The organism is Pantoea sp. SJZ147 (assembly GCF_007828605.1).
GTDB classification, from domain to species: Bacteria; Pseudomonadota; Gammaproteobacteria; order Enterobacterales; family Enterobacteriaceae; genus Pantoea; species Pantoea allii.
The window spans coordinates 57,672-139,229 of the sequence record NZ_VIVB01000004.1 but is presented as its reverse complement, the minus strand read 5'-3'; the positions used below and the strand labels follow the sequence as shown (position 1 = coordinate 139,229).

68 protein-coding genes (1 of these 68 cut by a window edge) are annotated in these 81,558 nt (G+C 50.8%); 39 read left to right on the top strand and 29 right to left on the bottom strand.

The annotated features are described in order from the left end of the window. Positions 1–152: 152 nt before the first annotated feature. The 4 genes from FBY13_RS07730 to FBY13_RS07715 form a co-directional block, all read right to left on the bottom strand. The gene (locus FBY13_RS07730; RefSeq protein WP_145393886.1) at positions 153–497 is read right to left on the bottom strand and encodes a DNA-binding transcriptional regulator; all 345 of its coding nucleotides are present in this window, start codon (positions 495–497) and stop codon (positions 153–155) included. Further along, the gene (locus tag FBY13_RS07725; RefSeq protein WP_145393885.1) at positions 487–879 is read right to left on the bottom strand and encodes a type II toxin-antitoxin system RelE/ParE family toxin; all 393 of its coding nucleotides are present in this window, start codon (positions 877–879) and stop codon (positions 487–489) included. The genes FBY13_RS07730 and FBY13_RS07725 overlap by 11 nt, the downstream gene beginning before the upstream one ends. Before the next feature lie 323 nt (positions 880–1,202). Continuing rightward, positions 1,203–2,150 carry a sulfonate ABC transporter substrate-binding protein gene (locus FBY13_RS07720; RefSeq protein WP_145393884.1) on the bottom strand — a complete coding sequence of 316 codons (948 nt, stop codon included), beginning with the start codon at positions 2,148–2,150 and terminating at the stop codon, positions 1,203–1,205. 94 nt (positions 2,151–2,244) lie between these two features. Further along, positions 2,245–4,131, bottom strand: coding sequence for a sigma-54-dependent Fis family transcriptional regulator (locus tag FBY13_RS07715; RefSeq protein WP_145393883.1), 1,887 nt, complete (start codon positions 4,129–4,131; stop codon positions 2,245–2,247). A 274-nt stretch (positions 4,132–4,405) separates the two neighbouring features. Between FBY13_RS07715 and ssuD the strand changes: the two genes are divergently transcribed. The 5 genes from ssuD to FBY13_RS07690 all read left to right on the top strand — a co-directional run bounded on the left by ssuD (position 4,406) and on the right by FBY13_RS07690 (position 11,390). After that, positions 4,406–5,578 carry an FMNH2-dependent alkanesulfonate monooxygenase gene (gene ssuD, locus FBY13_RS07710; RefSeq protein WP_145393882.1) on the top strand — a complete coding sequence of 391 codons (1,173 nt, stop codon included), beginning with the start codon at positions 4,406–4,408 and terminating at the stop codon, positions 5,576–5,578. Between the two features lie 15 nt (positions 5,579–5,593). Then, positions 5,594–7,006 (top strand): FAD/NAD(P)-binding protein, encoded by a 1,413-nt coding sequence (locus FBY13_RS07705; protein WP_145393881.1) that lies wholly within the window; start codon positions 5,594–5,596, stop codon positions 7,004–7,006. A gap of 71 nt (positions 7,007–7,077) precedes the next feature. Continuing rightward, a complete protein-coding gene (locus FBY13_RS07700; protein WP_145393880.1) occupies positions 7,078–8,487 on the top strand; it encodes an LLM class flavin-dependent oxidoreductase in 1,410 nt (469 codons plus the stop codon). A gap of 244 nt (positions 8,488–8,731) precedes the next feature. Next, positions 8,732–10,195 carry an MFS transporter gene (locus FBY13_RS07695; RefSeq protein WP_145393879.1) on the top strand — a complete coding sequence of 488 codons (1,464 nt, stop codon included), beginning with the start codon at positions 8,732–8,734 and terminating at the stop codon, positions 10,193–10,195. Then, entirely contained in the window at positions 10,188–11,390 is a 1,203-nt protein-coding gene (locus FBY13_RS07690; protein WP_096011012.1) for an acyl-CoA dehydrogenase family protein, read from the top strand. The genes FBY13_RS07695 and FBY13_RS07690 overlap by 8 nt, the downstream gene beginning before the upstream one ends. Before the next feature lie 67 nt (positions 11,391–11,457). On the opposite strand, the gene phoH is transcribed toward FBY13_RS07690, so the two are convergent. The 5 genes from phoH to putP all read right to left on the bottom strand — a co-directional run bounded on the left by phoH (position 11,458) and on the right by putP (position 17,789). After that, positions 11,458–12,246 carry a phosphate starvation-inducible protein PhoH gene (phoH, locus tag FBY13_RS07685; protein WP_145393878.1) on the bottom strand — a complete coding sequence of 263 codons (789 nt, stop codon included), beginning with the start codon at positions 12,244–12,246 and terminating at the stop codon, positions 11,458–11,460. Positions 12,247–12,824: 578 nt separating this feature from the next. Then, positions 12,825–14,111 carry an iron uptake transporter deferrochelatase/peroxidase subunit gene (gene efeB, locus FBY13_RS07680; protein WP_145393877.1) on the bottom strand — a complete coding sequence of 429 codons (1,287 nt, stop codon included), beginning with the start codon at positions 14,109–14,111 and terminating at the stop codon, positions 12,825–12,827. A 2-nt stretch (positions 14,112–14,113) separates the two neighbouring features. Further along, on the bottom strand, positions 14,114–15,235 hold the full coding sequence (gene efeO / locus FBY13_RS07675) for an iron uptake system protein EfeO (protein WP_096011020.1): 1,122 nt from the start codon (positions 15,233–15,235) through the stop codon (positions 14,114–14,116). Between the two features lie 49 nt (positions 15,236–15,284). Beyond that, positions 15,285–16,112 (bottom strand): iron uptake transporter permease EfeU, encoded by an 828-nt coding sequence (gene efeU / locus FBY13_RS07670; protein WP_096011009.1) that lies wholly within the window; start codon positions 16,110–16,112, stop codon positions 15,285–15,287. Positions 16,113–16,304: 192 nt separating this feature from the next. Then, on the bottom strand, positions 16,305–17,789 hold the full coding sequence (putP, locus tag FBY13_RS07665) for a sodium/proline symporter PutP (RefSeq protein WP_063879942.1): 1,485 nt from the start codon (positions 17,787–17,789) through the stop codon (positions 16,305–16,307). A gap of 442 nt (positions 17,790–18,231) precedes the next feature. Between putP and putA the strand changes: the two genes are divergently transcribed. From putA to narI, 6 genes are all read left to right on the top strand, one after another. Next, positions 18,232–22,176: a trifunctional transcriptional regulator/proline dehydrogenase/L-glutamate gamma-semialdehyde dehydrogenase gene (gene putA / locus FBY13_RS07660; protein ID WP_109716503.1), complete on the top strand. Its 3,945-nt coding sequence runs from the start codon at positions 18,232–18,234 to the stop codon at positions 22,174–22,176. Positions 22,177–22,788: 612 nt separating this feature from the next. Further along, positions 22,789–24,150 carry a NarK family nitrate/nitrite MFS transporter gene (locus tag FBY13_RS07655; RefSeq protein WP_255474463.1) on the top strand — a complete coding sequence of 454 codons (1,362 nt, stop codon included), beginning with the start codon at positions 22,789–22,791 and terminating at the stop codon, positions 24,148–24,150. A 78-nt stretch (positions 24,151–24,228) separates the two neighbouring features. After that, positions 24,229–27,966, top strand: coding sequence for a nitrate reductase subunit alpha (locus FBY13_RS07650; protein ID WP_145393875.1), 3,738 nt, complete (start codon positions 24,229–24,231; stop codon positions 27,964–27,966). Next, entirely contained in the window at positions 27,963–29,498 is a 1,536-nt protein-coding gene (gene narH / locus FBY13_RS07645) for a nitrate reductase subunit beta (protein WP_145393874.1), read from the top strand. The genes FBY13_RS07650 and narH overlap by 4 nt, the downstream gene beginning before the upstream one ends. Beyond that, positions 29,498–30,187, top strand: coding sequence for a nitrate reductase molybdenum cofactor assembly chaperone (gene narJ, locus FBY13_RS07640; RefSeq protein ID WP_145393969.1), 690 nt, complete (start codon positions 29,498–29,500; stop codon positions 30,185–30,187). Before narH ends, narJ begins: the two co-directional genes overlap by 1 nt. Beyond that, positions 30,187–30,864 carry a respiratory nitrate reductase subunit gamma gene (gene narI / locus FBY13_RS07635; protein WP_096011003.1) on the top strand — a complete coding sequence of 226 codons (678 nt, stop codon included), beginning with the start codon at positions 30,187–30,189 and terminating at the stop codon, positions 30,862–30,864. The genes narJ and narI overlap by 1 nt, the downstream gene beginning before the upstream one ends. Positions 30,865–30,966: 102 nt before the next feature. Here the strand turns inward: narI and FBY13_RS07630 are convergent, their stop codons facing one another. Next, positions 30,967–32,046, bottom strand: a complete 1,080-nt coding sequence (locus FBY13_RS07630; RefSeq protein ID WP_145393873.1) for an acyltransferase family protein — start codon at positions 32,044–32,046, stop codon at positions 30,967–30,969. Between the two features lie 715 nt (positions 32,047–32,761). Here FBY13_RS07630 and FBY13_RS07625 point away from each other — a divergent pair. After that, entirely contained in the window at positions 32,762–33,370 is a 609-nt protein-coding gene (locus FBY13_RS07625) for an NUDIX domain-containing protein (RefSeq protein WP_063879950.1), read from the top strand. A 38-nt stretch (positions 33,371–33,408) separates the two neighbouring features. Here the strand turns inward: FBY13_RS07625 and FBY13_RS07620 are convergent, their stop codons facing one another. The 8 genes from FBY13_RS07620 to FBY13_RS07585 all read right to left on the bottom strand — a co-directional run bounded on the left by FBY13_RS07620 (position 33,409) and on the right by FBY13_RS07585 (position 40,676). Then, positions 33,409–34,494 carry an acyltransferase family protein gene (locus tag FBY13_RS07620; protein WP_145393872.1) on the bottom strand — a complete coding sequence of 362 codons (1,086 nt, stop codon included), beginning with the start codon at positions 34,492–34,494 and terminating at the stop codon, positions 33,409–33,411. Positions 34,495–34,730: 236 nt separating this feature from the next. Then, complete coding sequence (tcyN, locus tag FBY13_RS07615; protein WP_063879952.1) at positions 34,731–35,483, bottom strand: L-cystine ABC transporter ATP-binding protein TcyN; 753 nt, start codon at positions 35,481–35,483, stop codon at positions 34,731–34,733. Beyond that, positions 35,480–36,148 carry a cystine ABC transporter permease gene (gene tcyL / locus FBY13_RS07610; RefSeq protein WP_145393871.1) on the bottom strand — a complete coding sequence of 223 codons (669 nt, stop codon included), beginning with the start codon at positions 36,146–36,148 and terminating at the stop codon, positions 35,480–35,482. Before tcyL ends, tcyN begins: the two co-directional genes overlap by 4 nt. After that, positions 36,148–36,948 carry a cystine ABC transporter substrate-binding protein gene (tcyJ, locus tag FBY13_RS07605; RefSeq protein WP_063879954.1) on the bottom strand — a complete coding sequence of 267 codons (801 nt, stop codon included), beginning with the start codon at positions 36,946–36,948 and terminating at the stop codon, positions 36,148–36,150. Before tcyJ ends, tcyL begins: the two co-directional genes overlap by 1 nt. A gap of 133 nt (positions 36,949–37,081) precedes the next feature. Beyond that, positions 37,082–38,068 carry a D-cysteine desulfhydrase gene (locus FBY13_RS07600; protein WP_145393870.1) on the bottom strand — a complete coding sequence of 329 codons (987 nt, stop codon included), beginning with the start codon at positions 38,066–38,068 and terminating at the stop codon, positions 37,082–37,084. A 221-nt stretch (positions 38,069–38,289) separates the two neighbouring features. After that, complete coding sequence (fliZ, locus tag FBY13_RS07595) at positions 38,290–38,793, bottom strand: flagella biosynthesis regulatory protein FliZ (protein ID WP_063879956.1); 504 nt, start codon at positions 38,791–38,793, stop codon at positions 38,290–38,292. A gap of 51 nt (positions 38,794–38,844) precedes the next feature. Further along, on the bottom strand, positions 38,845–39,567 hold the full coding sequence (locus FBY13_RS07590) for an RNA polymerase sigma factor FliA (protein ID WP_063879957.1): 723 nt from the start codon (positions 39,565–39,567) through the stop codon (positions 38,845–38,847). Between the two features lie 143 nt (positions 39,568–39,710). After that, positions 39,711–40,676: an HNH endonuclease signature motif containing protein gene (locus FBY13_RS07585; RefSeq protein ID WP_063879958.1), complete on the bottom strand. Its 966-nt coding sequence runs from the start codon at positions 40,674–40,676 to the stop codon at positions 39,711–39,713. A 585-nt stretch (positions 40,677–41,261) separates the two neighbouring features. Here FBY13_RS07585 and rfbD point away from each other — a divergent pair. Continuing rightward, on the top strand, positions 41,262–42,107 hold the full coding sequence (rfbD, locus tag FBY13_RS07580) for a dTDP-4-dehydrorhamnose reductase (protein WP_145393869.1): 846 nt from the start codon (positions 41,262–41,264) through the stop codon (positions 42,105–42,107). A gap of 138 nt (positions 42,108–42,245) precedes the next feature. Here the strand turns inward: rfbD and FBY13_RS07575 are convergent, their stop codons facing one another. The 5 genes from FBY13_RS07575 to FBY13_RS07555 all read right to left on the bottom strand — a co-directional run bounded on the left by FBY13_RS07575 (position 42,246) and on the right by FBY13_RS07555 (position 53,446). After that, positions 42,246–45,563, bottom strand: a complete 3,318-nt coding sequence (locus FBY13_RS07575; protein ID WP_145393868.1) for a glycosyltransferase family A protein — start codon at positions 45,561–45,563, stop codon at positions 42,246–42,248. 87 nt (positions 45,564–45,650) lie between these two features. Continuing rightward, positions 45,651–49,340, bottom strand: a complete 3,690-nt coding sequence (locus FBY13_RS07570; protein WP_145393867.1) for a glycosyltransferase — start codon at positions 49,338–49,340, stop codon at positions 45,651–45,653. A gap of 191 nt (positions 49,341–49,531) precedes the next feature. After that, the gene (locus tag FBY13_RS07565; protein ID WP_145393866.1) at positions 49,532–50,437 is read right to left on the bottom strand and encodes a flagellin; all 906 of its coding nucleotides are present in this window, start codon (positions 50,435–50,437) and stop codon (positions 49,532–49,534) included. Positions 50,438–51,250: 813 nt separating this feature from the next. After that, positions 51,251–52,183 (bottom strand): flagellin, encoded by a 933-nt coding sequence (locus FBY13_RS07560; protein WP_145393865.1) that lies wholly within the window; start codon positions 52,181–52,183, stop codon positions 51,251–51,253. A gap of 330 nt (positions 52,184–52,513) precedes the next feature. Next, a complete protein-coding gene (locus tag FBY13_RS07555; RefSeq protein ID WP_145393864.1) occupies positions 52,514–53,446 on the bottom strand; it encodes a flagellin in 933 nt (310 codons plus the stop codon). Between the two features lie 253 nt (positions 53,447–53,699). Between FBY13_RS07555 and fliD the strand changes: the two genes are divergently transcribed. From fliD to amyA, 4 genes are all read left to right on the top strand, one after another. Then, the gene (gene fliD, locus FBY13_RS07550; RefSeq protein ID WP_145393863.1) at positions 53,700–55,097 is read left to right on the top strand and encodes a flagellar filament capping protein FliD; all 1,398 of its coding nucleotides are present in this window, start codon (positions 53,700–53,702) and stop codon (positions 55,095–55,097) included. Positions 55,098–55,111: 14 nt separating this feature from the next. Continuing rightward, positions 55,112–55,522, top strand: coding sequence for a flagellar export chaperone FliS (gene fliS, locus FBY13_RS07545; RefSeq protein ID WP_145393862.1), 411 nt, complete (start codon positions 55,112–55,114; stop codon positions 55,520–55,522). After that, positions 55,522–55,881 carry a flagellar protein FliT gene (gene fliT / locus FBY13_RS07540; protein ID WP_145393861.1) on the top strand — a complete coding sequence of 120 codons (360 nt, stop codon included), beginning with the start codon at positions 55,522–55,524 and terminating at the stop codon, positions 55,879–55,881. Before fliS ends, fliT begins: the two co-directional genes overlap by 1 nt. A 105-nt stretch (positions 55,882–55,986) precedes the next feature. Then, positions 55,987–57,468: an alpha-amylase gene (amyA, locus tag FBY13_RS07535; protein ID WP_145393860.1), complete on the top strand. Its 1,482-nt coding sequence runs from the start codon at positions 55,987–55,989 to the stop codon at positions 57,466–57,468. A gap of 93 nt (positions 57,469–57,561) precedes the next feature. Here the strand turns inward: amyA and yedD are convergent, their stop codons facing one another. Beyond that, positions 57,562–58,020, bottom strand: a complete 459-nt coding sequence (yedD, locus tag FBY13_RS07530; protein ID WP_145393859.1) for a lipoprotein YedD — start codon at positions 58,018–58,020, stop codon at positions 57,562–57,564. Between the two features lie 242 nt (positions 58,021–58,262). Here yedD and FBY13_RS07525 point away from each other — a divergent pair, with 242 nt between their 5' ends. Then, positions 58,263–58,586 (top strand): DUF6388 family protein, encoded by a 324-nt coding sequence (locus tag FBY13_RS07525; protein WP_063879969.1) that lies wholly within the window; start codon positions 58,263–58,265, stop codon positions 58,584–58,586. A 137-nt stretch (positions 58,587–58,723) separates the two neighbouring features. Here the strand turns inward: FBY13_RS07525 and iraP are convergent, their stop codons facing one another. Continuing rightward, complete coding sequence (gene iraP, locus FBY13_RS07520; protein WP_063879970.1) at positions 58,724–59,020, bottom strand: anti-adapter protein IraP; 297 nt, start codon at positions 59,018–59,020, stop codon at positions 58,724–58,726. Positions 59,021–59,195: 175 nt separating this feature from the next. Between iraP and FBY13_RS07515 the strand changes: the two genes are divergently transcribed. After that, entirely contained in the window at positions 59,196–59,435 is a 240-nt protein-coding gene (locus FBY13_RS07515) for a DinI-like family protein (RefSeq protein ID WP_063879971.1), read from the top strand. Between the two features lie 38 nt (positions 59,436–59,473). On the opposite strand, the gene FBY13_RS07510 is transcribed toward FBY13_RS07515, so the two are convergent. Continuing rightward, positions 59,474–59,740, bottom strand: coding sequence for a hypothetical protein (locus FBY13_RS07510; RefSeq protein ID WP_063879972.1), 267 nt, complete (start codon positions 59,738–59,740; stop codon positions 59,474–59,476). A gap of 282 nt (positions 59,741–60,022) precedes the next feature. Here FBY13_RS07510 and FBY13_RS07505 point away from each other — a divergent pair, with 282 nt between their 5' ends. Both FBY13_RS07505 and FBY13_RS07500 read left to right on the top strand, forming a co-directional pair. After that, entirely contained in the window at positions 60,023–60,223 is a 201-nt protein-coding gene (locus FBY13_RS07505) for a hypothetical protein (protein ID WP_096010450.1), read from the top strand. 441 nt (positions 60,224–60,664) lie between these two features. Further along, a complete protein-coding gene (locus FBY13_RS07500; RefSeq protein WP_186440798.1) occupies positions 60,665–62,770 on the top strand; it encodes a sulfatase-like hydrolase/transferase in 2,106 nt (701 codons plus the stop codon). A gap of 1,281 nt (positions 62,771–64,051) precedes the next feature. On the opposite strand, the gene fliE is transcribed toward FBY13_RS07500, so the two are convergent. After that, entirely contained in the window at positions 64,052–64,363 is a 312-nt protein-coding gene (gene fliE / locus FBY13_RS07495) for a flagellar hook-basal body complex protein FliE (protein WP_063879975.1), read from the bottom strand. A gap of 234 nt (positions 64,364–64,597) precedes the next feature. On the opposite strand from fliE, the gene fliF reads away from it, so the two are divergent. The 15 genes from fliF (at position 64,598) to FBY13_RS07420 (ending at position 78,476) form a co-directional block, all read left to right on the top strand. Beyond that, positions 64,598–66,331: a flagellar basal-body MS-ring/collar protein FliF gene (fliF, locus tag FBY13_RS07490; RefSeq protein ID WP_096010448.1), complete on the top strand. Its 1,734-nt coding sequence runs from the start codon at positions 64,598–64,600 to the stop codon at positions 66,329–66,331. After that, on the top strand, positions 66,328–67,320 hold the full coding sequence (gene fliG / locus FBY13_RS07485) for a flagellar motor switch protein FliG (RefSeq protein WP_109718341.1): 993 nt from the start codon (positions 66,328–66,330) through the stop codon (positions 67,318–67,320). Before fliF ends, fliG begins: the two co-directional genes overlap by 4 nt. Further along, positions 67,313–68,011 carry a flagellar assembly protein FliH gene (gene fliH, locus FBY13_RS07480; protein WP_109718340.1) on the top strand — a complete coding sequence of 233 codons (699 nt, stop codon included), beginning with the start codon at positions 67,313–67,315 and terminating at the stop codon, positions 68,009–68,011. Before fliG ends, fliH begins: the two co-directional genes overlap by 8 nt. Then, positions 68,011–69,372, top strand: a complete 1,362-nt coding sequence (gene fliI, locus FBY13_RS07475) for a flagellar protein export ATPase FliI (protein ID WP_063879979.1) — start codon at positions 68,011–68,013, stop codon at positions 69,370–69,372. Before fliH ends, fliI begins: the two co-directional genes overlap by 1 nt. A gap of 28 nt (positions 69,373–69,400) precedes the next feature. Continuing rightward, the gene (gene fliJ / locus FBY13_RS07470) at positions 69,401–69,844 is read left to right on the top strand and encodes a flagellar export protein FliJ (RefSeq protein WP_063879980.1); all 444 of its coding nucleotides are present in this window, start codon (positions 69,401–69,403) and stop codon (positions 69,842–69,844) included. Continuing rightward, positions 69,841–71,121, top strand: coding sequence for a flagellar hook-length control protein FliK (locus FBY13_RS07465; protein WP_145393857.1), 1,281 nt, complete (start codon positions 69,841–69,843; stop codon positions 71,119–71,121). The genes fliJ and FBY13_RS07465 overlap by 4 nt, the downstream gene beginning before the upstream one ends. Positions 71,122–71,250: 129 nt before the next feature. After that, on the top strand, positions 71,251–71,736 hold the full coding sequence (gene fliL / locus FBY13_RS07460; RefSeq protein WP_109718338.1) for a flagellar basal body-associated protein FliL: 486 nt from the start codon (positions 71,251–71,253) through the stop codon (positions 71,734–71,736). 4 nt (positions 71,737–71,740) lie between these two features. Next, a complete protein-coding gene (fliM, locus tag FBY13_RS07455; RefSeq protein WP_063879983.1) occupies positions 71,741–72,748 on the top strand; it encodes a flagellar motor switch protein FliM in 1,008 nt (335 codons plus the stop codon). Next, the gene (gene fliN / locus FBY13_RS07450) at positions 72,741–73,154 is read left to right on the top strand and encodes a flagellar motor switch protein FliN (protein WP_063879984.1); all 414 of its coding nucleotides are present in this window, start codon (positions 72,741–72,743) and stop codon (positions 73,152–73,154) included. Before fliM ends, fliN begins: the two co-directional genes overlap by 8 nt. A gap of 1 nt (position 73,155) precedes the next feature. Further along, a complete protein-coding gene (gene fliO / locus FBY13_RS07445; RefSeq protein WP_063879985.1) occupies positions 73,156–73,554 on the top strand; it encodes a flagellar biosynthetic protein FliO in 399 nt (132 codons plus the stop codon). Then, positions 73,554–74,285: a flagellar type III secretion system pore protein FliP gene (gene fliP / locus FBY13_RS07440; RefSeq protein WP_063881197.1), complete on the top strand. Its 732-nt coding sequence runs from the start codon at positions 73,554–73,556 to the stop codon at positions 74,283–74,285. Before fliO ends, fliP begins: the two co-directional genes overlap by 1 nt. Before the next feature lie 26 nt (positions 74,286–74,311). After that, a complete protein-coding gene (gene fliQ / locus FBY13_RS07435; RefSeq protein ID WP_063879986.1) occupies positions 74,312–74,581 on the top strand; it encodes a flagellar biosynthesis protein FliQ in 270 nt (89 codons plus the stop codon). Further along, a complete protein-coding gene (gene fliR, locus FBY13_RS07430; protein ID WP_063879987.1) occupies positions 74,581–75,366 on the top strand; it encodes a flagellar biosynthetic protein FliR in 786 nt (261 codons plus the stop codon). Before fliQ ends, fliR begins: the two co-directional genes overlap by 1 nt. A gap of 627 nt (positions 75,367–75,993) precedes the next feature. Then, a complete protein-coding gene (gene rcsA, locus FBY13_RS07425; protein WP_014593952.1) occupies positions 75,994–76,629 on the top strand; it encodes a transcriptional regulator RcsA in 636 nt (211 codons plus the stop codon). Positions 76,630–76,769: 140 nt separating this feature from the next. Continuing rightward, the gene (locus FBY13_RS07420) at positions 76,770–78,476 is read left to right on the top strand and encodes a methyl-accepting chemotaxis protein (protein ID WP_109718337.1); all 1,707 of its coding nucleotides are present in this window, start codon (positions 76,770–76,772) and stop codon (positions 78,474–78,476) included. Between the two features lie 126 nt (positions 78,477–78,602). Here FBY13_RS07420 and dsrB read toward each other — a convergent pair whose 3' ends face one another. After that, a complete protein-coding gene (gene dsrB / locus FBY13_RS07415; RefSeq protein ID WP_096010443.1) occupies positions 78,603–78,797 on the bottom strand; it encodes a protein DsrB in 195 nt (64 codons plus the stop codon). A 63-nt stretch (positions 78,798–78,860) separates the two neighbouring features. Further along, on the bottom strand, positions 78,861–79,019 hold the full coding sequence (locus FBY13_RS07410; protein WP_074181025.1) for a YqaE/Pmp3 family membrane protein: 159 nt from the start codon (positions 79,017–79,019) through the stop codon (positions 78,861–78,863). 311 nt (positions 79,020–79,330) lie between these two features. On the opposite strand from FBY13_RS07410, the gene FBY13_RS07405 reads away from it, so the two are divergent. The 3 genes from FBY13_RS07405 to FBY13_RS07395 form a co-directional block, all read left to right on the top strand. Then, positions 79,331–79,555: a DUF2525 domain-containing protein gene (locus tag FBY13_RS07405; protein WP_063879990.1), complete on the top strand. Its 225-nt coding sequence runs from the start codon at positions 79,331–79,333 to the stop codon at positions 79,553–79,555. A 376-nt stretch (positions 79,556–79,931) separates the two neighbouring features. Then, positions 79,932–80,720 carry a mannosyl-3-phosphoglycerate phosphatase-related protein gene (locus tag FBY13_RS07400; protein ID WP_145393856.1) on the top strand — a complete coding sequence of 263 codons (789 nt, stop codon included), beginning with the start codon at positions 79,932–79,934 and terminating at the stop codon, positions 80,718–80,720. Between the two features lie 40 nt (positions 80,721–80,760). Next, positions 80,761–81,558: the 5' portion of a hypothetical protein gene (locus FBY13_RS07395; protein WP_063879992.1), read on the top strand. Its footprint extends 423 nt past the window's final position; the window shows 798 of its 1,221 coding nt (coding positions 1–798); it begins with the start codon at positions 80,761–80,763; its stop codon lies off the right edge, out of view.

The window sequence follows — 81,558 nt, the reverse complement described above, 5'->3', positions numbered from 1 at the left end:
GCAAGGCCACCCGCAGGGCGAGCGCAGCGAGTGAATCCCCCTCTCACCGCCATCTTCAAAGAAGAGCCTGAACTCACGTTCAGGCTTTTTTTTTACCTATTCTCCGCTGAGGGGGATGAGAAGCCCCGACCGGGGTTCGGCGTCTACATACCTTAATGCTTAGAGGTAAAGAGTTCAGGGCCGTTATCGCGAAGGAGTTGCAGCATCCGCATCACCGGTGGGCTCGGTGTGATTTCACCTCGCTCCCATTTCGATACGCTATCGACTGTCATGCCAAATGAGAGCGCCACAAGCGATTGCGACATTCCCCAACGCATGCGCACGTCTTTAATTTCAGTTGCCGTCATGGGCTTTACTGCTGCAATACGGGCACGGAGTTCACGATTTTTTGCGCGCTTTGCTATGGACTCCACTTCTTCATCCATTGCCAGTCCTAACGCGTGAAACGCTTTCGCATCTTCAAGTAGTTCGCTCAATTCGGCGGGTTCAGTTTTCATTACATTTAACCTCTCTGACCATTCCGCTTCTGACGAGCAGGCTCATCACTTCACTGTTTGCACGGAAAAACATTCTTGCCACATCCCTGTAGGTATCCAGCTGATCTTGATCGATTTCCCTGGCGTATTTCCTCGACAAGTTTTTAACCCATCCATCGTAATAAACCAGGTTGGTGCCTTGTCTGAAGAAGATGACCGTTCGCGCGCCGCCACGCTTGCCTTGGTGAAGAGCAAGGCGCTTTTTAATAACGCCCCCGCCTAAGTCAGCCTCAAACACGCCAGTAATAACGTCACCTGCTGCGTAACACAGGACGCTGTCTGTCAGACGCGTTTTTTTAAACACTCTGTCAAAACGTTTATGAACATAAAGCGTAAAACCCATGAAAAGTCCCTTTTCGTTATGGCGAGAATTATAGTAATGATTACTACACTTCACAAGCCTGAGGCTCCTGGTCTTACGTCCAAATGGGTCTGAAGCTATTCGTAAAAAAGCAAGAAATCCAATCGGTGCGCATCGCCATTACCGCTGGCCATGAATAACACCCGCCCACGCTATCAGCGATTCAGATTCCCCACTCCCCTGTTCACGCCTTGCGTACGCGAAGTGCGGGCCGCTCCCCAAAAAATTACGCGCTACGAAATGTATCCCCCACCAATACAAAAGGCCTACCGGTCTACCCGGCAGGCCCTTAACACATCCATCCCTTATTTTTTATCCAGCGACCATGTCGCGCTGCTGACATCCACCTTCACTGGCAATAATCCAATCTGGGTAAATTTATCCGCCAGTGTCTGCTGCTCTTTAAAGACATCCGGCGTCATTCGCTCGGCCCCTAAGGGCATTCTTGCCAGCGCGCGCTGCCAGATAGGTTGGGGCAGGCCCGTCGAGCCAGACAGAATTTTAGCGGCCTCGCCCTGATTTTTATTGGCCCAGCTGCTCAGCTTTTCAAGTTCTGAAAGAACCTGTTTTGCGGTGTCGGGATGACCGTCAGCAAATTTGCGACTGGCCAGATAAAAAGTGTAGTGCGGCACCAGGCCTTCGGCATTTTTGAGCAGCCGCGCTTCCGCGTTGGTTTCCACTTCCGCCAGGTAAGGGTCCCAGATGACCCATGCATCCACGGCGCCACGCTGGAATGCCGCTCGCGCATCAGCCGGAGGAAGATAAACCGGCGTGATGTCTTTGTAGCTCAGCCCCGCCTGCTCCAGGGCTGATACCAGCAAATAGTTCACATCCGATCCCTTGTTCAGGGCGACGCGCTTGCCTTTTAAATCCTTGACACTTTTTATCGTCGAATCCGCGGGCACCACAATAGCTTCGGTTTGTGGATTCGCCGGTGAGTGCCCCAGATAAACCAGGTCAGCCTGTGCGGCCTGCGCAAAGGTTGGCGGCGCATCACCGGTTGCGGCCAGATCGATACTGCCAATGTTGAGCCCTTCCAGCATTTGCGGGCCTGCCGGAAACTCCACCCAGTGCACCGCAATCCCCTGCTTTTTGAATTCGCTGTCCAGCGTGCCACGGTATTTGAGTAAGGCAAAAATATTGGCCTTCTGAAAACCGATATTCACCACGTTGAGCTTTTCTTCTGCCTGTGCCGTCACGATAGTGCCAATGTGCGCGACCGCAAGCAGCGCGCTAAATAAGATTTTTTTCATGTCTCTTTCCTGAGTGGTGTTGTCATCAGCGCAACATAACAAATCAGACGCAAACGGCTTAATGCGTAAAACATCTATCTTTAGTCATAAAACGTCATTGCGGCCATACCCTGTCACGCACGTTAATCGCTCGGGGAAACAAGCCGAGCGCATAAAAGCGATCGGCGATTCTCTGCTGCTCACGAATGATCGCCAGGTTCATTGACTGTGTTTGATGGCTTCGCCGGGCTAACGCACGACGCAGCGCGCTATCGGACATGCCCAGCTCTCCGGCCAGCAGCCCGGCGGCCTCTTGCGGGTACGCATCAATGTAGCGTCCTGTCTGCTCCAGGGCGGTCATCAGTATCTGCAGCAGGTCTGGCGAATGGTTCGCGAAGTGATGGTCCGCAAGGTAGAACTGATGGTTATTCACTCGCCCGACACCGTCGGCAATGACCCGAAGCTGATCCCCGCTTTCCGCCTCGCTCAGTAAAGGGTCCCACATCATCCATGCATCAACGGCATTCAGATCGCTGGGCGTTAACGGATATTTAGGCGGTGCATAAACAATCCGCACGTCCTCCGGCGTCAACCCCGCCTCATCCAGGATTTGCAGTAGCAGAAAATGGACGTTGGAACCTTTATTCACCGCAATACGTCTGCCCTTTAAATCGGCAATCTGGTTTATTGGGCTGTGCTTCGCCACCAGCAGCGCCACGCTTTGCGGCGCGGGCGGTTCCCAGGCAACATAAACCAGTGCGCAGTGACTGGCCTGGGCAAACAAAGGTGGCACTTCACCCGTGGTGCCAAAATCTATTTCCCGGTGGCTCAGCGCGTGTAACAACTGAGGCCCGGCGGGAAACTCGCTCCACAGGACACTGACGTTTTGCCCGGCCAGCTGCTGTTCAAGTTGCTGGCGCGCTTTGAGGATGCCAAGGTTGCCGAACTTTTGATAACCGATGCGCAACTCGCGCTCCTGCGCGACGACCGTTGAAGCAGTGCGGGGGCTTGACGTCAGGCTACGGCGCGGCTTGATGATGCCGAAATGGCCAAGGTGGGTACGCAGGCTGTTACGGCTGATTCCCAGCAGCGCCGCGGCCTGTAACTGGTTGCCCTGGCTCAGTTCATAGGCATTTCTGACCAGCGCCTCAATGACGCGGGGATAAAGTGGCGACTCGCTGCACTGGATCTGCTGGCGAATAAACGCATCAAGCGCATCCTGCTTTTGTACCTGTCCCGCGCCCGTCACCGTGCCCAGCCGCAGCTGCTGGGGTTCTATCTGCGGTGTTTCGCAGAGCAACACCGCGTTGTGCAATGTATTTTCCAGCTCCCGTATGTTCCCCGGCCAGGAATAGGCTTTGAGCGTTTCCATCGCCTCGTCGTTCAGACGCAACTGCGGTCGCCCCAGTCGGCGCGCATACCGCTGCAGAAAATAGTCTGCCAGAACCGGGATATCCTCAGACCGCTGGCGCAACGGGGGCAAGGCAACGCTGGCGACGTTAAGCCGGTAGTAGAGATCTTCGCGAAACCGCCGCTCGGCTATCGCCGTTGTCAGATCGCGGTTCGTCGCGGCAATAACCCGGACATCAACCTTCACAGCCTGAGAAGAGCCCACGCGGGTAATTTCCCTTTCCTGTAACACGCGAAGCAGTTTGACCTGAAGGGGCAGACTGAGTTCGCCGATTTCATCCAGCAGTAACGTTCCGCCCTGCGCGGCCTCAAACCAGCCACGATGGCGGTCGGTTGCCCCGGTAAACGCCCCCTTTTCATGACCAAAGAGTTCAGACTCGGCCAGGCTCTCCGTCAGCGCACCGCAGTTAACCGCCATAAAGGGCGCATGCCGACGCTGGCTGTGATGATGCAGATAGCGCGCCATCACCTCTTTGCCGGTACCCGTTTCACCGATGATCAAGACAGTGGCGTCCGTGGGTGCCAGCTGATCCAGAATATGCCTGAACGCCAGGGAAGCGGGGTCAATTAAATCGGGGCCAGCGTGCTGCATAGCGCATTCCTGCAGAGTGAGTGAACGCTAAACATATCCCTTATTGCGGTCAGAAACGAGCCGCTGCCGGTAGTGAATTGCTGCAAACGCAACAACAGCTGCCACACATTGCTGCATTTGCAGCAGTCATTACCACACCGATGAAAATCCATCTTATTGATATTAATAGATAAAAAATACAACACCGGTTGGCACGCATCCTGCTTAATGCTATATAACCGAAAATGAATTTTCTAATTACCAATTTCAAATATCGTTATAAAGGAATCTGCTAATGCGTGATGCCGCTGAAAAAAACATTAATCTTTTTTGGTTCTTACCGACCCATGGCGACGGGCGTTATCTGGGAACCACCCAGGGCGGCAGAGCGGTAGATCTGCCCTATCTGCAACAGGTTGCCCTTGCCGCCGATAATCTGGGATTTTACGGCGTACTGATTCCGACCGGGAAAAGCTGTGAGGACGCCTGGCTGGTTGCCTCGGCGCTGGCTCCGATAACCAAACAGCTTCGTTATCTGGTGGCCGTCCGACCGGGTTTACAACCACCGAGCCTGGCCGCACGCATGGCTGCAACGCTGGATCGTCTGTCTGAAGGACGTTTACTTATTAATGTGGTGACGGGCGGTGACCCGGTAGAAAACAAAGGCGACGGCATTTTTCTCAGCCACGCCGAACGTTATCAGGTCACTCGTGAGTTTCTTGATGTCTATTCCCGTCTGCTTAAAGGGGAAAAGGTGGATTATCACGGGGAACATATTCACGTTGAAGGCGCTGAGATCCTCTTTCCCCCGGTTCAGGCCGAAGGCCCGCCCCTTTATTTTGGCGGCTCCTCGGATGAAGCCGTTGAGGTTGCAGCCAGCCAGGTTGATACCTATTTGACATGGGGCGAGCCGGTAGACCAGGTTGCCGCTAAACTGGAAGAGGTGCGCAAGCGCGCCGAGGAACGTGGCCGGACGCTCTCCTACGGCATTCGTCTGCACGTCATCGTGCGGGAAACCGAGGAAGAGGCCTGGGCCGCAGCCGATAAGTTGATCGCGCACCTGGATGAAGAAACCATTGCCGCAGCACAGAAAATCTTTGCCCGCATGGACTCGACCGGTCAGGCCCGCATGAGCGCCCTGCACGGCGGTTCACGTGATGGACTGCGCATCGGGCCCAACTTATGGGCTGGCGTCGGCCTGGTGCGGGGCGGCGCAGGCACTGCGCTGGTGGGTAATCCGCAACAGGTGGCGGAACGGATACGGGAATATCAGGCGCTGGGCATTGATAACTTTATTCTGTCCGGTTATCCGCATCTTGAAGAAGCACATCGGGTTGCCGATTTACTGATGCCGCTGTTGCCGCTTTCCACCCATGCCGATAAAAAGCAGCGCAGTGTGAATACCGGTCCTTTCGGCGAAACCATCGGGGGCGATCATCGTCCCGAAAAACAGGCCAGTGCGAGCTAATCAGAGAGGCAGTGTATGTCCGAGCAGCATATTGTCATCGTTGGTGGCGGATTCAGTGGAACGGCGCTGGCCGTTCATTTGGGTCGTCTCGGCAGTTCAGGATTGCGCGTGACGGTTATCGAACCCCGGGCGCAGCTGGCTCAGGGCGTTGCCTACTCGACAACCGATCCGGCCCATCGCATTAATGTGCCCGCCTCGCGTATGCAATTAGCCGGTGATGAAGAAGGCAGTTTTGACCGCTGGTTCCGTGCTTCCAGTGCGTTTATCCGTGATTCGGCTGCCCACTGGCATGACGGCAATGTCTATCCTCAACGCAGGCAGTTTGCACACTGGGTGAATGAGCAGTTTGAGGCGGTAAAGGCGCATTCCCCGGTCGGGCTGGTACATGTGCAGGACCGCGCCGTAGCCTTGCGGCAAGGCACGGTCAGCACCGCATCCGGCAAGCGTATTCAGGCGGATATCGTGGTGCTGGCGATCAGTCATCCCGCGCCCCAGCTTCCCGCAGCCTTAACACCGCTGGCAAATCATCCAGGGCTTATCGCCAATCCCTGGCGGCATCAAGCCCTGTCACAGATTGCGCCTGAAGACCGTGTCGCGATTGTCGGGTCGGGCTTAACCATGTCCGACATGGTTGCTACGCTTGAACGGCAGGGACATCGTGGCCCTGTCACTGTCTTTTCCCGGCGCGGGCAGCTTCCCCGGCCCAATCTGAGTGAGGCGAACCTCAGTTGGCAGTTTGATGGTGATCTTACCGTCCCCTTGAGCACCCGCGCCTGGCTACGGCGAATAAGGCAGGACATCCGCCAGGCCGAAGCAAAATCGATTCCCTGGCAGGTGGTGTTTGATGAGGTCAGGCGCAATGGCCAGGCGATTTGGCAGCGCCTGCCGTTGAGTGAACAACGCCGCTTTCTGCGGCATCTGCGGCCATGGTGGGACGTACACCGCTATCGCATCGCGCCTCAGGTCGGACAGGTCTTAGAGGACCGACAACGCCGTGGTGAATTATGCGTGCTCGCCGCGCGGCTGACTGTGGCTGAAGCCCTACCGTCCGCCATTCAGCTTACTCTGCAACCCCGTTCTGGCAATGCAGTGATGCTGGAGGTTGAGCAGGTTATCGTGACCACTGGCCCTGCACATGGTGCTTTAACAGAGCGCGATGCGCTGTTAAAACAGCTTTCCGACGACGGCGTTATCCAGCCCGATCCGCTGGCGCTGGGAATACATGTCAATGCGCAGTCACAGACGCTCAACCTTCAGGGCCAGCCTAACCCCCATCTTTATGTGGTCGGCCCCGCGGCGCGCGGGCGTTTTGGCGAACTGATGGGCCTGCCCCAGGTTGCCACACATGCTGAATCCGTCGCCCGCCAGTTGCTGAACCTCACCGCCGAAACGCTAAATGAGCGATGTCCCCTTTCGCTGACTGACTGACTCACCCCTTTTCTTCACCATCCCAATAACGTGGGCGGCCTGACAGTGCCGCATCCGCTCAGGAGTTTGCTATGCCTAAACAACGTGAAATTCGCTTAAATGCGTTTGATATGAACTGTGTTGGTCATCAGTCCCCTGGCCTGTGGGCGCATCCCCGCGACCGCTCATGGCAATACAAAGATCTGGAGTACTGGACGGACTTAGCGGTGCTGCTGGAACGCGGTAAATTCGATGGCCTGTTTATTGCCGACGTACTGGGTATTTATGATGTGTTCAACGGCAATAATGATGCGGCCATTCGCAGTGCGGCCCAGGTGCCGGTGAATGATCCCCTGGCCCTGATTACGCCAATGGCGATGGTCACAAAACACCTCGGTTTTGGCCTGACCGCATCGCTCTCTTTTGAGCACCCCTATCCGTTTGCCCGGCGCATGTCGACGCTGGATCATCTGACCAAAGGTCGGGTCGGCTGGAATATCGTCACCTCCTACCTGGAAAGCGGCGCCCGTAATCTGGGTCAGGCCACGCAAACCAGCCACGATGCCCGCTATGATTACGCCGACGAATATCTGCAGGTGGTTTACAAACTGCTGGAAGGCAGTTGGGAGGATGATGCCGTCATACGCGATCGCCAGCGCCATATTTTCAGCGATCCCAGTAAGGTGCATCCCATCAATCACCAGGGAACCTTTTTCCAGGTGCCGGGCATTCATCTGTGTGAACCTTCGCCGCAGCGCACGCCAGTGCTTTATCAGGCGGGTGCATCCAGCCGCGGTAAAGCCTTCGCCGCGCAGCACGCCGAATGTGTGTTTGTCGCCGCACCGTCTAAGGTGCTGTTAAAGAAAACGGTGGCCGATATCCGACGTCGCGCAGAGGAAGCCGGTCGCGATCCACGCAGTATTTTGATTTTCAATATGCAAACGGTGATTGTGGGGGAAACCGACAACGTCGCCCGGGCTAAATGGCAGGATTACAAACGCTATGTCAGCCATGATGGGGCACTGGCGCTGATCTCCGGCTGGACCGGCATCGATTTCAGTCAGTACCAACCCGATCAGGTGTTTAAGCATCTGCATACCGATGCGATTCAGTCCGTTGTGGAGAGCTTTTCCACTGCCGATCCGCAACGTGAATGGACCGTACAAAATATGGCTGAATGGGTCGGCATCGGCGGCTTTGGGCCTCTGCTGGTCGGCAGCACTGAAACCGTTGCCGATGAATTACAAAGCTGGGTAGAGGAAACCGATGTTGATGGCTTTAATCTGGCCTATGCCGTCACGCATGAAACCTTTGCTGATGTCGTCGATTTGCTGGTGCCGGAACTGCAAAAACGAGGCGTTTATAAACAGGATTATCAACCCGGTACGTTGAGAGAGAAGCTCTTTGGCCAGGGTGCGCGCCTTGAGCATCCGCACCCGGGCGCTGGCTATCGACGCACCATGTCGGAATCAGGTCTGATTGTCCCGGCGGAGGCATCATGATGAGGTTTGTCCCGCCGCCTGAGGTCTGTCCATCTGGCCTGTCAGCCTCTGGTCAGGCCTGAATTATTCTCTCTGACGCTCTCTTTTCACCGGATGCGCGACAACGCTTCCGGTGTTTCTCATGCCAAAAATAAATTAAATAACTTATTGAATTTAAAATAATAGTTATGACTTTTTGTTGTTTGTTTACGGCTCAATTCCTTCATATAAAGGCATTACCTGTACAGACAATAACGAGGACAACATGAGCACACTGAATATTGATGAGGAGGCGGCGATCCCCGCCTCGCCTCACTCCACGCCCATTCGCTCCGTCAGTGATGTCGCGAAACTGATTAATACCCAAAGTGAGAAAAACAGCTATGCGCGCTGGATAGTGTTTCTGGCGCTGGGCGGTGTATTTCTGGATGCCTACGATCTGACGACCCTGTCTTACGGCATTGATGATGTGGTGAAAGCGTTTAGCTTAACGCCCACGTTAACCGGATTAGTCACGTCATCCATTATGATTGGCACGATTTTGGGCAATCTGATCGGTGGATGGCTGACCGACAAATATGGTCGCTATTCCGTGTTTATGGCTGACATGCTTTTCTTTGTGGTGTCCGCCATTGCAGCCGGTCTGGCACCCAACGTCTGGGTACTGATTGGCGCGCGCTTTCTGATGGGCATTGGTGTGGGCATTGATTTGCCTGTGGCGATGGCTTATCTGGCTGAATTTTCGAAATTCTCCGGCAAAGGCAATAAAGCGTCCCGTCTGGCAGCCTGGTGCCCGATGTGGTACGCCGCCTCCTCGGTGTGCTTTCTGATTATCTTCGCCCTTTATTTTCTGTTACCGGCGCAGCACCTTGACTGGTTATGGCGTGCCTCGCTGTTGTTTGGTGCCGTGCCTGCTCTGCTTATCATTGCCGTGCGCAGTAAGTTTATGAACGAATCCCCACTGTGGGCGGCGAACCAGGGTGATTTAAGCGGTGCAGTGCGTATCCTGCGTGATTCGTACGGCATCCGCGCGCATGAAGACACCAGTATTCCTGCGGCAACAAAACCGGCCGCACCGGCGGTCAGTTTTCGCGTGTTATTCCAGAAACCTTATCGGGAGCGCACCGTGGTGGCAGCGGTGATGAACGCCTGTATTTCGTTTGAATACACCGCGATTGCCTTTTTTCTGCCCTCCATTCTGGCGCAGTTTCTGGGGGCGGGCATCTTCGAAACCATTTCCGCCTCGCTGGGACTCAACGCGCTGTTTGCCTTTACCGGCGGCCTGCTTGGCATGCGTTTGGCCTGGAAATTTCCGTCACGCCATGTCGCCATTGCCGGATTTGCCCTGCAGTTTATTGCCCTCACCTCACTGGCCTTGATTGGCCATCCCGATGCGACAACCGGCGTGGTGTTTGCCATTTTGATGCTGGGGCTGTGGTTGTTTGCTGAGGGCTTTGGACCGGGCGCGCAGTTAATGATCTATCCCGCACTCTCCTATCCCACACATATTCGTGCCACCGGCGTCGGTTTTAGTCGTTCCATCTCGGGCATCGGAAGCGCCCTGGCGCTGTTCATCCTGCCCATACTGCAGGCGGCTTATGGCACCAACATGTTCTGGATTGTTTCACTGGCCGCCATTATTCCCATCATTTTCTTGTTAGTGGTCCGTTTTGAGCCGACTCGCCAGGATATTGATGACCCGTCAACACACGGAGAACACCATGTCTGAACCTGATTACACCTTACTGGCCGCGCGTTTTCGCCCCCTTTTCGCCCGTATCGCCGAAGGCGCCGTCGAGCGTGAACGTGACCGTACGCTGCTGCATGAGCCTTTGCGCTGGCTGAAGGCGGCGGGCTTTGGCACGCTGCGTATTCCTCAGGCACACGGCGGTTTTGGCGCGTCCCTGCCTCAGTTGTTCCGCTTACTGACCGAACTGGCCGAGGCCGATTCCAACCTGCCGCAGGCGCTGCGTGCCCATATGGCCTTTGTCGAGGATCGCCTTAATCAACCCGACAGTGACGATCGCCAACGCTGGTTTCGTCGTTTTATCGACGGCGATATCGTTGGCAGCGGCTGGAGTGAAACAGGCAGCGTCAAGTTGGGAGACGTCAACACCCGCGTGTCTCCTACCGACAAAGGCTGGCAGCTCAATGGTGAGAAGTTTTACAGCACCGGCTCGTTGTATGCCGACTGGATCGATGTTTACGCTAAGCGCACTGACAATCAGCGTGATGTGATTGCGGTAGTCAGTACACATCAGGATGCGGTGGCGCGGGACGATGACTGGGACGGATTTGGCCAACGCCTGACGGGTAGCGGTACGACGCGCTTTCGCGAGGCCTGGGTTGAGCCTGCGCACGTCTATGATTTCAGTGAGCGCTTTCGCTATCAAACCGCCTTCTATCAGCATGTTTTACTGGCGACGCTGGCTGGTATTGGGCGGGCCATTGTTCGCGATGTGTCACAGGGCGTGGCAAGCAGAAAGCGAATCTACAGCCACGGTAATGCCCGACAGGTTAGCCAGGATGTGCAGGTTTTACAGGTCGTGGGGCAGATAAGCAGTTGGGTGTGGGCAACTGATGCCGCCGTGCAGCAGGCAACGCACGCGCTACAGCTGGCTTTTGATGCGCACATTCAGGGACGGGACGAAAAACAGATTCATGCGGCCAACGTGCAGGCCGAAGTGGAGGCGGCAAAGGCTCAGGTGGTGGCTGTTGACTGGATTACGCGCGCAGCAAGCGAGCTGTTTAACGCCCTTGGCGCATCAGATACGCGCGTCAGTAAAGCCCTGGATCGACACTGGCGCAATGCCCGTACTATTGGTTCGCATAATCCGGTGATCTACAAGAGCCGCAACGTGGGTGACTGGGAGGTAAACCAACGTGATCCGACCTTTATCTGGCAGATTGGTGGCGGCGAATAACGCGCCGGGCGAATATAAAAAACCCGGCCGAAGCCGGGTTTTGGTCGCTACATGGCTCAATCGAACGCTAGCTGTAAGCATGCAAAGTGCGCTGACACAGCGCGGAACGCACGCAATCCTCTTTGCCGAAACGGGCAATGCCCACCATCTCGTCCTCTTCGAAACGCGCCAGCGCGTCTGCGAGACCAGAAGGCACCCCAGCGGGCAAATCGCACTGGGTTATATCGCCGTTAACAATCACCGTGACATTTTCGCCAAGGCGGGTCAGAAACATTTTCATCTGCGCAGCTGTCACGTTCTGCGCTTCATCCAGAATCACTACCGCATTTTCAAAAGTACGACCACGCATATAAGCAAAGGGAGCGATTTCGACTTTGCCGATTTCGGGCCGCAGACAATATTGCATAAAGGATGCGCCAAGACGTTTAACCAGAATGTCGTAAACCGGGCGGAAATAAGGGGCGAACTTTTCTGAGATATCCCCGGGAAGGAATCCCAGATCTTCATCCGCCTGCAGCACCGGGCGCGTAACGATAATCCTGTCGATATCCTTATGAATCAGGGCCTCTGCCGCTTTCGCAGCACTAATCCAGGTTTTGCCGCAGCCCGCTTCACCGGTGGCGAAGATAAGCTGTTTTGATTCTATGGCGTTAAGATAGTGCGCCTGAGCTTCATTTCGGGCTTCAATCGGTGCCCGGTCACGCACATCGCGCGCCATGCCAATCGAGTCCAACCCACCCATTTGCACCAGCGAAGTGACCGATTCTTCTTCACGCTGACGATGACTGCGGGAGTCATTACGAAGCACTCGTCTTGCTTCTCGACGCGCTTTGATCACTGCTTTCTGTCTTCCCATAGTGGCACCTTACAGTTGGTTTCATTTCCCGCTCAGGCAACAAGCCCGATGCGATTACGTGAACGCTTTAGAGGTTTCAGTTGGCTTCCTTTAGAGCCGTGACAGGCCATGACGATTGATATCCGGCAGCAAAACAGCCTTGCCGTTTACCGGTAAAAAAGGAATGAGGTTGAAGAGAGAAAACACGTTGAGGTGTAAAAGCGATTGAGGAAGAAACGTCCTCACGGGAAAGTGCGATATTGTTTACTGCTGTACGGCTGTAAAAACATCTATCCATGCGCGAACTCCAGTGTGAGACATCAACACGCCCGATTACGCTTTCATAGTAAAGTGAACCATCTTATTGGTATTTTGCAACAGTATTTTCACTTTAATGAAAAATAAATATTCAACCGACCGTTAACACTGACCTTACTTAAATTAAATTACGCTTGTATTACAGCGTGTTAGTTTATTTGTCGTCAGGTGAACAAACGTTAAAAACGGAGCGCTAAAAAAACAGGCTGGAGAGAAAAACGGACGGGCGGGGAGACGGCATCCTGTGCTGTCACACACAACATGCCGTGACTAAAATTTAATCAACTCTCGAGTAAGGACTGGCCTAAATAATGTTTTTCACTGATAACGCCAGGTAATACAAAAAAGTACCCTCCGCCAAACGGACGTATATACTCTTCCAGCGCCTCACCGTTCAGACGATTTTGTACGGTAAGAAAGCCTAATTCTAAATCATGCTGATAACAAACAAACAGCAATCCCATTTCCAACTGGCCCGACGCTGAAATACCCGCTGAATAACTGTATCCACGGCGCAGCATCAAACTGCTTTCGGTTGCTGCGGTGCGTGGGTTCGCCAGACGAATATGCGCATCCAGCGCAATAATGTCGCCATCAGGGTCCTTGCGATAATCCGGCACGTCGTGCTCGTTCTGCATGCCCAGCGGTGCACCACTCAGTTTCTCTCGGCCAAAAATCGTTTGTTGCTCACCTAACGGCGTGCGATCCCACATTTCAACATGGAAGCGGATCAACCTTACGGCCTGATAACTGCCGTGACGCGCCCACTCGGGTTCAGCCTGTTCTTCCGTCACCCACAGCAGCTTATCCATCAACGCCGTGTTATGCGTGTCCGGGTTAGCCGTGCCGTCTTTGAAGCCCAGCAGATTGATCGGCGTTTCTTTGCCCGCGCTGCGTGCGGCGTGATCGGAAATAAACCCCTCCCGACGCCAGCGAATGCCTAACAGATCGGGCGTGTGTTTGACCACATCACGCAGCGCATGAATCACCGTGTCCTGCGTGTTCGCACAGATTTGCAGCAGCAGATCGCCGTGGCACTGATTTGCATCCAACGCGTCGTTAGGAAAACGCGTCATTGTCTGCAGTTTCACCGGTTTCAGCGCCGACAGGCCAAACCGCGCATCAAACAGCGAGTGGCCGACCGAAACGGTCATGGTCAGATTATCCGGGGCAATCTCTGCCCCGAGAATGCCTGAGTCGAGCGGCGGCAACTGCGGGTTGGTCACTGCGGGTGCCATGCCGCCCCGGGTCAGAAAGGCGATGCGCTGCGTCAGCAACCGGAACAAACGCTGCAGTTCCTGCTTGTCGCTGGTCAGCACATCGAACGCCACCAGCATCATCGACGCCTGCTGCGGCGTCGTAATGCCAGCCTGGTGCATGCCATAAAACGGCTGCGTCTGCTGGCGCGCGTTCGGCGTCACTGTGCCCGGCGAAAAGCTGTCGGGATTCTCGGCGGCCCCGGCATGAAACGGGCATCCGGCACTGACGGCCGCCGCGCCACCGAGCATCCCCAGGCCTTTCAAGAGACGGCGACGCGATGGCTGGGTCAACTCCTGATCCTTATCCATGATTAATCCAGGCCTAAGGTGCCACGCAGCAGGGAAAGATCTTCAGCCAGGGCGGTGATCGGGCCCTTCAAGGCGGTGCGGTCGGCAGGTGTCAGTTTTTCGTAAGATTCATACCCCTGACCGCTGCGGTATTTATCCAGGATCGCGTCAACTTTAGCGAAATTCGCATCCACTTTCGCCAGAAGCTGGGGATTCGCCTGCTTCAGAACAGGACGCAACAGCTCGACAATTTTTTGCGCGCCATCGACGTTAGCCCGGAAATCCCACAAGTCGGTGCGGCTGTACCGATCTTCCTCTCCAGAGATTTTGCTGGAGGCCACTTCTTCGATAAGCCCCGCCGCGCCACCGACCACTTTTGCCGGTGGGAAGGCCAGCTCGCTGACGCGTTTTTGCAGATCGTGCACGTCGTTGTTCAACTGTTCGGCATAGCCCGCCATATCTTTGGTGCTGTTATCAGCAAACAGGGCTTTTTCCAGACGGTGGAAACCGGTGAATTTCGGATCTTGCGCTTTTTTCTCATAATCATCTTCACGGGCGTCGATGCGACCATCCAGATCGGAGAACAGCTCAGCGATGGGTTCTATACGTTCATAGTGCTGGCGCGTCGGCGCAAACAGCGCTTTGGCTTTTTCTACATCCCCGGCTTTCACCGCGTCAGTAAAGGCCTGGGTGCCCGTCACCAGCTGATTCACTTCATCAGTCACATAGGCTTTATAAGCGTTGATCGGGCCGGCCAGTTGCATCAGTTCGGTCTTCCCTTTCTGCGCACTTTTGCCGCCGCTGCCCTGCACAATCAACTTACCTTTCGGGTTGGTCAGCAGGCCACAGGTCATTTCATATTCGCCAGCCTCGAGGTTGGCGGTCAGTTTTTGACTGAAACCCGGTGCAATATTTTCGCGCTCCTCAACCACCATCACACCTTTGAGGATTTCCCATTCCAGCGCTTTTTGACTGTTATTTTTGATTAAAAACTGAGTCTTACCCGCCTGAACCGTCAGCGACATAGGCTCGCACTGCTTGTCAGTGACACTCACGCTAACCTGTGGGATCGCGGCGGCCAGCGTAGAACCGGAAACCGCCAGCAGCGAAGCCAGCACCGCATTACGGCGAAAACGCATCATCATATTTTTCCCTATAAAGTCAGAGGCGCGGCGAACGCGCCAGGTAAACGCGTTAGCGCGCAGCGGCTGAGGTTTCAGCGCGTGCAGGCATAACAAACAGTAATAACGCGGGAATCAAATAAAGCAGCCAGACGGCCACCTCACTGATGCTGGGGGCTTCCTGATAGCCCAGAATGCCCTCCAGCAGCGTGCCAAACAGCGAGTGCGTCGATAAGGTATTACTCATATCGAACGCCACCTGCTGAAAATGGTTCCACAGACCAGCCTCATGAAAGGCGCGGATAGCGCCTGCCGCCAGCCCTGCAGCAACAAACAGAATGAAAATACTGGTCCAACGGAAAAAGTGCGCCATGTTGAGGCGCACGCCGCCCCAGTAGATCGCCATGCCCAGCAACACGGCAGTGGCTAACCCAAGCAGAGCACCCAGCGGCGGTGCGTAACCCACATCCTGCGTGAAGGCGGCCAGCAAAAAGAACACCGATTCCAGCCCTTCTCGCGCCACGGCCAGGAAGACCATCAGGACCAGCGCCAGACCGCCCCCGGCGGATTTCTGCAAGGCCTGATCAACCGCCTGCTCCAGTTCCCGTTTGATATTGCGCGCTACCCGGCGCATCCAGAACACCATAGAGGTCAGGATGACGACCGCAACCACCGCCACAATACCTTCAAACAGCTCTTGCTGTTTCTGGGGAAACTCGCCCGTGGTCTGGTTAATAAAGATGCCCAACGCCAGGCAAAGCGCGGCGGCAATAAACACGCCCGCCCACATGGCCGGAAACCATTGTGTGCGCTGCGTCCGTTTCAGGTAGCTGGCGATGAGGCTGACGATAAGTGCCGCCTCCAGACCTTCACGCAGCATGATGAGAAAAGGAACAAACATCGCCAACCTCTTAAATGTTAAGCAGCGTCAATAAGACGTAAATTTACGTAAAAACGAACGATACCGATTATCATTACCACTCAGAAAAAAACAAGTTCCTTGGTGAAATAATTTCGTAACTGTCTGTGCCAAATGCCAGGCAAAAAAAAGCCCGCCCTCAATAAGGCAGGCTTTTTCAACGCGTAACGCGTTTTATTTGGTCAGGAATTCAGCCTCGGCAGCCTCAAAGCGTTCGACGGCCTGTGCTGAGGGTTCACGACTCGCCAGGCTAAAGATCACGATGGCGATACTCGCAAAGATAAAGCCCGGAATAATTTCATACAGTCCCAGCCAGCCATACTGTTTCCACACCAGCACCGTTACCGCCCCCACAATCATGCCCGCCAGCGCACCGTTGCGGTTCATGCGTTTCCAGCAGACGCCAAACAGCACCACCGGTCCGAATGCCGCGCCAAATCCGGCCCATGCATAGCTGACCAGGCCTAAAACACGGTTCTCCGGGTTAGACGCCAGTGCGATAGCAATTAATGCCACCAACAGCACCATCAGACGGCCGACCCATACCAGCTCTTTCTGACTCGCATTTTTGCGTAAAAAGCCTTTGTAGAGATCTTCCGTCAGCGCACTGGAACAGACCAGCAGCTGACAGCTGAGCGTGGACATGACCGCCGCCAGAATCGCAGAAAGTAAGATGCCCGCAATCCAGGGATTAAACAGGATGCGCGCCAGCTCAATAAACACACGTTCGCCATTCTGCGAAACGCCTGCGGCCTGAGAAGGGTTGTTCTGGAAATAGGCGATACCGAAGAAACCGACGGCTACCGCACCTGCCAGACAGAGAATCATCCAGGTCATACCGATACGGCGCGCGGTGCGAATAGATCGATGTGAGTCCGCCGCCATAAAACGCGCCAGAATATGGGGCTGACCAAAATAGCCCAGGCCCCAGCCCAATAACGACAGCACGGCAACCACATTCAGCCCTTTAAACATATCCAGGTTTTCAGCGCCTTTGGCCTGAATAACCGCCACGGAATCGCTCCAGCCACCTACGGCAATCACCACGAAAACAGGCGTCAGAATCAGCGCGAAAATCATCAGGCTGGCCTGGACCGTATCCGTCCAACTCACGGCCAGGAATCCGCCCACCAGGGTATACAGAATCGTGGCGGCCGCACCGGCCCACAAAGCCGTGGCGTAATCCATCCCGAAGGTACTTTCAAACAGGCGAGCGCCCGCAACCACACCTGACGCGCAGTAGATGGTGAAAAACACCAGGATCACCACCGCAGAAATCACCCGCAAAATTTTGCTGCGATCTTCAAAGCGGCTGGTAAAGAAGTCTGGCAGCGTCAGGGCGTTATCATGGTGCTCTGTCTGGACACGTAACCGCCCCGCCACGATTTTCCAGTTAAACCATGCCCCGATAATCAGGCCAATGGCGATCCAGCTTTCAGAGATACCGGAAAGAAAAATGGCACCGGGCAATCCCATCAACAACCATCCACTCATATCAGAGGCACCGGCTGACAGCGCGGTTACGACACTGCCCAGACTGCGGCCACCCAATATATAGTCGTCGAAGTTTTTGGTTGAGCGCCAGGCGATAAAACCGATGAGCACCATCCCGAGGATATAAATTAAAAAGGTCACCAACATTGGCGTACTTACTGTCATTTGTTTCTCCGTTATTATCCGATCTCTTAAGAGAAATCTTTTTCCTGAACCATCGGAACGTGACGGCGTCAGGGTAGTACCGCATCAAGAGAAAGCGATTTCCCTTAAGGCGCGGTATCCTGCCGTAAAGGCACGTCGCACACAATGCATTTAACACATCCGTCACATTGGTTTCACCTCCCAGGCCTTTTTAAATGTTCACAGGTTGCGCCCGCTCACAATTAAGTTGCACCTTTGCATCCCTTTCAACCTTTATATTGAATGGGGTTGCAACATTGGCGAGTTTCTTGCAGCAAGATTTGTGCCGCTTTTAAATGTTAATAATGAAAGGGGTTTCAAAGTGTGCAACTGAGGTCACATTTAACACGGTTGCACAAAGTTGCAACATGGGTAATAGTGCAGCCCATGCTCTGGTCAAAACCGTTTTAAGGAAGAGAAAATCATGGGAACAACCACCATGGGGGTGAAGCTGGATGAAGCCACCCGCAGCCGCATTAAACTGGCGGCACAGAAAATTGATCGCACGCCGCACTGGCTGATTAAACAGGCGATCTTTAATTATCTGACCCAGTTAGAAGCGGGTGAGACGGTGGAAGAGATTCCATTGCAGCTGAGCGATGCGGCCGCCGATGAGCTTGCCCCGGAAGAGATGGTTCAGCCCTTCCTTGAATTCGCAGAAAACATTCTGCCTCAGTCGGTTGCCCGCTCGGCGGTGACCGCCGCGTGGCGTCGTCCAGAGACCGATGCCGTTCCCATGTTGCTTGAGCAAGCCCGTCTTCCGGCCGCGCTGGCAGAAAAAACCCATCAGCTGGCGTACGCGCTGGCCGACAAACTGAGGCACCAAAAAGGGGCAACCGGCCGCGCCGGCATGGTGCAGAGCCTGCTGCAGGAGTTCTCCCTCTCCTCTCAGGAAGGCGTAGCGTTAATGTGCCTGGCCGAAGCCTTGTTACGTATTCCCGACAAACCGACCCGCGATGCGCTTATCCGTGACAAAATCAGCAACGGCAACTGGCAGTCGCACCTTGGCCGCAGCCCGTCACTGTTTGTGAATGCCGCCACGTGGGGATTACTCTTTACGGGGCGTTTGGTCTCAACCCACAATGAAGCCAACCTGTCGCGCTCGCTCAACCGGATTATCGGTAAGAGCGGCGAGCCGCTGATCCGTAAAGGCGTGGATATGGCGATGCGCCTGATGGGCGAGCAGTTCGTGACCGGTGAGACCATTGCCGAAGCCCTGGCGAATGCCCGCAAGCTTGAAGAGAAAGGCTTCCGCTATTCCTATGACATGCTGGGTGAAGCCGCCCTGACCGCCAGCGATGCCAAAGCCTATCTGGTTTCCTATCAGCAGGCGATTCACGCCATTGGCAAGGCCTCGAACGGCCGTGGAATCTATGAAGGCCCGGGCATTTCGATCAAGCTGTCTGCGCTGCATCCGCGCTACAGCCGCGCCCAGTACGACCGGGTGATGGACGAGCTGTATCCGATTCTTAAGTCTCTGACCCTGCTGGCCCGCTCTTACGATATCGGTATCAACATTGATGCTGAAGAGGCCGACCGCTTAGAGCTTTCTCTTGATATGCTGGAAAGGCTCTGTTTTGAACCTGAGCTGGAAGGCTGGAACGGCATTGGTTTTGTCATTCAGGCTTATATGAAGCGTTGTCCGTTTGTCATTGATGAACTGACGGACCTTGCTCAGCGCAGCCGCCGCCGCTTGATGATCCGTCTGGTAAAAGGGGCCTACTGGGACAGCGAAATCAAACGCGCCCAGATGGAAGGGCTGGAAGGCTATCCGGTTTATACCCGCAAGGTGTACACCGATATTTCGTATCTGGCCTGCGCCCGCAAACTGCTGGCGGTGCCGAACCTGATCTACCCGCAATTTGCCACGCACAATGCGCACACGCTGGCGGCCATCTATCAGTTAGCGGGAAATAACTACTACCCAGGACAGTACGAGTTCCAGTGTCTGCATGGTATGGGCGAACCGCTTTATGACCAGGTCGTGGGCAAAGTGGCAGAGGGTAAACTCAATCGTCCCTGCCGTATTTATGCGCCGGTCGGCACGCATGAAACTTTACTGGCTTATCTGGTGCGTCGCTTACTGGAAAACGGCGCGAATACCTCGTTTGTTAACCGTATCGCTGATACGACGATGCCGATTGACGAACTGGTGGCCGATCCGGTGGCCCAGGTCGAAAAAATGGGCATCAGTGAAGGCACGCTGGGTCTGCCGCATCCAAAAATTCCACTTCCACGTGACTTATACGGCAGCGATCGGGTGAACTCTGCGGGTCTCGATATGGCCAATGAACATCGCCTGGCTTCGCTGTCCAGCGCCCTGTTGAGCGGTGCCAGTGAGCCTTACGCCGCACAACCGCTTATCGACGCACCGCTGAGCAGCGGGGAAAGCCAGAATGTCGTCAACCCGGCCGCACCGTCGGACGTGGTAGGTACGGTCCGCAACGCCTCAGAACAGGAGGTTTCGCAGGCCATTGAGGCGGCGGTGAATGCCGGCCCTATCTGGTTTGCTACGCCACCGCAGGAGCGTGCGGCGATCCTTGAACGTGCCGCGCAGCTGATGGAAGGTCAACTGCAGCAATTGCTGGGCATTCTGGTGCGTGAAGCCGGTAAAACCTACAGCAATGCCATTGCTGAAGTGCGTGAGGCCGTCGATTTCCTCTATTACTATGCTGGCATCGTGCGCCATGATTTTGACAATGAAACGCACCGCCCGCTGGGACCGGTGGTCTGTATCAGCCCGTGGAACTTCCCGCTGGCCATTTTTACCGGTCAGGTCGCGGCCGCACTGGCTGCGGGGAACAGCGTACTGGCGAAACCTGCCGAGCAAACGCCGCTGATCGCCGCCCAGGCCGTGGAGATTTTACTGAGCGCCGGTGTCCCGGCTGGCGTACTGCAACTGCTGCCGGGCCTGGGTGAAACCGTGGGTGCGCAACTGACCGGAGATGAACGCATTCGCGGTGTGATGTTTACCGGCTCCACGGCTGTCGCCACGCTGCTGCAGCGAAACCTTGCCGGCAGGCTGGACCCGCAAGGCCGTCCTACCCCGCTGATTGCCGAAACCGGCGGCATGAATGCCATGATTGTCGACTCCTCTGCCCTGACCGAACAGGTGGTTATCGATATCGTCGCCTCGGCCTTTGACAGTGCAGGTCAACGCTGTTCTGCCCTGCGTCTGCTGTGCGTGCAGGAAGACGTGGCGGATCATACGTTGAAAATGCTGCGTGGCGCGATGGCGGAATGTCGTATGGGCAACCCGGAACGCCTGTCTACCGACATCGGCCCGGTGATCGATGAAGAAGCGAAAGCCAATATTGAGCGCCATATTCAGGCGATGCGTAATAAAGGCTTTAAGGTGTACCAAACGGCGCAGGATAATCCTCAGGACAGCAAAGAGTGGGCAACGGGCACCTTTGTTAAACCCACGCTGATTGAACTGGATAAAGTCAGTGATCTGACCCAGGAAGTGTTTGGCCCTGTGCTGCACGTGGTGCGCTTTACCCGCAGCAGCCTGCCGCAGTTGATTGAACAGATTAATGCATCGGGTTACGGTCTGACCTTAGGCGTGCACACCCGCATTGACGAAACCATCCTGCAGGTTACGGCGGGGGCCAAAGTCGGCAACCTGTACGTCAACCGCAATATGGTCGGTGCGGTCGTCGGGGTACAACCGTTCGGCGGGGAAGGTTTATCCGGTACCGGCCCGAAAGCGGGTGGTCCGCTTTATCTGTATCGCCTGCTGGCGAACCGTCCGGATGACGCACTGAGCATTACCCTCGCCCGTCAGGATGCTGAGCGTCCGGCCGATAATGCGCAGCGTCAACTCCTGCTGGCTCCGCATCAGGCATTGACCGACTGGGCAACAGATAAACCTCAGCTGTCTTCACTGTGCCAGCACTATGCCGCGCTGGCCCAGGCGGGAACCGTGCGTCTGCTGCCAGGCCCGACCGGTGAGCGCAATACCTTCCTGTTGTTGCCGCGTGAGCAGGTGCTGTGTCTGGCGGACAACGAGCAAGATGCGCTGATTCAACTGGCGGCGGTGACCAGCGTCGGTAGCCAGGCACTGTGGCCGGACGATGAACTGCACCGCAAAGTGCTCGCCACCTTGCCGACGGCGGTGAAAGCCCGTATCACGCTGGCGAAAGATCCGCTGGCTGGGCATTTTGACGCCGTGATCTACCATGGTGATGCCGACCAGCTCCGCAGCCTGTGCGAACAGGTCGCGGCGCGCGAAGGGGCCATTGTGTCGGTGCAGGGCTTTGCCCGTGGAGAAACCAATCTGCTGCTGGAACGCCTGCTGATTGAACGATCGCTGAGCGTGAATACCGCGGCGGCAGGTGGAAATGCCAGCCTGATGACCATCGGCTAACGTTCTTCAGACTTTCTCTCTGATCGCTAATGAATAAAGGTTCATGCCCGGCATGAACCTTTTTTTTTCGCCTTACGCATGGCGTAATTTATTTCTGGCATCCGTCATCGTTAAATAAAAACAGCGTAAAAAACGAATATTTCCCCAGAAAGAAAAAAACTTTATTGCAGCGACCAATGCTGTCAAATGCGTTAACAGAAAGCGTCAGGTTGATAACGAAAACGCACGCCCTCAGCGCTATTCTCAGGCATTTCCTGCTGATGACTGGCGCACGACAACGCGACAGAAACTTATTAGCGGCACTAACACCTTATTCCACCCTGTCAAAACAAACCCAATATAATGGCCTGATTAAAAAGCAGTAATTTTATTTAAAATTTCAATATCCCATTATTAATACACTTTTGTTAATCCTTATTTTAGCCAGCCTTCTACCCCTTTAGGCGTATTTGGGGATGTTCTTGATATTTATCAAAATCCACAACCGAAACTTAATCATAATTTAACCAGCAAAATTTACGTTAATTGACATTTCATCATCTTTGCCCTCAATGCAGGCAGATGCCTTCACGCCTGCCTGCACGTAACGTTTATCCTGACCCGGAGTACATTGTGAATAAAAAAGAAAGACTATTACGGGAATGGCATCCTGAAGATTCTGATTTCTGGCAACGGCGCGGGCAGCATATTGCTCGTCGAAATTTATGGATTTCGGTTTCAGCGTTGCTGCTGGCATTTTGTGTGTGGATGTTGTTCAGCGCCGTTTCGGTTTATCTGAATCAGGTGGGTTTTCATTTCACCATTGAACAGCTCTTTTTATTAACCGCACTTCCGGCGCTGTCGGGTGCCCTTTTCCGCATTCCCTACTCCTTTATCGTGCCCATTTTAGGCGGCCGTGTCTGGACCACATTCAGTACCGCTATCCTGATCGTCCCCTGTGTCTGGCTTGGGTTCGCTGTGCAAAACCCGCAAACGCCCTATGCGGTCTTCATCGTTATTGCGCTGCTGTGCGGATTAGCAGGCGCGAACTTCGCGTCCAGCATGGGCAATATCAGCCTGTTCTTCCCTAAACGTCAGCAGGGTTCGGCGCTGGGCATCAATGGCGGCTTGGGTAACTTAGGCGTCAGCGTGATGCAACTCGTAGCCCCTTTTATCATTTTTGTTCCGTTTTTATCCCACGGCGTTCCCCACGGCGAAGGAGCAGCCATCTGGCTGGCAAACGCGGCCTGGATTTGGGTGCCGCTACTGGCGCTGACCGCTATTGCCGCCTGGTTTGGCATGAATGACATTGCCGGAATGCGCTCCTCACTTCGTGACCAGTTGCCGGTGTTGAAAAATGCCCACGTCTGGATCATGGGCATGCTTTATCTTGCCACCTTTGGCTCGTTTATTGGTTTTTCCGCGGGCTTTGCCGTGTTGGCGAAAACCCAGTTTCCAGCGGTGGATATCACGCATTTCGCCTTTTTTGGCCCGCTGCTTGGCGCACTGGCCCGGTCGGGGGGCGGGATGATCTCCGATAAGCTCGGTGGCGTAAAAGTGACCATCATTAATTTTATGCTGATGGTGATGTTTTCCGCCCTGCTGTTCCTCACCTTACCCGGCAGCGGCAGCGGATCGTTCCTGGGTTTCTACCTGGTGTTTATGGGGCTGTTCCTGACCGCCGGGCTGGGCAGTGGCTCCACCTATCAAATGATAGCGGTGATTTTCCGCCAGCTAACGCAAAGCAAAATGCTGGCACAAGGCCACAGTCTGGATGCCGCACAGCATGCCGCCGTGACCGATACGGCGGCGGCGCTGGGTTTTATCTCGGCACTGGGCGCCATCGGCGGTTTCTTTATCCCCAAAGCCTTTGGCAGTTCGCTGGCCATTACAGGTACGCCCGCCGCCGCCATGATTGTGTTTTTGCTTTTCTACATCGTCTGCCTGCTCGTGGCCTGGCTTTCATATGGTCGTGGTAAGAAAACCAGCGATTAATTCACCCGATTATTATTCACACATCAGCTCATGATTGAGTTGAATTCAACGGGTCGTTGACCCGACTGGAGAAGTGTTATGAGTAAACTTCTTGACCGTTTTCGCTATTTCAAACAAAAAGGTGAAAGTTTCGCCGATGGCCATGGGCAGGTTTATCACAACAACCGTGACTGGGAAGACGGTTATCGTCAGCGCTGGCAGTACGACAAAATTGTCCGTTCAACCCATGGCGTGAACTGTACCGGCTCCTGTAGCTGGAAAATCTATGTTAAAAACGGTCTCGTCACCTGGGAAACCCAGCAGACGGATTACCCTCGCACTCGCCCAGACCTGCCTAACCATGAGCCTCGCGGCTGTCCGCGTGGTGCCAGCTATTCATGGTATCTCTACAGCGCCAACCGCCTGAAATATCCCCTGGTGCGAAAAGCCCTGCTTGAGCTGTGGCGTGAAGCACTGCGTGAGAACCGCGATCCGGTTGCGGCATGGGATGCGTTGATGTCTGACGCGGAAAAATCGCGTCAGTACAAATCGCAGCGCGGCCATGGCGGCTTCGTGCGGGCCAACTGGCAGGAGATGAATCAGCTGATTGCGGCAGCCAACATCTGGACCATTAAACGCTATGGCCCCGACCGCGTTGCTGGCTTCTCCCCTATCCCGGCGATGTCGATGGTGTCCTATGCGGCGGGTACGCGCTATCTGTCGTTAATCGGCGGTACCTGTCTGAGCTTTTACGACTGGTACTGTGACCTGCCCCCGGCCTCGCCCATGACCTGGGGCGAACAGACGGATGTGCCGGAATCCGCTGACTGGTACAACGCGGGCTACATCATTGCCTGGGGTTCAAACGTACCGCAAACGCGTACGCCCGATGCGCACTTCTTTACCGAAGTGCGCTACAAAGGAACGAAAACCGTCGCCATCACACCGGACTACGCCGAGGTCGCAAAACTGAGCGATCAATGGCTGGCCCCGAAACAGGGCACCGACAGCGCCCTGGCGATGGCGATGGGGCATGTGATCCTCAATGAATTCCACCTGAAAAACCCCAGTGATTACTTCCTGAACTATGCCCGCCAGTACACCGATATGCCGATGCTGGTCGTGCTTGAAGCCCGTGAAGACGGCAGTTATGCGCCGGGCCGCCAGCTCCGTGCCGCTGACCTGATGGACAATCTGGGTGAAGAAAACAATCCACAATGGAAAACCGTGGCCTGCAATGCCGATGGCGCACTGGTGGTGCCTAACGGCTCGATAGGTTTCCGTTGGGGTGAAAAAGGGAAATGGAACCTGGAGCAAAAAGCGAATGGCTCCGCCACCCAACTGGCACTCAGCCTCATCGATCAGAACGATGCGCTGGTGGACGTGGCGTTCCCTTACTTCGGTGGACTGGAAAACCCACAGTTCCGCCATGTTAAGCAGGACGACATCCTGCTGCATAAACTGCCGGTGAAAATGCTGACGCTGGCGGACGGCAGCCGGGTGCCTGTTGCATCGGTTTATGACCTGACCCTGGCGAACTATGGCATCGATCGTCAGCTGGATGACAGCAACTGCGCACAGGATTACAGCGATATTCGCGCCTATTCGCCAGCCTGGGCGGAACAGATCTGTGGCGTGCCACGCAGCCAGATCGAAAAGATCGCCCGGGAATTCGCCGAGACTGCCCATAAAACCCACGGCCGTTCCATGATCATTCTCGGTGCCGGTATTAATCACTGGTATCACATGGATATGAGCTATCGGGCGATGATCAACATGCTGGTGTTCTGCGGTTGTGTTGGTCAGAGCGGCGGCGGATGGGCGCACTATGTCGGTCAGGAAAAATTACGTCCTCAGACAGGCTGGGCCCCGCTGGCGTTTGCGCTGGACTGGAATCGCCCTCCTCGCCATATGAACAGCACCTCGTTTTTCTACAATCATGCCAGCCAGTGGCGATTTGAGAAATTGCAGGTGAAATCCATTCTGTCACCGCTGGCCAATCCACACGATTACACCGGTCACCTGCTGGACTTTAACGTTCGCGCTGAGCGCATGGGCTGGTTGCCTTCCTCGCCACAGCTTAACGTCAACCCACTGGAGATCAGCGCCCAGGCCCGCCAGGCCAACATGACGCCAGAAGCCTGGACCGCTCAGGCATTGAAAGCCGGTACCATTCGTATGGCCAGTGAGCAACCCGACAGCGGCACCAACCATCCACGCAATATGTTTATCTGGCGGTCCAATCTGCTTGGCTCATCCGGCAAAGGCCATGAGTACATGCTGCGCTATTTACTGGGCACCGATAGCGGTATTCAGGGCCAGCCAGTGGATGATTCGGCGCTGATGCCAGAGGACGTGGAGTGGCAGACCGAGGCGCTGGAGGGCAAGCTCGACCTGTTGGTGACCCTCGACTTCAGGATGTCCAGCACCTGCCTGTTCTCGGATATTGTGCTGCCCACGGCGACCTGGTATGAAAAAGATGACATGAACACCTCTGACATGCATCCCTTTATCCATCCGCTTTCTGCGGCCGTCGATCCGGCCTGGGAATCAAAAAGCGACTGGGATATTTATAAAGGCCTCGCTAAAACCTTCTCGGCACTCTGTCAGGGCCACCTGGGTGAGGAAACCGATGTGGTGCTCCAGCCTGTTCAGCATGACTCGCCCGCCGAACTGGCGCAGACCGGCGATATCTGTGACTGGAAAAAAGGCCAGTGCGACCTGATTCCGGGTAAAACCGCGCCGCACATCGTGACCGTTAAGCGGGATTACCCGGCCACCTATGAGCGCTTCACCTCTGTCGGGCCGCTGCTGGAAAAACTGGGCAATGGGGGGAAAGGCATCAGTTGGAATACCGATAAAGAGGTCGAACTGCTGCGCAAACTCAATTATGTGAAAGCGGACGGTCCGGCCAAAGGACAGCCGCAGATCAACAGCGCCATTGACGCTGCTGAGATGATTTTAACGCTGGCCCCGGAAACCAATGGTCAGGTCGCGGTCAAAGCCTGGAATGCGCTGAGCGAATTCACCGGCCGGGAACATGCCCATCTGGCCCGCAACAAAGAAGAGGAAAAAATCCGCTTCCGTGATATCCAGGCGCAACCGCGCAAGATTATTTCCAGCCCCACCTGGTCCGGGCTTGAAGATGAGCATGTCTCTTATAACGCCGGTTATACCAACGTCCATGAGCTGATTCCCTGGCGCACCCTGAGCGGTCGTCAGCAGCTCTATCAGGATCACCCCTGGATGCGGGCGTTCGGTGAAAGCCTGGTGGTTTATCGTCCGCCGGTTGATACCCGCAGTCTGGAAGGATTGAAACATATCCCGTCCAACGGCTTTCCGGAAAAAGCCCTTAACTTCCTGACGCCGCACCAGAAATGGGGCATTCACTCGACTTACAGTGACAACCTGCTGATGCTGACCCTGTCCCGTGGCGGGCCGATTGTGTGGATGAGCGAAGCCGATGCGCAGGAACTGGGCATCGAAGATAACGACTGGATTGAAGTGTTCAACGCCAATGGTGCCTTAACCGCCCGTGCCGTTGTCAGCCAGCGCGTACCTGCCGGCATGACCATGATGTATCACGCCCAGGAGCGACTGATGAACATTCCTGGTTCTGAAGTAACAGGCATGCGCGGCGGTATCCATAACTCGGTGACCCGCGCCTGTCCTAAACCCACCCACATGATCGGTGGATATGCCCAGCTGGCCTATGGCTTCAACTACTACGGCACGGTCGGTTCCAACCGGGATGAGTTCATCCTGGTGCGCAAAATGAAACAGGTTAACTGGCTGGATGATGAAGGCCGGGATCAGATTCAGGAGGCAGCAAAATGAAGATTCGCTCACAGGTCGGAATGGTTCTGAATCTGGATAAATGTATTGGCTGCCACACCTGTTCGGTGACCTGTAAAAACGTCTGGACCGGGCGTGAAGGTATGGAATATGCCTGGTTTAACAATGTCGAGACCAAACCCGGCATAGGTTATCCCCAGGCCTGGGAAGACCAGGAGAAATGGAAAGGCGGTTGGATACGCAAAATCAACGGCCAACTGACGCCACGTCTGGGTAGCCGCAGCGCCGTGCTGACTAAAATCTTCGCCAATCCCGTGGTGCCGGGCATTGATGATTATTACGAGCCCTTTACCTATGACTACCAACACCTGCATACCGCTAAAGCAGGTAAAAGTCAGCCGACCGCCCGTCCACGTTCGCTGATCAGCGGCGAACGGATGGATAAAATCGTCGGCGGCCCTAACTGGGAAGAGCTGCTGGGTGGGGAGTTCAGCAAACGCAGTGCCGATAAAAACTTCGACGCCATGCAGAAAGAGATGTATGGCCAGTTTGAAAACACGTTCATGATGTATCTGCCGCGCCTGTGTGAACACTGCCTGAACCCAGGCTGTGCAGCCACCTGCCCCAGCGGTGCGATCTATAAGCGTGAAGAAGACGGCATTGTGTTGATCGATCAGGATAAATGCCGGGGCTGGCGTTTATGCATTAGCGGCTGTCCCTACAAAAAGATCTATTTCAACTGGAAGAGCGGCAAGTCAGAGAAGTGTATTTTCTGCTATCCCCGCATTGAGTCAGGCATGCCGACCGTCTGCTCTGAAACCTGCGTGGGCCGCATTCGTTATCTGGGCGTGCTGCTCTACGACGCCGATAAGATTGCCGATGCCGCCAGCACGGAAAATGAGCACGACCTGTACCAGCGCCAGTGCGACATCTTCCTTGACCCGAACGATCCCGCCGTGATTGAGGAAGCCTTACGTCAGGACATTCCGCAAAGCGTGATCGACGCCGCCCAGGCTTCGCCGGTCTGGAAAATGGCAATGGACTGGAAGCTGGCCCTGCCGCTTCACCCGGAATACCGCACCTTGCCGATGGTCTGGTATGTGCCGCCGTTGTCACCCGTTCAGTCGGTGGCTGATGCCGGTCTGCTCGAAGCGGACGCCAGCGTTTTACCCGATGTGGAAAGCCTGCGGATACCTGTGCAATACCTCGCTAACCTGCTGACGGCGGGCGATACCGCGCCGGTATTACGCGCGCTGAAACGGATGATCGCAATGCGCCATTACAAACGCTCGCAGACCGTTGACGGCGTGACGGATACGCGCGCGCTTGAAGAAGTGGGCCTGAGTATGCAGCAGGCAGAAGAAATGTACCGTTATCTGGCCATTGCCAACTATGAAGACCGCTTTGTTATCCCCTCCAGTCATCGCGAACTGGCCCGGGATGCCTTTCCGGAACGCAACGGCTGCGGCTTCAGTTTTGGTGACGGTTGCCACGGCAGTGATACTCAGTTCAATTTGTTTAACAGCCGCCGCATTGATGCCATTGATATCGGTAATAAAGCGGGAGGGGAATGATGGATATCCTGAAACTTATTGGCATGTTGCTTGAATACCCGGATGAATCGCTGTGGCAGCACCAGGATGAGGTACGTGCACTGATCACGCAGCACTATCCTGCACTTTCGTCCTTTACCCAGCATTATCTGGCGGCAGCACCGCTGGATAAGCAGAGCGACTGGTGCGCCCTGTTTGAACGCGGGCGGGCAACATCACTCCTGCTGTTCGAACATGTTCATGCTGAATCGCGCGATCGCGGTCAGGCGATGGTGGATCTGCTGGCTCAGTATGAGCAGGCCGGTCTGGAACTCCACTGCCGGGAGTTGCCCGATCATCTGCCGCTCTATCTGGAGTACCTGAGTCAACAGGATGAGAAAGCGGCGCGTCAGGGCCTGAAGGATATCGCGCCAATTCTGGCCCTGCTGGGCGGACGACTGAAAGCGCGCGGCAGTGAGTTTAGCCAGCTGTTTGACGCCCTTCTCAACCTCGCGCGTAGCCCGCTGCACAGTGAGAGCGTTGCCCGGCAGGTTGCCACCGAGCCGCGCGATGACACGCGCGAAGCGATAGATGCGGTATGGGAAGAAGAACAAATTAAGTTCATCGATGATAAAGCCTGCGATCGTTCTGAACGGCAACAGCATCAACGCCGTTTCAGTCAGGACAGCCGTCCGCAGTATCTTGAACTGACCTCTGGAGGCGCACAATAATGCACTACCTGGACGTGTTATTTTTTGATATCTATCCCTACCTGTGCGGAACGGTTTTCCTGGTAGGCAGTTGGCTGCGCTATGACTACGGACAGTATACCTGGCGTGCCTCATCCAGCCAGATGCTGGACAAAAAGGGCATGCGCTTTGCGTCCAACGTCTTTCACATCGGCATTATTGGGATCTTATTCGGGCATCTGTTCGGCCTGCTGACGCCGCACTGGATGTACGAACCCTTTCTGTCGATTGCCACCAAGCAGAAACTCGCGATGATGGCCGGTGGCGTCTTTGGCTTGATGACGCTGGTTGGCGGCTTTCTGCTGCTGAAAAGACGGCTGCTCAATCCACGCATCCGGGCGACCTCGACGCGCGCCGACATTGTGATTATGGGTATCCTTGTGGTGCAGGTTGCCCTGGGGCTGATTTCCATCATCTTTTCGCTGCAGCACATGGACGGCCTTGGCATGATGAAACTGGTCGGCTGGGCGCAGGCGGTGGTGACATTCCAGGGTAATGCTGCCCAGTGGCTTGACGGCGTTGAGTGGATTTATCGTGTTCACTTGATTCTGGGCATGACGATTTTTCTGGTCTTCCCGTTTACCCGTCTTGTGCACGTCTGGAGCGCGCCAGTTGAGTATCTCACGCGTCGCTATCAGGTGGTACGCGCACGTAAATAAGACGGCCCGTGAACCCGACCACCTCATCGCTGGCCGGGTTCATTTCTCTTTTTCAAACCGCTGATATCTCGCCCGGCCAGACGTTATGACCCAAACGCGTGGTCAGGTGCCAGGGCAGACTGGCCGTTTTATCAGGGTTGGAAAGATAAACAGCGCGCGCCCTGCTCCCCGATTCGTCAGCGACCAGACGGCAATGGAACACAGTGAGCAGAGGGCCACAATCACCAGCGGATACAGGCTGGCCCACAGCCAGGAAAACCACGCTAATTCAAACAGCTGATGACGCTGTGCCAATAAAATGGCCGTCATACCGAAATACTCAATAAAGATACGATGGAGAACGTAAATGGGTAAAGTATGACGCCCCATCCAGTTGAGCCAGGCCATGCTGCTGATCTGATTTAACCGACGGCAGACGGCAATACTGATGAGGATGGCAAGGACAGATACGAAAAGGCGCTTATCCACACCGAACAGGCCGTGCAGACCTGCCACCAGCGCCAGCAACAACCACGGCAAGCTATTTTCCCGTCGCCACTCGCTCAAACGCAGCATCTGCGTACACCAGAACGTCCCCAGTATGAAGAACACAAAATACTGCGCCAGACTCTGTGGCCCCCAGAAGGGGATCACCTTTTCAACAGCCAGGTAATTGAGCAGCGTTGCCGCGACCAGCAATAGCACCTTATAACGCTGAAAAAGTTTAGCGCACAGGAAGTAGATCGCTAAACCATATAAGTACCATGAGGTACTCATCGCCAGAAATGTCAGCGTAAGAAACTCCGCCAGCGATCCCGCATAGGCCGCATTAAGATTTTGTGAAATACGCTGTCCGGTGATTTCTGTTGAAATCCCCACGATTGACCACCACTGAATGGCTCCCCATACAAGGTACAGGTAAAACAAATTAGTGATTCGGCTGGTCGTGATGTGCTTCCAGGGGCGATTAATAATGGCATTGCTGGCCAACAAACCTGAAACAAAGAAAAAAGCAGGCATACGCAGTGGGGATAATAATCTATTGAACTGCACCCACATCTCTGCGGGGAACACGCCCGCGCTCAGGTCTTTTAGCGTATTTTCAAAGCCGGGCAACACCGTATGGTACAGCACAACAAGCAGGATACAGATGCCTTTGAGCGTATTAATCCATGCAATGTGTTCTTTTTCATTGTGCTTCATCAGGGAATTTCCGCCGTGGTGTCATTCCAGAAAAAACGAATTCGCGCTGCTCATATGATCGTTATGTGGAAAGTATTCCGTATGTCCTGTCACCTGAATGTAGCGAAAGTCTTAAAGTTATCTGTCGGAAACGGTTTAGAACCCAGCTTTACAATAAAGGGTATTCTTTGACATTTATGCCGGCTTTAATTTGACGTCGGTAACATCCATTGAGCGTCAGAGTAAATCAGGATCGCCCGTCCACAACGGAATATGACTTTACTATGAATTTTCTCTGTCGGTACTTGCTTAACGCTATTTTTGCCATTACGTTAACTGTACTTTAAGACAGGCCACTCAACGTAAGTGCAGGTGAGCGTTATCCGACAATCACGAGTGAGTCAGTCCTCCAGGTAAAAGAGTTTGCTTAAGCCTTTGCCGGAAAAACATTTTTCCCTACGTCGAAACGTATTAATCATGTTGCCCCTTCTCCTGCCGCCTTTAGGGTAATTTCAGGTCCGGATATCACCTGAATAACAGAGAGCGCGCACGGGTCGTGTGGATAAATGCCGTTAATAGCTTATTCGTCTTTTTTATTTATGCCCTGCGGAATAACGCAGACAGGCTAAAAAGGCCATTTTGGCTTTTACGGATTCAGGATTAATTTTTCAGTTTTCCATTCGGCACGCGCTGTCTGAATGGTTGTTTCTGATTTACTCACAAATGGAATGTCATCATGAAGCAGACGCGTTTTACGCCCGTTGCCACTACCGCTACCGTTAACGACCAGCAGATACTGGCAAACGACTGGGGCACACTGACCAAATATGATATGACCTATGTGCGCACCGATGGCACAGAACAGCGCTTTACCCGTGAAGCTTATGATCGCGGTCACGGTGCGACCATCCTGCTCTACAACCGCGACGACAGGACGGTCATCCTGACCAGTCAGTTCCGCATGCCTGCTTTTTTGATCGGTCATCACTTTGAGCTGATTGAAGCCTGTGCCGGATTGCTCGACGCACGTGACCCCATTCAGGCCATCAGAAGCGAAGCGGAAGAAGAAACGGGATACAAGCTGAATGACGTCACTAAGATTGGCGAGATATTCATGAGCCCCGGTTCCGTTACCGAGCGTCTGCACTTTTTTATCGCCCCTTTTACCCGTGAGATGCGAATAAACGCGGGCGGGGGTATTGCCGCCGAAGGCGAAGATATCAAGGTGATTGAGGTGCCGATTAAAGAGGCGCTTGCCATGATTGATGCGGGGACCATCATTGACGCGAAAACCATTATTCTGATTCAGCATCTGGTCATCAAAGGCATCTGCACGCCAGACTAACGTAGACAAAAAACGGGCCAGTAAGCTGGCCCGTGAATTCAGGATGATGAGGTTTGCGTTTCCGCCTGATGCTTACTGAGTAAACGCGGGTGGATAAACAGTATCCGTCCGGGTCCACGGTTCAACAGCGTCCAGACCAACAGCGAAAGTAACGTACACACCGCCACGCCGGTTAACGGCATCAACAGCGCCCAACTCCAGCTAAAGCCCGCATTGCCGAACCAGCCATAATGTAGCGCCAGGGAGATGGCGCTCAGCCCCACTAACTCGATAAAAATACGGTGCAAGACATAAATCTGCAGCGTATTGCGTCCGATGTAATTCAACCAGGCCATATTGAAATGCGCGTTAAGAAAACGGCACAGCACAATGCCAAAGACGATGGTCAACAGGCTGTAAAACGGATTTTTATAAATGCCGCCCGCATGATGAAGGATGCCGATCAGCGCTATTGCGCCCAGCCACAGCCAGTGACGACCTTTCAGACCGCTGAGTTCAATTAATGCCGCGCTGAAAAAGACGCCCAGTAAGAAATAGAGATAGTTTTGCGCGACGCTGGCCGGTCCCCATCCGGGAATAAGGCTAAACTGTGCCGCATAGTTCGCCGCAATCGCAAATACGACCAGCACTATTTTCTGTCGATGAAAAAGCTTGGTCACCAGGAAGAATCCGGCCAGCGCATACAAGTACCACAGGCTGGTCATCGACAGCATTAACAGCTTGATAAACTCCAGCGGGGAATCAGCATAGGCGGCATTCTTACTGCTCGACAGCCGCTCCCCCAGATGGGTTGAGATGTAGTGGATACTCAGCCATTGAATCACGCCCCACAGCAGGTAGAGGTAGACAATATTGCTGAACTTCTTGGTAAAGACCGCTTTCCAGCTTTTCTTCACGACCGAATTGGCGGCCAGCAGTCCGGAGACAAAGAAAAATGCGGGCATCCGCAGGGGCGAAAGCCAGGTATTAAATGCTACCCACCAGTGAGCCGGGAACAGACCGGCAGTCAGATGAGGGAGCGAAGGTGCGAACGTGGTGATGATGGAGTGATGCAATACCACAAGTAAGATGCATCCTCCTTTGAGGGTATTAATCCAGAGGATTTCCTTTCTGTCCTGACTCATTATTTCGTCCTGATCGTGCGATGAATTTGTGAAGAATTATTTATATTTTCACGCAGGTCTCAATCAGGCGGCTCTTAAAAGTTACAGTCTGTTACTCGCGCAGAAGCTAATCCGGCATAAAACCATCAAAATCAATCCATTAAAATAATACTAAATGTAAATTTTCAGAAGAAACTGAGAGAATAAAAGCAGAGGGCACGGCAAGAAACGCCGCCTTATTCCGGCGGCGTCGACGTTTATTGATTAAGAAATTTATCGAGAAATTGTCGAGTCCGCGCTTGCTGTGGATCGCTAAACAGCGCTTTAGCCGGTCCATGTTCTACGATGCGTCCCTGATCCATAAAGATGGCGCGGTCGGCGACGTCGCGGGCAAAACTCATCTCATGCGTGACAATCACCATAGTACGCTTTTCCTGCGCCAGCGCGCGGATAGTGTTCAGCACCTCGCCCACCAGCTCCGGGTCCAGCGCAGACGTCGGCTCATCAAACAAAATCACTTCGGGTCGCATTGCCAGCGCACGGGCAATCGCAACACGCTGCTGTTGACCGCCGGAGAGACGCCTTGGGTAGCTGTCTTCTTTACCGTGAAGCCCGACTTTTTCAAGCAGGCTCCGCGCGCGGGCAATTGCGTCCGCCTTTGCTTCACCTTTTACAATCACCGGCCCTTCAATGATATTTTCCAGTACCGAGCGATGGGGAAACAGGTTGAAGTTTTGAAAGACAAAGCCCACCTGCTGGCGTAACAGGCGCACCTGCTCTTTCTGCTTGTGGATGCCCTGGCTGGCATCAATGGTGATATCCCCCACTTTAATGCGACCGGCGTCAGGCACTTCAAGCAGGTTAATACTGCGTAACAGCGTGGTTTTGCCCGAGCCGCTGGGGCCGATGATGGCGACGATTTCACCGGGCGCGACGTCAAGGTCAATGCCGTGCAGTACCGTTTGTCCGTTAAACTTTTTCACCAACTGGCGAACGTCGATTGCACTCATTTCGCCTCCTGATCCTGACGGTTAACGTGGGTTTCCAGACGGTTTTGCAATGCTGACAGCACGGTGGCCATCACCCAGTAGATCAGCGAAGCCGCCAGGTACATGGTGAACACTTCCAGGGTACGCGAGGTAATCAATTGCGCCTGGCGAAACAGTTCAGGAACCTGAATGGTGGCGGCCAGTGACGTATCTTTTACCAGGCTGATAAAGCTGTTTCCCAGGGGTGGCAACGCGGTGCGGGCAGCCTGTGGCAGAATAACCCGACGCAGGGTTTGCCACGGCGTCATGCCGATACTGGCAGCCGCTTCCCACTGACCACGCTCAATCGCTGCAATTGCGCCACGCAGCGACTCCGATGCATAGGCCGCCATATTCAGCGATAACCCAATCATCGCCGACGGAATGGGGTCCAGCTCAATGCCAAACTGCGGCAGACCGTAGTAGATCATAAACAGCTGCGCGATGAGCGGCGTGCCGCGAAAGATGGACACATAGATACGCGCCAGCCAGTTTACCGGCCAGAAGCGCGATAAACGCATCAGGGCCAGCAAAAAGCCCAGTATCAACCCAAAGAACATCCCGCCGATACTGAGCTGTAGCGTGAACAACGCGCCTTTAAGTAAAAAAGGTGCTGAATCCAGCACCAGTTGTAAACTTTCCTGCATTATTTCGTTACGTCCGCGCCAAACCATTTCTCTGACAGCTTTTTAAGTGAGCCGTCTTTCTGCATGTCCGCAATGGCCTGATCGATCGCTTTCAGCAAGTCTTCATTGCCTTTGCGCATTGCCACGCCCGCTTCCAGACGGGAGAATGCCGGACCGGCTACCGCCATGGTATCACCGGTTTTCTTCACCAGATCCAGGGCTGCCAGACGATCGACCAGAATCGCATCAACGCGACCAGAACGCAGATCCTGATACTTGGTTGGGTCATCATCGTAAGTACGGATATCCACGCCTTTGACGTTGGCACGTAACCACTGTTCGTAGTTCGTCCCCAGGCCTACACCGACTTTCTTACCGGCCAGATCCTCTGGTTTGGTAATGCTGCCCGCGTTTTTCTTCAGCGTCAGCGCCTGCACACCTGAAATGGTATAGGGCGTAGAGAAGTCATACTTCTTTTTACGCTCATCGGAGATCGTGACCTGATTGATCACCACATCGATACGTTTGGAATCTAAGGCGGCTAACATGCCATCCCACTTGGTCGGTTTAAGCTCGGCTTTCACCCCCATGTGTTTCGCCAGTTCCTGGGCGAACTCCACTTCAAAACCCGTCAGCTTGCCCTTTTCATCCTGAAAACTGAAAGGGGGATAGGTGCCTTCCAGGCCCACACGCAGCTCGCCTTTGCTTTTAACCTGCGCCAGTAAATTCTCCGCCGCAAAAGTTTTAACGCTAACGCCTGCAACCAGCGCAACAGCCATCATTCCCGTCACCAGCTGGCGACGAATCTGTGAAAAAGCCATGTTTACCCCATTTATTATTTATCAGTGTGGTGTTAAGCGGCTAAACACGGTTTGCCGCTCTGTCATTATGGGCGTTATTTCGCATAAGACGTCAAAATAACGCCTGAATTATAACCCTTTTTTGCGCTGCGTCTCAGACCGAAGGGTGATAAGCAAATAACGCCGGTGCACCGCCTGTATGCACAAACAACAACGGGCCTTCACGGCGAAAACGATTCTGGTTAATCCCATCAATAAGACCGGCCATCGCTTTACCGGTATAAACGGGATCAAGAAAAATGCCTTCAAGACGGGCCAGCATTTTCACCGCCGCCATGCCCTCTTCATTCGGCTCGCCGTAGCGCGGAGAAAAATACTCATCCCATAGCGTTATAGGTGCCTGCGCCTGCACGGCTAACTGCGTCGCCAGCGCCTGACGTAGTTCTTCAACCTTAGGCAATTGCTCACTGACTTTACGCGACACGGTTACGCCAACCAAATCGGTCTCTGGCAAGAGCTGCTCCAGTCCTATGGCCAGGCCCGCATGGGTTCCGGCGCTGCCTGACGCCACGACCACCGCCGCAAAATCCACTACGCCTTCACTTTGGTGCGCAATCTCCTGGGCACATTCCACGTAACCTAGCGCACCCAGTGCATTTGAGCCGCCCACAGGTAGCACGTAAGGCCGGAAACCCTGCGCCTCCAGACGTTCCGCCTGTTCCGCCAGCTGCGCAGCGGGATGGGTCAGGGCATCGACCATCACCACGTCAACATCCATCAGGTCCAGCATCAGGCGATTACCATTGGTCAGGTAGTTTTCACTCTGAGTCGCAATCGGATTTTCCAGTAACGCTACGCATTTCAGGCCCAGTTTTGCGGCGACCGCCGCCGTCTGCCGCACATGGTTTGACTGAATGGCACCCGCAGTCAGCAACACATCTGCGCCTTCACGCAGGGCATCTGCGGCCAGAAACTCCAGCTTACGCAGCTTGTTGCCGCCCATCGCCAGCGGCGTCACGTCATCACGTTTGATAAAGATGTCGCGGCCAAGATGGTCCGATAATCGCGGCAGGTATTCTAACGGCGTCGGTGCGCCCAGAAGTTCGATACGGGGAAACTGATGAATAAGATGTAAAGACAATGCGGCCTCCAGTTGGGCACAGAGCAGTGATCTTTACAGTGTTACAGAAGATGCAGAAAGGATCATCCTGAATTCAAACTCAGGTGATGAACGGAGAAGCGGTCGGGCAAGTATCCACTTGCTGTTACACAACTTCCCCATTTTCCCCCTGTGGACAGGGGAAAATGGGGTGGGAGACAGAATGTCAGAGGAAAACCTGCCTGACACTTTTACCCGATCCCTTAACGTTGCTGCCAGCCCAAAAACTGGTCGTACTTACGAAGCGCAATACGATAATTGTTATTACCTGCATCGGGTAAGTCTTCTTCCAGGCATTGATGCCAGCTATTGCCTGTGAGTTTTTCAGCCGGAAAATTTCTGGCCTTCAACATATCGTCAAGCCGACGTAAGCGAACCACATATTCACGAATGGTGCTTGGGCTCATTTCAGTCTGTTCAAACAGATATTGTTTGAAGGCCATGATGTCAAAATAATTAGGATGCGTATTACAAAAAATATCGCTGCAAAAACGACAAAGTGCCGTTAATTCTGGCTGCAGTTTTAGCCAAAGCGGCTCATCAATCATTTGGTCCATCCGTGCGATGGCCTCTTTATTGATGATCTGGCCACGAAAGACCAGCGCCATACGGTCTAATACTTTGCCACAGTGTGAACAATTGTTTTGGCTGTGTTTGTAGTCTTTAAGATAACGACTTAAAGGTCTGGCTTTGGTTTTGGCTCCCACTGTTGAGTCCCCGATTTCTTATTATTTATAGATCGCCAGGAACTGAGCCTTCTAGCGCGCTCCCGTAAGTCGGGCACGCAAGCGTTTTATCGCCTGACTGTGCAGTTGGCTGACTCGGGATTCCCCCACGTCAAGTACCGCGCCAATCTCTTTCAGATTCAGTTCTTCCTGGTAGTACAGTGTCAGCACCATCTTCTCGCGCTCGGGCAAAGCCTCGATCGCTTCAATGACGCGTTCACGCAGACTCCCTTCCATTAACTGATGAAGTGGATTGGCCTCTTCGTGCCCTTCCGTCACCAGTTCCGCACTGTCACCGTGTTCTTCTCGATACTCATCGTACGAAAAGAGCTGGCTGTTGTTGGTATCCAACAGAATCTGCCGGTACTCTTCTATCGAAACATTCAACTGTTGCGCGACTTCCTGTTCAGAAGCGGCCCGACCCAGCATCTGTTCGACCTGATGCATAGCCCCGGCTACCTCACGAGCATTTCGTCTGACGCTACGCGGCGCCCAGTCCCGGCTGCGAAGCTCATCAAGCATGGCCCCACGAATGCGCTGTACTGCATACGTGGTAAAGGCGGTACCCTGAAGCGCGTCATAGCGCTCCACCGCATTCAACAGACCAATGCCCCCGGCTTGAAGCAGGTCGTCAAGTTCAACACTGGCTGGCAGGCGGACCTGTAAGCGCAGTGCTTCATGACGTACCAGTGGGACGTAGCGCTGCCAGAGCGAATGTTTGTCCATCACGCCATCGGCGGTATAGAGATCGTTCACGTTGACTACCCTGCGTTAATGAAGTTATCGGCATGATTATGCAATTCTGTAGGGCTTTTGATTGGCTGAATAGGCGGGATAAACCAAGGTTATTTCAAATTTGTGATGTTTCAGAGCGGAAGGTTCCGCTCTGTACAGACAGACTAACGTAATGACAGTAAACGCTGGCGGGTTGCGGATGGCACGTTTTCCCACAGTGCACAAACCTGCCCTTCCATCTCCTGATAAAACGGACCAATGCTTTCACGCGTTTTTTCATCCGCATGAAAACGCACCTGCCCGGAATCACCATCAATGCTTATCATTTTGTTGACAAAAAGCCGCTGTAAATCGCTGCGCAGGAACAACCCGTTATCCACACTGTTGTCTGCCAGAAAACCCTCATCGTTTTCTCGTGTGTCGATATGGCAGGCCTCAACCCACGGCCACAGATGCGGGTCGAGAAGGCTGGTTCCGGTAATAATACAGGCACCGTAGCGCGCTTTTACCGCCGCCATAAATTCTGACTGGCTGGCTTTCTGCAACACTTTGGCTTTGACACGCCGCCCCACTTCAGTACCAGGCATAACTGCAGCCGGAATCTTGTGTTCGGGCGTGCTCAGTACCACAATAAACTGGATGCGACGAGACTGCGGGAAACAGGGGTTAGACTGCACGTTGAACAGCTGCCACCAGGCATCTTCTTCATCTTCACGCATCAAAACCAGTTTATAACCCCGGCTGTTGATCAGGTTTTGCGCCTGCGCAGAATGGGGATCGACCATGGCATAGACATAGCTTTTCCCTATCACCTTCCAGCGATTATCCTCATCCTCTTTTCCACGGCGAAAATAGTGAAAAGGCTGCTGCTGTTTAAGGTAGTACTCAAAACGGCGCAAATAGTTTTTCCGTTCATTGTCGTTAGCAATGAACAACAGGTCTTCCAGAGGACTGTTACTCTCTTCCTGAGCAAAGACAGCACGAATTTTTAACGTCCGATAGCTGGTTGAAGGACTCAGCAGCGCACGCGCCGTCAGTTCTTTCTCATCAGGGTATTGCTGTGCATAACGCCGGGCGATCTCTTCAAAAGAAAGGCGTTCGCCCGGAAGCAGGTCATAGTTAAAGCGCATAACCACCCCAGAACATGAAAAGTTATATCAAAATGAGAGTCATTCTGAAGGGGATTATCGGCATAGTTGTAATGAACTGTAACGCTGCGATGACTTTTTTATTATTTCCCCGTCCGGATTAAAATCCTGCCGTTTTAGTACGTCACATTTGCCTTATTACGCGAGAAAACAGGTATTTTCGTCGCGGATGACCGGGTGTCTTTTCCGCTTGTGCGCTGTGTCTGTTGCTTATCCTTTACTTTACCTGCTTTTTTATCGGTTATTCTTGCCATTAGTTTCACTTGCAAGCTCGTATTCTTTCATCATCACTCTGCAAGCGTAGACCGGTTCTAGAGGAAGTGAATAGCGGGGACGTCATACATGCCCATCGTAAATGGGTTGATTGTAGAACGGGTGACAATTTCCAGAGAGTTAAGGGGCATGGCCTGAGATCAGGGCTTCCAGGAAACCTTGCTGAAACAATTACCTAAAGGACCACACCTGCCAAATGAGGAATAACCGCAAAGTGACTTTTCTATCGCCAGTACTGCTGTTGATACTGTGTGCAAATGATCAGCAAGGAACATTACCGCAGGAGTCGCTCTGATGCGCGTTTTACTAACAGGTGCTTATGGTCAACTGGGCCGCTGCATACTGGATCGCTTTCCCACAGACTGGATTACCCTGGCGTGTGGGTCAGCGGAACTTGATATTACTAAAAGATCTGCAATTGAACTGATTGTAAAAAAATTCCGGCCTGATGTGATAATGAATGCAGCGGCCTATACAGCAGTAGACAAAGCTGAAACCGACCGCGTCAGAGCGATGAAAATAAATGCGCTTGGCGCCGAAAATATTGCACTTGTTGCCAGAAAATATGGTTCACGCCTTATCCATATCTCTACAGACTACGTATTCGATGGCAGAAAAAAAACGCCTTATAATGAAGATGACTCACCCTGCCCTATTAATTTCTATGGTTTGAGCAAGTGGGAAGGTGAAACTCGCATATTAAATATTTTACCTAATGCTGTAATTTTGCGGGCTTCATGGATATTTAGTGAATATGGTGACAACTTTGTCCAAAGGATATTAAAACTGGCTAAATCGCACGGCGAAATTAAAGTCGTTAATGATCAGTTTGGCTGCCCAACTTATGGCGGAGATGTGGCACTGGCAATGATAAAACTTGCCGAGCGCGTTGAAAGTCAGGGAATTTATCATTTTTGTGGCGACCAAAAAGTTAGTTGGTGTGAATTTGCTCAAACCATCTTCATCATTGCCCAATACGACGTAATTGTAAAAGGCATTGATAGCGGTAGTTATCCTACCAATGCCTTAAGACCAACGAACAGTGTTCTGAGTTGCGAAAAAATTCGTGATCTTGGTATTTCCCCATCAAATTGGGAAGCTGCGCTTCGTCTTGTTGTTCCAACTCCTGCCTATTGTTAGTATGACCAGTCAAGCCTGCATAACATGACAGGCTTGAAAACTGGAGATATCCAACACCTGGACATATCCGATGCGAATTTGAATATTAAAACCAACCTGACATCAAATCCCTTGAATTAAATTCGCATTTAAAAAAAACTATTCTTGATTAAAAATCATCGCTTCGCTTTTAAGGACATAGGCTTGCTCCAGATATTTTTGCAGAGCATATTTCCATTCAGACGCTTTGTTTTTGATAACTTTAATCCCTGTCAGAGAATCGTATTGCATAACATCACTGGCAAAACATGGTACACCCAAAGCCTGCCAGGCTAATACATCAAAGGCACCCTTATGTCTGTTAAAATTCCCTCTTTCGAGTGGTGCTAATGCTAAATCAGCATTGAGGTGCAAGAGCGTGCCAAAGAAGTCTTTTTTTACGACTTTCCGGTGATATTCTTTAATATTTGGTTTAAGTTCCGCGGGGCATTCACCATAAATAATCCAGTCAATTCTCTCAGAATAGTGCTGAATAACAGGTAATAAAAAACGCCAATCACTCTCTCGAAGTGAATGTAAAGCAAGGGCAACCCTAGGCTTGTTATGTATTGTTTTTTCTGTAAGTAAAGACTCAATTACAACATCATCAGGAATATTAATCACGTTTTCGTTCATTGTAGAGAAGAACTGTTCCGCTTCAATGTTACGTACAATAACCATATCAAGCTTGCAGATGATTTCTTTTAGATTTAATAGATTATGTTTACTGTAATCGTAGAATACTGTTGCATCCAATATAACAAATCCTGCTTGCTTCTGTTTTTTTAGCGAGAGATGTTTTATCAACTCTGGAGCCATAATATCGTTATAAATGAAATAGCATGCACCGAGACTTGCAATTTCATTAGCAGTCAATCCATTACTAACTGAGGCGAATCCATTTATACCCTGTGATGAAAACGCACGAGATAACGTATCCCCGCGGAGTTGGGTCTCAGTGTTATTAACCGTATCGAGATAAACAACGCCTTTACGATGAAGTCGCAGAGGGTAGAGAGAGAGATTTTTTTCAAGTCTGTAATGATCATCGTGGAAGTTATAAGCTTTACAAGCAAAAGGATCGACACCCTCAGCCAGAAAGAATGTTTCATCAATTAGCGCACTGTCCTGATGCGGAAGGTGGATGAGCTTTGCTATATCATTTCCTTCGTATGTCATTACTGCCTCATGAGCCACCACATTAAAAAGACCATGCTGACAGAAACACATTAAAAGATGACTCACAGCCGATTGTAACAGTTGAAAGCGTGCGTCGAGTTTGCCTGCCATAATGAAACTACGGGTTTTAAACAAAATACAGGCCGCATTCAAACTCGAAACATTACGATCAACGATCAACTTCATCCAGGGGCCCTGAGCAGAAAGCGCTTCACCATATCCCTGATTGTAAATTCCTACATGCGGTATAATTTCCTGACCAGCACTATAAATAAGGTTATTTTCTAACGTCAATTTCCCACCCACTGCAGCGATAGTGTCACGCTTCAAGTGTTTAAGCATTGTGCGAGGCCACCCATTATTACAAAAAATCATGCCTGCACTGACCAGGAGAAAATGCTCAGTCTCACATTCAGAAACAACCAAATTTATTTTTTCGGAAATGGCAATATCATTTTTCGACTTATGAATTTTGAACCTTGCTGAATCTACTTCGATTAAATTATTTAACCATAAATCACACTCTGGATAAGTCTTGTCTTCATGAATAACGATGAATTGATAATCGATGCCATCAAGTGTTTCCAGGCATGAAAGAATCGTTTTCTGCAAGCTATCAAGATTATTGTATCCATAAACAATAATAGTATATTTATCCACACAGCATTGTTCATCCATCATTTTAACAGTCGCAAAATTATTTTTCACGACACTAAAATTTTTACTACCTGATTCATGATAGTGTTTTTTTATCGTCGCCAAATTTGATTCTGTAACCTCAACACTATTTGTTTGAGCACAAACAATCGCGAGTGGAATATGTATCATGCTTGACGTTAGATTAAGTCTGATTAAGACAGATAAAAAGCGTAGTTCTGCGTCAGCAAAAATTGTTCCGGGTTCAAGAAAACGTTCCAAAAGTTTGCCATTACGAAGCAAAAAATGCTTTCCCATTAATCCTGGCATTTGCAAAATCAAATCAGGATTAATACCGGGTGAAAAAAAGGGGGCATTTTCTCCGGATGGAAAACGGTAGCTCTTATCAAACATACCAATTTCTGCTACACATTCATTGAATACAGAAAGTGCAGATAAAAACATGTTAGTGTGCAGCATGTCAGTATCATGCATTATGAAAGTAGTTGCGTCAGGAAAAGCAAAGTAATCCTCTAACTTTCCACTAAACTCATTTTGCGCATTCACAAAACCCACATCAATATTTAGCAACTTATTTAAACCCAGGCTTTTATTATCCGGATCTTTCCTCTCAGCATTATCATCAACAATTACCAGAAAATTAATTTTCTGGCTTATCAGGTCTTGTGAAATCTGACTATCATTGTAGTGTTGATGAATATTTTTCAACCAACTCACTTCATCATAAATACGTAAAGCAGATTTTTCTTGTGCCCTACGCTGTGTTTTTTCAAAAAAAACATTGAGTTGAGCAATGAATTCATCATCAAATTTTTTTATATGCAGATGAACTTTATATAACTCACTTCGCGCTTTTTCCAGACTGTTCGAATCATCAGCCCAGGCAACACCACCACCACCCATATCAACTATCGCAGCGTTACCAATTGCTAATTTCTCGTATCCTTTTGCTATTTTTGCAACGACAGGAGCCCCGCACATAGCCGCTAAATTACAGGTCCCTGACCACTCATAGGTATAAAAAACCTTAGCCTGTCGTAATTTATTAGCAAGTTCATCTAATGGCAGGGGGTTTTGAATAGAGATTATTTCGATATCGTCAGGAAGTTCACTAAAGTTTATAGCGCTTTCAGGAACCCTGTTTAGATATAATAAATTTAGTGTTTTCTCTCTATCATCATCAAAGAAAAGTTCTTTATCAGGGCCTACTAAGGTCAAAAAATCGACATTTATTTCATTCACTATTAATTGAGAACTGTACCAGAAAATGAAATCCTCAACGCCCTCATCCATCTTATTTCCGTTAAGTAAAGCTTCATGATTCAACATGTAACGCACTACAACTTCGGCCTGAAGAGGATTACCTGATTGTATTTCTGGATATACAGCGATCCCGGGACAGTTCTCATTAACATGCCGTGCATAAGACGCTTCATCAAGGAGTGGCGTATTCCAACGGGGATTTGTCAATTGACAACCTACCATATAGGCTTCCCCCCCCTCAGAATTAATCCGATGGCATAGTTTGTGCAGTACCTGGATGCCGCCTGACGACTCTCTGTAATCAGGAGAAAGTATGTAGTAAGGGTGCGTTAATGTCATGGTGTTATTTCCTTTATCCCAAATTCAGATATATAAATTTGCATCCTGTGAATGCGGCATCATCATTTCTGCTTACTTTAACGCTCATTAAATTTGGCTCCATGCCTCTTGCCAGTCGTGAAGGCCATTACCGCGTAAGTACCATTCGTTATGAATTGATTCTCTTAGTTGATCGCCTAAGCGGTAAGTTGTTTCCATATCATGCAGATGAGCATTGATTGCTGCCATCCAGTCTTTAAAACGATTTTCGACCAGCGTTACAGGCAAGCCGCAGCGATAAGGTGCTATATCTGTTGCAATAATTGGAACACCACACGTGCCAATTTCAAGCAGACGTAAATTGCTTTTGCACTCGTTAAAATGGTTTATTGTCAAGGGGACTAAAGCAAGATCAAGATTCAGGCTCGCCAGTTTTTCTGGGTACATATTAAATGGAACGCCTGGATGAAATTCGCATTGCACTCCTCGCGGTTTCATTCCCATGAAGACCCATTCCACTTTATCCTCCATTGCTTTTATTAGAGGCAACAGAATCTCTAAATCACCGGCATGCGTTCCCCCGCCCGCCCATCCGACGCGAATTTTTTTACCCATTCCTCGTTGACTAAGCAAATGCCCCCACTGTTTTTCTGCAAGCCTGTTTTGAGCGATTCGAATATCCGAATGGAAGCGACTGTAGGCATCTGCAAGTGGTGCAGTCGAAACAACAACCCAGTCAGCACACTCCATCACACGTCGAAGATTTTTTATAATGTGCTGGGGAAAATGATTACGATTTCCATTTTTTAGTGGGACGTTTAGTAAGTAATCGTCATACTCAACAACAATTTTTGCATCACAAACGTCCCGGTACTGACTCATTATTGAAGGAAAACGGCTACCGCTAAGTGACTCCAGTAAAATGACATCAGGCTGTAATTGCGCCACTTCCATGACACCGGGAATATCCTGTGTCATGCCCCCTTCTATCATAAAATGACTTTCCATGGCTTTAAAAGGCTGCAAAATTCTGTGGTTTCCACACCCCTGCCAATCTACATGATGAGCCAAAACGACAGGCAATGGACGGCCAGGTAGGGGTTGCTGAAAACGCGCTGTTCCCGGACCCAACGTAAAGGCTTTTCCCATGCGCTGCATGTGAGAATGATAGCAGGGATCGTTTAAAAGGTCGGAGCGCCACTGGCTTCGAAGCATGATGTAATCTTGCAGGAGCGGCCTTTCCTGAATATGAAACTTCTCTGTCATTAGCCTCGTTGCCCCGCCCATGTGGCGAACACGCGCCCATGGAGTCCATACATTCAGGTAGCCTTGTTGCTGCGCACGTAGCCCTAAATCAACATCAGCAAAGTAGAGAGGATAGTTTTGTTCGTCAAAGCCATTAAGATTGAAGAAAACGTCTTTTCGCACCATCATGCATGCAGCACTGACGGCGCCAAGGTTATGCTCGGTCTGTAAATAACGTTGAAATCCTTTGGCTTCACCGTCAGCCCCATCCCAGGGATTATCGACGCCATTTTGTGTGCCGAGGAGATAACCACCATGTTGGATTCGGCCATCGTGATACTCAAGCCTTGCCCCGACAAGCGCAATTTCTGGGCGAAGTGCATGTTCAATTAGAGCATCAAGCCAGTCAGCTTCAATAATCTGACAGTCATTATTGAGAAATAGCAGAACTTCCCCGTTTGCACGTTCTGCAGCCCTATTATTCATTGCAGCGAAATTGAAGGGTGAGTCAAAGCGCAATAATTTAATTTGTTCTAATTTTAGCCCTTCCAACTCCGCTAAAAATTCACAGGCCTGAGGATCAGTCGATAAATTATCCACGATCAATAATTCGTAATGGGGATAGCGTGTTTTTTCCATTAGCGAATCAATACAAGCTCGCAGTAGCGTCAAATGGTCACGAGTGGGGATAATTATTGATACTAAAGGACGTTGTTCCCAGTGATACCTTACACGAGAAAAGCCCGCGTTTTTGCCCTTTTCAATTACAGCAGGTACACCAAGACGATCCAGGTGGGCCTTGACAACATTCTGATATGAAAGAGTTGACACCTCATTTTCGTACCAAAAGCGATTAGACTCATCTGTTTTGACAATAACCTCGGCAAGATGTCCTATTGCCTCCGTGCCTTGCTGCTCAACAGCGCGCCACATGAGTTCATAGATTCCCATGCCAACACTGATGTCAGACATACCACCCAGTTTACTTGCCTTGAGACGATCAAATAACACGGTTCGACCGACATATGGCGTACAGCGAAGCAAATCAATGTTAGGGGCGGGACGCAACACAACACCCGGCTCATTCATCGCATCATTATAGGTTTCATCGCCATACCAAAAAAATCGATTTGGATGACGCAATCGTTGTTCAGCCAATAGCAGAAGAGCATCTGACAATAGTTCATCGCCAGCCATAACCAATAATATTGCTGCGTGTCCTTCTTTATTAATTATTGCGTTCACCTCATCAACCAAAGAGGTTTTGCAACGTTCAATACGCCCTTCTTCCAGGTCAATGTCGATAACGCTGATGAGATCTATGAGCGCTGGAGCTAATGTTTGTTTTTTGATAGCATTTAAAGATCGAATACAAGCCTGACTATCGCCTTTTCCATCAATAATAACTACGGCTATATAGCCACTCTCGGGCACAGAGGCTATAAATGAGAGTAACGCCTGACGACGTGCATTAGTAATGCATCGCTCTTTTAGCCACTGTTCAATAGAGTACGTTTTATCTACCCAGGACAAAACAGACTGGCTGTGAAATCGTAAAGCATGTCGAGAACTTTCACTCATCTTCCAGCAGCGTGCTTCCATCGGGATGGATAAGAGCGCCTGAATGGCCGGGGCAAGCTGCCATTTTTTTTGAAATTCTGACTGGTTTTCTAGTGTCCAACTTTTAGCTGCGTCGAAACCTTTCTTGAGCAGTTCAATCCACTCATCAGTATCTGGACAAAAGCGTAAATTAAGGACATTAAAATGAGACGATTCAAATTCATTGATATTGTGTTCACCAAGATAGCCCTCTACATAATTTGTTGAGGCAAGGAAAACAGGGATGCCTAGCATCAGCGCCTTGGGCACTATCTCATCACTACCGATGATCACATCATAGGTATCCAGCCAGTCTGCATAGATACGACTGACCGGATTGCTGCAGTCAAACCATTCCATCGATACCGATAGTGATTTGAGTTGCTGCTGTAATTCATACATTTCTGCAGAAATGTCAGGAGCAAAGTAGAGAATTTTCTTTATCTCAGTTCGAGATCGCAATGAGCGAGAAAAACTGAATTCCGCTGATGCGGTGTAGGGTAAAAGGTGTAGATTTTTTTCCAGCAGGCCATTTTGTATCAGTCGTTCAGAAATTACGGGGGATAAGCTTAATGACACAGATGCAAGTTGGTTCTCGAGTTCTGCGCCCCAAGGCATATAAACATCATTGTAATCATAAAAATGGCGGAATATGACTGGCGTAGTGCAAGTTAAGTCACTTAGAAGTGACAAAAGCTTTTCTGATACAAAGCCACGATATATCCATATCAGATGGTAACTCTTTGTAATTTCACCTTGTTTATCACTAATGATGCGGAATGACTGATGTTGACGAAGTCGTTCGAGTTCGAATGACAGTGCTTTACCATGAGAACTGGTTACGACATCAACCTGCCATCCCATAGAAAGAAAGACATCGATAACATCAAGCGATTCGCTTACGGACATGGTGAAACGCTCGAATTTATCGATGCTAATTAAAAGCCTGCCCATTTGTATCCCTCTTATTGTAACGCGTCAGCACTAATCAGAGCGCAACTGTGGCACTCATATCAGACTATTGTGTTACGGTTAGAGGCGAATCAAGGGAGGAAATAGCTACCATAAATCGGCGCAATTATATCGATTAAATAAAAACGCCCTCACATTTGAGGGCGTTTTTAGTCATACGTGGTTTGCAGCGATTAACGCAGCAGAGACAGCATGGTCTGTGGTACCTGGTTGGCCTGCGCCAGTACAGAAGAACCGGCCTGCTGCAGGATCTGCGCGCGGGACATGTTTGATACTTCCGTCGCGTAGTCCGCATCCTGAATACGGCTGCGGGCCGCGGTCAGGTTGGTCACGGTGTTGTTCAGGTTGCTGATGGTGGACTCAAAACGGTTCTGAGACGCACCCAGCAGACTGCGCTGATTGTCGACGGCTTTAATTGCTGCATCCACATCTGCCAGCGGGCTGCCATCGGTGCCGCCTGTCGCGTTAACCGTTCCGCTCAGGACATCGAAGCCTTCCGCTGATGTAGTACGTGCGTTGCCGTTAATGGTCTGACCGGTAGTTGAAGCAGTCGCACCTGTAGTGTTAAACAGGTTGAAGCCGTTACTGGCACTGATAGTGATACCGATTGTTTCACCATCTTTTGAGCCGACCTGGAAGTTGTAAGTGCTGCTGCCTGAACCGGTGTTCAGCACTTTGATACCGTTGAAATCGGTCTGCTTAGTCACACGGTTAATCTCTTCCATACGCTGGTTAACTTCAGACTGAATCGAGTCGATGTCAGATGCTGAGTTAGAGCTGTTCTGAGCCTGTACGGTCAGGTCACGCACGCGCTGCAGGTTGTTGTTGACTTCGGTCAACGCACCTTCAGCGGTCTGCGAGAGAGAGATACCGTCGTTGGCATTACGTGCAGCAACGGTCAGGCCGTTGATGTTAGAACTGAAGCGGTTGGCAATTGCCTGGCCCGCTGCGTCATCTTTAGCGCTGTTGATACGCAGGCCGGAAGACAGGCGCTCAATCGCAGTACCCAGTGATGACTGAGATTTGGTCAGGTTATTCTGCGTAACCAGAGACAGGGTATTGGTATTAATAACTGCCATAATAATTATCCTTCATAGTGAATTATAGGGTTCGGATTTGGCCTGCGGCTTCATCGCCTTCAATATTGTTATCGCCCAATACGATTAAAACTTTATGCATGAGAGATATTTTTTCACTATGAAATACGCAATTTCAGATGAGGATCTCACTGGCTTTGAAAAACTGCCATGCGGGTAAATGAAACTGTTCTCGTCACTCATGGAAATTTAAAGGATCATGTTTTCAATGAGTTAAATCAACAAAGTCACGTAATCAGTTTTAAAGACTGGTTTGCTACCGCTACGCTAGAATTAATAACAACACGAGGTTTATCACGAAGTGTAAATAATAAAATTTTTGTTTTATAAGGAAAAATTGTCTTCCAGACTCAAAAAAAATTCACCCACTTAATCTTTTACCTGAAAATGAACATACATATACCTTTAGATAATTACATTGAGTTAATACCCGTTATGTAAGTCAATGCATACTGGTAACCGATCAGGGCAGAATAGTTTAGGAATGGCATTAAATTACAGAAAGTGGGATGTGCGTTGCCAGAGATGTGATAAGTTCATTTTTCAGTTGAGTAAGGATGCATACGCATAAACAACGGTGACATCTACAACGTGTTCCTCTGTGATGTTCTCAGCAATTCAATCGGCCTTCACGACATCCATTGCAGTCATATTATTGTGTGGGGCGGCATGAATTTAATGGATTTAACACGGCTATGTCCAAATCTGATGATTACCTTCCCCTGCGTTTTTTTCTCGTGATAAAAAAAGCCCACATCAGTGTGGGCTTTTTTGAATTCAAACCAATTGCAGCGATTAACGCAACAGTGACAGCATGGTCTGTGGTACCTGGTTGGCCTGCGCCAGTACAGAAGAACCGGCCTGCTGCAGGATCTGCGCGCGGGACATGTTTGATACTTCCGTCGCGTAGTCCGCATCCTGAATACGGCTGCGGGCCGCGGTCAGGTTGGTCACGGTGTTGTTCAGGTTGCTGATGGTGGACTCAAAACGGTTCTGAGACGCACCCAGCAGGCTGCGCTGGTTGTCGACGGATTTAATCGCTTTGTCGATATCGGCCAGCGGCGTAGTACCCGTTGCAGTACCACCGGTCCCACCGGTGACAGCCCCTTTCAGTACGTCAAAACCAATTGCTGAAGTAGTACGGGCGTTACCGTTAACGGTATCGCCAGTGCCCATAGCACGGGTGTTCTGGGCAGTACCAGACTGACCGGCAGCCGCCAGGTCAAAACCGTCACTTGAGCTGATGGTGATACCGATAGTTTCACCGTCTTTCGCGCCAACCTGGAAGTTGTAAGTGCTGCTGCCTGAACCGGTGTTCAGCACTTTGATACCGTTGAAGTCGGTCTGCTTGGTAACGCGGTCGATTTCCTGCATACGCTGGTTAACTTCAGACTGAATCGAATCGATGTCAGAGGCTGAGTTAGAGCTGTTCTGAGCCTGTACGGTCAGGTCACGTACGCGCTGCAGGTTGTTGTTCACTTCGGTCAGTGCGCCTTCAGCGGTCTGCGACAGCGAAATACCGTCGTTGGCGTTACGGGCCGCAACGGTCAGGCCGTTGATGTTAGAAGTAAAGCGGTTAGCGATAGCTTCACCGGCTGCATCGTCTTTAGCGCTGTTGATGCGCAGGCCGGAAGACAGACGCTCAATCGCTGTACCCAGTGATGACTGAGATTTGCTCAGGTTATTCTGAGTAACCAGAGACAGGGTGTTAGTGTTAATGACTGCCATGATAAATATCCTTTAATAAGAAAGACAGGGTCAGGTATTTGGCCTGCGGCTTTATCGCCTTCACTATTGTTATCGCCCGCTGTCGTTGAAACTTTAATTTTTCGTCAGGTTTTTTGATCATTTTGCAGTAAAAACGGCCCCGTGCTGGTAAGACGGATTTCATATTTCATGAAGAGGCCATCTTCACACTACATGAGGTATCTGCCAGACAGGCATTGAAACCTCCAATGCAGCCTAAAACCTGTCAATGTTGTCAGCCGTTGATACTTTATAGATGAAAAAACGCCCTCAATAATGAGGGCGTTTTTAGTCATACGTGGTTTGCGGCGATTAACGCAGCAGAGACAGCATGGTCTGTGGTACCTGGTTGGCCTGCGCCAGTACAGAAGAACCGGCCTGCTGCAGGATCTGCGCGCGGGACATGTTTGATACTTCCGTCGCGTAGTCCGCATCCTGAATACGGCTGCGGGCCGCGGTCAGGTTGGTCACGGTGTTGTTCAGGTTGCTGATGGTGGACTCAAAACGGTTCTGAGACGCACCCAGCAGGCTGCGCTGGTTGTCGACGGATTTAATCGCTTTGTCGATATCGGCCAGCGGCGTGGTGCCGGTAGCTGAACCAGTTGCGCCGCCCGTTACTGCACCTTTCAGTACGTCGAAGCCGACCGCCGAAGTGGTACGGGCGTTACCGTTAACGGTATCGCCAGTGCCCATAGCACGGGTGTTCTGGGTGGTACCAGACTGACCGGCAGCCGCCAGGTCAAAACCGTCACTTGAGCTGATGGTGATACCAATGGTTTCGCCGTCTTTCGCGCCAACCTGGAAGTTATAGGTGGTGCTGCCTGAGCCGGTGTTCAGCACTTTGATACCGTTGAAATCGGTCTGCTTGGTAACGCGGTCGATTTCCTGCATACGCTGGTTAACTTCAGACTGAATCGAGTCGATATCAGAGGCTGAGTTAGAGCTGTTCTGAGCCTGTACGGTCAGGTCACGTACGCGCTGCAGGTTGTTGTTGACTTCGGTCAGTGCGCCTTCAGCAGTCTGCGACAGCGAAATACCGTCGTTGGCGTTACGCGCTGCAACGGTCAGGCCGTTGATGTTTGAGCTGAAGCGGTTAGCAATTGCCTGACCCGCTGCATCGTCTTTAGCGCTGTTGATGCGCAGGCCAGAAGACAGGCGCTCAATCGCAGTTCCCAGTGATGACTGAGATTTGCTCAGGTTGTTCTGAGTAACCAGAGACAGGGTGTTAGTGTTAATCACTGCCATGATGTTTTTCCTTTAAAAAATTGAGCCAGATTAAGGCGTCTGAATTCGGTTTGCTCACCGATAACCTGATTATCGTCAGCACCTACTCAACCTTTAGAAAAAAAACACAGTAATTTTCAGATGGGCAAATCCATGAAGACAATTAAAGAAAGGCTGCTTATCCAGCCATCGATTTTCTAAAGAACAGGCTAATCTTTTACCACTCGCTGCCGATACTCATTCTACTTAGCGTAAACCTCGTAAAGGATAAACTATGGCAAGTGTAAGTTCACTCGGTGCTGGTACGAATCTCGACCTCAATACTCTGTACACGAGTCTGGAAACAGCTGAACAGACTAAACTGACGCCAATTACTCAACAGCAGTCGTCTTATAACGCTCAGCTAACCGCCTGGGGCGTGGTAAAAACCGGTCTTGCGAAAGTGCAAACCGCTGCTGCGGCCTTACAGAATGCGTCTGCTATCGCTGCAACCAAAGTGACCAGTACCAATACGGCATTTACCGCCACGCTTGCCAGTAAAGCCTCTGCCGGTAACTACTCGATTGAAGTAAGTCAGTTGGCCTCTTCTCAGTCACTGCTGTCTAAATCAGCAACCAGTAAAGATGCCGAACTGGGTGACCAGAGCATGGCATCCCGCACCATTACTATCTCTCAGTCTGGTCAGAAAACGCCGCTTAGCGTGACGTTGACGAAAGACCAGACCAGTCTGTCTGATATTCGGGATGCGATTAACAAACAACAAGGTAGCGTTAACGCGAGTATTATTAAAGCTGATGACAATACCTATTATCTGTCCCTGACCGCACGTGATAGTGGAACGGCGAATGCGATGACGGTCAGTACCAATGACAGTACCTTGTCTCAGTACATTAACTACAGCCAGGGCGGTAGCAGCAATGCCATGACCGAACAGGTTGCCGCGAAGGATGCTCAGTTAAAGATTAACGGTGTGTCCATCACCCGTAGCAGTAATACCATTACTGATGCCCCTGAAGGCGTGACGCTTAATCTCAGTAAAACAACTGCGACGGGATCACCTGAAACCCTCACTGTTGCCACCGATAATCAACCGATGACGGCAGCGATACAGGCTTATGTCGATGCTTATAATTCGCTTCAGACTACCATTGGTAATCAGACGAAATATACTGCTGTCAAAGCTGGCACAGCTCAGGACTCCGGTAATGGTGATTTATTAGGTGATAACACGTTGCGCAATATTCAGACCAGTTTGCGTAGCCAACTTTCATCGCCTCAGTCCAGCGGAAACCTCACAACACTGGCTCAGCTTGGTATTACGCAGGATGTGAATGGCAAACTGACTGTCGACAGCACTAAATTGAGTAATGCGTTAACGAATCAGCCTTCCGATGTGTTGAGCTTCTTGACAGGCGACGGTAAAACGACAGGTTTTGCAACGCAGGCTAACAACACTCTGACGCAGATGCTCTCAAGTAGTGGTCAGGTACAAAATGCCACTAACGGGATTAATACCTCCCTGAAGCAGCTTTCAGACCGTTACACTGAAGTGAATGATCAGATCACCGCAACGATGGCTAGATACAAAACTCAGTTTACCAATCTGAGCACACTGGTTTCTTCCATGACGCAGACCGGTAACTATCTGACCCAGCAGTTCGCTAAATTATAACAGGAGTAGTAAGCATGTACGCTAAGTCCGGTACTCAGGCCTATGCGCAGGTGGGCGTGGAGAGTGCAGTGTTGAGCGCAACTCCACACCAGTTGGTCGTACTGCTGTTTGATGGCGCAATAAGCGCCATGAAAAAGGCCGCTATTTTAATTGAACAAGGCGATATCCCGGGTAAAGGAAACGCCTTATCAAAAGCCATTAATATCATTACCAATGGTTTGCGCGCAGGCCTGAATCATGAGGTGGGCGGTGAAATTTCTGCCAACCTCGATAACCTGTATGAGTATATGACTCGCCGTCTGTTACAGGCCAATCTCAATAATGATGTTGAGGCGATTACCGAAGTCGAAGGTTTACTGAATAACATCGCGGATGCCTGGAAACAGATTGGTCCTAACTATCAGCCACAGCAGGATGCGTTTTAATGAGTAATCCACTCGAGCTGCTAAAAGGGTATCAGCAATTGCTCACGCTCAGTAATGCTATGCTGGAGCACGCCAGACAAGGGCAATGGGATGAGCTGTTGAGTTGCGAATCAACTTATATTAGCAGCGTCGAGCGTGTAGCGCGTGATAACGATGCCAACATTCTTTCCGCACTACAGCGGGCACAAATTCGCCCGGTACTTGAGCAAATTCTGCGTAACGAAACCACGCTGAAAACCTTGTTGGGCGAGCGGATGCATGAATTGCGCTCGCTGGTGACGACCTCAACGCAACAACAAAATGTCATGACCTCTTACGGCAATATGGCGGGCAATATTCTTTACCCAAAAAGCCAATAAAAAGCCGACTTTCGCGGGTGGAAACTATATTTTTAGTTCACCCGCGTAATTTCTTCACTCTTATCCCATACTTCCAGTTCTCTCTCCTTTGACTGGAAGCACGTCATGCAGAACCCAACCTTATTGCAGTTTTTCCACTGGTACTATCCCGATGGCAGCAAGCTGTGGCCGGAAGTAGCCGATAAAGCTGCCCTGCTTAACGACCTGGGCATCAACATGGTATGGCTCCCTCCTTGTTATAAAGGCGAATCAGGTGGCTATTCGGTGGGTTATGACAGCTATGATCTGTTTGATTTAGGCGAGTTCGATCAAAAAGGCAGTCAAGCTACGAAATATGGTGATAAACAGCAGTTGCTGGATGCGGTTAACGCGTTACGCAGTCACGATATTGGTGTGCTACTTGATGTCGTGCTTAACCATAAAATGGGGGCAGATGAGAAAGAACAGATTCGGGTCAATCGTGTTAATCCCGATAATCGTGATGAAATCTATCCAGAGGTGGTGGAGTGTGAAGCCTGGACACGCTTTAATTTTCCGGTACGAGCAGGACAATACTCAAAATTTGTCTGGGACTACAAGTGTTTCAGCGGCGTAGATCATATCGAAAACCCGGATGAAAACGGCGTATTTAAAATCATCAATGATTACACCGCCGAAGGCTGGAACGATCAGGTAGACAATGAGTTAGGTAATTTCGATTACCTGATGGGCGCCAATATCGATTTTCGCAATAATGCCGTCAGAGAAGAGCTAAAATACTGGGCGCGCTGGGTTATGGAGCAGGTGCCCTGCACCGGATTCCGGCTGGATGCGGTGAAGCATATTCCGGCGTGGTTTTATAAAGAGTGGATCGATCATATTCAGGACGTCGCCAGCGATCCATTGTTTATCGTGGCGGAATACTGGTCTTTTGAAACCGATAAACTGCAGGAATATATTCACCAGGTTGACGGCAAAACCATGCTGTTTGATGCTCCCTTACATATGAATTTCCATGAGGCATCTAAAGCCGGCAGCGCCTATGACATGAGCAAAATCTTTGATAATTCGCTGGTTCTGGCCGATCCCTGGCATGCCGTGACTATCGTTGCTAACCACGATACGCAACCCTTACAGTCTCTTGAAGCCCCAGTCGAGTCCTGGTTTAAACCGCTCGCTTACGCGCTCATTCTGTTACGGGAGCAAGGTGTGCCAACCGTCTTTTATCCCGACCTGTTCGGTGCCAGCTATCAGGATGAAGGCGGTGACGGCGAAGTCCATCAGGTTGATATGCCGGTTATTCCTGAGCTGGAAAATCTTATTCGTGCCCGTCAGCTATTTGGCTGGGGAGCACAAACCGATTATTTTGATCATCCAAACTGTGTGGCATTTAGCCGCAGTGGCACGGCTGAAAACCCTGGCTGCGTCGTCATCATGTCCAACGGTGACGCGGGAGAAAAACATATTTCGATGGGTGAAGGCTATGCAGGGAAAGTCTGGCGTGATTATCTGGGACACAAGTCAGAAACCCTTACCGCTGATGACAACGGCAGTGCGTTGTTTAGCTGTAACGGTGGCAGCGTGAGCGTGTGGGTAGTTGAAGCGTAAAAGGTGTAAGATCCATTTTATCGACGCTTTCAACCTGACTTACAGGCTGTAAGGTCTTGTAGGAATGCGGTCCATTGGACCGCGTTCAGCAATTTACTTCGCTAATGCCGGGCGCATTAATTGAGGCTCGATATTCTGGATAACCGCAACGCCGGGCTGCTTTGCCACTTCAGCAATGGCGTTTTGACAATCAAGAGTCGGTCGCTCGACCTTACGCATTGTGAGGCCGTCGTATTGCAGCTCCCCATCATCTACATCCAGAGTCATCACCCGCATCTGACGCGTAACGTTGACGTAATCCCCGTTCAGCAGTGTCAGTTTACCTGGTTTCGCAATCACTCGCTGCCACTGGCGACAATCCAGCGTACTGCCATCGGCATGGATAATGAGGCTGGCCATTGCCTTGTCACTGATCAGATCGCTTTGTGGCCCTACCGTCTGCCAGTTACCTTGTAAATTTGCCGGAGCAGGCGTTTGCACCGCACTCTCATAACTATTGATTTGCGCGCAACCACTCAGTGCCAGTGTGGCAATCAGCATCCAGTTTTTCATCTTTGATCCCTACAATCCGGTTGATGGCGGCTACGTTATAATTTTTACGGTAAGGTGCGCAAGCTATCTGAATACGGTCCTCGAGATAAAGCGGTATTTTCCTGGGTATCAGGCGCTGGCGAACGGGATTTATCCACGCCATCTGGATAATGGACGCCGTCTTGCCCTGCCCCGGCTATGCCTGACAAGCCTGATGTAACAGGCTACACTGTGCCGCTGCAATAGATATCAGGAAACCTGCAATGAAAACTCCAGAAGCGTATTACGCTCAGGCGCGAACCCTGTTCTTCACTGCCCATGCTGACTTCCAGGCAGCATTAGATGAGCTGACGGAAAGCGATGCACGCGCCGCCAACATGTCGTTGCGAGAATTACGCGAATGGCATGCCGAGCGCATCTACGCCGCTTTTTTACGTCAAAAGAATCTCGATGGCATTATTTTCTCAATCCAGCTCGCGGAACCAGATAAAGCCGTTGCCGCCGAGGCGATAGAGGCGTACCTCAGATCGCATGCGGAATCACTGGGAATGAGCTGGGAAGAGTTCTGTATTAAGAATGAACTGTAGTGACTCAGCCCTTTGCAGGCGAGAGGGCAAGACGCGTGATGCGGACGACAGAGTAAGAAAGTGAGCACGCGCTTGCCGATCATCATGTTGACCGGCTTCGCTGGCGACAGACCACAGACTTATCGCCAGCGAAGCCGTTACTCTTCCTCTGCCATTTTACCTCTTACTTCAACATATTTGGCGACGGCCAGCAGCCGGTTGATGTGAGTCAGTAGCAAATCGATATCCGACTGCATGAACTCAGAGGATGAACGTGAAGCCGTTACTATCGCATCCTGAACCGTTTCTGAAATGGTTAACGCGTTGTCTTGTTTCGCCTGGACTAATAAAGCTGCAACCAACAACGACTGCGCTTCGATCTGCGCAGTCAGTTCCTTTGCGTCGACATCCATTTTTGCTAGTTTGAGCAGAATATCTATAACCAATTGTCGCATTGCACTTCTCCTGGTGAGTGAGCGCACATATTGTTGTGAACGCCATCAGAGTAAACCAGATGAAAGTGCTTTTCTACGCAGCTCAGAAAAAACGAATTAACCCGAACATCAGCTTGATACTGTTTTTATTTACAGTAAAATGGCAAAGCGATTTTGCCCTTAAGGGATTGTTAACATGTTTGTAGAGTTAATTTACGATAAACGTAATGTCGCGGGCTTGCCAGGCGCGCGTGAAATGATCTTAGAAGAGTTAGAAAAACGCGTACATCGTGTTTTTCCTGATATCGAGGTTAAGGTCAAACCCATGGAACGTAATGCGATTGAAACCGATCTCAGCAAAAACGAGAAGGCGACGATAGCGCGTCTGGTGGAAGAGATGTTTGATGAGGCAGAGTTTTGGTTGGTGGCTGATTAATCCCTTAATCGCCACCACATCAGTTAGCGGGAGATAACTTAACTCTCCTGCTCACTGTGGTTAATTTCAATTTCGATATCCTGAATCGCCTTCTCCAGATCTTCCAGCAACGTACCCTGCTTGTTGAGCAGCGCATCAATGCGGGCTGCATTGCCCTCATCTTTGTATTCACCGGCATCAAAAGCTAACCAATGGGCGGAAAGTGTCTCGGTATTGGTCTGTGCATAGTGACGCATTTCTTTCAGCTGTGATGCCACGTCACGCAGGTAATCTGTTTTGCTTTTGGTTTCGATTGAATCAGTCATGCTGTCTTTCCTTTTGGTGGTTTATCCAATGAAAATATCGCCTGGAGATTTAAAGATAGGACAATATAGCGATATTGCATTAGGAATAATCGGAAGTGGCTGCAGAGCCTGGTGAGCGAAGACTGAGTAAGCTGGTCAAACGCTTAGCGTCAGCGTTTAAGCGTAGTCGCAACAGCGCAACAATGCTGGCTAATGCACAGCAGCATTCATCCGTGTCACGGCGGTTTCTCACGAAATTGTTTTGCTGGTCTAAACTAAACAGACTGAAGAAAGGAGCAAACAATGCATAAACATCAGAGTAACGAACAACGTAAACATGAAGGTGATGTCAGCAAAGGATTACCCGAAGCTGCGCCGAATGCGGGTAATGCGTACGAGGAAGACGATCATCCTGCTACCGATGCGCCGAAAGATCATGGCGAAGTCCCGAGAAAAAATGATGACAGCCAGGATGATAAAAAAGATCCATACAAGGCATCCTAGACTATAACACCTTGCCCCTATAAACGGGGCAATCATACTTATTTTTATACAGTAGCTAGTGCAGGAAGCATGCCTTGATGAAATATTATTCTTATCTCGCAATATAAAAACACAATATTTCAAAAAGTCAATTAATTTTAAAACAAAAACTTTACAAAAGCTATCTTGGCTAGCCACAAAAAAATTAATAAAAAATCATCAATTCAAAAAAACTAATTGCGATCAATAAATATAAAAAATTCACAGCGAATGTTTTTTATGCAGGCATAAAAAATGCAATAATTTGCTTCCCCAACACCTTTGAATTAATTAAGAAAAATGACATATTTTTTATTGACATCATTAATTTTATCAACATTTTTATCTAATAGATTTATAATTTGCAAAACAGTTATCACTTGCATAATATTGTTGCTTTTTTGTTTCTGGTCTGTTTGCAATATGTTTACAGGAAATGGCATAACAGATGCCGTTTTTTATCATTTATTCAATAGTACTCGTGGAACATCCCTTGACGACTTATACCCTAAGTTAAAGCTTGCAATACCATTCCTCATTACATCGTCAATACTGATTGGTTATTGTGTCTTATGTAAAAAAAATAAAATCAAAAAAATAAATATAGAAAAAACGAACTATTTTTTCGTTTGTTCACTTCTCATAATACTAACGATGCCATTTTCAAGAAACATATCAGCTTCAATATTACATATTATAAAGCCTCAAGGGAATGCAGACCGCGTCTCGGCGGAATATAAAACTTTAAATTCCAGCTTAAATAAAAAATATAACTATGTTTTTATATATGCTGAAAGCCTTGAAAAAACATTTGAAAAACTAAACGAAACAAATTATTTACCTGAATTATCGAAAATCGCAAACGACTATGCTCAATTTACTAACATAATACAACCAACAAATGGCGGCTTTGGTTGGACGATGGCTGGAATGGTCAATACACAATGTGGCGTACCATTAGTAATGGCGCAAGGGAACACCGGCGGCAACGCGGCCCATTTTTTACCCAAGGCTAATTGTGTTGCTTCATGGCTTAAAAAAATTGGTTACCGGACTCACTTTATCAGAGGCAGTAATAAAGAGTTTGCTGGTGCGGATAAATTTTTTTCACAACATGGATGGAGTCGTCAAGACGATTTGAATTTTTTCATTGAAAATAAAATTGCTAAATCTGATCAAATCAGTGGATGGGGTGTCCAGGATGATGTCTTGTTAGACTATGCATGGGATAAGTACCTTAATTTATCTAATACTAAACAACCCTTTTTATTGTCTCTCCTTACTGTTGGCACCCATGCACCTGATGGTAAAACCTTAGCAACCTGTGAAAATAAAATCATAAAAGAACAAAAAATTAAGATGTTATCCGCAGTGAGATGTTCAGACTATCTTATTTCTAATTTCATTAATAAGTTAATCAATAGTGATTATTTTGATAATACAATTATAGTTTTAGTTTCCGATCACTTAATGATGCGTAACAGTGCCAGCCAACTTCTTGATGCCAACTCTAGCGAGCGTAGAAACAATTTTATTGTTATAAAAAAAGGGTTGAATAATTATAAGAATGATAACCCTGGCTCTTTAATTGATGTTTGGCCAACCGTCCTTGATATTTCAGGAAAAAAAGATAACTCACTCGGCTTTGGTGTGAGCCTGCTTTCAAACAATGAAAGCTCTTTTTACAAAAACTTATCTATAGATAACGCCTATGATTATATAAAATTTTCTTCTAAATTATGGAACACCCCCTCATTAAAAGAAGGTTTATCAAAATCCGGAGATCGTATTCAGATCGGAAAGCAGGCTTATTCTCTACCTGTTTTTGCTGAGCTATCAAATGAAAATCTTGGTTCAGTTTGGTTTGAAGGGTTCGCAAAAAACGTAATTCAATATACATCTAAAGGCAAATCGTTTTTTTACGCAAATCTATGTAAAAACATTGGCATTGATAGTGAAATGATCTGTGCATACCATGTAACTCCAAAAAAAATCACAAAAATGTTAGTAACACCAATGGGCTTGAAATCTGTCTACGAAAAAGATGCAACGAGTATTTTATATAAAGAGCATATTGCAGGTATTTCTTCAGGACCTTACTTCATCGATAGTGGGATTTCTTCAACCGCGGGTAAACGTATGGCTACTCCTTTTGGTTTTTCTTTTCTGACCAAAAAGGATAATGGTTTTAACGTGACTTTAAACTTTGAAACTTGTCATAATCAATCTTTGGATAAAGATAAAATTAAGACCCTTCTGGCAGAAAATCACCATTTAATTTATACTTCTAATGATTCTATTAATTGTGGGGATGATAAAACAACCAATGAGCTTAGCTCGCTTTTGTCAGATAAAAATTTTACAAATCTTGCATTCCGCCAGCAGGTTACGGGAATTATCACTGGAGGTAAAAGCGTCTCTGTAAAAGGATTGCCTGATATGCCGCTTGATACATTCATCGATCTGCAACAAAACACCATTCATCCTGTCTGCGAAGTCTTTCTTGACTGCCCCACCCCCAGTAGTTAAAAAGTATGAAAGGTGCAACAATTGTGTTGCACCTTATAATATTACTTTTCTCACATCACTTTTTTTCATACTATTTAACTGAAAGAGTCATACATCCTTTAGGATAAAATCCATGTCCTGACAACCCCCTGCTATTTTTATGACAATTACATAAACCTTAACCAGTTTATTCTCATGAGCAGGATAGTATCTTTTTGATAGTATTGAAGACTCATGCGAGTTATTAATGGCGGAAAAAACCGTTTTTATCATTGCAAAAGCATCCTTCCGACAACTTTCTTCAATTGCATTGGCAAAGTGAGATGAACGTGATAAACGTCTATACAACCAACATCGAGGCCAATAGTTGAGTAAATAATAAGTTCAGACATTCACTGGACCCTTCCCTTTTGGTTGGTCATATTACTCAGGAAAGCTTTTTTATCGTCTGAACCTCAAAAAATTCACACTTCTGGATGTGCCCACAGAAAAGCCGACCGCTGGTTCCCCTCTGTGCATGGATAAATATTTACGGGTACTACCGGGGTTATTAAGAGAAGCAGTTACTTTACACGTAGGTGGCTACGTTTTTCTTGTAGCGATCTCTGCCCCGGCTGATAGCAGTCCGGTGCATCTGCATATCCTTAAAATTAATGATATTAAGATTCCTTAATAATGTTACGCCATAGACCACATCATGCCCAGGCAAGAGGGCGGGTTGATATTCATCGACGTCGTAAAACTACCTGACGACTATGCACAATTAAACTTGCTGATAACTGTTCTGAGAATATTGTAAAAAGACTGAATTATTGCGGATTTGAGCAAGTCTATCATTATGGATGTTATGCGGTACGGAACACTAATGAGTAACGCCACAGTAAGGTTATCTGACAAACAGTGCTTCAGGAATACGCAAAAGAAACCTACTGCGTCAGCAGGGTGAGGGCTGATGTAAGAATGAAGCCTCTACAGGCTGATAACGATTATGAGAATAAGGTTTTGTAACTGGCAGATTTTTGATAACAGAAGTTATGAGGACGTTTTTCAGTCTGTGGCTATGTGTTTACTCAGGCACACGATTGTCTGTCGTTACTGATGGCGGTTAGATATTCGGAGTCAACGTGAGGAAAAACAGTCTAACCAGGTTGTCTTGCATCCAGCTGGGCCTGAGCATCTAATAAATTTTATACCATAAACCCGCTTTCTTTCTTTTGCGTGAAAATGAACGATCTTGAGCTACATCCGTTCTTCGTCAAAGTGGCTTCTCAATCATTCATTTTTTTAAAATACGTTAGTCTTCTACACCTGCATGTTCATGATGTCGGTATAAGCCGACACCAGCTTGTTCCTGACCTGAATGCCCATCTGCATAGAAATTGATGATTTTTGCAGATCGACCATCACATCATTGAGCGCGATACCTGGCTTACCCATTTCAAAATCCTGGGCCTGGGTACGTGCTGTCGTCTGGGTTTCACTGATTTTGTCGAGTGCGGCCTTCATGGTCGCGCCAAAGTCGATATGGCTGGTGACGTCGTTGCTTTTGTTGTTGGCCTGAAGCGACGTCATCTGTAGCTGCTGTAAAACACCGTCGATTGCCTGAATTGACATTGCTGTTACCTCATTGAAAAGAGATGAAGATTTTTGATGAGTAGAGAAGTTAACACATTGTCAATAAGACAAAGCCCCTAAATGACACTAAAAACCGTGGCTTATTCACCCATCGAATTTTGCGTTTCATCAAATAATGCCAGGCATTGAAGTGGAAATTTTATTTAAGCAGGTCAGGGAGTCTGTTTTGCCAACACAACTAACCCGGTCAATTACGTCAGGCAGGAATCGGTCATGAATGCGAGTGCAGCCGCCACACAAGATCAAGATAAGAAAGGCTTCGGTGACCTTCTCGCTCGCCTGCGTGCTAATCCACGTATACCTTTAATCGTTGCCGCCGCCGCTGCCATTGCAGTGGTGTTTGCGTTAGTCCTCTGGGCCAAGACACCTAACTACAGCGTGTTATTCAGCAATCTCTCTAATGAGGATGGCGGTGCCATTGTCACGCAGTTGACGCAGATGAATGTACCTTATCGCTTTGCCGATAACGGTGGCGCATTGATGGTCCCTGATGACAAGGTGCATGAACTGCGTCTGCGCCTGGCACAGCAAGGTCTGCCGCAGGGTGGCAACGTTGGCTTTGAACTGCTGGATAAAGAGAAGTTCGGTATCAGCCAGTTCAGCGAGCAGGTGAACTACCAGCGCGCACTGGAAGGTGAACTGGCGCGTACCATCGAATCACTGGGCCCGGTTAAAAGCGCTCGCGTGCACCTCGCAATGCCTAAACCTACCCTGTTCGTGCGTGAGCAAAAAGCCCCTTCTGCTTCAGTAACCTTAATGTTGCAGCCTGGTCGCGCCCTGGATGAAGGCCAGATTCAGGCCATTACCCACATGGTTTCCAGCAGCGTGGCCGGTTTACCACCGGGCAACGTCACCGTGGTGGATCAAAGTGGTCACCTGTTAACACGTTCTGATGCAGTTGGCCGTGACCTGAATGATGCACAGCTTAAATATGCTGCCGAAGTTGAAACCCGTTATCAGCAACGTATCGAAGCGATCCTGAATCCGATTCTGGGCCAGGGCAACGTGCATGCACAGGTCACCGCGCAGATTAACTTTGATACCCGCGAACAGACTGACGAGAAATATCAGCCAAATGGCGATCCGAAAAACGCGTCTATCCGCTCACAGCAGACCAGTACCAGCGATCAGTCTGGCAGCCCATATCCTGGCGGCGTGCCTGGCGCGCTGTCGAATCAGCCAGCGCCAGCCAACACCGCGCCGGTGAATGCACCTAATACCAACGCGGCTAACGGTCAGAATGCGAATGGCCAGAATGCAAATGGTCAGAATACGAACGCGAATGGTCAACGGACCAGCACTGCGGCCGCCAGCAGCGTGCCCACCAACTCTCGCCGCGATGACACGGTGAACTATGAGCTGGACCGCACCATTCGCCATACCAAGATGAATGTGGGCGATGTGCAGCGCCTGTCCGTCGCCGTGGTAGTGAACTATCGCGAAGACGATAAAGGCAAAGCGCTGGCACTGAATGATCAGCAGTTGAAGCAGATTGAAGACCTGACACGTGAAGCCATGGGTTATTCACAACAACGTGGCGACAGCGTCAATGTTGTGAACTCGCAGTTCAACACCACCGAACCAACGGTCAGTGAACTGCCCTTCTGGCAACAGCAGACGTTCTTTGACCAGTTGATGAACGCAGGTAAATGGCTGTTGGTTGCGCTGATTGCCTTCATCCTGTATCGCAAAATGGTGCGTCCACACGTACTGCGTAAGAAAGAAGCTGAGAAAGTGGCAGCAGAAGCGCTGGCCGCACGTGCCACACAGCAGAACGATCAGGAAGCGTACAGCGTCCAGCTCAGCAAAGATGAAATGGACCAGGAACGGAAAACTAATAACCGCATGAGCGCTGAAGTCATGAGCCAGCGTATCCGCGACATGTCTGAAAACGATCCGCGCGTTGTAGCGCTGGTTATTCGCGAATGGATGAGTAACGAACTATGAGTCTGACCGGTACTGAAAAAAGCGCCATTCTGATGATGACCATTGGCGAAGAACGCGCTGCGGAAGTGTTCAAGCATCTGAACCAACGTGAGGTTCAGCACCTGAGTGCGGCCATGGCCAGCATGCGTCAGGTGTCGCACAAGCAACTAACAGAAGTGCTGCGTGAGTTCGAAGCTGATGCCGAGCAGTTCGCGGCGCTGAGCCTGAACTCTAACGATTACCTGCGTTCCGTCCTGACCCGAGCGCTGGGTGAAGAGCGTGCATCCAGCCTGCTGGAAGATATCCTTGAAACCCGCGATACCACCAGTGGGATGGAAACGCTTAACTTCATGGAACCGCAGGCGGCTGCCGATCTTATCCGCGACGAGCATCCGCAGATTATCGCCACCATTCTGGTGCACCTCAAACGTGGCCAGGCGGCAGATATCCTGGCGCTGTTTGATGAACGCCTGCGTCACGACGTCATGCTGCGTATTGCGACCTTCGGTGGCGTACAGCCAGCCGCGCTGGCAGAACTGACCGAAGTCCTGAACAGCCTGCTCGATGGTACCAACCTCAAGCGCGCGAAGATGGGCGGCGTAAGAACAGCGGCCGAAATTATCAACCTGATGAAAACCCAGCAGGAAGAAGCGGTCATCGAAGCGGTACGCGACTTCGACGGCGAGCTGGCACAGAAAATTATCGACGAGATGTTCCTGTTCGAAAACCTGGTGGAAGTGGACGATCGCAGCATCCAGCGCCTGTTGCAGGAAGTGGAGTCCGAGCAGTTGTTGATCGCACTGAAAGGTGCCGAGCAGCCACTGCGCGAGAAGTTCCTCAAAAACATGTCAGCACGTGCGGCAGATATCCTGCGCGACGATCTCGCCAACCGTGGTCCGGTGCGTATGTCTGCGGTCGAGAACGAACAGAAAGCAATCCTGTTGGTGGTTCGCCGCCTGGCAGAGTCCGGCGAGATGGTAATCGGTGGTGGCGAGGAAACCTATGTCTGATGCATTTTCCGCCCGCCCATGGCAGCTGTGGCAGCCGGTAGAGCTGGGTCGTCCTGAAGAACCTGCCATGGTGACGGCTGAGCCAACAGACGTTGAGGTCTTCGAATCTGAAGAAGATGAGCAACAACAACAGTTTGAACATATGCAGCAGCAGCTGCGTAAAGAAGCCCATGGACAAGGCTATAGCGAAGGCCACCTGCAGGGATTTGCTGAAGGGCAGAAGACCGGTTACGACGCAGGCTTTCAGCAAGGTCTGGCCGATGCACAGCAGCAGCAGGCGCCGTTGCAGGCCCGTATGCAGCAGTTAGTGACTGAGTTTCAGAACACGCTGGAATCACTGGACAGCGTGATTGCAGCCCGCCTGATGCAACTGGCGCTTGAAGCCGCCCGTTCGGTGATCGGTCAGGCGACGACGGTGGATGGTAGTGCCCTGCTTCGTCAGATTCAGGGCCTGCTTCAGCAGGAACCCATGTTCAGCGGTAAACCTCAGCTGCGCGTGCATCCGGATGATTTACTGAGAATTGAGCAGACGTTAGGGCCCACGCTTGATCTGCACGGCTGGCGTTTACTGGCGGATAATACGTTGCATCCCGGCGGCTGTAAGCTCAGCGCCGAAGATGGCGATCTTGACGCCAGCGTAGCCACTCGCTGGCAGGAACTGTGCCGCCTTGCTGCACCGGGAGAGTTTTAATGACCACACGTCTGAACCGCTGGCTTGGCTCGCTTGATGCCTTTGAGAGTCGTATTGCGCAGGTCCAACCCATTCGTCGTTATGGACGTCTGACCCGTGCCACCGGCCTGGTGCTGGAGGCAACCGGCCTGCAGTTGCCCCTCGGTTCGACCTGTGTGATTGAACGTAACGACGGTAAAACCATTAGCGAAATTGAAAGTGAAGTGGTCGGCTTTAACGGTCAGAAGCTGCTGATGATGCCGCTGGAAGAAGTGGACGGCATTCTGCCTGGCGCTCGCGTTTATGCCCGCGCCACGGGTGAACACCCACAGGCAGGCAAACAGCTTCTGCTTGGCCCACAACTGCTGGGCCGCGTACTTGACGGCAGCGGACGTCCTCTTGATGGCCTGCCGTCACCGGAAACGGGCTACCGCGCGGCCTTAAATACGCCGCCGTTTAACCCCTTACAGCGTACGCCCATCACTGACGTACTGGATACCGGCGTGCGTGCTATCAATGCCCTGCTTACCGTCGGCCGTGGTCAACGTATGGGGCTGTTTGCGGGTTCAGGCGTTGGTAAGAGCGTGCTGCTTGGCATGATGGCGCGCTATACCCAGGCCGACGTGATTGTCGTGGGATTAATCGGTGAACGTGGTCGTGAAGTTAAAGACTTTATCGAAAATATTTTAGGTGCTGAAGGCCGTGCCCGTTCCGTGGTAATTGCCGCGCCGGCCGATGTGTCGCCGCTGTTACGTCTTCAGGGCGCCGCCTATGCCACACGAATTGCAGAAGACTTTCGCGATCGCGGTAAACATGTCCTGTTGATCATGGACTCCCTGACGCGCTATGCGATGGCGCAGCGTGAGATTGCCCTGGCCATCGGTGAGCCACCGGCCACCAAAGGCTATCCACCGTCCGTGTTTGCCAAGCTCCCGGCACTGGTTGAGCGCGCCGGTAACGGTATCGATGGCGGCGGTTCCATTACCGCCTTTTACACCGTACTGACCGAAGGCGACGACCAGCAGGACCCGATTGCCGACTCTGCTCGCGCGATACTCGACGGGCACATCGTGTTGTCACGCCGTCTTGCTGAAGCCGGGCACTATCCGGCCATTGATATTGAAGCGTCAATCAGCCGTGCCATGACATCACTGATTGATGAGAACCACTATGCACGCGTACGCCAGTTCAAGCAGTTGCTCTCGAGTTTCCAGCGCAACCGTGACCTGGTCAGCGTCGGCGCCTATGCCGCAGGCAGCGATCCCATGCTGGATAAAGCCATTCAGCTTTACCCGCAGATGGAAGCCTTCCTGCAACAAGGCATTTTTGAACGCAGCGAGTACGACGATGCCTGCCTGCACCTGCACGCCTTGTTCGGCTAAGCCGCGCGTTTAATACGAGGACATCCTAATGAAAACAGCTAATGCGATTGACACACTGCGTGACCTGGCGGAACAGGACCTGGAACGCGCTGCCGTTTTGTTAGGCGATATGCGCCGTGGTCAGCAGGCGGCTAACGAGCAGCTCACCATGCTGCTTGATTATCAGGATGAATACCGAAACAAGCTGAACAGCGACATGTCCAGCGGTATTGCCAGCAATCGCTGGACCAACTATCACCAGTTTATCCAGACGCTGGAAAAAGCGATTGACCAGCATCGCAGCCAGTTACAGCACTGGAATCAACGACTGGAGCAGGCGCTGGTTAACTGGCGTGAAAAACAGCAGCGCCTGAATGCCTACCAAACGCTGATTACCCGGGCAGAGGAAAATGCATTACGACAAGAAAACCGTCTCGATCAGAAACGGATGGATGAATTTGCCCAACGGGCTTCACAGAGGAAAGGCGAATGATTACGTTGCCAAACACCGCGTTGACGACCAAAGCCATCGGCACCGCTGAAACATCAGGTACTACAGATTTGCTCGCCAGCGGTGGAGAGGCTCTGCCACAGGACTTTATTACCGCCCTGGGAAACCAGTTGCTTTCCCTCGCTAAACTGCACGGTAAAACCCCGCTGGCTACCGATAAAAATGTTACCGCTGACACTGAGGGTAAAACGGCCACGTCATTGAATGCCCTGCTCTCTTCGCTGGAAACACCCGCGGCGCTCAGTGCCTTGTTTAAACCGGAAAATATTAAAGCCGGTACAAAATCAGCCGATGATAAAGATGAGTTAACTGGCGCCGTCCTTAATAACAGCGACATGCAGAATATTCAGGCGCTGTTTGCCATGTTACCGGCAACGGGTCTGCAGCAGGCGGTCAAAGAGAGCGTGGCAAGCCGTGACGCCGACAGCCTTCGGGAGGCACCACGCTCAGCATTGTCAGCCCTCACCCAGGCTGTTAATACGGCACTGACCGGTGATGACAAAGAAACGAAGAACACTAAGGTGCAGGACGGAAACCTGGCGAGCAAAGTCAGCCAGACCAATCAGGCTGCTAGCGGCATAACCTCCGCGACAAACCATAACCCCGCGACTGCGACTGCACCTGCGACGCTGACCACTGACGGCAGCTTTCAGCAAATACTCAGCAGCGTCACGAAGCAGGATGACCGCCCGTTAACGGCAACGGCCAGTGATAATCAGGCCATTATCAGTGCGCCCCTGAGCAGCGCCAGCAGTTTGCTGCAGTCGCCTGGCGCAGCAGCGCCAATGAACTCACCGTCGACCCCGATGCTCAATGCGCATCTGGGCAGTAATGAATGGCAGCAGGCGCTGAGTCAGCAAATTGTGATGTTTAGTCGCAACGGTCAGCAGAACGCAGAGCTGCGTTTGCATCCTGAAGATTTGGGTGCGATTCAGATCAGCCTGAAACTGAATAACGATCAGGCACAGTTAAGTATGGTTTCCAGTCATAGCCATGTCAGAGCCGCGCTGGAAGCCGCGCTTCCCCAGTTGCGTAGTGCGCTGGCTGAAAGCGGTATTAACCTGGGTGAGAGTCAGGTAAGCAGTGAGAGTTTTTCGCAGGGACAAGGCTTCCAGCAGCAGCAGGAGGCGCGTCGCGACGGACAGCACGGCAGCTTCTCCCTTACTCAGGACAGTGATAACGACATCACGCCCATTGCCGTACCGCAGTCTCTTCAGGCCCGGTTAACCGGCAAGGGCGCAGTCGACACATTTGCCTGACAGCGACAAACGCTGAAGGTAAGCGTAAAACCCGTGTCTTTTCTTGCCATTGTTTGACTTAAGACACGCGATAATCTGTTCAGGCGAGCCGAGAGGCTTGCCCATAATTCACAGGAAGTTACTGCAAAAATGTCTGATAACGCGAAAGCCAAAGGCCGCAAACGAAAACTCTTAATACCAGTGTTACTGATCGTAACGCTGGCCGCTTGCAGCGTGGCAGGCTATGCAGTCTGGCGAATAATGAATAAACACGAGGGTGATAAGCCGGAGGTCGCGAAAGTTGAACCGCCTCCCGCCCCGGTCTTTTTTGCACTTGATACATTTACGGTTAACCTGGTCAATCCCGACAACGACCCAGACCGCGTTCTGTACGTAGGCTTTACGCTACGTCTGGCGGATGAAGAAACACGTCGTCGGATGAGTGACTACCTGCCTGAGGTTCGCAGTCGTCTGTTACTGCTGCTGTCTCGTCAGAGCGCAGCTGCGCTGGCGACGGAGCAAGGAAAGCAAGCGCTTGTTGAGCAAATCAAACAGGCACTGGCACCACCACTGGTAAAAGGTCAACCTCCGCAGGCTGTAGACGACGTACTGTTTACCGCCTTCATTTTGAGGTGAATCAATGGGCGACAGCATTCTCTCCCAGGCTGAAATTGACGCGCTACTTAACGGCGACAGTGGCAGTGCGGAAGAAGAAAAGAAACAAAACGGACCTGAGGGCGACATTCGTCCTTATGATCCGAATACCCAGCGTCGCGTGGTGCGCGAGCGTCTGCAGGCGCTGGAAATTATTAACGAGCGTTTTGCCCGTAGTTTCCGTATGGCGCTGTTTAACCTGCTACGCCGTAGCCCGGATATCAGCGTAGGCGCGATTAAGATTCAGCCTTACCATGAGTTTGCCCGCAATCTGCCGGTGCCAACCAACCTGAATCTGATCCACCTTAAACCGTTACGCGGTACGGCACTGGTGGTGTTTTCGCCGAGCCTGGTCTTTATTGCAGTTGATAACCTTTTTGGCGGTGATGGCCGTTTTCCTACTAAAGTAGAAGGACGTGAGTTTACCCATACTGAGCAACGTGTCATCCGCCGCATGCTGAAGCTGGCGCTGGACGGCTACAGCGATGCGTGGAAAGCCATTTACCCACTGGATGTCGAGTACGTGCGTTCGGAAATGCAGGTGAAGTTCACCAACATCACCACATCGCCTAACGATATCGTTGTGAATACGCCTTTCCAGGTCGAGATCGGCAACCTTGTCGGTGAGTTCAACATCTGTATTCCGTTTTCGATGATTGAACCTCTGCGTGAGTTGCTGGTGAATCCGCCACTGGAAAACTCGCGTTCAGAAGACACACACTGGCGCGACAATCTGGTGAAGCAGGTTCAGCACTCTGAACTGGAACTGATTGCCCATTTTGCTGAAACATCATTGCGTCTGTCGCGCGTTTTACAGCTGAAGCCTGGTGATGTTCTGCCGATTGAAAAGCCAGAGCGCATTATTGCCCATGTGGACGGTGTGCCTGTTTTAACCAGCCAGTATGGCACGCTCAACGGCCAGTACGCCCTGCGTGTTGAACATTTGATTAACCCGATTTTGAATTCGCTTAACGAGGAACAGCCCCATGACTGACAGCAAGAAACCGTCCGATGACACCATCTCTGCGGACGATCTGTGGGCTGAAGCAATGAATGAGCAGGTTGGCTCTGGTGCCAGCGCTTCACAGAGTGACGACGTATTCAAAACGTTTGAAAGCAGTAATGCATCAGGTTCGTTGCAGGACATTGACCTGATCATGGATATCCCGGTGAAGCTCACCGTCGAGCTTGGCCGCACAAAAATGACGATTAAAGAACTCCTGCGTCTGACTCAGGGTTCCGTTGTCTCACTGGATGGTCTTGCAGGTGAACCTCTGGACATCCTGATTAATGGCTATTTGATTGCTCAGGGCGAAGTCGTCGTCGTGAACGATAAATATGGCGTGCGCATCACGGATATTATTACGCCGTCAGAGCGTATGCGTCGCCTGAGCCGTTAAGATGAATAACCAGAATCACACGCTACAACCTGCTACGCCTCCGGCGCAGCCGATTTCGGCAGGTTCAGTGCTGACTCAAGTCAGTGGCGTATTAGTCGTCATTATATTGTTGATTCTGGCCTGTGCCTGGCTGGCTCGCCGCATGGGGTTTGCGCCTAAAAAAGTGGGCAGCCGTGAGCTTAATCTTACGGCCAGTGTGCAGGTTGGTCAGCGCGAGCGCGTCGTGATTGTGGATACACCTGATGCGCGCCTGGTGCTTGGCGTCACTGCTCAGCAGATTACTCACCTGCATACGTTGCCACCGGCCTCACCCGACATGAACACACCGGAAAAGCCAGCACCGCAGGATTTCCGTCAGTTGTTACAAAATCTGGTTAAACGTCCCGGAAAAAATCCATGATGCGTCGACTGCTTCCTCTTCTGCCGCTGCTGTTGCTGGCACCGGTCGCCCATGCCCAACTGCCGGGCCTGGTTAGTCAGCCATTAGCCAATGGTGGCCAAAGTTGGTCACTGCCGGTGCAAACGCTGGTTTTTATTACCTCGTTAACGTTTCTTCCGGCCATTCTGTTAATGATGACAAGCTTTACCCGCATCATTATCGTTTTCGGCCTGCTGCGTAGTGCCCTGGGGACGCCTTCCGCGCCACCTAACCAGGTATTACTTGGCCTGACGCTCTTTTTAACTTTTTTTATTATGGCCCCGACGTTCGATAAAATTTATCAGGATGCCTACCTGCCTTTTAGTCAGGATAAAATCAATATGGATGTGGCGATTGAAAAAGGGTCGCAGCCGCTGCGTGAGTTTATGCTGCGTCAAACCCGTGAGGCCGACTTAGCATTATTTGCCCGCCTCGCTAATACGGCTCCCATCGCGGGACCCGAAGCCGTGCCGATGCGTATTTTGCTGCCTGCTTATGTCACCAGCGAATTAAAAACGGCTTTCCAAATTGGTTTTACGGTATTTATTCCTTTCTTAATTATCGACCTGGTCGTTGCCAGTGTATTAATGGCGTTAGGTATGATGATGGTTCCCCCGGCAACCATTGCTCTGCCTTTTAAATTAATGTTGTTTGTTCTGGTGGACGGCTGGCAATTGCTGGTGGGATCGCTGGCACAAAGTTTCTATTCCTGATCTCATCCGTTGCACGGGAGAAATACATGACACCTGAATCGGTAATGGCTATGGGACAGGAAGCGATGCGCGTTGCGCTGCTACTGGCTGCCCCCATGCTACTGGCCGCGCTGGTTAGCGGTTTACTGGTGAGCCTGCTGCAAGCGGCTACCCAGATCAACGAACAAACGCTGTCTTTTATTCCAAAAATTATTGCAGTGGCAACCACTGGCATCATTGCCGGCCCGTGGATGTTAAACGTGTTGCTGGATTACATCCGCACCGTCTTTTCTAACCTGCCTTATATCATCGGCTGATGATTACTCTCGATAGTAGCCAACTTGTTCACTGGGTCAGTCAATTTTTCTGGCCGCTGGTGCGCATTTTGGCCCTACTGTCGACCGCCCCGGTGCTCAGTGAACGATCGGTGAGCAAACGGGTAAGAATTGGTCTTGCGGCCATGATTACCTGGATACTGATCCCCAATTTGCCCCCGGTAAACGTGACCCTGTTTTCACCGGCTGGCTTCATGTTGCTGATTCAGCAGATGCTCATTGGTATTGCCATTGGTTTTACCATGCAGTTTGCCTTTGCTGCCGTTCGTACCGCCGGTGAGTTGATTGGCTTGCAGATGGGCCTGTCATTTGCCACCTTCTTCGATCCCGCCAGCCGACTGAACATGCCCGTCCTTGCTCGCTTCCTCGACATGCTGGCGATGCTTTTATTTTTGACGTTCAATGGTCACCTGTGGCTTATTTCGCTGCTGTCGGACAGTTTTCATACGTTGCCCATTGGCGGCGAACCGCTGCACGCTAATGCTTTTATGGCACTGGCAAAATCGGCCAGCATGATTTTCCTTAACGGCATGATGTTAGCGCTACCCTTGATCGTTTTACTCCTCACGCTAAACATGGTCCTGGGTTTGTTAAACCGCCTTTCACCACAGTTATCAATCTTCGCGATTGGCTTCCCGATTACCTTATCAGTGGGCATCCTGACCATCAGCCTGCTAATGCCTCTCCTTGCGCCCTTCTGTGAGCACCTGTTCGGCGAAATATTTGATCTGCTGGCCCTGTTCCTGACAGAACTGTCCCCCGCCTGAACATTAAGTATCTAACTATTTATCACTTTTGATACTTAAGAAACCCATAACTATCAGAGCATTTTTCAAACCACATTTTTCAGAAATCAACTAAGGATAATCTGATAAGCGTGCGGAAAGTCTTAAAATTATTCTTATTAAACCGCGCTTCGCGTATTTTAGTCAGGCGGTTAACAGAGTCATCGACAGGGTTGTTTTGGTGATAAATTCGGCAATACATTGAATTTATTCAAGAAAAATTTTTATGTGATTTTTCTTGTCAGAAAATGTTTTTTCCGGCATTGTCAAATCGCTTATCGACATCACACTTTCGTGAAATAAATGTTTTTAAGACTTGTCCTATCAGAAAACTCTGGGTTTTCGGCGATAGTGACAGCGCTCCCAAAAAACGGTATTTCGCTCAGTGCGGCTTTATATCAACAAATCAGGTTGATACAGGCTCATGTGTGAGGTCAGAGCAATACAAAATTTTTGCAGAACGGGTCAGGGAAGAAGAATTTTATGGGCCATTGCCTGTTGCCTCGCTGCATCAGCACAATAAAAAAAAGCGCTTTGAAATCTTCTCGTACCGCAACGCGTAATTCATCGTTGATTTAAACGGATAACAAATTGGTGAGGGTCGCTAACATGCCAACGATTATTATGGATTCCTGCAACTACACACGCCTGGGATTATCAGATTATATGTCGTCGAAAGGAGTGAAGAAGAAAAATATCACTTCTGTCTCCGACATTGAGCAATTACAGCAAAGATGTGAGCAGTTAAAACCTGGTGTTGTTTTTATTAATGAAGATTGCTTCATTCATGAAACTGACTCCAGCGAACGTATTCGCAGTGTTATTAATCAGCATCCTGAGACACTGTTTTTTATATTTATGGCCATCAGTAATATTCATTTTGAAGAATATTTGTATGTCCGTAAAAATTTAATTATCACCTCAAAAGCCATCAAGCCTTCGACGCTGGATTCACTTTTGAGCACCTATTTGCAAAAGAAACTCAATATGTCACCGCGTATTTCTTCGGGTCTCGATGTTCACCCGCTTACGCTAAGTCAGACGGAGTCCAATATGCTGAAAATGTGGATGTCAGGTCATGACACCATCCAGATATCAGATAAAATGCAAATTAAAGCAAAAACCGTTTCGTCACACAAAGGCAATATCAAACGGAAAATTAAAACGCATAACAAACAGGTGATTTATCACGTGGTGCGTTTAACCGATAACGTGACGTCCGGTATCTATGTCAACGTAAGGTAGTACCTCTCACCTTCAGGAACTGGCCCACAAGGCCGGTTTTTTTTTGGATTAGCGATCCAGATCTCATTTTCAAGCGTAAACCTTTCCGTTCTTTTGCCGATGTTTTGTTCAACAGAACAACCTCCTAAGAGAGCAAGGAAATGAACACGACGCTGGTTAATGAAGGACATCACAAACTCAGTATTTGGCAAAACATCCGCCTGGTTCCCCTGTTTAGTTTGATATTCGGCGGTATCTTGTTTCTGTTCGCGCTCTGTATCGCGATATCAAGCTATTTCCTTATCCTTAGTAATCAATCACTAAAAGACGCAACCGACGAAATTCAGGTACGTAATGGGCTGGTCGACAGTTCCTCTCATATGCGTTCTGCGCGGTTAAATATTATCCAGGCCGGTGCCGCAGCACGTATTGGCGAAATGGATGAGTTTAACGCCAACCTGGCGGCAACCGCCGATCGTATCAAACAGGCTTCAGAAGGTCTTAAAATCTATCTGAATCGTAAAAGTAAAACCCCTGAAGGCATCAAGGTGGACGAGCAGTTACAGGCTCTGTTCAAAGAGTATGTGACTAAGGGCCTGATGCCGATGATCGACGCCGGAAAACAGGGCAGTTTTGAAAGTATCATTGCTCAGGAAACCGATACGACGCGCAAACTGGATAACGCTTATAAAGCCGTGTTGATGCAAGCGATTAAACTTCGTGATGCGCGCTCCACGCAGATCAACGATCAGGCCGCCGAGCAGTCTCGTATTGGCTTTATCGCTATGGGTTCCGCATTTATTGCTGCCCTTGTACTGGTGTTGCTCACCTTCGTGTTTTTACGTCGGGTGGTCATTAATCCACTGCGCAGTTCAGTGGCGCATATAGAACGTATCGCGCAAGGGGATTTAACGGCACCTTCCGTCCCGCATGGTCGTAACGAGATTGGTTTGTTGCTGGACAACCTGCAACACATGCAGCAGTCGTTAATCAAAACGGTAGGCACGGTTCGTGAAGGTGCGATTGCGATTTATCAGGGCTCAAGTGAAATTACGGCTGGCAACACCGACCTTTCCTCTCGTACAGAGCAACAGGCTGCCGCACTCGAACAAACCGCAGCCAGCATGGAACAGCTAACGGCCACGGTAAAACAGAATGCTGATAATGCGCACCATGCAAGCCAGCTGGCCGCTGATGCATCAGGCAAGGCACGTAGTGGTGGTGATATGGTGAACGGCGTGGTGAAAACCATGAACGACATCTCCGGCAGTTCGAAGAAAATTGCCGAGATCACCAACGTGATCAACAGCATTGCCTTCCAGACCAATATTCTGGCGCTTAACGCCGCGGTTGAGGCTGCGCGTGCAGGTGAACAGGGACGCGGGTTTGCGGTCGTCGCCAGTGAAGTACGCAACCTTGCCCAGCGCAGTGCGCAGGCTGCAAAAGAAATCGAATCGTTAATCGCAGAATCTGTGAAATTGGTCAGCAGTGGTTCACAGCAGGTGGGTGAAGCCGGCAGCACCATGGGCGAGATCGTAGAAGCGGTCCGTCGGGTGACCGATATTATGTCGGAAATTGCCGCGGCCTCCGATGAACAAAGCCGGGGTATTCAGCAGGTCAGCCAGGCCGTGACTGAGATGGATAACGTCACACAGCAAAACGCCTCGCTGGTTGAAGAAGCCTCTGCAGCAGCGTCCTCACTGGAAGATCAAGCGGGTAAGTTAACGAAAGCGGTCGCCGCGTTCCGTTTACAGGATACGCCGGTAGCGAAGTCAACTTATCAACCGGATACGGCCCCAAAAGCTTCCGCGCCAACGTTACGTCCAGCCGCAGTCACTCACGGCAACGAGAACTGGGAAACGTTTTAAAAAACGCTGAAGCTTTAGCCACACCGCCAGACATTATCTGACCGGCAGGCAGGCAGGTAAGAAAAAAATCGCCCTCTGCGTATCACTATGCAGAGGGCAATTTTTTTTACCGGTTACGCGCAGGCGTCAGGCGGAAGGATAGGGTTCGACGAAAACGCCATCCTGATGGCTGCTCTCGTTAAAAAACCAGATACCCTGCGGGTAATCTTCCAACGCGACCAGAAACATTGTGCCTTCACTAAAAGGCTCTACGGCAAGGATTGTGCCGGTTCGCCGTGGCCCACCATCCGTTTTAACACTGACGCGATCGTCTACCTTCATTTACGACTCTCCTGATATTTTCCTGCTGAACAGTTTAATCGAAGAGCGCCCGTAATGCAGGCGTTAGCGACGTGCGATGACCCAGACAGCGTGAATGATACCCGGGATGTATCCGCACAGCGTCAGTAAGATATTGAGCCAGAACGCGCCTGCAAAACCCACCTGCATAAAAACACCGAGTGGGGGAAGTAAGATCGCGATAAGAATTCGAAGTAAGTCCATAACCATTCCTTTAGGTATTGATAAAAAACCGTTTTGTTATCAAATATAGCCCCTTTTTGCCAGGTTACAGCAAAAGTCAGGTAAATCTGAGTAATGCGTTTTTTCATTTTCCTGACATTTCCCTGCGAGACGTTTAACAGGCAGAACATATAAGCTTCATTTCGTTGCTTTCCTCCCCAGGAAATACAACACACCCAAAGTAACAAGGATCATTTGCCCGCGCAGCGCGGGCTTTTTTTTTAACTTCCCTGCCCCCGCATTTTCCGCTAAGTTGTATATTTATTGCTCACACTGACCGCTGGAGGCATGCCATGACGCTTCCCCACTTACCCGATCAGAACGACAGAGACAGAGAAATGGACGCGCTGCTTAAGGCGATACAGCCTGAAAGCACAGGCGATCTTCAGGATTACTTTTCTCAACAAAAGCATTCATCCTCGCTCGCGGATGATCATCGTGCCGGGCTGTGCCGTGAACCCGCCGAGCAATGTGAGATGGATATTCAGGATTGCCGTTATGGCGAGATAAGCCGATAGACGAGAAGCCGCGCGCCTGTCGCCATAGCGCACACAAAAAAATACCCGGCGCGAGCCAGGTAAGTAGTCAATTCGTTACATCAGGGAAGTCATAGTGCTGTTTGAGACTACGCTTCCCATAAGCCATAACAAGCCTTTTCCATGCGTGTTTTACTCACCTCATTGCCGCCCGCGCGGTCAAACCCACTCCTCTGTCTTGTTAATTCAGCAATAATCGATGCACGATATGACGGAACCAGCTTTTCCCCTCTTCCGGTTTTAGGAATCCTCCTGGTTATAGGGCTTCCACTACGCAAATCAAAGCCTGCTGTAGACTCAACTACACTAAAACGTAATGACTACGCTGTAGTGTCAAACCAGAGTGAAGGAAATCAGGATGCCCAATTTGAATGAATCGCTGATGATAGTGACCGACCTCGATGGATCGCTGCTTGACCACCACGATTATAACTGGGATGCCGCCGCAGAGTGGCTCGACAGGCTGAGGCAGCACGCTGTCCCCTTAATTATTTGCTCCAGTAAAACGGCGGCTGAAATCCTGCCCCTGCAACGCAAACTCGGCGTTGTGGGCGCGCCTTTTATTGCTGAGAACGGTGCGGTGCTCTACCTCGACGACAGCAAAAGCGTTCGTATCCCGGACGATAAAATGAACTATAAGTCGATTTGTCGGGTTCTGGCTACGTTACAGCAGCAGTTCCGCTTTACCGGCTTTCATGACTTTAGCGATGTCGATGTGTCATCCATGACCGGCCTGAGTGAGGCGGATGCCGCCCTCGCCCGCCAACGTGATGCATCCGAGGTGATCGTCTGGCGGGATACCGATGAGGCGTTCAATCGTTTTCGCGCAGCACTTGCTGACTATCATCTTTCCCTGACCCAGGGCGGTCGTTTCTGGCATGTGATGCCCGCCAGAAGCGGCAAAGGTGAAGCCTTACGCTGGTTGCTGTCGCACCAGACAGACCAGCCGTATATCACTGTCGGCCTGGGCGATGGGCCAAATGATGCCCCGATGCTGGATGCGGTCGATTATGCCGTGGTGATAAAGGGCTACAGCAAGACGCCTGTCACTCTGCAACGCGCCGATAATGACCGCGTTTTCCATACGACACATCATGGCCCGGAAGGCTGGCGTGAAGGTCTGGACCATTTTTTGACTCAGCCATGAAAAGCTGTTGTTCCTCTGGCAACCCCATAAGGATGATGCAATGAGTGATTTTTTTCAGAATGGCGTAATTACTAACTTTCACAATCTTACACACCGCAGCGTTGAGTCACTGGAAAAGGAAATGGTGCGCTTTGCCCGTAAGCGCAAAATGGGATTGATCCTGCCATCGCTGTTTTCCGAACTGGAAGGCCCGGCATTGACGAAAATCGTGGATGAGCTGGCTAAGGTGCCCTATCTGGATGAAATTGTCATCGGGCTGGACAGGGCTGACCGCGATCAGTTTCTTCATGCCCGCGAGTTTTTTTCCCGACTGCCACAGCGTCACCGCATCCTGTGGAATGATGGCCCGAGGCTCAAAGCCATTGACGCGGAACTCGACAAAGAGGGCTTATCGCCCACCAATCCGGGCAAGGGCCGTAACGTATGGTTTTGTACCGGCTATACGCTGGCGTCTGACCGCACCAGCTGTGTCGCACTGCACGACTGCGATATCGTCACCTACGAACGCGGCATGCTGGCGCGCCTGCTCTACCCGCTGGCGAACCCGGCTTTCCAGTATGAGTTCTGTAAAGGGTTTTACGCACGGGTTGCCGATGGCAAGCTGAACGGCCGCGTAGGTCGCCTGTTGGTGGGCCCGCTGCTGCGCTCATTGCAAAAAGTCTACGGTCACTCCGAATACCTTGATTACCTGTCCAGCTTTCGCTACCCGCTCTCCGGCGAATTTGCGATGCGGACACACGTGCTTAACGGCATCAAAATTCCGGGTGACTGGGGACTGGAAATCGGCGTGCTCTCGGAAATTTACCGTAATTACACCACGCGCCAGTCGTGCCAGGTG

What these genes read in the sequence shown, in the direction of transcription:
- FBY13_RS07730 (WP_145393886.1), bottom strand. Translation starts at nt 497, where the DNA reads ATGAAAACTGAACCCGCCGAATTGAGCGAACTACTTGAAGATGCGAAA.
- FBY13_RS07725 (WP_145393885.1), bottom strand. Translation starts at nt 879, where the DNA reads ATGGGTTTTACGCTTTATGTTCATAAACGTTTTGACAGAGTGTTTAAA.
- FBY13_RS07720 (WP_145393884.1), bottom strand. Translation starts at nt 2,150, where the DNA reads ATGAAAAAAATCTTATTTAGCGCGCTGCTTGCGGTCGCGCACATTGGC.
- FBY13_RS07715 (WP_145393883.1), bottom strand. Translation starts at nt 4,131, where the DNA reads ATGCAGCACGCTGGCCCCGATTTAATTGACCCCGCTTCCCTGGCGTTC.
- ssuD (WP_145393882.1), top strand. Translation starts at nt 4,406, where the DNA reads ATGCGTGATGCCGCTGAAAAAAACATTAATCTTTTTTGGTTCTTACCG.
- FBY13_RS07705 (WP_145393881.1), top strand. Translation starts at nt 5,594, where the DNA reads ATGTCCGAGCAGCATATTGTCATCGTTGGTGGCGGATTCAGTGGAACG.
- FBY13_RS07700 (WP_145393880.1), top strand. Translation starts at nt 7,078, where the DNA reads ATGCCTAAACAACGTGAAATTCGCTTAAATGCGTTTGATATGAACTGT.
- FBY13_RS07695 (WP_145393879.1), top strand. Translation starts at nt 8,732, where the DNA reads ATGAGCACACTGAATATTGATGAGGAGGCGGCGATCCCCGCCTCGCCT.
- FBY13_RS07690 (WP_096011012.1), top strand. Translation starts at nt 10,188, where the DNA reads ATGTCTGAACCTGATTACACCTTACTGGCCGCGCGTTTTCGCCCCCTT.
- phoH (WP_145393878.1), bottom strand. Translation starts at nt 12,246, where the DNA reads ATGGGAAGACAGAAAGCAGTGATCAAAGCGCGTCGAGAAGCAAGACGA.
- efeB (WP_145393877.1), bottom strand. Translation starts at nt 14,111, where the DNA reads ATGGATAAGGATCAGGAGTTGACCCAGCCATCGCGTCGCCGTCTCTTG.
- efeO (WP_096011020.1), bottom strand. Translation starts at nt 15,235, where the DNA reads ATGATGATGCGTTTTCGCCGTAATGCGGTGCTGGCTTCGCTGCTGGCG.
- efeU (WP_096011009.1), bottom strand. Translation starts at nt 16,112, where the DNA reads ATGTTTGTTCCTTTTCTCATCATGCTGCGTGAAGGTCTGGAGGCGGCA.
- putP (WP_063879942.1), bottom strand. Translation starts at nt 17,789, where the DNA reads ATGACAGTAAGTACGCCAATGTTGGTGACCTTTTTAATTTATATCCTC.
- putA (WP_109716503.1), top strand. Translation starts at nt 18,232, where the DNA reads ATGGGAACAACCACCATGGGGGTGAAGCTGGATGAAGCCACCCGCAGC.
- FBY13_RS07650 (WP_145393875.1), top strand. Translation starts at nt 24,229, where the DNA reads ATGAGTAAACTTCTTGACCGTTTTCGCTATTTCAAACAAAAAGGTGAA.
- narH (WP_145393874.1), top strand. Translation starts at nt 27,963, where the DNA reads ATGAAGATTCGCTCACAGGTCGGAATGGTTCTGAATCTGGATAAATGT.
- narJ (WP_145393969.1), top strand. Translation starts at nt 29,498, where the DNA reads ATGGATATCCTGAAACTTATTGGCATGTTGCTTGAATACCCGGATGAA.
- narI (WP_096011003.1), top strand. Translation starts at nt 30,187, where the DNA reads ATGCACTACCTGGACGTGTTATTTTTTGATATCTATCCCTACCTGTGC.
- FBY13_RS07630 (WP_145393873.1), bottom strand. Translation starts at nt 32,046, where the DNA reads ATGAAGCACAATGAAAAAGAACACATTGCATGGATTAATACGCTCAAA.
- FBY13_RS07625 (WP_063879950.1), top strand. Translation starts at nt 32,762, where the DNA reads ATGAAGCAGACGCGTTTTACGCCCGTTGCCACTACCGCTACCGTTAAC.
- FBY13_RS07620 (WP_145393872.1), bottom strand. Translation starts at nt 34,494, where the DNA reads ATGAGTCAGGACAGAAAGGAAATCCTCTGGATTAATACCCTCAAAGGA.
- tcyN (WP_063879952.1), bottom strand. Translation starts at nt 35,483, where the DNA reads ATGAGTGCAATCGACGTTCGCCAGTTGGTGAAAAAGTTTAACGGACAA.
- tcyL (WP_145393871.1), bottom strand. Translation starts at nt 36,148, where the DNA reads ATGCAGGAAAGTTTACAACTGGTGCTGGATTCAGCACCTTTTTTACTT.
- tcyJ (WP_063879954.1), bottom strand. Translation starts at nt 36,948, where the DNA reads ATGGCTTTTTCACAGATTCGTCGCCAGCTGGTGACGGGAATGATGGCT.
- FBY13_RS07585 (WP_063879958.1), bottom strand. Translation starts at nt 40,676, where the DNA reads ATGCGCTTTAACTATGACCTGCTTCCGGGCGAACGCCTTTCTTTTGAA.
- rfbD (WP_145393869.1), top strand. Translation starts at nt 41,262, where the DNA reads ATGCGCGTTTTACTAACAGGTGCTTATGGTCAACTGGGCCGCTGCATA.
- FBY13_RS07575 (WP_145393868.1), bottom strand. Translation starts at nt 45,563, where the DNA reads ATGACATTAACGCACCCTTACTACATACTTTCTCCTGATTACAGAGAG.
- FBY13_RS07570 (WP_145393867.1), bottom strand. Translation starts at nt 49,340, where the DNA reads ATGGGCAGGCTTTTAATTAGCATCGATAAATTCGAGCGTTTCACCATG.
- FBY13_RS07565 (WP_145393866.1), bottom strand. Translation starts at nt 50,437, where the DNA reads ATGGCAGTTATTAATACCAATACCCTGTCTCTGGTTACGCAGAATAAC.
- FBY13_RS07560 (WP_145393865.1), bottom strand. Translation starts at nt 52,183, where the DNA reads ATGGCAGTCATTAACACTAACACCCTGTCTCTGGTTACTCAGAATAAC.
- FBY13_RS07555 (WP_145393864.1), bottom strand. Translation starts at nt 53,446, where the DNA reads ATGGCAGTGATTAACACTAACACCCTGTCTCTGGTTACTCAGAACAAC.
- fliD (WP_145393863.1), top strand. Translation starts at nt 53,700, where the DNA reads ATGGCAAGTGTAAGTTCACTCGGTGCTGGTACGAATCTCGACCTCAAT.
- fliS (WP_145393862.1), top strand. Translation starts at nt 55,112, where the DNA reads ATGTACGCTAAGTCCGGTACTCAGGCCTATGCGCAGGTGGGCGTGGAG.
- fliT (WP_145393861.1), top strand. Translation starts at nt 55,522, where the DNA reads ATGAGTAATCCACTCGAGCTGCTAAAAGGGTATCAGCAATTGCTCACG.
- amyA (WP_145393860.1), top strand. Translation starts at nt 55,987, where the DNA reads ATGCAGAACCCAACCTTATTGCAGTTTTTCCACTGGTACTATCCCGAT.
- yedD (WP_145393859.1), bottom strand. Translation starts at nt 58,020, where the DNA reads ATGAAAAACTGGATGCTGATTGCCACACTGGCACTGAGTGGTTGCGCG.
- FBY13_RS07525 (WP_063879969.1), top strand. Translation starts at nt 58,263, where the DNA reads ATGAAAACTCCAGAAGCGTATTACGCTCAGGCGCGAACCCTGTTCTTC.
- iraP (WP_063879970.1), bottom strand. Translation starts at nt 59,020, where the DNA reads ATGCGACAATTGGTTATAGATATTCTGCTCAAACTAGCAAAAATGGAT.
- FBY13_RS07515 (WP_063879971.1), top strand. Translation starts at nt 59,196, where the DNA reads ATGTTTGTAGAGTTAATTTACGATAAACGTAATGTCGCGGGCTTGCCA.
- FBY13_RS07510 (WP_063879972.1), bottom strand. Translation starts at nt 59,740, where the DNA reads ATGACTGATTCAATCGAAACCAAAAGCAAAACAGATTACCTGCGTGAC.
- FBY13_RS07505 (WP_096010450.1), top strand. Translation starts at nt 60,023, where the DNA reads ATGCATAAACATCAGAGTAACGAACAACGTAAACATGAAGGTGATGTC.
- FBY13_RS07500 (WP_186440798.1), top strand. Translation starts at nt 60,665, where the DNA reads ATGTTTACAGGAAATGGCATAACAGATGCCGTTTTTTATCATTTATTC.
- fliE (WP_063879975.1), bottom strand. Translation starts at nt 64,363, where the DNA reads ATGTCAATTCAGGCAATCGACGGTGTTTTACAGCAGCTACAGATGACG.
- fliF (WP_096010448.1), top strand. Translation starts at nt 64,598, where the DNA reads ATGAATGCGAGTGCAGCCGCCACACAAGATCAAGATAAGAAAGGCTTC.
- fliG (WP_109718341.1), top strand. Translation starts at nt 66,328, where the DNA reads ATGAGTCTGACCGGTACTGAAAAAAGCGCCATTCTGATGATGACCATT.
- fliH (WP_109718340.1), top strand. Translation starts at nt 67,313, where the DNA reads ATGTCTGATGCATTTTCCGCCCGCCCATGGCAGCTGTGGCAGCCGGTA.
- fliI (WP_063879979.1), top strand. Translation starts at nt 68,011, where the DNA reads ATGACCACACGTCTGAACCGCTGGCTTGGCTCGCTTGATGCCTTTGAG.
- fliJ (WP_063879980.1), top strand. Translation starts at nt 69,401, where the DNA reads ATGAAAACAGCTAATGCGATTGACACACTGCGTGACCTGGCGGAACAG.
- FBY13_RS07465 (WP_145393857.1), top strand. Translation starts at nt 69,841, where the DNA reads ATGATTACGTTGCCAAACACCGCGTTGACGACCAAAGCCATCGGCACC.
- fliL (WP_109718338.1), top strand. Translation starts at nt 71,251, where the DNA reads ATGTCTGATAACGCGAAAGCCAAAGGCCGCAAACGAAAACTCTTAATA.
- fliM (WP_063879983.1), top strand. Translation starts at nt 71,741, where the DNA reads ATGGGCGACAGCATTCTCTCCCAGGCTGAAATTGACGCGCTACTTAAC.
- fliN (WP_063879984.1), top strand. Translation starts at nt 72,741, where the DNA reads ATGACTGACAGCAAGAAACCGTCCGATGACACCATCTCTGCGGACGAT.
- fliO (WP_063879985.1), top strand. Translation starts at nt 73,156, where the DNA reads ATGAATAACCAGAATCACACGCTACAACCTGCTACGCCTCCGGCGCAG.
- fliP (WP_063881197.1), top strand. Translation starts at nt 73,554, where the DNA reads ATGCGTCGACTGCTTCCTCTTCTGCCGCTGCTGTTGCTGGCACCGGTC.
- fliQ (WP_063879986.1), top strand. Translation starts at nt 74,312, where the DNA reads ATGACACCTGAATCGGTAATGGCTATGGGACAGGAAGCGATGCGCGTT.
- fliR (WP_063879987.1), top strand. Translation starts at nt 74,581, where the DNA reads ATGATTACTCTCGATAGTAGCCAACTTGTTCACTGGGTCAGTCAATTT.
- rcsA (WP_014593952.1), top strand. Translation starts at nt 75,994, where the DNA reads ATGCCAACGATTATTATGGATTCCTGCAACTACACACGCCTGGGATTA.
- FBY13_RS07420 (WP_109718337.1), top strand. Translation starts at nt 76,770, where the DNA reads ATGAACACGACGCTGGTTAATGAAGGACATCACAAACTCAGTATTTGG.
- dsrB (WP_096010443.1), bottom strand. Translation starts at nt 78,797, where the DNA reads ATGAAGGTAGACGATCGCGTCAGTGTTAAAACGGATGGTGGGCCACGG.
- FBY13_RS07410 (WP_074181025.1), bottom strand. Translation starts at nt 79,019, where the DNA reads ATGGACTTACTTCGAATTCTTATCGCGATCTTACTTCCCCCACTCGGT.
- FBY13_RS07405 (WP_063879990.1), top strand. Translation starts at nt 79,331, where the DNA reads ATGACGCTTCCCCACTTACCCGATCAGAACGACAGAGACAGAGAAATG.
- FBY13_RS07400 (WP_145393856.1), top strand. Translation starts at nt 79,932, where the DNA reads ATGCCCAATTTGAATGAATCGCTGATGATAGTGACCGACCTCGATGGA.